This is a genomic window from Pseudomonas cichorii (assembly GCF_019719005.1).
Taxonomy (GTDB): domain Bacteria; phylum Pseudomonadota; class Gammaproteobacteria; order Pseudomonadales; family Pseudomonadaceae; genus Aquipseudomonas; species Aquipseudomonas cichorii_E.
In genome coordinates this window covers 1-87,366 of record NZ_JAIGPJ010000024.1, presented here as the reverse complement: position 1 = coordinate 87,366, position 87,366 = coordinate 1, and the positions used below count along the sequence as shown (strand labels likewise).

Below are 87,366 nucleotides of genomic sequence, written 5' to 3'. Positions count from 1 at the left end.
GCGTTCTGCCAGGCCATCGGCAAACGCCAGATCACCGAATTCAACTATCGCTACCACACCGACCGCGAGGCCCACATCTTCGTCGGTGTGCAGACTCATCCGGACACCGACCCGCGCAGCGCCCTGATTTCAAGCCTGACAGAACAAGGGTTCCCGGTTCTGGACCTGACCGACAACGAACTGGCGAAACTGCATATCCGCCATATGGTCGGCGGGCATGCCGAGCGGGTCAGCGATGAAGTGGTGTTGCGTTTCGAGTTTCCAGAGCGACCGGGTGCGCTGTTCAACTTCCTCAACAAACTGGGCGGTCGCTGGACCATCTCGATGTTCCACTACCGCAATCACGGTGCAGCCGATGGCCGCGTGATGGCCGGGCTGGTGGTGCCTGAAGAAGAACGGCATCTGGTGGGCGCAGCGCTGGACGAGATTGGTTACCCGTATTGGGATGAGAGCCAGAATCCGGCGTACAGCCTGTTTCTGGGGTAAATGATATTTACCTATTGTGTGGGAGCGAATTTATTCGCGAAGCCTTTCGCGAATGAATTCGCTCCTACCGATAGGCACGCATTGATGCTGCTACGCTCAATACAGCTTCGCCTGCAAGGGATGTCCGCAATGGAATACATCACAGCGCTGAAAACCCTGCATATAGCCGCCATCACGTTATGGCTGCTCAGCGCCTTCGGGCTGGCTTTCCGGGTCATCAAGACGCATGTTCATGACCGCCTGCTGCAACGCCCGGCCTTGTTTGTCTGGATGCTGATGGCTGTCTGTCTGGCGATCCTGCCTTTCAGCGGATGGTGGCTGGTTCATTTGCTGGGCTGGTCACTGGGCCAGACCTGGGTGCTGGCCAGTAGCGTGCTGTATGTCGTGGGGCTTTTCAGTTGGGGCTGGCTGGTGAGCCGGCTGGCCAGCAAGGCTGGCAACCTGCGGTTCACCCTGGCGCTGGCAGTCATTACCCTCGCCTGCTTTATAGCGATTGCCGGCCTGATGATCTTCAAACCGGCTTGATCGCTGCATTCATCCGCGCAGTGAAATCACCTGCCAGCCGCGTTTTTCTGCTTCTGCACGCAGTTTCGGGTCCGGGTCCACGGCCACTGGATGGGCGACTTGCTCCAGCAGTGGCAGGTCGTTCATGGAATCGCTATAGAAATAGCTGCCTTCCAGACTGAATGCGTTCTCTTCAAGCCAATGATTGAGACGGGTCACCTTGCCTTCACGGAAGCAGGGTATACCTGTCGTGCGCCCGGTATAGCGGCCGTCGACCAGCTCGCACTCGGTCGCCAGCAAGGTGTCGATCCCCAGGCGGGCGACGATCGGGGCGGTCACGAAACGGTTGGTGGCGGTTATGACCACCAGTTTGTCGCCTGCGTCACGGTGTTTGGCGATCAGTTCCAGTGCTTTGGGCAGTACGATGGGTTCGATGCAGTCGCGCATGAAATCCCGGTGCCATTCATCCAGTTGGGCCATGTCTGTACGACCCAGGATTTCAAGGCTGAAATTCAGGTAGTCGGTCAGGTTGAGCGTACCGGCCAGATAATCTTCATAGAATGCGTCATTGCGCGTTTTGTAGGCCACAGCATCGAGGATGCCGCGCTCGCACAGGTAATCGCCCCAAGCGTGATCGCTGTCGCCGCCCAGAAGTGTGTTGTCGAGGTCGAATAAAGCCAGGCGCATGTGGTTACTCGCTGAAATAACTGAAAAAAGAGCACAAGAATACGAGGTTTTCACAAGACTTCACATAAGGTGCTTAGGCTCGTTGCTGCTTTGAGCGCCTTTGTGGAACAATGCGGCGACATGCGTTTGCGAGGTTGTTGCCGTGATCGACCCCGATGGTTTCCGTCCTAATGTCGGGATTATTCTGACAAACGATGCTGGTCAGGTCCTATGGGCTCGGCGTATTAACCAAGATGCCTGGCAGTTTCCACAGGGTGGAATAAACCCTCAGGAGACGCCGGAAGACGCGCTGTATCGCGAATTGAATGAAGAAGTCGGGCTGGAACGACAGGATGTGCAGATTCTGGCCTGTACCCGCGGTTGGTTGCGTTATCGTCTGCCGCAGCGACTGGTCCGTACCCATAGCCAACCGCTATGCATCGGCCAGAAACAGAAGTGGTTTCTCCTGCGCCTGATCTCCAACGAGCAGCGGGTGCGGATGGATTTGACCGGTAAACCGGAGTTCGATGGCTGGCGTTGGGTCAGCTATTGGTACCCGTTAGGCCAAGTGGTTACATTCAAGCGCGAGGTGTATCGACGCGCACTCAAAGAGCTTGCCCCGCGCCTTTTATCGCGCGACTGACACGGAGTTCGACCCCGAGCCATGCTCAATACGCTGCGCAAGATCGTCCAGGAAGTAAACTCCGCCAAGGATCTCAAGGCGGCGTTGGGCATTATTGTGTTACGCGTCAAGGAGGCCATGGGCAGCCAGGTCTGCTCGGTCTATCTGCTTGACCCCGAAACCAACCGTTTCGTGCTGATGGCTTCCGAGGGTCTGAACAAGCGCTCCATCGGCAAGGTGAGCATGGCGCCGAACGAGGGCCTCGTGGGCCTGGTCGGTACTCGCGAAGAACCGCTGAACCTCGAAAACGCCGCCGACCACCCCCGTTACCGCTACTTTGCCGAAACCGGTGAAGAGCGTTATGCCTCTTTCCTTGGCACGCCGATCATCCACCACCGTCGTGTGGTGGGCGTGTTGGTGATCCAGCAAAAGGAGCGGCGTCAGTTCGACGAAGGGGAAGAAGCCTTCCTCGTCACCATGAGTGCTCAACTGGCAGGCGTAATCGCACATGCCGAAGCCACTGGCTCGATCCGCGGTCTGGGTCGCCAGGGCAAGGGTATTCAGGAGGCCAAGTTTGTCGGCGTGGCCGGCTCGCCCGGTGCGGCAGTGGGTGTGGCGGTGGTCATGCTGCCTCCCGCCGATCTGGAAGTGGTCCCGGATAAAGTCGTCACCGATATCGATGCCGAACTGGCCCTGTTCCAGAATGCGCTGGAAGGCGTGCGCAATGACATGCGGACCCTGTCGGCCAAGCTGGCGACCCAGTTGCGTCCTGAAGAGCTGGCGCTGTTCGATGTTTACCTGATGATGCTCGATGACGCTTCGCTGGGCAGCGAAGTGACCAACATCATCAAGACCGGCCAATGGGCGCAGGGTGCCTTGCGTTCGGTGGTGAACGAGCACGTCAACCGTTTCGAACTGATGGACGACGCCTATTTGCGCGAGCGTGCATCGGACGTCAAGGACCTGGGCCGCCGTTTGCTGGGTTACCTGCAGGAAGCCCGGCAACAGGCGCTGGTCTACCCCGACAACACTATTCTGGTCAGTGAAGAACTGTCCCCGGCCATGCTCGGCGAAGTGCCGGAAGGCAAGCTGGTCGGTCTGGTGTCGGTACAGGGTTCGGGTAACTCCCACGTGGCGATTCTGGCGCGGGCCATGGGTATTCCCACGGTCATGGGCCTTGTGGACTTCCCTTATTCCAAGGTGGATGGCATCGACCTGATCGTCGATGGCTATCACGGTGAAGTCTTCACCAACCCCAGCGACATCATGCGCCAGCAGTTCACCAAAGTGGTGGAGGAAGAGCGCCAGCTGTCCCAGGGGCTCGATGCCCTGCGCGAGCTGCCTTGTGTGACGCTGGATGGCCATCGCATGCCGCTGTGGGTCAACACCGGCCTGCTGGCCGACGTCGCCCGTGCCCAGCAGCGTGGCGCCGAAGGTGTCGGTCTGTATCGCACCGAAGTGCCGTTCATGATCAACCAGCGTTTCCCGAGCGAAAAGGAACAGCTGGCCATCTACCGTGAGCAACTGGCGGCCTTCCATCCGCTGCCGGTGACCATGCGCAGCCTGGATATCGGTGGCGACAAGGCGTTGTCCTACTTCCCGATCAAGGAAGAAAACCCGTTCCTGGGCTGGCGCGGCATTCGCGTTACCCTCGACCACCCGGAAATCTTCCTGGTCCAGACCCGCGCCATGCTCAAGGCCAGCGAAGGCCTGAACAACCTGCGTATTCTGCTGCCGATGATTTCCAGCACCCATGAAGTGGAAGAGGCCTTGCACCTTATTCACCGGGCATGGGGCGAGGTGCGCGACGAAGGCACCGATGTGCCGATGCCGCCTGTGGGCGTCATGATCGAAATTCCGGCTGCGGTCTATCAGACCCGCGACCTGGCTCGTCAGGTGGACTTCCTGTCCGTGGGCTCCAACGACCTGACCCAATACCTGCTGGCGGTTGACCGCAATAACCCGCGTGTGGCCGACCTCTACGACTACCTGCACCCTGCGGTGCTGCAAGCGCTGCAAAGCGTCGTGCGCGATGCCCATGCCGAAGGCAAACCGGTGAGTATCTGCGGCGAGATGGCGGGCGATCCTGCTGCCGCCGTGTTGTTGATGGCGATGGGCTTTGACAGCCTGTCGATGAACGCCACCAACCTGCCGAAAGTGAAGTGGATGCTGCGTCAGATCAACCTGAGCAAGGCCAAGGAACTGCTGGCCCAGTTGATGACCAACGACAACCCGCAAGTGATCAGCAGCTCCCTGCAACTGGCACTGCGCAATCTGGGCCTGTCCCGGATGATCAATCCGGGTTCGGTCAAGGGGCATTGAGGCCACACTACCCGTGGGAATTTATTCGCGATAGGCCCGTAAATGTATCGCCTTCAACGACGTCTTGCGGATAAATCCGCTCCTGCGAATTCATGATTCATCCATCGCCCACGCCTAGAGCATCCTGCCGGGCTCCGGTAACATGCCCGACTGATTTCTATGGGGTAGCCCAAGACCGCCGGCGCCGACAGGTGCAATAAGTTTTCATGATCGCGGACTGGCACGACGCCCTGTTATCGCCGCATAGTCTGGCTTCGTGCATGGGCGTCTGCTCCCTGATTTAACCGCTTTTGTATTTGGTCGCTCGCAAGAGCGTTCCCATTGAGGAGTTGCAATGCTGCCTTACCCGCAGATTGACCCGGTAGCCGTATCCCTCGGCCCGCTGCAGATTCACTGGTACGGACTGATGTATCTGGTCGGCATCGGTGGCGCATGGCTGCTTGCGTCGCGTCGCCTGAACGCTTTCGACCCGACCTGGACCAAGGAAAAACTCTCGGACCTGATTTTCTGGCTGGCCATGGGTGTCATTGTCGGCGGGCGTCTGGGTTATGTGCTGTTCTACGACCTGTCCGCCTACCTCGCCAATCCGTTGCTGATCTTCGAGGTATGGAAAGGTGGCATGGCCTTCCACGGCGGGTTTGTCGGCGTAATGCTTGCGGCCTGGTGGTTCGGCAGACGCAATGGCAAGACCTTCTTCCAGTTGATGGACTTCGTTGCGCCGCTGGTGCCGATCGGCCTGGGTGCCGGGCGTATCGGCAACTTCATCAACGCCGAACTGTGGGGCAAGCCAAGCGATGTGCCATGGGCCATGGTCTTCCCGCCGTTCAGCGACCCTGCGCAACTGGCGCGTCATCCGTCGCAGCTGTACCAGTTCGCCCTTGAAGGCGTGGCACTGTTCATCATTCTCAACCTCTACGCACGCAAACCGCGCCCGACCATGGCCATTTCCGGCATGTTCGCCCTGTTTTACGGGATTTTCCGCTTTATCGTCGAATTTGTTCGCGTACCGGATGCGCAACTGGGCTATCTGGCGTGGGGCTGGGTCACCATGGGGCAGATCCTCAGCCTGCCGATGATCATCGCCGGTCTGGGGTTGATCTGGGTGGCTTACAAGCGCGAACCTGCTGTGAAGGCAGCGGCTTAATACTGAAACGCCGGGTGATGCTGCCCGGCGTATTCAACGATGCAGGTAATTTATGAAGCAATATCTCGAATTAGTCGCCCACGTGATCAAGCACGGGACCTTGCAGTCCAACCGCACCGGGGTGAACACCATCAGTTTCCCCGGCGCGATGCTGCGTTATGACCTGCAAGAAGGTTTCCCGGCGATTACCACGCGACGCATGGCCTTCAAGTCAGCCATCGGTGAAATGGTCGGTTTCCTGCGTGGCGCCAACAGCGCGGCCGAGTTTCGTGAGCTGGGCTGCAAGGTCTGGGATCAGAACGCCAACGAGAACGCTCAGTGGCTGAACAACCCGTTCCGCAAGGGCGAGGATGACCTTGGCGAGATCTACGGCGTGCAATGGCGCAAATGGCCCGCCTACAAACGCATCGCAACCGGCAATGCGGCGGCAATCGAGCTGGCGGTCAGCCAGGGCTACAAGCAGATTGCAGAGTCCGAAGAGGATGGCGAAAGCTTTGTGGTGCTGTACAAGGCCATCGACCAGATTCGCCAGTGCGTCGACACCATCATCAAGGACCCGGGCAGCCGGCGTATCCTGTTCCACGGCTGGAACTGCGCGCAGCTTGATGAAATGGCCCTGCCGCCTTGTCACCTGCTGTACCAGTTGCACCCGAATCCCCAGACCCGGGAAATCTCCCTTACGCTGTACATCCGTTCAAACGATCTGGGCCTCGGCACGCCGTTCAACCTCACCGAAGGCGCTGCACTCCTGAGCCTGATCGGTCGCCTGACCGGCTACACGCCGCGCTGGTTCACCTATTTCATCGGTGATGCCCACGTCTACGAGAACCACTTGGACATGCTCAACGAACAGCTCACCCGTGAGCCGTTCCCGATGCCGAAGCTGGTCATCTCGGACCGCGTGCCCGAGTTCGCCAAGACCGGTGTCTATCAGCCGGAGTGGCTGGAACTGATCGAACCTTCCGACTTCTCCCTGGAAGGTTACGAGCACCATCCGGCGATGACAGCGCCGATGGCGGTATAGGGGGGGAGCTGCAAGCCTTAAGCTACAAGCTACAAGCTACAAGCTACAAGCTACAAGCTACAAGCTGCTTGAGGCTTTCAGCTTGAAGCTTGCAGCTGCTTCAATGCCCATGACTCTTGCCCACATGTGACGGCTCGCCTTCGGCAGCCGCCACGGCGCCGGTCACTTCCAGCCGTTCCAGAATTCCGCAATGTTCCGACTTGCCGTCGCTGCAGCGGCGACGCAGGTCCAGTAGCTGTTCCTGAAGGACTTTCAGACTGGCGATGCGGGCGTTGACGTGTTCGATGTGTTCGTCGATCAGTGCATTGACGCTTTCGCACTGGTCCTGAGGGCTGTCTCGCAGGTTGAGCAGGCTGCGGATTTCTTCCAGGGTCATGTCCAGGCTTCGGCAATTGCGGATGAACGACAGCCGCTCCACATGCGCTTTGGTGTACAAGCGGTAATTGCCGTCGCTGCGAGCCGGCGCAGGCAACAGGCCTTCACGCTCGTAATAACGAATGGTTTCGACCTGAGAATCCGTCAACTTTGCCAGTTCGCCGATTTTCATATGATTCATCTCGTTTGAGCGCTTGACCCTATAGTGGCTACAGGGTGTTCACTTGGCAACAAGTAGATCCCGGGAGCCGACCATGGGCCAGATTACAGATATTTCTCCAAAGCACGACGAGCACAAGCACGTTCATTCCTGCTGTTCTGGCGCAGCTGCGCCTGCCACGGTCACTTTTGACGAAGCGCCCGCAGCCGGTGGGCGTCTGAGCAGTTTTCGCATCGAGCAGATGGACTGCCCGACCGAGCAGACACTGATCCAGAACAAATTGGGCAAGTTGCCGGGTGTGCAGAAGCTGGAGTTCAACCTGATCAATCGCATCCTTGGTGTGTGGCATGACCTGCCGACGACCGAGCCGATTCGTGAGGCCATTGGTTCGCTGGGCATGCAGGCCGAGCCCATCGAGGAAGGCGCGAGCCAGGATGCCCCGGCGACACCTGCACCGAAAAAGCACTGGTGGCCTCTGGCGTTGTCCGGCGTGATGGCGCTGGGTGCGGAAGTCGTCCATTTTGCCCAGCTTGGCCCAACCTGGGTCGTTGCGCTGCTGGCCATTGTTTCGATCCTCAGTTGCGGCCTGACCACCTATAAAAAGGGCTGGATCGCGCTCAAGAACTTCAACCTCAATATCAATGCCCTGATGAGCATCGCAGTGACTGGCGCGGTCCTGATCGGCCAGTGGCCTGAAGCGGCGATGGTGATGTTCCTGTTCACCGTGGCCGAGTTGATCGAAGCCAAGTCTCTGGACCGTGCCCGTAACGCCATCAGCAGCCTGTTGCAGCTGACGCCGGATGTGGCGACTGTCAGGCAGAGTGATGGAAGCTGGGTTGAAACCGAAGTCAAGGGCGTCGAACTGGGCGCTATCGTGCGAGTTCGTCCCGGTGAGCGGATCGGCCTGGATGGCGAGGTGGTATCGGGTAACTCGACCATCGATCAGGCACCGATTACCGGTGAAAGCCTGCCGGTGGAAAAAACCGTGGGTGACAAGGTGTTTGCCGGCACGATCAACCAGTCCGGCTCGCTGGAGTACCGGGTGACGGCGGCGGCGAGCCATTCCACGCTGGCGCGGATCATTCATGCGGTGGAAGCGGCTCAGGGCGCGCGTGCGCCGACCCAGAGTTTCGTCGACAGCTTTTCGAGGATCTACACCCCGGTTGTGTTCCTGACCGCACTGGCCGTGGCGCTGGTTGCACCGCTGTTCTTCGGCGGAGCCTGGTTCGACTGGATCTATCGGGCGCTGGTGCTGCTGGTTGTGGCCTGTCCGTGTGCCCTGGTGATTTCTACGCCTGTGACCATCGTCAGCGGTCTGGCCGCTGCGGCGCGCAAGGGGATCCTGATCAAGGGCGGCGTCTACCTGGAAATGGGCCGCAAGCTCGATTACCTGGCTCTGGACAAGACCGGCACCATCACCCATGGCAAGCCGGTGCAGACCGACTATCTGCCACTGGACGTGACCGTCGCCGACAGCGCACAGCTTATCGCTGCCAGTCTGGCCGGTCGCTCCGATCACCCGGTTTCCCAGGCCATCGCCAAAGCTGCCGGGCAAGGGCAGGGCGCGCATGAAGTCAGTGATTTCGAGGCGTTGCCGGGGCGTGGTGTGAAAGGCGAGATCAATGGTCAGCTCTACCACCTGGGTAACCATCGTCTGGTTGAAGAGTTGGACCTGTGTTCGCCCGAGCTGGAAGCCAGGCTCGATGCGCTGGAGATACAAGGCAAGACTGTGGTTCTGCTGCTGGATACTTCAGGCCCGTTGGCGCTGTTCGCGGTGGCCGATACGGTCAAGGACAGCAGCCGCGAGGCTATCGCCCAGTTGCACGAGCTTGGTATCAAGACCCTGATGCTGACCGGTGACAACCCGCACACCGCCAAGGCCATCGCGGCTCAGGTGGGGATTGATCAGGCGCAGGGCAATCTGCTGCCTGTGGATAAGTTGCAGGCCATTGAAGGCTTGTATGCACGCAATCATCGCGTCGGCATGGTGGGCGACGGCATCAACGATGCCCCTGCACTGGCCCGTTCGGAGATCGGTTTTGCCATGGCTGCGGCGGGCACTGACACCGCCATCGAGACTGCCGATGTCGCCCTGATGGACGACGATCTGCGCAAGATCCCGGCGTTTATCAGGCTGTCACGCGATACCTCGGCGATTCTCAAGCAGAACATCGCGTTGGCGATTATTACCAAGGTGTTCTTCCTGGGCATTACCTTTGCCGGGTTGGCGACCATGTGGATGGCGGTGTTTGCCGACATGGGCGTGAGCTTGCTGGTGGTGTTCAATGGGTTGCGATTGCTCAAGAAGTGAGCAGGGTTGGGGTTTTTCGCGAATGAATCCGCTCCTACCGTAGGAGCGGATTTATCCGCGAAAGCGTAATCAACCAAACCTCTCCTGCCCCCAGGCAATAAAGGTCTCCAGCAATCCCTTCAACACCTCTCGGGTCGGCGCAGCAAGGTCAGGGCGGTAATGGAAGGGGGCGAACTCTTCCATGTAGGTGCTCTGCGCCAGTTCCAGTTGTACGGCGTGGATATTGTTGGCCGGGTCGCCGTAATGGCGGGTGATATGGCCGCCCTTGAAGCGACCGTTGAGCACATGGCTGTAATCCTTGGCGGCTGCACATACGCTTTCCAGCCTGCCTGCCAGTTGCGGATCACAACTGGCGCCGTTGAAGGTGCCGAGGTTGAAGTCCGGCAGGCGGCCGTCGAACAGGTGCGGGACGTGGCCGCGAATGGAGTGGGCATCGAACAGCAGCGCATAACCGAACTCATCCCGCAGGCGTTGCAGCTCTTGTTCCAGTGTCTGGTGGTAAGGCACCCAGATCTGTTGCAGGTAGCTGGCGCGCTCGGCAGCGTCGGGCTCCTGGCCGTCCTTGAACAGTGGCACGCCGTCGAACAGGATTGAAGGAAACAGCCCGGTCGTCGCACCGGCATACAGCGGTTTGTCGTCGGACGGGCGATTGAGGTCGATGACGAAGCGCGAATACTCGGCAGCCAGGGTGCTGGCCCCCAACTCTTCGGCGAAGTCGTAGAGGCGCGGGATGTGCCAGTCGGTATCCGGCAGGCTCAAGGCTTCGTCCACCAACCCGGCTTCGACTGTCGGTGTCAGCTTCAGACCCGCATGAGGCATGCTGATCAGCAGCGGGACGCGGCCACGCTTGAATGTCAGAACGTTATCCACAGGGCTCTCCTTCAGATCGATGATTCGACGCCGTGGCGCACGATGCGTTTATCCAGATCGCCGCCCAGCCAGTAGGCCAGGTCGGCAGGGCGTTCGATGTTCCAGGCGACGAAGTCCGCCACCTTGCCGGTTTCCAGCGAACCATGGGTCTTGTCCAGGCCTAGTGCTTTCGCGGCATTGAGGGTGACGCCTGCCAGTGCTTCTTCGGGTGTCATGCGAAACAGCGTGCAAGCCATGTTCAGCATCAGGCGCAGCGACAGGCCGGGCGAAGTGCCGGGGTTCAGGTCGGTGGAGATGGCAATGGGCACGCCATGCTTGCGCAGGGCATCCATCGGCGGCAACTGGGTTTCGCGCAGGAAGTAATACGCGCCCGGCAGCAGCACGGCGACGGTTCCGGCAGCGGCCATGGCAATGACGTCGTCTTCGGTCATGAACTCCAGATGGTCCGCCGACAAGGCCTGATAACGCGCTGCAAGGCTTGAGCCGCCCAGTGACGAAAGCTGTTCGGCGTGGAGTTTCACCGGCAAGCCCAGTTGTTTTGCGGTGATGAACACCTGCTCGACCTGAGCTGGCGAAAACGCCAGGTACTCGCAGAACGCATCCACGGCATCCACCAGACCTTCCTCGGCCAGTGCGGGGAGCATTTCGTCGCAGATATGCCGGATGTAATCGTCGGCGCGGTTGGCGTATTCCGGCGGCAGGGCGTGGGCGGCCAGACAGGTGCTGCGCACGGTGACGGGCAGGCTGCTGCCCAGGCGGCGGATCACCTTGAGAATCTTGCGTTCGCTTTGCAGATCCAGGCCGTAGCCGGACTTCATCTCGACAGTGGTCACGCCGTCGCGCAGCAGGTGCTTCAAGCGTCGCTCGGCACTGGCGAACAGTTCGTCCTCGCTGGCGGCTCGTGTCGCCCGCACCGTGCTGGCAATGCCGCCGCCAGCCGCGGCGATTTCGGCATAGCTCACGCCTTGCAGGCGCTGCTCGAATTCACCGCTGCGATTGCCGCCGAACACTGTATGGGTGTGGCAATCGATAAGGCCCGGCGTGACCCAGGCACCGCCCAGGTCTACCGTGTTGCCGAAACCGGATTCCGCCAGTTGGCTTTGAGGCCCGATCCATTGGATGAACGCTCCAGAGGTCACGATGGCGGCATCCTCGATGATCGAGTAATTGCCTTGCGCCATGGTTGCGATGTGACAGTTCTTCCAGAGTGTTGTCATCCGGGGCCTCCTTGGGTCATTGGGTAGTTTGGGTGTTTCGCGGTCTTATCCACAGGTAGTAGGCGATGACCAGCAGCACAATCCAGATTGCGCCGACGATCAGCGCTGCCCGGTTGTCGGGGAAATAGCCCAGCACGCCGAAGATGAACAGCATGAAGACGATGGCGGCAGCCGGGCCATAAGGCCAGAACGGTACCGGGAACTTCAGTTGTGCGGCTTCTTCGCGGCTCATGGAGCGGCGCATTGCGACTTGGGTCAGCAGAATCATCAGCCATACCCAGACCGTGGCGAAGGTGGCCAGCGAGGCGATGAGCAGGAAGACGTTCTTCGGGATCAGGTAGTTGAGTAGCACGCCAGCCAGCAGCGTCACGCCCATCACCACGACCGTCATCCATGGCACGCCCTGGCGCGACAACTTGGCGAAACCGGCGGGTGCCTGACCTTCAAGCGCCATGCCATACATCATGCGGCCTGCGCCGAAGATGTCGCTGTTGATCGCCGACACCGCTGCCGAGATCACCACGATATTGAGAATGGTCGCTGCCGAAGCGATGCCCAGATTGTCGAAAATCTGTACGAACGGGCTGCCTTGGGTGCCGATCTGTGGCCATGGATAGATGGACATCAGCACGAACAGGGTCAGGACGTAGAACAGCAGAATGCGCAGCGGCACGGCATTAATGGCCTGTGGCAGCGTGCGTTGCGGGTTCTTGGCTTCGCCTGCGGTGATGCCGATGATTTCGATGCCGCCAAAGGCGAACATCACCACGGCCAGCGAGGCGATCAGGCCGCCGATGCCATTGGGCATGAAACCGCCGTGGGCCCAGAGGTTACTGATACCGATGGCGTTTTCGCCGGTGGATGAGCCGATGCCGAACAGCATGATGCCGAAACCGGCCACGATCATTGCCACGATGGCACCGACCTTGAGCAGCGACAGCCAGAACTCGGTTTCACCGAACACCTTGACGTTGCACAGGTTGAGCGCGCCGATCAGGAACACGATGCCCAGCACCCAGATCCAGCGCGGCACTTCCGGGAACCAGAAGCCCATGTAGATCCCGAACGCCGTGACATCGGCCAGGCAGACGATGATCATCTCGAAGGCGTAGGTCCAGCCCAGCACGAAACCCGCCAGAGGGCCGAGGTAGCGGCTGGCGTAATGGCTGAACGAGCCGGAGGTCGGGTTGTGCACGGCCATCTCGCCCAGGGCGCGCATGACCATGAAGACCGCCGCGCCGCCGATCAGGTAAGCCAGCAGAACCGCAGGCCCCGCTTGCTGGATTGCGGCGGCGGAGCCATAGAACAACCCTGTGCCGATGGCAGAGCCCAGAGCCATGAAGCGAATGTGGCGGGCGGATAACCCGCGTTTCAAACCAACTTTTGACGTCATTTCCGTCCATCTCATTACTGGGTATGGCAAATAGCTGCGAGAACACCTGCTTCCGGCTTCCCGCAGCGAACTACCATTGCGAGCCCTGCCAGGCTCGCGGTACATCACAGACTGGGTAGCAGACGTGCAGGAACCAACGGGTTCAGGCAAGTTGAGGACAACAGCTGGCTGGCAGCTTCGATGTCCGGTGCAAAAAAACGGTCCTTCTCATAGGGCGGTACTTTGCTGCGTAGTACGGCTCGGGCCTGCTCCAGTTTTGGAGAGGTTTTGAGGCCGTTGCGCAAGTCCAGACCCTGGCATGCAGCCAGCCATTCTACGGCAAGAATCCCGCGAACGTTTTCTGCCATTTCCCACAACCGCTTGCCGGCCGCCGGAGCCATGGACACATGGTCCTCCTGATTGGCTGAAGTTGGCAGGCTATCGACGCTGTGCGGATGGGCCAGAGCCTTGTTTTCACTGGCCAGGGCGGCAGCGGTGACCTGAGCAATCATGAAGCCCGAGTTGACGCCACCGTTGGCTACCAGGAACGGCGGCAACTGCGACATGTGCTTGTCCATCATCAGGGAAATGCGGCGTTCGCTCAGGGAGCCGATTTCCGCTATGGCCAAGGCAAGGTTATCGGCGGCCATGGCAACCGGTTCGGCGTGGAAGTTGCCGCCGGAAATCACATCGTTTTCGGCAGCGAATACCAGCGGGTTGTCAGAGACAGCGTTGGCTTCGATCTCCAGCACTTCGGCGGCCTGACGCAACTGGGTCAGGCAGGCACCCATGACCTGTGGCTGGCAGCGCAACGAGTACGGGTCCTGAACCTTGTCGCAGTTGCGATGGGACTCGGACACTTCGCTGCTTTCACCCAGCAGGTCGCGATAGCAGGCAGCGGCATCGATCTGACCGCGCTGACCGCGAGCGGCATGGATGCGGGCATCGAAAGGCGAGCGCGAGCCCAGCACGGCTTCCACGGTCAGCGCGCCACAGGCCATGGCACCGGCAAACAGGTCTTCGCCCTCGAACAGGCCGCGCAACGCGAACGCCGTGGAAACCTGCGTGCCGTTGAGCAGTGCCAGACCTTCCTTGGCGGCCAGGGTCAGCGGTTTCAGGCCGGCCACTTCAAGTGCGTCGACGGCATCGAGCCATTCACCCTTGTAGCGAGCCTTGCCTTCGCCCAGCAGCACCAGCGACATATGGGCCAGCGGTGCCAGGTCGCCGGAAGCGCCGACCGAACCCTTGAGCGGAATATGCGGATAGACCTCGGCATTGATCAGAGCAATCAGGGCGTCGATCACCAGACGCCGGATACCGGAGAAACCACGGCTCAGGCTGTTGACCTTGAGCACCATGACCAGACGCACCAATTCGTCGCTGATCGGTTGCCCGACACCGGCGGCATGGGACAGCACCAATGAGCGTTGCAGGTTTTCCAGATCCTCGCTGGCGATGCGTGTCGAGGCCAGCAGGCCGAAACCGGTGTTGATGCCATAGGCCGTGCGGTTTTCGGCCAGGATGCGTTCCACACAGGCAACGCTGTCTTCGATCTGCTGATCGGCGCTGCTGTCGAGCTTCAGCGTTACCGGTTGCTGATAGATCGCTCGCAATTGCGCCAGCGTCAGTTGGCCGGGGATCAGATTCAATGACTTGGCAGTGGATTGGGTCACGATGCAGCTACTCCTTGATTGATGTCAGGCGGTTGCTCTTTTGCAGCACGCCGCCTTGCAGCCCTGTTGTTATGGGGTTGTCGTCTGTTCACGACCGTGCCGGAAAATCCTCTCCAGCACTTCTTCGTTCTTGAGTACGGCTACGCTGCTGGCAATATCCGGTGCCAGCCAGCGGTCTTCGTCATAAGCGGGGATCTGTTCACGTAATGCACGCCAGGCCATATCGGTGCCTGCCCCGAAGCGCTGCTGCTTGAGGAATTCAAATGCCTGGGCCGCCAGCAGGTATTCGATGGCCAGAATCTGCGTTGCGTTGCCCAGGACCTTATGCAGCTTCAAGGCGGCACTGGTGCCCAGGCTCAAATGATCTTCCTGAAGGCCCGAGGTGACGTAGTTGTCGACCACTGCCGGTTGGGCCAGTTGGCGGTTTTCTGCGCACAGCGAGGCGGCCACGTACTGGACGATCATCATCCCCGAATTGACGCCCGGCTGGCTGACCAGAAAAGCCGGCAGGCCGCTGACGGCCGGGTTGATCAGGCGATCCAGGCGGCGTTCGGCAATCGAGCCCAGTTCAGCCACCGCCATGCACAGCAGATCTGCCGCCATGGCGACGGACTGGCCGTGTGGGTTGGCTTGCGACACCACGCGATAATCCTCGGGAGTACCCAGCAGCAACGGGTTATCGGTGACCGCATTCAGTTCGGTTTCGACCTGCCTGATCGCGTGGGCCAACTGGTCACGCGTTGCGCCATGCACCTGCGGTATCGAGCGTATGCTCAGTGCGTCCTGAGTCCGGATGCCCTGGCTGCTGGCGAGCACTTCGCTGCCCGCCAGCAGGTTGCGCAGGTTCTTGCCGACCTGCTGCATGCCCGGATGGGGCTTGAGGGCGATGATGGTTTCGTCGAAGGCATCGAGCTGGCCGCGCAGCGCTTCAAAGGTCATGGCACCGATCACGTCGGCCCACTGTGTCAGGCGCGTTGCATCGGCAATGGCCAGACAGCTCAGACCGGTCATGCAGGGCGTGCCGTTGACCAGGCACAGTCCATCCTTGGCACCCAGTTCGACGGGGGCAAGACCTGCTTCGCTCAATGCCTGCTGCGCCGAAACGATATGCCCGCGATAACTGACCTGGCCCACACCCAGCAGTGCAATGCCGACATGCGCCATGTGTGTCAGATAACCCACCGACCCCTGCGACGGCACTTGCGGCGTGATGCCGTGGTTGAGTAACGCCAGCAGCGCTTGCACCACTTGCCGATGAATGCCGGATTTACCCTGGCTGTAGTTGAGAATTGCGGCACAGATGATGGCCCGCGTCTGCTCGTCGGGCAGCGGCGCGCCTACGCCACAGGCATGGCTGAGCAAGGTGTTGCGCGACAGACGACTGAGTTGTTCGTCTGCCAGTGAGACATTGCACAACGCACCGAGGCCGGTGTTCACACCATAAGCCCGTTCGCCGCTGGCGACGATGCGTTGGACGATGGCCTGGGCATTGTCGATGCGAGCCCAGGCACGTTCCGACAGCATCAGGTGCGCGCCATCACGGGCGACGGCCACCACGTCCTGCCAGCCTGTCGGTGCATCGCCGAAAACGATCTGTTCTGCTCGTTGCATCGACACCACCCTTAAACAGTGACTGCACGCCGCTGCACGAAGCGATCAACGTAATCGTCGGCGGGCGAGTGAAGGATTTCCTTGGGTGTTCCGACCTGAATCAGGCGGCCATCCTTGAGAATCGCGATCCGGTTGCCGATGCGCACGGCTTCGTCCAGGTCGTGGGTAATGAACACAATGGTTTTCTTCAGCGTCGATTGCAGCTCCAGCAACTGGTCCTGCATCTCGGCGCGGATCAGCGGATCGAGAGCGCTGAACGCTTCATCCATCAGGATGATGTCGGTATCGGCTGCCAATGCCCGCGCCAGGCCAACACGCTGGCGCATGCCGCCAGAGAGCTGGTGCGGGTATTTATTTTCGTAGCCTTTGAGGCCCACGGTGGTGATCCAGTGTTGCGCCCGCTCATGGCAGAGGGCTTTGCTTTCGCCGCGCACCTTTAGGCCGTACGCCACGTTGTCCAGCACACTCTTGTGGGGCAGCAGGCCGAAGCTCTGGAACACCATGCTGATCTTGTGACGACGGAATTGGCGCAGGGCCTCCATGTCGTACTGCAGGATATCTTCGCCATCCACCAGAATTTCGCCGCTGGTAGGGTCGATCAGGCGATTGAAATGGCGCACCAGCGTCGATTTACCCGAACCCGACAGGCCCATGATGACGAAGATCTCACCGCTGCCGATCGACAGCGACAGGTCGTTTACGCCCACCACGCAGCCGGTCTGGTCCAGCACCTGATCCTTGCTCTTGTTCTGCTTTACCATCGCCAGCGCTTCTTTCGAGCGGCTGCCGAAGATCTTGAACACGTTTTTGACGACGATTTTGTTCGGTTCCAGGCTCATTATTTGCTCGCCTCATGCCGTGGGCGGCCATAGGCCTGGGTGATGCGGTCGATGACAACCGCCAGAATGACAATGGCCAGACCAGCTTCCAGGCCGCGTCCGACATTGAGGGTCTGGATACCCACCAGAACGTCTTCGCCCAGGCCACGGGCACCGATCATTGAAGCAATCACGACCATCGACAGCGCCATCATGGTGGTCTGGTTGATCCCGGCCATGATGCTTGGCATCGCCAGCGGCAGTTGCACGCCGAACAGTTGTTGCCAGCGATTGGCACCAAAGGCGTTGATTGCTTCCATCACTTCACCATCGACCTGACGAATGCCCAGATCGGTCAGGCGAATCAACGGCGGCGCGGCGTAAATCACGGTGGCGAAGATGGCCGGGACCTTGCCCAGACCGAACAGCATCAGCACCGGGATCAGGTAAACGAAGCTGGGCATGGTCTGCATGATGTCCAGCAGCGGCATCAGTACCGAACGCAGGCGGTTACTGCGCGCTGACAGAATGCCCAGGGGAATGCCGATCAGCACTGCGATGAACGTGGCGACCAGCATCAGCGCCAGGGTCTGCATCAGCTTGTCCCACAACCCGACAGCGCCGACGAGGAACAGCAGGCCGACGATCAATGTGGTGGTAACGACTTTTCGGGTCGCATGCCAGGCAATGCCGCCCACGATCATCAGCACCAGCCACCAGGGTGCCATGCGCAGCAGGCTTTCCAGATTGACGATGGCCCACAGCAAGGTATCGGAGATGTGCCGGAACACATCGCCGTACTCGGTGACCAGCGAATCAACCCCGTCGTTGACCCAGTTGGCAATGGAGAAGGTAAAACTTTCGGGAAACATAAGGTGCTCTCGATCAAGTTGTCAGGCACAGCCATGTCGCCTGTGCCTGCGCAGATAATCTGCTCCGGGGTCTACAGAGAGGCCTCAACCTTTTTTGCAGCGTCTTCGCTGACCCACTTGTGCCAGACTTCCGGGTGTTCCTTGAGGAAAATCTTCGCCAGTTTCGGCGACTCGATCCGGTCCTTGGCCATACGCCCCAGGTTCTGGTTCAGCAGGTCGATAGGCAGGTTGACCTTCTCCAGTACAGCGACCAGTTCAGGGGCCTGTTCGTGGAAGGTTTTGGACACGCCGACCTTGATATCGATGGTCTTGTTGACGCCGGGCTCTTCCAGACGAACCAGATCAACCTGGCCCATCAATGGCGTGGGCGACCAGTAATACGTCAGGATCGGCTCACCCCGCTTGTAGCTGGACAGAATAGCCGCATCCAGCGCCGGGCCGGTGCCTGGGCGGAAGTTGGTGTACTTGCTTTCCAGGCCGTAGGTCTTGAGCATTTCGCTGTTTTCCAGCTCGCAGGTCCAGCCGGCCGGGCAGTTGTAGAAACGGCCTTTGCCGGGCTCTTCCTGATCCTTGAACACAGCTGAGTATTGAGCCAGATCAGCGATGGATTTCAGGTTCGGAGCCTTGGCTTCCAGCTTGCGTTTGGCATCGCCTTCAATCACGTACCGCGGTACGTACCAGCCTTCGACGGCTCCGACCACGGGTGCGCCGATCCCTACGACTTTTCCAGCCGCCTCGGCCTTGTTCCAGACTTCGCTGCGGCCTACCCACTCTTCCGCGAAGACCTGAATGTCATTGGTGCTCAGGGCGTTTTCCATGGCGATGGAGTTGCCCGGCAGCGCATCCACGCTGCAACCGTAGCCCTTGCTCAGGACGACTTGAAGAATGTCGGTCAGCAACATCGCGCTTTCCCAGTTCAGACCGGCAAACTTGACCGGCTTGCCTGACTCGCACCACCCGGCCGCCTGACTTGCGCCAGCGCTGACCAGCAGGCCAGCCGATACCAGAGTGGTTAACAGCGCTTTTTTCATTTTCATTGTCGATGCTCCAAAGCCTGAAAGGGATGACGGCAGCTTCAAGTAGGCATCCGGCCTGTGGGCGTTATCAGTGTCTATCCTGACTTTTTTCGATGTGGCGGCTCTGAACCGCCACATTCATGGCAAATGCCCTTAACGCCCGATCATCGGCAGGTTCAAGCCCTGCTCTTTGGCGCAATCAATCGCTATCTGGTAACCGGCGTCGGCGTGGCGCATAACGCCTGTCGCCGGGTCATTGTGCAGCACGCGGGCAATACGCTCGGCGGCCTCATCGGTGCCGTCGCAGACAATCACCATGCCCGAGTGCTGCGAGAAGCCCATGCCGACACCGCCGCCATGATGCAGCGACACCCAGGTCGCGCCGCTGGCGGTATTGAGCAGGGCGTTGAGCAGTGGCCAGTCGGATACCGCATCGGAACCGTCCTGCATGGATTCGGTTTCGCGGTTGGGGCTGGAGACCGAGCCGGAGTCCAGGTGATCGCGACCGATCACCACGGGCGCAGACAGCTCGCCGCTACGGACCATTTCGTTGAACGCCAGGCCGAGTTTGGCGCGCTGGCCCAGGCCGACCCAGCAGATACGCGCTGGCAAACCCTGGAAGCTGATGCGTTCGCGGGCCATGTCCAGCCAGTTGTGCAGGTGTGCGTCGTCCGGGATCAGTTCCTTGACCTTGGCGTCGGTCTTGTAGATGTCCTGCGGATCGCCCGACAGGGCAGCCCAGCGGAAAGGACCTACGCCGCGACAGAACAATGGCCGAATGTAGGCGGGCACGAATCCCGGGAAGTCGAAGGCATTGTCGACGCCTACTTCCTTGGCCATCTGACGGATGTTGTTGCCGTAGTCGAAGGTCGGAATCCCGGCTTTCTGGAAAGCCAGCATGGCTTCGACGTGTTCGGCCATGGACTGCTTGGCTGCCTTGACGACGGCGGCGGGCTCGGTCAGTGCACGGGCGCGGTAGTCTTCCCAGCTCCAGCCTTTGGGCAGGTAGCCATTGAGCGGGTCGTGGGCGCTGGTCTGGTCGGTGACCATGTCCGGGCGTACGCCGCGGCGGACCATTTCCGGCAGGATTTCAGCTGCGTTGCCGCACAGTGCAATGGAGATGGCCTTGCCTTCGGCGGTGTAGCGGGCGAGACGCGCCAGAGCGTCGTCCAGATCAGTGGCCTGTTCGTCGACGTAGCGAGTCTTGAGACGGAAATCGATGCGGCTCTGCTGGCATTCGATGTTCAGCGAGCAGGCTCCGGCCAGTGTTGCGGCCAGCGGCTGCGCGCCACCCATGCCACCCAGGCCTGCGGTCAGTACCCAGCGACCTTTGAGGCTGCCGTCGTAATGCTGGCGACCGGCTTCGACGAAGGTTTCGTACGTGCCCTGAACGATGCCCTGACTGCCGATGTAGATCCAGCTGCCCGCGGTCATCTGGCCGTACATCGCCAGACCTTTGGCATCCAGCTCGTTGAAATGCTCCCAGCTGGACCAGTGCGGCACCAGATTCGAGTTGGCGATCAGCACACGCGGCGCATTGCTGTGAGTCTTGAACACGCCGACCGGCTTGCCGGACTGCACCAGCAGGGTTTCATCATCGTTGAGCTGGGTCAGGCTCTCGACGATCTTGTCGTAGCACTCCCAGTTACGTGCCGCACGCCCGATCCCGCCATAAACCACCAGCTCTTTCGGATTCTCGGCCACTTCCGGATCAAGGTTGTTCATCAACATGCGCAGCGGCGCTTCGGTCAGCCAGCTCTTTGCCGTCAGTTGAGTGCCACGGGCAGCCCGCACTTCCACATCGCGGTGGCGGGTCCAGTCTTGCTTGCGGTCTTGATTATTGTCGGTCACAAAAAAATCCTCAGCGATCAATCCAAACCAGCCCGATGAAGGGCGAGCGGTGCCTGGCACTCAGGCGAATTCTGTTGAGTGGAGCGCAGTCATTTATAACCTGTCTCTACTTGTACATACAAGCATAAGCAATTGACGGACCAACTTTGTTTGCAGGCTGGTGTGTGGATCGGTGAAAGGCTGGGAACGCCTGTAAACATTGGGCTTTAGGCGTTGCAAGGGCATGTGGATCTACTGGGTGTCTGGGAGGAAGGCTTGTTACTGACGGGATGTCTTGCACGGTTTTGGGGCGATGGGTAACAGCGCGGTGGTGGGTTTGCGATGTGATGGGGCTTGGTGGTGATAATGGCGAAGGCCCTGGTCTCAGTGACGAGTCCATGTATCCGGCCAACGGTTTCCAATAGTTTGAGGAATGTCTGTCAGGTGCGTTGCCAAGTGGTTTGATGGCAAAAAAGGCACTTGGATTCTCATTTTAAATAAGTAAAAAACACGCATCAATGCGCAGGTTTTGTAACATGGAAGTCCCATTAAATATGGTCATAAACAGAATTAAAGGCTAGAGTGACATCGTTGAATTTGGCTTCACATGGGAGATAAGGTATGAAGCTTGAAGATCGCATGGGTCGCTCAATTAAGCAGCGTGAAAGCGTGGTCGTCTTGCGCTCGGATTTTACGAAAATGGGGAGTGACTCTCAGGTTGGACGTGTGCTTGCCCGATTTGTGGAGAATGGGATTCTCATTCGCGTGAGCAAGGGGGCGTTCGCCAAGACTCGCATCAACAAGTTCACGGGCAAGCCAACCCCGGCTGGAACATTGGAAATGATCGCTGCCGAGCTTTTTCGCAAGCTCAATATTTATGTAGCGCCAAGTTCACTGGTAGAGGAGTACAACAGCGGCAAATCGACCCAGATTCCAATGGGGGCGACTGTCAACACTGGATCTCGACGCATCACGCGGAAAGTGACGGTAGGGAATAGCACCTTAAATTATGAAAAAAATTCCAGACGAGCTTAGGTCTGATATAGAGGACGCTGCGACTGCAGGAATGCTGGGAAACCTCCCTGCTGTCGTAGCCGAGAAAGACCAGCACATAACGGATGCGCTGAGCGTTTTAGCCCAAATTCAAATCACCCACACTGCCTATCAGAAGGATCGCCGGAAGGGGGATCCAAAGCCAAAGTCAGTCACTTTGACTACACGGTTAATCTTCGCGGGTGGTACCTGCCTTTCCAAAGCTCACGGTCTCATCGAAAGGATGTCCGAAGACATTGACATCAAAATCATGCTGGAGGATGTACCTGAAGGCTATGCCCTGCCGAACGGATTCTCAGATCGAGCACGCTTAGGTGAGTTACATAGAGAAGTGGAGCGTCATTTGACGAAAATGGGCTTCGCGTATGTAGAGCACGACAACAAGGAAAACCCGGTATCGCGCGATAACCGACGCTACTATTGCCTGCTGGTTTCGTACAGCGCGCATTTTCAGGATGTTTCTGGCGTGCTTCGTCCACAGCTCAAGGTTGAACTCATTCATCGTCCTCCGATTCTGGCCGCTGAAACCCGTGAAATGGGATACATGCTTGACGAGTTTGTTCCTCGCGCAACCCCTCTCCGCTTTTCCATGACCTGCATTACAGTGGCAGAAACTTTGGCTGAAAAGGTGGTGTCATTACTGCGCCGCTGCGCTTGGAGCTGGGATGGGCGTCAACGTGGCGAATTTGACACTGCGCTGGTTCGTCACGTCTATGATGTCTGGCGTATTGCTGGCAGCCAGCCTGAGGCCATTGAGCCTGCATGCGAAATCTTCGCTGCAATAGTTCAAAAGGATGCGGAGGAGTTCAAGGGGCAGCATCCGGAGTTTGATCAGGCTCCCTATGTGGTGCTTCGGCGAAGCTTGGCCTTTGCAGCCACCCACGATGGGATCAAAGCTAACTTTGAAAACCGTCTGAAGCCATTGCTTTACGCCACTGACAAGCCGGATTTTGAAACCTGCTACGCCGCTTTTGCTACCGTCGCGGAACGATTCCTGAATCATGGAAGCATGGCGGAGACCGGCCAATCGTAAGGATTTGTGCTTTGTCTGACTTGCTGTGCGGTGAGCAGATCGATAAAGACAATGCACCCACCACACAAACCTAATTTCTCAATACATCCCCCCAGATTTTCATTTGTCCCCTACGTAGGTTGCGCGGCCTAATCATGTCTTTAGGGATGGCAAGGTTTTGTGATGGAAAACATACGTACTTCAACCACTCACGCCTTCTGGTTGATGGCCAGTGTCGTGCTGGTGGCGTTGAATCTTCGGCCCAGCATGGCGGCCATCGGGCCGCTTCTGTCGGCCATTCGGGGTGATATTCCTCTCAGTTTCAGCCTGGCCTCGCTGTTGACCATGTTGCCGGTGATGGCGATGGGGCTCGGGATGTTTTTCGGGATGCGGCTGGCCCGATCCCTGGGCGAACATCGGGCCATCGGGTTGTCGCTGCTGGTGATCGGTATCGCCAGTGCGTCCCGACTGTTCATTGATGGCGCGGTGGAGTTGATCGTGAGTGCGGTCCTTTCCGGGCTGGGCATCGCAATGATTCAGGCGTTGATGCCTGCCTTGATCAAGACCCGTTTCAAGGACAACGTTTCCCTGTTCATGGGCTTGTATGTCACCTCGATCATGGGTGGTGCTGCACTGGCGGCGTCGCTCTCGCCTTTCGTGCTCAAGCAGAGTGGTAGCTGGAAGGTTTCCCTGGCGATATGGGGTGTGCTCGCATTGCTGGCACTGGTCTTGTGGACACTTCAACGCTCGGCGATTCCGGTGGTCGAAGCCGCGCCCAAGGGCAAGACCGACTCGTTTTCCACAAAGCCACGCGCATGGTTGCTGGCCTTGTTCTTCGGCCTTGGCACGGCTTCGTACACCTGTGTGCTGGCCTGGCTGGCACCTTATTACGTGGAAAGGGGCTGGAGCGAACAGGACGCGGGGCTAGTGCTGGGTTTCCTGACGGCGATGGAAGTTCTGTCCGGTCTGGCTGTACCCGCAATCGTCAACCAGACCCGGGACAAGCGTTGGGCACTGGCGGCGTTGCTGCTGTCGATCGTTGCCGGTTTCTGCGGCCTTATCCTGTGGTTTGATCATATGCCGTTGCTGTGGCCTTGCCTGCTGGGGCTGGGGATCGGCGGTCTGTTCCCCATGAGCCTGATCATTTCGATGGACCACATCGATAACCCGGCCCGTGCTGGCAGCCTGACTGCCTTCGTGCAGGGCATCGGCTACCTGATTGCGGGGCTGTCGCCTCTGCTGGCTGGCGTCATCCGTGACCAGTCGGGCAGTTTCGAGGGCGCGTGGTGGACACTGACAGCTGTGATGGTGGCGATGATCGGGATTGTGTTGCGGTTCAATCCTCGCCAGTACAAGCGCATTGGTGAATGACTGATTTGAAAAGTGTGCCTATAGCTATACAGCTTTATTTTATAAATATTGTTGCTTGTTTCTAGTTGTAGCGTGAATATATGAAAAGATGGCAAAATTGACCATGGCTGTCAGTGAAAAAGCTTTTGAAGTTCAAGTTGGTTAGTAAAGTGTGCTGGGTGTTGAGTTGTAATGGGGAAGGTATGTTCAGAAAAGCTATCGATATCGCTACGGATCATATGGTCCAGCTATACAATCTGGCTGGTGGGTTGGAGCATGAGGGAGAAAAGGGGGCGTTTAGAGAATATTTTGTGGCCTCACTTATAAAGCCTTGTTTGCCTTTTCATTTTGATATTGGGTCTGGTGTAATAGTCGATAATTGGAGTAAGCAAAGTCGACAGTGTGATGTCATAATTTATGATAAGCGAATGATGCCGCCTATTTTGGAAGTCGGCGGTAGAGGGCTATATCCTATTGATAGTGTAATGTGTGTTCTTGAGGTGAAAAGCTGTCTGCGATCCTCTCATTATGAAGCACTGTCAGATGCGGCTTTTAGACTTTCTCCAAAAAACCCCAACGGACTCAGAGTTAGAAGGCCAGGAAAACTAGAGGGTGGAAGAACATTTTATCCACTTTATGCAGTTTTTTCTTTTACCTCGGATGCAGAAAAAGATGAGCTTGTCCGAGCGCGGGAGAAGCTCGGAAGATTGCAGTCCCTAGGAGATATATCGGACCTTTTTAAATTGATTGGAGTGCTTGATAAAGGTGTTTGGAGTAGGAGTGATGGTTTTTTCGAGAGTAAGGTTGCGACTGAGAATGCTGCTAGATTTTTGGTGGGTATGTTAAATTTAATTGAGGAGACAGTGGAAAGTAGAGGTGAGTTTAAGTTGCAGGACTGGTTGTGATAGTTGGTTTTTTTGCTGTAGGGTTGTCGTCATGTTTTGGGGGGATGTTTTTGATCTTGCATGGTTTTTATTATTTTATATCGATAATTGTTCGTTCGGTAAATTTAGATGCAAGAGATTTAATGTTTTGAAACTTCGAGATCTTAAGCGCCCTCCTTCTATCAAATCACCTTCACCGCCCGCCCGATAAACTGAATCGGTCCGGTCGGTTTACCAACAGGCGAGCCCGTAGACTTCTCCAGTGTCAGTTCGAACAACTGGTTATGTTGCAGCGGTGGCAACTTATCCAGCGGTATATGCAGGGTCTGGCCCGGTTTCACCAGGCCGAGGGATACCGGACCTTGCCAGTCGTCGGCCTTGGTCCAGAATTCCAGTGCCTTGTCCGCAGGAACCTGGGTTTCACCCAGAGGAATGAGCTGGATTTCCTGTGAGTTGCTGGCCTGAACGACCCAGCCGGGTGCCTTGTCCTGTGGCGCAACGAGTACGACCAGATAGGATGGTGCCTGCGGTGGCTGAATGAAAAGCATCGAGCCCAGCACCAGTGATGCAGCCAGACCTGCGCCGGCCAGGCCGCGCCAGATCGACAGGTTGTCCCACCAGCGGACACGCTGTGGTTCGGCCTTGTTTGCCGTGAAGCCTGTGAGGTTGCGTTCGATACGATTCCAGAGTCCGGGCGTCGGCGTCACAGGTTCGGCCATATCGGTCAGTGGCAGCAGGCGTTCTTCCCAGGCGTCGACGGCGGCCTGCAAGGCGGGCTCGTGTGGCAGGCGGCGCTGGATATCGATTCTCTGCCGGGCAGGCAAGGTGCCGAGTACGTATTCCCCGGCCAGTTCATGGATGTTTTCGTCTGTAGGCCGAGTCATCCCATACACTCCCGCAAAGCCGTCAGGCTGCGCTTGATCCAGGCTTTGACCGTACCCAAGGGGGCGCCGATTTTCTGCGCGATTTCCTGATGCGAGTAACCGTCCACGTAAGCGTGGAAAACACAGTTGCGCCGCACCGGTTCAAGTTGTTCCAGGCAGAACTGAATCCGTCCCGGATTGACGCGCCAGTCAAAAGCATCACCGGTTTCCTGCCAGCCTTCAAGCGTGGCCGGTTCGTGGTGATCTTCGCTACCGTCGTCTTCCAGGCTTACTTCCCGTGCATTGCTGCGCAGGCGATTGAGCGCCAGATGGCGGGTCACGCTGAAAATCCAGCCGCGTGCCGAACCTCGTGTCTGATCGAAACTTGCCGCATTGCTCCATATCTTGAGGAACGCATCATGCACGATGTCTTCCGCCAGCGCATTGTCACGCACGAGCCGCACGACGACGCCGAGCAGCCGGGCGCTTTCCTGTTGATAGAGACGCTGCAAGGCCTGGCGCTCACCGCGAGCGCAGGCATGCAGCGTTGCTTCGTAGTCAAAGAGAGATTCGTGTGAAGACACGTCGATCCGCCATCAATGGATGATTGCTGCCTTGTTGATATCACAAGGCCCCCGCGCAGCAGCATAGACTACTGACTGCGCGACACCCGATTGAATGGCTTCAATCACTTGCTGGCCCAGAAAATGTAGTCGGCCTGATACTTGACCACTTCCTTCGCGCCCTTGTTGCTGGTCGAGCAGGCTGTGGCTGGCGCAACGCCGCCTTTCAAGGCTACGCGCTGGATGTAGGCCGTGCCGGTCAGAGCGCCTTTGCCTTCAGCCGGGTTGGCTTTGACCAGTTGGTAAGGCAGGTTGCCCGCGCTGGAAGGTGCAACGGCCACTTGAGTGCCGGTCAGCTTGGAGCCGTCTTTGGATTCCCAGGTAGCCGGTGGGCCGTAGTAGGTGCCGACTTGCTTGCCGCTGCGATCATTGAGAACAGCTTTGGGGCCGACGAATACCCATTCGGTTTCGGTGGTGGAGTTGGCCTTGGCGCGGCACTCGTAAGTGATCTCGCCCACGCCGGTGGTTTCCAGAGTGATCTTGTGACCGTCCGGCACCCGTACGCTTTCGGGCAGGGAAGTCTGAGCCATGGCAACAGAAGTCAGGCAGGTGAGAGCCAGGGTACTACCTGCAAGGCAGAGCAAACGTTTTGCGTTCATGCAGAAAATCTCCAGATTGTTTAACCGCGCTCAGCAACTCGAAGTGGCTGCTGTATGTACTACCCGCGAGAAAACGATCTGGATGCAGTGATTTGAAAATATTTTTTCAGGGCCGACTGAAACGGCTGCGCAACAGCAGCACACCGGCAATCGCAGCCAGGCCCGAGCCCATCAGAACGCCGATCTTCACCTCATCTACCAGATGCGCTGCGCCGGGGAAGGCCAGGTTGCCAATGAACAGGCTCATGGTGAAACCGATGCCGCAAAGCAGCGCCACGCCATAGAGTTGAACCCAGTTGCTGCCTTGCGGCAGTACCGCCAGCCCGGCCCGTATCGCCAGCAAGGCGGCCAGGAACACGCCGATCTGCTTGCCGACAAACAGACCCAGCGCGACGCCGAGGGGCACAGGGTCCAGCAGGTTTTCGGCAGAAATACCGGCAAGTGAAACCCCGGCATTGGCGAATCCAAACACCGGCACGATGGCGAAGGCGACCCAGTAATGCAGCTTCTCTTCGAGAAACAGCAGCGGCGAGCGCGCTTCTTCCTCAGGCTTGCCCAAGGGAATGCACAGCGCCAGCGCCACACCCGCGAGCGTGGCATGCACACCCGATTGCAGCACGAAGAACCACAGCAGCGCGCCCAGTATCAGGTACGGCAACAAGCGCCGCACCTTCAGGCGGTTCATTGCAACCAGCACTGCCAGGGTCACGAAGGACGCCAGCAGCATCGGCAGGTTCAGGCCCGAGCTGTAGAAGAAGGCGATGATGGTCACGGCCCCCAGATCATCGAGAATCGCCAGCGCTGCGAGGAACACTTTCAGGGACGTCGGCACCCGCTTGCCCAGTAACGACAGCACGCCAAGCGCGAAAGCAATGTCGGTGGCCGCCGGGATGGCCCAGCCGCTGATGGTTTGCGGGTTGCCCCAGTTGACGGCGAGATAGATCAGCGCCGGGACCAGCATGCCACCCGCCGCGGCAAAGCCGGGCAGGGCGCGTTGCTCCCAGGTGGCGAGGCCGCCCGCGAGCACTTCGCGTTTGATTTCCAGGCCGACCATCAGAAAGAAAATCGCCATGAGCCCGTCGTTGATCCACAACTCGACGGAAAGCCCAAGCCAGACGCTGTGCAGGGTGGCGAAATAGCCGGGAGCCAGAGGTGAGTTGGCAACGATCAGTGCGGCCAGCGCTGCGCCCATCAGGACAATGCCGCCTGCCGATTCCGATGCCAGGAAGCGGGCGAGGATGGCAACGGCTCTAGGTGTTTCCTTTGGAGGCAATCGGGTCATGCTCGTCCTTGAAACAGGATCTTGATTCTGTGGCTCAAGCGCTCAAGGCACTCAGTTCGATGAGGCAGCAGCGACTGGCGCTGGGTGCTTGCAGCTCGATTTCCAGCAGGCCGCCTTGGTTATCCACTTGCAGGCAGTCGTTTCTGCCAAGGATTTCCCAGAGCCCGTCATTTACGCTGACGCCGATCTGCTCGGCAACGCTGAACAGCAAAAAGGTGCTGGCGGAGCTGAACACCCGCTGTGGCTGGCGCACATCGATCCAGTGCAGGCGGGCACTGTAACGCTGTGGAGCATAGATCAGGTTGAAATCACGGATCGGGCCGTCGAGCAGCGCGCAACTGACCTGGCTGTCGCCACTGAAGGCCAGCGGGTCGGTGGGCAATAACGGGCGACTGGTGACGCCGTCGATATCCAGAGTCATGCCAGCCCCCTGGATTACGGAGATGATCCGCTGATAACCGGCAAACACCGAAAAGTCGCCAGACGTCTCGATATCGGCAATCGACAGGCGCCAGCCGAAGCCGTCCAGGTCCTGCCCGGCATCGCGAGTGATTTCTTCGGTGCTGCCGCCGCCGTTTTTCCACGGCATGCGAGGGTAATCGGTGGCGCGCAGGGTTCGGGTCCGGGTCATTTGGTGAAGCGTCCTTCCAGGCGATGGCGGGAGCCGGGGTGAATCAGGCGAGCGGCGGTAACCGGCTGACGTCCTGACCATGTCCGGCGACGAATCAGCAGGCACGGCTCGCCTGCATCGATTTGCAACAGCTTGCACTCATCGGCATCGGCCAATATGGCTTCGACCACATGCTCGCCTTCGGTAAGCGGCGCGACTTGCGACAGATAGGCGTAAGGCGTCTGTTGGGTGAAGTCCTGCTTGAGGTAGTCAGGCGCCACCAGCGCATTCACGAAACGGTCCTCGATCTGCACCGGGATATCGTTTTCAAAGTGGACGATCAACGAGTGAAACACCTTCTGGCCTTCGCGCATGTCCAGCGCCAGTGCGCGCTCGGAGCCGGCGGATTCTTCCTTGAGAATGATGACCTTGCAGGTGTGCCTGTGACCTCGCGTTGCGATCTCGTCAGCAATGTTGTGGACTTCAAACAGCGCCGACTGGCTTTTGGGTTCGGCGACGAAAGTACCGACGCCCTGCATGCGGATCAGCAGGCCTTCGGCGGTCAGCTCGCGCAATGCCCTGTTGATGGTCATGCGGCTGAAACCCAGTTGGGTCACCAGTTCGCTTTCCGACGGCACGCGATGATGCGGCGGCCAGGTGCCGTTCTGGATTTGCAGGGCAATCATCTGTTTGACGCGGGCATAGAGCGGTGCCGGACTTTCGCCCATCTGGGCTGCCAAGGGAGAAGAGGCGGGCGGAATCGGCACGTGCGGGTCCTTGTCTGGGTGGTTCAGCTACGAAATAGCGCCCAAGCTAACCATTAACCTTCGGTACGGCAAGCGCGCGAAGGTTTACCGGGCATCATAACGTCTGTATATGTATATACAAATTACAGTGATGAGGTTTGAAGTCAATGCCAGCCTTCTTTGCCGAGCGTGCATTACTCCCTGATGGTTGGGCCAATAATGTCCGTCTGGAGGTCAGTTCTGATGGGTTGTTGAGCTCGGTGCAAGCCAATGCGGATAGCCAGGGCGCAGAACGGGTAAGCGGCCCGTTGCTGCCCGGCATGCCGAATCTGCACTCCCATGCGTTCCAGCGCGCGATGGCGGGGTTGGCGGAAGTGGCAGGCAATCCCAGCGACAGCTTCTGGACCTGGCGCGACCTCATGTATCGACTGGTCGGAAAGATCAGCGCGCCACAGGTGGGCGTCATCGCCCGTCAGCTCTATATAGAAATGCTCAAGGGCGGCTTCACCTCGGTCGCGGAGTTTCACTACGTCCATCAGGACACCAACGGCAAACCTTATGCCGATCCTGCCGAGCTGGCCTTGCAGATCAGCCAGGCCGCCACGTCGGCGGGCATTGGCCTGACATTGTTGCCGGTGCTCTACAGCCATTCGGGCTTTGGCGGGCAAGCGCCAAACGAAGGGCAGCGCCGGTTTATCCACAGCACCGACAGCTACCTGGATTTGCAGGCTCGTCTGAGGCCGGTCATCACCGGTCAGGCAGCTCAGAATCTGGGGCTGTGCTTTCACTCGCTACGCGCCGTCACTCCGCAACAGATCAGTGAAGTGCTGGCCACCAGCGACCGGCAGTGCCCGATACACATCCATATCGCCGAGCAGCAGAAGGAAGTCGATGACTGCCTGAACTGGAGCGGTCGACGTCCGCTGCAATGGCTGTATGAAAACGTGGCCGTGGATCAGCGCTGGTGTCTGGTCCATGCGACCCATGCCGAGCCGGATGAAGTCGCCCTCATGGCGCAAAGTGGCAGCGTGGCCGGTTTGTGCCTGACCACGGAAGCCAACCTGGGCGACGGTATTTTTCCGGCCGTGGACTACATCGCTCAGGGCGGTCGTTGGGGGATTGGCTCGGACAGCCATGTGTCGGTGAGTGTGGTCGAAGAGCTTCGCTGGCTGGAGTACGGCCAGCGTCTGCGGGATCAGCGCCGCAACCGGCTGTATCGCAGCGATCAACCGATGGTCGGTCGAACCCTGTTCGATGCAGCATTGAGCGGCGGGGCGCAGGCGTTGGGGCAGGGCATCGGCAAGCTTGAGGTCGGGCAGCGTGCCGACTGGGTAGTGCTGGATGGTTCGGACCCGTATCTGGAAACCGCCTGCGGCGATGCCATCCTCAACCGCTGGCTGTTTGCGGGCGGTGATCGTCAGGTTCGCGATGTGCTGGTCAATGGTCGCTGGGTCGTGCGCGAAGGGCGTCATGCGGCAGAAGAGGAAAGCAGCCGTGCGTTTGCGCAGGTGCTTCGGGAATTGCTGGGGTAGGCTTTTCGCGACCTGGGTAGGAGCGCGCTTGCCCGCGACCGAGTGCGAAGCGCTCGCAAAATCTACGACTGCTGCGCAGCCGGTCGCGGGCAAGCGCGCTCCTACCTGTTTGCTGCGCGACAGCGCGGCGCCGAGGCGGCGGGTAATCTCCCACAATCCCTAGACTCAAATCACTTGCCGATCTTTGAATCATCCTCACGCCAGATCAGTCGGCTGGTGTCGTAACCCTGCTGGCGTGCCTTGCTCATCATGTCCTGCTTGACCTGCTCCGACACGGTTGGCGTGCGGGACAGCAGCCACAGGTATTTGCGATCAGGATTGCCGACCACGGCAGTCTTGTAGTCGTCACCGATGGCCAGAACCCAATAGTCGCCCTTGGCCAGACCCGGCAGCAGTCGTGAGAACCAGTTGTCGAAGACCACCCACAGCTTGTCGGTCTTGCCCGGTACTTGTGGCGAGGCGGTGCCGGTTGCTTCCTGCCACTTGCCTTCGATTGTCCGGCAGCGGTTGGTTACGCCGATATTGCCGTCAGGCTTGAGCGTGTAATGAGCTTCGGACTGCGCGCAGTTGCGCTGGAAAAACATCGGCAGCCGAGCCAGCTCATACCAGGTGCCCTGATAGCGCTTGAGATCGACGCTGTCGACGGTCTTGGGTTCGAGGTTGTCTGCCGAATGGGCGAAGCCGATGGCCAGGAAGCTGGCCATGACGAGAATGCCGAAGCGTAGAAGTAGCTTGATCATGAGTTATTTCAGACCTTGGCCCGAGAAAATGAGCACTTTGTCGCCAGCATATTGCACGCTGATAAAGGTTTTCTGGTCGCCCCAGGTGCAACTGGACATCCCCAGTGCGCCGGAACATTCCGTCGGGCTGCCCAGCAGGCTTTCGACCTGGGCCTTGGGCATGCCAGCGGAAAGCTTGGAGTAATTCTCTTGAGTGATCTTGCTGCAGGCAGTCAGCAGCACGCAAAACGACAGTAACGCGAGAGAGCGCAAAGACATGGATGAAGCTCCTGAACGGAAGGAGGCTGCGTCGCAGCAGCAGGTCTATGAACCTGGCTGGCGCAATGCCGAAAGCTTAGAAGATAAAACCGGGATCTGGTTCCCTTGACCCGTAAATCCCTGCTGGCAGGTGATGCGCGGACGACGGATGATTTCCGGCGAGCCAGAGCGCATTGATTGGCGAAGCGCCTAAAAGCTTGAGCCGGGCGTCTTCAGAAACTCGATCTCTTCATCGGTCGAGGCACGGCCGAGAATGTCGTTGCGATGGGGGAAGCGGCCGAAGCGGGCGATGATTTTCTGATGACGCTCAGCGTAATCAAGGCTCTGATTGAAGTAATCGCGGTCGGTGGCAGGCAGCAGAGGAAGCAGTTTGCCAAAGCAGGTGATGGCCTGGTTCTGCACGTCCAGGTTTTCGCTGTGCTCCAGCACCAGATAGATGAAGGTACGTTCAAGGGGTTCCAGATGCTGATCCCGACCCAGTTTCAGGCCATGTTGCACCAGAGCCTGAGCGCGTTCATCGCCGGCGAATGCCTTGGGTGTGTCGCGATGGATCATGCGGGGCAACTGATCAAGCAGCAGGACCAGTGCCAGCCAGCCCTTGGGGTTTTCTGCCCATTCCTTGAGGCCGCCAGTCAGCGCCTGTTCGACCAGCCCACCGAAGCGCTCACGGGCTTCGGTGTCAGTGGTCCGACTCTTGCCGAACCACAATTTCTCCCTGGCCTTCACCACTTCGCTGGCGGATTCGGCAGAGCCGAACCACCATTGCAGCAGAGGTAGCCAGGGAGCGGACATGGTCTTATTCCTTGTGGTACGCCGTGGCGCGCTCGACTTCCTCTTTGGAACCCAGGAAAACGGCTACACGCTGGTGCAGGCCTTCAGGCTGGATGTCGAGGATGCGCTGATGGCCATCGGTGGATGCGCCGCCTGCCTGTTCGACCAGGAAGGACATCGGGTTGGCTTCGTACATCAGGCGCAGTTTGCCCGGCTTGGAAGGCTCGCGGCTGTCGCGTGGATACATGAACAGACCGCCACGGGTCAGGATGCGATGCACGTCGGCAACCATCGCGGCAACCCAGCGCATGTTGTAGTTCTTTTTCAGCGGGCCTTCTTCGCCAGCCAGCAACTCTTCGACGTAGCGCTGTACCGGAGCTTCCCAGTGACGCTGGTTAGACATGTTGACCGCGAATTCCTGAGTGGATGTCGGGATCTTGAGGTCTTCGTGGGTCAGCACGAAGCTGCCCATTTCACGGTCCAGAGTGAAGCCTTTCACCCCGTCGCCCAAGGTCAGGACCAGCATGGTCTGCGGGCCGTAGATGGCATAACCGGCTGCGACCTGCTCGGTGCCCGGTTGCAGGAAGGCCTTTTCGTTCAAGGCTTCGTTCTGGCTCAGGTATTCGCTAGGGCAGCGCAGAACCGAGAAGATCGTGCCGACCGGGGCGTTGATGTCGATATTCGAGGAGCCGTCCAGCGGGTCGAATACCAGCAGGTAAGCGCCTTTCGGGTATTTGCCCGGGATCTGGTAGGCGTTGTCCATTTCTTCGGACGCCATGCCGGCCAGGTGACCGCCCCATTCGTTGGCTTCAAGCAGGATTTCGTTGGAGATCACGTCGAGCTTTTTCTGCACTTCGCCCTGTACGTTCTCGGTACCCATGCTGCCGAGGACGCCGCCCAGTGCGCCTTTGGAAACGGCATGGCTGATTTCCTTGCATGCTCGCGCCACTACTTCGATCAGGAAGCGCAGATCGGCAGGAGTATTGTTGCTGCGGGTCTGCTCAATCAAAAAGCGACTCAGTGTAACGCGGGACATGGATAGCTCCGAAAATGGGGGATAAAAAACCCGCGCAGTTTAGCGCGAGTGGCGGCGTAATACTGCTATCAGACTGGCTTATGGCGAATTGAGTTCATACGCTTGCTCAGCGTAGCTGCAAAACCGCAATTCGAAGCCGTGACGGGTCAATGTTTTGAGGCGCGCAGGGCACTCAGACCGATCCAGCTCAGGCATAGCGTGCCCAGTATCAGCACGGCCCACAGGCCCATACGCTTGTAATCCATGTTTTCAGCGGCTGGCGGTGCAGCAACCGCTGCGCTGGCAGCAGGCGCCTTGGCCGGTCTGGCCTTGCCCAGCGCCGTCAGTTTCTGCGGATCGAAGCCGGGTATCAGTGTCGTCAGCGGCAGTTCGACTGCCGGTGCTGCAGCATGGCCGATGGCGAGGGTAAACGGCCCGTTGCCGCTGGCCCGGAACACCACCTGAGTCGCAGGCACGGCAACGCTCAGCCCTGGAGCCTGTGCGCCCAGACCGCCGCCGCGATCATCGACGACCAGTTTCAATTGCCGCACGCTCTGCCCCGAGAGCTGCAACTGATCCTGCACGATCTCGCCATTGTTCTGGGTCAGGCGATACAGCAGGCCGCTGCTGATGATCTGCCATTCCTGACGGCCATCAATTCGGCCATAGAGCGTACCGGGTGCCAGGCTGTTGTCCTGACTGATATCGATTTTCACCCGCTCCACCGGCAGGTCGACCGGCAACTGCCAGACAAACTCATTGGGCTGTTCGACGACACCGGCAATCGGTGGCGACCAGCTCAGAGTAGTCGGCGGGCTATCGGGGCTTGCGCTCAGTACGTGAGCTGAAATCAGGGTTGGCGCGTTTTGCGGTGAGCGCCATAGCAGGCGCAGGTAGCGGGCGTTCTGACCGGGCAGACCGACCTCTCGCTGCTCGACCATTTCATCGGAGAACGTCAGGCGTGCCACTTGTCCTTCGCCCCAGGCCTGCCAGTGCTGGAGGTCATCGCTGGCCTCGATGCTGAAGTGCTGGAAGCCTTCGCGCTCGGAGCTCCAGTCGATCAGCAGTTGTTCAAGGGGAGCCTTGATCGCGCTGGTGTCCAGCAGCCAGCCGCGCAGTATCTCTTCACCCGCTTCGATGTCGCTCTGCGGCTGTACATCGATGAGGGCTCCGTCGCTCGAGCGTTTGCTGCGGATAACCGGCACGGCATCACCCGCTTCGGCAGTGGTGTACAGCGGGAACCACTTCACGGCTGTGGGTGCAGGGTTTTCTTCGTGGGATTCCTGTTTGCGTACAAGCGCAAGGGCTTGAGCCTGGCCATCGGCATCGAATACACGAAGATCGTTCAGATTGGCCTGGCGGGCGTTCAGTTGCAGTGCCAGAGGCAGTTCGATGCGATACAGCGGGCCTTGGCCGATGAGGGTCAAAGGCGTCTGGCTGGTGAAGTCCGCCGGTTTTTCCAGGGCGTTGACAGTCATCGCTGCGCACAGGGCTGCGCCGAGCACAGCGATTTTGATGACGAGCGGACGACTCACGAACGTTTTCCTCAGGGTTGGGCAGGCTCTTTTTCAGAGTCCCGACCTGTTTTCGCGCCGATTTTTGATCGGAATGTTTCAGCGGTAGTGTGTGAAATATCCCACCACTGATAGCGATATGCCAATACCTGTGAGCAAAAGGAAGTGCGTCAGGAGCAAAAGTTGCGCAGGAGCGAATTCATTCGCGACTGAAGTCGCTCCTGCGGGGGTTGTGGGTATTACTCCAGGGCTTTCCAGATTTCTCCGGCGTACTCGCGGATGGTTCGGTCTGACGAGAACCAGCCCATGCGCGCCGTGTTGAGAACTGCCGAGCGCCACCATTGCTTGGAGTCGTGCCAGCGTTCCTCGACCTTGGCCTGGGCGGCCCAGTACGAGTCGAAGTCGGCGCAGACCAGGAAGCGATCGTAGGCCAGCAACTGATCGATCAGGCCCGCATAGCGGTTCGGATCGTCCGGAGAGAACACACCGCCGCGAATCGCCTGCAGCACATCATTGAGGCGGCCGGATGCGGCCACATCGGCGTAAGCGCTGAAGTCGCCAGCCTGCTTGCGGGCATCTACCTCCTGCGACGTCATGCCGAAGATGAACATATGTTCAAGGCCGATCTGCTCGCTCATCTCCACGTTGGCGCCGTCCAGCGTGCCGATGGTCAGTGCGCCGTTGAGGCCGAATTTCATGTTGCTGGTGCCTGAAGCTTCCAGGCCGGCAGTGGAAATCTGCTCGGAAAGGTCGGCTGCCGGAATGATGCTTTCGGCCAGGCTGACGTTGTAGTTGGGCATGAACACCACTTTGAGCAGGCCACGCACGGTCGGATCGTTGTTGACTGTGCGGGCGATGTCGTTGGCGAGCTTGATGATCAGCTTGGCCGAGTGATAACTGGCCGCGGCCTTGCCCGCGAAGATCTTCACCCTTGGCACCCAGTCGGTACCGGGTTCAGCGCGGATTGCCTGATACAGCGCGACGGTGTGGAACAGGTTCAGCAACTGGCGCTTGTACTCGTGGATACGCTTGACCTGCACATCGAACATCGCGGCAGGATTGACTACGATCCCCAGTCTTTCATGAATGATGGCTGCCAGTGCGCGTTTACTGTGCAGGCGCTGGTCGGCCATCTGTTTGCGGAAGGAGCTTTTTTCCGCGAACGGTTCCAGTTCGATCAGGCGTGTCTCTGCATTGTCCAGGACGTCTTCGCCCAAGGCTTCCACCAGCATTTCGGTCAGCTTCGGGTTGGCCTGGTACAGCCAGCGGCGGAAGGTGATGCCGTTGGTCTTGTTATTGATCCGCTCTGGATAAATCTTGTGCAGCTCGGCGAACACGGTCTTGCGCATCAACTGGGTGTGCAGCGCGGAAACGCCGTTGATGCTGTGGGACCCGAGGAACGCCAGGTTGCCCATGCGTACCCGGCGGCCATTGTCTTCTTCGATCAGCGAGACGGCCCGCAGGATGTCGAAGTCGTGTACACCTTTGGCGCGCAGGGTGTCGATGTGCTGGGCGTTGATCAGGTAGATGATCTGCATGTGGCGCGGCAGCATGCGTTCCATCAGGCCCACCGACCAGGTTTCCAGCGCTTCGGGCAGCAAGGTGTGGTTGGTGTAGCTCAGCGTGCCCACGGTAATTTTCCAGGCCGCATCCCAGGCGATTCCGTGGGTGTCGATCAGCTGTCGCATCAGCTCGGCCACGGCAATCGAGGGGTGGGTGTCGTTCATCTGGATGGCCGCGTGCTCGGGCAGATCCATCAGGGTCGCGTGCATGTTCAGGTGGCGACGCAGCAGGTCTTGCAAGGACGCCGAGACAAAGAAGTATTCCTGGCGCAGGCGCAGTTCCTGGCCAGCCTCCGTTGCATCATTGGGGTAGAGGACGCGGGAAATACTTTCGGCCCGCACGACTTCGGCGACCGCACCGAAGTGGTCGCCGGCGTTGAAACGCTCCAGATGCAGATCATCCAGTGCGCGGGCACGCCACAGGCGCAGGGTGTTGACGCTTTTGCCGCGCCAGCCGACTACGGGCGTGTCGTAGGCAATGGCGCGCACGGTTTCCGCTGGACGCCAGACCTGACGCGGCTCGCCCGCTTCATTGAGCACCGTATCGACGCTGCCGCTGAAACCGATTGAATAGACTACTTCGGGACGCTCGAACTCCCACGGGTTGCCGAAGTCCAGCCAGTGCTCTGTCTGCTCCTGTTGCCAGCCGTCGACTATCGCCTGACGGAACAGGCCGTGCTCGTAACGAATGCCATAACCGTGACCGGCAATGCCCAGCGTCGACATGCTTTCCATGAAGCAGGCCGCCAGACGGCCCAGGCCACCATTGCCCAGTGCCGCGTCCGGCTCCAGCAAGCGGATACGCTCGATGTCCACGCCCAGTTCGGTCATCGCTTCGCGGGCGATTTCCAGCAGGCCGAGGTTGCTCAGGCTGTCGTACAGAAGCCGCCCGATCAGAAATTCGAGGGACAGGTAATAGACGCGTTTCTGGACCTTGCGATAAATCTGTCGCGTGTGGTCCATCCAGTGCTCGACCATGTGGTCACGGGCAGCCAGAGCTACAGCTTCAAACCAGTCATGCTCAAACGCATGGTCAGGGTCCTTGCCCACTGCATAGGTGAGTTTGGCAAGAACAGCGGCGCGGAAAGCGGCCACATCTGCGTCACGAACAAGTGGTTCCTGAGACATCGGTACGACCTCAAGTAGTCAGACGAGTGAAAGTGGGTTCTTTGACTGTAGGCGTGTCGTCAGTTATTTCCTGAAAAAATTTAAATAACCGAGCAAGTCGCTAGCGTTTCGACTCGCTTGCAATGCTCTGGTTCGCGAACCCGAGCAATTGGCAAAACGCTTGCATTGATCGTTCCACCTGGATGTGCAATGTGCAGCATGCTCATTCCTCGTTTCGGGTTTATGATGCCCAACGGCAGAATAATAGACGCCTCTGAACTGGACTTATGGAGCATGTATGCAGACTTTGTACCCGCAGATCAAACCCTACGCCCGGCACGATCTGGCTGTGGAACAGCCGCATGTGCTCTATGTCGATGAAAGCGGGTCGCCCGAAGGGTTGCCTGTGGTGTTCATCCATGGCGGGCCGGGTGCGGGATGCGATGCGCAAAGTCGCCGTTATTTCGATCCCAATCTTTACCGTATCGTCACGTTCGATCAGCGCGGCTGCGGCCGTTCCACCCCCCATGCCAGTCTTGAAAACAACACCACCTGGCATCTGGTAGAAGACCTGGAGCGTATTCGCGAACATCTGGGTATCGAAAAGTGGGTACTGTTTGGCGGTTCCTGGGGCTCGACCCTGGCGCTGGCCTATGCCCAGACCCATCCTGATCGCGTGCATGCCCTGATCCTGCGTGGCATTTTCCTGTGCCGTGCCCAGGAAATCGAATGGTTCTACCAGTCCGGTGCCAGCCGCCTGTTCCCGGATTACTGGCAGGATTACGTGGCGCCGATTCCGCTGGATGAGCGCGATAACCTGCTGGCGGCCTTCCACAAGCGCCTGACCGGTCCCGATCAGATTGCCCAGATGCATGCCGCCAAAGCGTGGTCCACGTGGGAAGGCCGCACCGCGACCCTGCGGCCCAACCCGCAGGTCGTCGACCGCTTTGCCGAACCACAGCGCGCCCTGTCCATTGCGCGCATCGAATCTCATTACTTCATCAATAATGCCTTTCTGGAAGAGAACCAGCTGATTCGCGACATGCCCAGGATCGCGCATCTGCCTGGCATCATCGTGCATGGCCGCTACGATGTAATCTGCCCGCTGGATAATGCCTGGGAACTGCATCAGGCATGGCCAAACAGTGAGTTGCAGGTGATTCGCGAAGCCGGGCATGCCGCTTCCGAACCCGGTATCACCGATGCGCTGGTCCGTGCGGCGTCGCAGGTCGCCCGTCGCCTGCTTGATCTGCCACCTGAAGAAGCGTAACCCCCCTGTGGGAGCGGATTCATCCGCGACGCTGTTTTCGCGAATGAATTCGCTCCCACACAGCCTGCAAGACGGGATTTCCTATTTATGAAAGGCTTGTTACAGCGCGTGCGAAGTGCGCGTGTGGAAGTGGCTGGAGAAGTTGTCGGTGCTGTGGACCAGGGGCTTCTGGTTCTTGTGGGGGTAGAGCCTCAAGACACACAGGCCAGTGCCGATAAGTTGCTGCATAAGCTGCTCAACTATCGGGTGTTCAGCGATGACGACGGCAAGATGAATCTGTCATTGCGTGATGTCGGAGGTGGCCTGCTGCTGGTTTCGCAGTTCACGCTGGCGGCGGATACCAAGAGCGGCATGCGCGCGGGCTTTTCAAAAGCAGCGCCTCCGGCCTTGGGTGCGCAGTTGTTCGACTATTTATTGTCACAGGCCAGGATCGCGCATCCGGTGGTTGCAGCGGGCCAATTTGGTGCGGACATGCAGGTTCATCTCGTGAATGATGGCCCTGTGACATTTTTGTTTGATACCTGACAAGATGAAATCTCTGCCCGCCGCGGATTTATTAGCCCTGCGTGCAAGAAAATCTTTGTCATACATGATGCGTTGTTACGCGTGCTACTGGATAATCGCGCGCTACGGGGACCGACGATAGTTGGTCCATTGCGTATTCAGAAGCGGGTTCTGACATTGATTGGGGAATCATTAAGCCCATTCGGAGTCGGAACAATGCTCGCCAACCCGGCATCTGATAGCTGGCCGTTGGTTTCTTCATCTGTTTTCGGCGAGGGTTGCTCGTGATTGTTAGTCCCTGTGATGCTCCAAAGACACCTGTCAAACGGTTGCGTAGTGCGCTTTTGGCAAGCTCGGCTCTTGTCTGCCTGCTGGGTTCAGGCCAACTGTGGGCATTCAACCTTGATGATGTAGCGGCAAAGGCCAAAGAAATGGCCGGGCAGAAGTTCGAGGCTCCAAAAAGCAATCTGCCTACCGAGTTGCGCGAAATGAAGTTCGCGGACTACCAGAAGATCCGCTTCCGTGAAGACAAGGCTGAGTGGGCGACTGACAAGACGCCGTTCAAGCTGTCGTTCTATCACCAGGGCATGCACTTCGACACGCCAGTCAAGATCAACGAAGTCACGGCCACCACCGTCGAAGAGATCAAGTACGACGCGAACCGTTTCGATTTCGGCGACATCAAGATCGACCCTAAAGCCACTGAAAGGCTTGGCTATGCGGGCTTCCGCGTCCTGTATCCGATCAACAAGGATGACAAGCAGGACGAGATCATGACCATGCTGGGCGCGAGCTACTTCCGCGTGATTGGCAAGGGTCAGGTCTACGGCCTGTCCGCTCGTGGCATGGCGATCGATACCGCCTTGCCGTCTGGCGAAGAGTTTCCTCGTTTCAAAGAGTTCTGGATCGAGAAGCCGGGCCCGGATGACAACCATCTGGTGATCTTCGCACTGCTCGATTCGCCGCGTGCCACCGGTGCCTACCAGTTGACCCTGCGTCCTGGTACCAACACTCTGGTGGACGTGAAGTCGCGCATGTACCTGCGTGAAAACGTCACCAAACTGGGCGTGGCTCCACTGACCAGCATGTTCCTGTTCGGTGCCAACCAGCCTTCGCGTGTGCCTAACTATCGTCGTGAACTGCACGACTCCAGCGGCCTGTCGATCCAGGCAGCCAATGGCGAGTGGGTATGGCGTCCTCTTAACAACCCGAAACACCTGGCCGTCAGCAGCTTCTCGGTCGAGAACCCGCGTGGCTTCGGTCTGTTGCAACGTGGTCGTGATTTCAGCCAGTACGAAGACCTCGACGACCGCTACGACAAGCGTCCAAGCGCCTGGATCGAGCCTAAAGGCGACTGGGGCAAAGGTACTGTCGATCTGGTCGAGATCCCGACTGCCGACGAAACCAACGACAACATCGTTGCATTCTGGAAGCCCGACACCCTGGCTGCTCCAGGCGAGCCGATGGAGTTCAACTACCGTCTGCACTGGACCATGCAGGAAAACGCCATTCACTCGCCTGATCTGGGTTGGGTCAAGCAGACCCAGCGCTCAATCGGTGACGTAAGGCAGTCCAACCTGGTTCGTCAGCCGGACGGCAGCCTGGCATTCCTGGTCGACTTCGTCGGTCCGGTTCTGGCCGCCTTGCCTGAAGACAAGACCATCCGCAGCCAGGTCACCACCGATGACAACGTCGAGCTGGTCGAGAACAACCTGCGTTACAACCCGGTCACCAAGGGCTATCGCCTGACCCTGCGAGTCAAGGTCAAGGACCGCAACAAGCCGACCGAGATGCGCGCCTACCTGCTGCGTGAAATTCCTGCCGAGCCTGGCAAGGAACCTGCGGTGCTTGTCGCTGACAAAGATGACAAGAAGTCAGCATCCAAAGAGGCTGCAAAAACTGCAACCGCCAAGGAAGTTGCCAAGGCTGATGCTGCTGTAGCCAAAGCCGATGCGACCAAGGCTGGCGATGCCAAGCCTGAAGCCGCCAAGGCCGACGTAGCCAAGGCCGATCCCGCCAAGAAAGCTGAAGCACCGAAGGCCGATGCAGCCAAAGCTGACAAGCCTGACGTAGCGAAAGCCGACGTGGCCAAGGATGCTGAAGGTAAAGAGATCAAGCAGCCTGAAGCCGAGGCCGCACCCACCCATCCGGAGCCGGCCAAGACGCTGCAAGTCATGACCGAGACCTGGAGCTACCAGTTGCCAAGCGATGAGTAATTCTCTATCCGTGCCAGAGTCTCTGAACGAGTACCTGGCGCACCTGCCGATGAGTGACGAGCAGCGGGCAGAACTTGCCAGCTGCAAGTCGTTCGCTGAATTGCACGAACGTCTTTCCGCCCAGCCGGTAAGCGACAAGGCCGAGGTCGCCCAGGCGTCCGTCGGCCGTCGCCTGACGCTGTCCACGGCTGACGAACTGCAGGACGCCGAACTGCTCGACGTCGATGCCAGCGGTCGCATTCGTCTGAAGGCTACGCCACCGATCCGTCGTACCAAGGTTGTTCCGGAGCCATGGCGCACCAACATTCTGGTGCGTGGCTGGCGTCGTCTGACCGGCAAGACCAACCCGCCCAAGCCCGATCACAGCGATTTGCCCCGTGATCTGCCCAAGGCGCGCTGGCGCACGGTCGGTTCGATTCGTCGTTACATCCTGCTGGTGTTGATGCTTGGCCAGACCATCGTGGCTGGCTGGTACATGAAAGGCATCCTGCCGTATCAGGGCTGGTCGCTGGTTTCGCTGGACGAAATCACTCGCCAGACCTTCGTGCAAACCGCATGGCAGGTGCTTCCATACGCCTTGCAGACCAGCATCCTGTTGCTGTTCGGCATCCTGTTCTGCTGGGTTTCGGCCGGTTTCTGGACCGCACTGATGGGCTTTCTCGAACTGCTCACCGGTCGCGACAAGTACCGCATTTCCGGTGCCAGCGCCGGTAACGAGCCGATCGAAGCCGGTGCGCGTACCGCACTGGTCATGCCGATCTGCAACGAAGACGTGCCACGGGTATTTGCCGGTCTGCGTGCGACCTTCGAGTCGGTTGCCGCAACGGGCGATCTGGACCGTTTCGACTTCTTCGTGCTCAGCGATACCAATGACACCGACATCGCCGTAGCCGAGCAGCAAGCCTGGCTGGACGTGTGCCGTGAAACCGGTGGTTTCGGCAAGATCTTCTATCGTCGTCGTCGCCGTCGCGTCAAACGCAAGAGCGGTAACCTCGATGACTTCTGCCGTCGCTGGGGTGGCGATTACCGCTACATGGTCGTGCTCGACGCCGACAGTGTGATGAGCGGCGAATGCCTGACCAGTCTGGTACGCCTGATGGAGGCCACTCCAGACGCCGGTATCATCCAGACTGCGCCACGTGCCTCGGGCATGGACACGCTGTATGCCCGCATGCAGCAGTTCGCAACCCGCGTCTATGGTCCGCTGTTCACGGCCGGTCTGCACTTCTGGCAACTGGGTGAATCCCATTACTGGGGTCACAACGCGATCATCCGCATGAAACCCTTCATCGAGCACTGCGCCCTGGCGCCGTTGCCGGGCAAGGGCGCGTTTGCCGGTGCGATTCTGTCCCACGACTTCGTTGAAGCTGCGCTGATGCGCCGTGCCGGCTGGGGCGTGTGGATTGCCTACGACCTGCCGGGCAGTTACGAAGAGTTGCCGCCCAACCTGCTGGACGAACTCAAGCGTGACCGCCGCTGGTGCCACGGCAACCTGATGAACTTCAGGCTGTTTCTGGTCAAGGGCATGCACCCGGTTCACCGTGCGGTGTTCCTGACAGGCGTGATGTCCTATCTGTCGGCGCCGTTATGGTTCTTCTTCCTGGTGTTGTCCACCGCCTTGCTGGCCGTGAATACGCTGATGGAGCCGACCTACTTCCTTGAACCGCGTCAGTTGTATCCGCTGTGGCCACAATGGCACCCGGAAAAAGCCGTTGCACTGTTCTCGACCACCATTGTCCTGTTGTTCCTGCCCAAGCTGCTCAGCGTCATTCTGATCTGGGCCAAGGGCGCCAAGGCATTTGGCGGCAAGTTCAAGGTCACGGTTTCGATGCTGCTGGAAATGCTGTTCTCGGTGCTGCTGGCTCCGGTTCGCATGCTGTTCCACACCCGTTTCGTATTGGCTGCTTTCCTGGGCTGGGCCGCGACCTGGAACTCTCCGCAGCGCGACGACGACTCCACGCCATGGATCGAGGCGGTCAAACGCCATGGTCCGCAAACCTTGCTGGGTGCCTGCTGGGCCTTGCTGGTGGCCTGGCTGAACCCGAGCTTCCTGTGGTGGCTTGCGCCAATCGTGGTCTCCCTGATGCTGTCGATTCCGGTCTCGGTGATTTCCAGCCGTACCAAGCTGGGTCTCAAGGCGCGTGACGAAAGCTTCTTCCTGATCCCGGAAGAGTACGACACGCCTCAGGAACTGATCTCCACCGATCAGTACACCCACGAGAACCGCTGGCATGCACTGAAGGAAGGCTTCATCCGTGCGGTGGTCGATCCTCAGCAGAACGCCCTGGCGTGCGCGCTGGCGACTTCCCGTCACCGTCTGGCTCAGCCTGTCGAGACAGTTCGTCATGAGCGCGTCGAGCATGCACTCAAGGTCGGGCCTGAGAAACTCAGCAATCATGAGCGCCTGATGCTGTTGAGCGACCCGGTTGCCTTGGGCCGTCTGCACGAGCAGGTCTGGAGTGCCGGTCATCCTGAGTGGCTGGCCGCATGGCGTGCTTCCATCGAAGCCGATCCACATGCACCTCTGCTGCCGCTTCAGCCGGTCAAGCAGGATGCGGAGCCGGTGTTGGCGTAAGCCTCACCGTCCTTTCGCGAATGAATTCGCTGCTACGGTTTTGCAAATCCCCGTAGGAGCGAATTCATTCGCGAAGCTCTCAATTAACCCGAAATTTCCCCACCAACTCCCTCAGATGAGTGCCCAATCGGGCCAGCTCAATGCTTGAGGCTGCCGTCTCATCGCTCGCAGCAGCGGTCTGTTCCGAAATATCCCGGACCTTGAGCACATTGCTGTTGATCTGCTCGGCCACGTTGCTCTGTTCCTCGCTGGCGGTCGCTATCTGCTGGTTCATGTCCTGAATGGTGGCCACCGTGCGGGTTATCTGCTCCAGCGCACATCCCGCACGACGACTCAGTTCCACGCTGCTGTCGGTCAGGCTGCGACTGCTGTCCAGAGTCGTGGCGACTTGCTGGGTGCCGCTCTGCAATGCTGCGATCAGTTCCTCGATTTCCTCAGTGGATTCCTGGGTGCGTTGCGCCAGGCCTCGTACCTCGTCAGCAACCACCGCAAACCCGCGCCCGGCTTCACCGGCACGTGCCGCTTCGATGGCCGCATTGAGAGCCAGCAGGTTGGTCTGCTGGGAGACGGACTTGATCACATCGAGCACCCCGACAATCTTGCCGCTTTCCAGCTTGAGCCGATTCATGGCCTGGGTGGAGTTGGCGACTTCGCTGGCCAGTTGCTCGATCTGAGTGATGGCCTGGCTGACCACCTTGTCGCCGTCCCGGGCCTGCTGATCGGCATTGACCGCCGCCTGAGAGGCTTCTTGTGCATTGCGGGCGATTTCCTGCACCGTCGCCGTCATCTGATTCATGGCGGTGGCGACTTGATCGGTTTCGTCTTTCTGGCTGTTGACCCCGACACAGGTCTGCTCCGTTACTGCCGAGAGTTGTTCGGCGGCGCTGGCAATCTGGGTAACGCCATCGCCAATACCGCTCACCAGAGTGCGCAGGCTCAGGGTCATGGCCTGCATGCTGTCTTGAAGCTGGCCCATTTCATCCTGACGCCGGATATCCAGATCCTTGCTCAGATTGCCTTTGGCAATGCGCCCGGCTGCGACCAGCGTCTGCTGCAAAGGAAGCGTGATCTGTTGCGTCATGACCCAGGCGGCCAATAGCCCGATGAGCAATGCCAGCCCGGCGACACCGGTCAACAGGGTTCGCGAGCCAGCAGCCTCCACATCGCGCTGGGTGCTTTGCAGGCTGATCAGCCGGGCAACCAGGTCCAGCATCTTGTCGCCCAGGTCTTCCATGTTTTCCTGAAGGACCTCGACCTTGACCTGAATGTCCTTGAAGCGGGTCAGTTGCTCGCGATAACGCTGTAACGTCTCGCTGGCGGGTATGAGGCCCTGGATATTCTCGTCGGCCTGCTCCCGGGCAATCTGCTGCACTTCCTTGAGTGCTTCGTCGATGGCGGCGATAGCGGCCGATTCGTCGGCTTCCTTGTTGGTAAAGGTGTAGGCCTGGACCTGATAGCGGGCAATCTGGATCTGCTGTTTGAGCTGGGAAATATTGGTGAATTCATCCAGCCGTTCGCTGTTGTCCTGCTCCTGGCTCACAGCCTTGAGCACTTCACTTTCGACCTGTGCGACGGCTTTCACCGCCTGTTCCGATTGCTGGTCCAGCTCGATACGCGACTGGTCGCGTGCCTTGCGATCAAGCCCCAGGTCGGCAAAGGTCTTTTCCATGCGGCTGACGATCTGGCTCTGCTCGGTAAGCAGCGCGATACTTTTGGCATCATCGGTTTCCCGGCGCAGCGTCGCCAGTTGAGCCTCAAGCTCATTGAGCCGTTCTACCACCCGGTTGGCGTTTTCCTGAGTATTTTCCTCGCGGAAAATAATGCGCTCGGCGCGCAGGTCTTTGGTCAGATTGCTGAGCTGGCCGATCGAGGACAGCGACTCGGAGCGCTCGATCATGGTGTCCAGGCCATGCCAGCCGGTCAGCGTAATAGCCAGAGTCAGCAATAGAACCAGGCCGAAGCCCAGGGACAGTTTGAGTTTGACGCTCATGTTGTCGAGCGAGTGATTGATCCATCTAAACATCGGGCTTCTCCTGCGATCAGCGAGCAAAAGCAGGCCCTGAAGGTTGCAGGGCATGCGTCATGAGCGCATCGGCAGGAGAGAGGTGTCGCTGGACCTGAAGAGGTCGTAGGAAATTTCCGAGGAGGACTTTCGGGTGAAACCGGTCACGTTGAGGGGCGTGACCTGTCGAACAAGGAAGCGGTGACATGCACCGCTTCCTGCTCGCGTCAGATTTTGAAGCGACCCACCAGCACCTGAAGGTGATTGCCCAGGCGCGCCAGTTCGACACTGGAAGCGGCGGTTTCTTCGCTGGCTGCGGAGGTCTGCTCGGAGACGTCGCGAACGTTGAGCACGCTGCGGTTGATCTCTTCGGCGGTGGCGCTTTGCTGCTCGGCCGCTGCGGCAATCTGCTGGTTCATGGACTGGATTGCAGACACGGTCTGGGTAATGTTTTCCAGCGACGTGCCGGCGCGGCGAGTCAGGTCCACGCTGCTGGCGGTCAGATCGCGGCTGCTGTCCATGATGCTCGAGGCTTGCTGAGTGCCGTTCTGCAGGCTGGCGATCAGTGCTTCGATTTCCTCAGTGGACTTCTGGGTACGCTGCGCGAGGCTGCGTACTTCGTCCGCGACTACCGCAAACCCGCGACCGGCTTCACCGGCGCGTGCCGCTTCGATGGCAGCGTTGAGGGCCAGCAGGTTGGTCTGCTCGGCCACCGACTTGATTACGTCCAGAACACTGCCAATCTTGTCGCTTTCCAGCTTGAGCGCGCCCATGGCTTCGGTGGAGTTGCCGACCGCCGAGGCCAGGCGCTCGATCTGGGAAATCGCTTCTTTCACCACGCGCTCACCCTCACGGGCCTGCTGGTCGGCTGCTACGGCCGCTTCGGAAGCTTCTTCGGCGTTACGGGCAACTTCCTGCACCGTTGCCGTCATTTCGTGCATGGCAGTGGCGACCTGATCGGTCTCGACCTTCTGGCTGTTGACTCCGGCGCTGGTCTGCTCGGTCACTGCGGACAATTCTTCGGCAGCGCTGGCGATCTGGGTCACGCCGTCGCGGATACCGCCAACCAGCTCGCGAAGGGAAACCGTCATGCGCTGGATACTGCCTTGCAGCCTGCCCAGTTCGTCACCGCGGTCAATGACCAGATTCTGGCTCAGGTCACCGGAGGCAACACGTTCTACCACGTCGAGTGTCTTTTGCAGCGGTACGGTGATCTGGCGAGTGATGACCCAGGCCGCCAGAATGCCAAAGACCAGTGCCAGGGCTGTTGCGATGGAAATCATCATGACCGACTGTGCGCTTTCGGCATCGCGGCTGGCGGTCTGTGCATCGATCATTTCATCGTTGACGGCCAGCAGCTTGGTGCCCAGCGCCGTCATTTTTTCCAGTGCTACCTTACTGGCGGCCTGCGCATCGCGGTATTGACCAACAGCGGCACGATAACCTTTCAGGCCGGCAATGGCTTGTTGCAGCATGGGCAGGTAAGACGAGGAAATATCGCCTGCCAGGGTATTGATGCCGGTCATTGCTTCATCAATGGCCGCATTGGCGTTTTTCTCGAACTCGGCACGGCCACTGTAGGTGTAGCCGCGCACTTGAAAACGAGCCTGCTGGATCTGTTTACTGGCACCAACAATATTGTTGAAGGCCAGAATGTTGTCGGCTTTCAAGAGTTCGGCTTCGATCTTGCCGACTTCGGCAACGGCCTTGTCGGCATTGTCGCCCATCAGGCTGCGAGTGCCTTCGCGGGTCTCGATAGCCTTGGTCATTTCTCCGAAGGCCTGGCGATACTCGTTGGCGCTCTGGATCTGGGAGTCCAGTCGCTTGATATTCTCAGGGGAGCGGAGCAAGGCTCTGGCTGCCTTGAGTGCGGCATCGAGCTTGTCCAGATTTGCCACGACAGCGCTGGCTGTTTCGGCGTTGTACAGTGTTTCGTAACGCATGCGATTGATGCGCAACTCAAGTGTCAGTACGTTGATATCGCTGATTGCAGCAACCCTGTCCCCGCGAGAGATAAGGCCTTGTGTGCTGAGCCAGGCTGTCGCCGTGATCATCAGGGTCAATATCAGGACCAGGCCGAAGCCGATCGCCAATTTCAAACTTACACTCGCATTGGCGAGACTTCGAGCGAACCAGCGATACATGACAACTCCTCAATATCTATTTTTATAGATTCGCTTCTACATCGGCTCCCAATTACAAAACTGTAGTCAGGGAACCGATAAAAGAAAGGCTCAGAATAGACGGGCCAGCAGGGCTGTCACGGCGGTTTCGACTCTCAGTATCCGGTCACCCAGTTGTACCGGTTGCAGGCCGGATTTGCGCAGCAGGTCGATTTCATAGGGAATCCAGCCACCTTCGGGGCCGATTGCCAGTGTGACCTGTTGCTCCACGGCACGTGGGCAGGCGGGAAAGTCGCCTGGATGACCCACGAGTCCCAGCGTATTTTCAGCCAGTTGTGGCAGTCGGTCTTCGACGAACGGTTTGAAGCGCTTTTCGATGATGATCTCGGGCAGCACGCTGTCGCGGGCCTGTTCCAGCCCCAGAATCAACTGTTCACGAATGGCTTCGGGCTCCAGAAACGGTGTCTGCCAGAAGCTTTTCTCCACCCTGTAGCTGTTGAGCAGGATGACTTTCGGCACACCCATGGTCGCAACCGTCTGGAATACCCGGCGCAGCATCTTGGGCCTGGGCAGGGCCAGCAGCAGCGTCAAGGGCAGTTTGGCGGGAGGTGCGGTGTCCAGGCTGATGCGCAGCTCTGCTTCGTGGCTTTCGAGGCGAAGCAGTTCGGCGGTGCCCAGCAAGCCGTTGAGGCGGCCTACGCGCAGGCTGTCGCCGACTTCTGCGCGATGCACCTCTTGCATGTGCCTGAGGCGTCGATCGCGCAGGACAACCCTGTCGGCCGCAATGAAGTCGGCCTCTTCAAGTAGCAGCAGGTTCACGACTGTGTCGCGGGCGGCTGGTCTTGCTTGTCAGCGTCGTCGGGCTGGTCGTCCGGATGCTCGCCACGCTTCTTGATCATCGAACTGCACAGGATGCCCAGTTCGAACAGCAGCCACATGGGCACGGCGAGCAGGGTCTGGGAGAAGATGTCCGGAGGCGTGAGAATCATGCCGACCACGAAGCAGCCGATGATCACGTAGGGACGAATCTTTTTCAGGTACTTCACGTCGACGATGCCGATCCAGACCAGCAGCACCACGGCTACCGGAATCTCGAAGGCGACACCGAAGGCGAAGAACAGCGTCATGACGAAGTCCAGATAACTGGCGATGTCAGTCATCATCGACACGCCTTCAGGCGTCACGCTGGCGAAGAAGTGGAATATCAGCGGGAAGACCAGAAAGTAGGCGAACGCCATGCCTGCATAGAACAGGATGATGCTTGATACCAGCAACGGGACCGCAACACGCTTCTCGTGTTTGTACAGGCCAGGCGCGATAAAGCCCCATATCTGGTGCAGGATGACCGGCATGGACAGGAACAGCGCCACCATCATGGTCAGCTTGAACGGCGTGATGAACGGCGAGGCCACGTCCGTGGCGATCATTGTCGCGCCTTCAGGCAGGTAGACCCGTAGCGGAGCCGAAACCAGCGTGTAGATCTTCTGAGTGAAGTAGAACAGACCGGCAAAAATCAGGAACACCGCCGCAACACAACGCAGCAGGCGTGTACGCAATTCTGTGAGGTGCGAGACCAGCGGCATTTGCTGATCGTTTTCCGGGATATCGCTCATGGGGCTCGTGGGGGCAGTGACGAATCGTGGGCGGAAGGTGGCGTGGCCGGTACTGTGGGGGCCGCCTGCTTTGGACGTTTTTCCAGAGACAGCTGGCTCTTGGGTGCCGGTTCTGCCGGACCGATTTCCTGGGCGGGTGCTGCTTGCGGTTCGTTCTGCGGCTCTGCGGCAGGTTCTGGCTCGGAGTGGGGCGAGAAGATTTTTCTCGCCTCTTCTTCCAGAGACAGGATGTGCTCATTGTGCAGTTGCCGACGAATCTCGTCGGCACCGATTTCACGTTCAACTTCCTGTTTGATCGCATTGAAGCTGCGCTTCAACCGGCCTATCCACAGGCCGGCGGTGCGCGCTGCGCCCGGCAGACGCTCGGGACCCAGCACCAGCAAGGCCACCAGACCCACGAGCAGCAGTTCAGAGAAGCTGATACCGAACATGGCTTACACCTGGTCTTTGCGGGTCGGCTCTTCGACTTTATGCGCCTGCCCGTCGATGGTGTGCGGCTGGTTCAGCGGCGAGGACTGAGGTGCGGCCTGAGCCTGCTGTGGCTGTGCGCCCGGCTGCTCGGCAGGTTTCTCGTCATCGTTCATGGCCTTGCGAAAGCCCTTGATCGATTCGCCGATATCGCTACCCAGCCCCTTGAGTTTCTTGGTGCCGAAAACCAGCACGACCACGATCAGGATGACGACCCAGTGTTTCCAGTCAAAAATACCCATGAAGCATTCCTCGTAGAAAATTCGAACCTGAAAGACAGGTAGTTAATCCGCTGTGCGTGCCGCTTTTTCTGCGTGTCCGGACAACCCGAAACGGCGGTCCAGCTCATCGAGCACAGCCTGTGGATGCTGACCGAGTGCCGCCAGCATCACCATGCTGTGAAACCAGAGGTCAGCGGTTTCGTAGATGACATCGCTGCAGTCACCGCTGATGGCGGCATCCTTGGCAGCAATGATGGTTTCGACCGATTCTTCACCGATCTTTTCCAGAATCTTGTTCAAACCCTTGTGGTACAGACTGGCGACATACGAGCTGTCGGCAGCGGCATCCTTGCGCGATTCCAGCACCTGGGCCAGACGGGACAAGGTATCAGTCATGTTCAGTGTCCTGCGTGATAAATGGCATCCGGGTCTTTGAGCACCGCGTCGACCGTCTTCCAGCCCGAGTTTTCATAAACCCGGTAGAAGCAGCTTTCGCGTCCGGTATGGCAGGCAATGCCGCCGATCTGCTCGACCATCAGGATGATGACGTCGGCGTCGCAATCCAGGCGCAGCTCATGCAATTGCTGAACGTGGCCGGATTCCTCTCCCTTGCGCCAGAGTTTGCCACGCGAACGCGACCAATATATTGCACGGTTCTCTTTTGCAGTCAGGCTCAGGGATTCGCGGTTCATCCAGGCCATCATCAATACACGACCGGTCTTGTGATCCTGAGCGATTGCAGGCACCAGACCGTCGCTGTTCCACTTAATCTCGTCCAGCCAGTCTTTCATAACTACTCCGGCAGCCGGGCTTCAATAATCCCGGCGGGTTGAACAGTGTGCCAGTCACATGCGTCGCTGGCTATCGGCGAACGATCAGATACAGCCCGGCCACCAGCATGATTCCAACCGGCCATGCCGTCAGCGTCAACAGTGGCAGGCCGGCTGCGCTCAACGCCCAGACCTGCACCGCGCCGCCACTCAGCAGCGCCGCGCCCAGCAGGCGCAAGGCCCAGCCATCGCTGGAGCCGAATCGTGGCGGCGGTGGGTCGTTTGCATGGGGCCGTGACAGGCGCTCCAGCAGGTCGCGGGTCATGCCTGCAATATGCGGTAACTGTTCGACCTGGGTCTGCAGGTTCTGAACCAGGGTCTTGGGGCTGACCCGCTCACGCATCCAGCGCTCCAGGAAGGGTTGCGCGGTGGTCCACAGATCCAGGTCCGGATAGAGCTGACGACCCAGACCTTCGATGTTGAGCAGGGTCTTTTGCAGCAGCACCAGTTGCGGCTGGACTTCCATATTGAAGCGGCGCGCGGTCTGGAACAGGCGCATCAGCACCTGACCGAAGGAAATATCCTTGAGCGGCTTCTCGAAAATCGGCTCGCAAACGGTACGAATCGCGGCCTCGAACTCGTTGAGCTTGGTTTCGGCGGGCACCCAGCCTGAGTCGATGTGCAATTGCGCCACGCGGCGATAATCGCGCTTGAAGAAGGCAAACAGGTTGCGGGCCAGATAATCCTGATCCTGTGGCGTCAGGCTGCCGACGATCCCGCAGTCGATGGCGATGTACTGCGGGCGCCACGGATTGACCGTGCTGACGAAAATATTGCCCGGATGCATGTCGGCATGGAAGAAGCTGTCACGGAACACCTGGGTGAAAAAGATCTCCACGCCGCGCTCGGCCAGCAGTTTCATGTCGGTACGCTGATCGGCCAGAGTCGCCAGATCGGTGACCTGAACGCCGTAGATACGCTCCATGACCAGCACTTTCGGGCGGCACCAGTCCCAGTAGACCTGGGGCACATACAGCAGGTCTGAGCCTTCGAAGTTGCGGCGCAACTGGCTGGAGTTGGCGGCTTCGCGCAGCAGGTCCAGTTCGTCGTAGATGGTTTTTTCGTAGTCGCTGACCACCTGCACCGGATGCAGCAGCCGTGCATCGGCAGACAGCCGCTCGGCGGTACGAGCCAGGATGAACAGCCAGGCCAGATCCTGGCCGATGATGGGCTTGAGGCCCGGGCGCACGACCTTGACCACCACTTCTTCGCCGCTCTTGAGGCGTGCGGCATGAACCTGCGCCACGGAGGCCGAGGCCAGAGGCGTCACGTCGAAGCGGCTGAAGACCTCACTGATTTTTGCACCCAGTTGCTCTTCGATCAGATTCACGGCCAGTTGCTGGTCGAACGGCGGGACGCGGTCCTGCAGCAGCATCAACTCGTCGGCAATGTCTTCGGGCAGCAAGTCGCGTCGGGTCGAAAGCAACTGGCCGAACTTGATGAAAATCGGCCCGAGATCCTGGAGCGCCAGACGCAGGCGCGCGCCACGGTTCAGGTCCGAGGCCTTGCGCGGCAACCAGCGCCACGGCAGCACAAAGCGTACGGCCAGCATCCACCACGGCAGCGGAAGAGCGAAGAGCAGGTCATCGAGGCGATAGCGGATCACGACGCGGTTGATACGAAACAGACGGCGGACGGCAAGCAGCTTCATGCGTTATCGCTGGAATTGAGGGATTGGGCGAGACGTGCAAAGCGCGCCTCAAGACGTTCCAGATCCATTTTGATCTGATCGAGTTCGGCAAAACGGGCTTCGGCCTCGTGCTTGCCCACCAGAGTACGCGATTCCTCACTCAGGTAGTCGGCCACGTTCTGACCGAGGCTGGCAAAGTTGTCACGGGTCCAGCGGGCACGACTGCGCACGTGGCCGCTGAGCAACTGGCTGCCGACCGGGCCGAGCCAGCGGGAGAGTTCGTGCTCCCAGTCCAGCTCCAGGTCTTGCAGGATGCCGACCAGTTCCAGCAATACCGCGCTGTCACCGTCCAGCTCGACTTCGGGGCCATGCAGCACGGCGGTCTTGTCCTGGCTCAACGCCAGACGCAACAGGCTGGCGGCCGGGGCGCGCAGGATGCAGTCGGCATCGGCTGCCCAGTCAGCGGCCAGCAGCAGGCCTTCGTCACTGGGCAGGATGAACAGTTGCAAGGCCGGGTCACGGCAATCGATGGCGATGATCTTGCCTGTCAGTGCGGCAAGACGCGGCGCAGCCGTGCTGTCCAGGCGCAGCACGCGATTGATGCCGTGCTCGACGCTGGCGAGCAGACCCCGGAGCAGCATCAGGGCTTGATACCGCGGTGCAGGGCGACGATGCCGGATGTCATGTTGTGGTAGGTCACCCGGTCAAAACCGGCGTCTACCATCATCGACTTCAGGGTTTCCTGATCCGGGTGCATGCGGATCGACTCTGCCAGATAGCGATAGCTTTCCGAGTCGTTGGTGACCAGCTTGCCCATGAACGGCATGAACGCGAACGAGTAGGCGTCATAGGCTTTGGACATCAGCTTGTTGGTCGGCTTGGAGAACTCCAGCACCAACAGGCGACCGCCGGGCTTGAGCACGCGCAGCATGGAGCGCAGGGCATCTTCCTTGTGCGTCACGTTGCGCAGGCCGAAAGCGATGGTCACGCAATCGAAATGGTTGTCGGGGAACGGCAGCTTTTCAGCGTCTGCCTGGACGAACTCGACGTTACCCGCGACGCCCAGGTCCAGCAGGCGATCACGGCCTACCTTGAGCATCGAAGCGTTGATGTCTGCCAGAACCACATGGCCGGTAGGGCCGACCAGATTCGAGAACTTGCGGGTCAGGTCGCCCGTGCCGCCTGCGATATCCAGCACCCGATTGCCCGTACGGACACCGGAAAGCTCAATGGCGAAACGCTTCCAGAGCCGGTGCATGCCGCCAGACAGCAGGTCGTTCATCAAGTCGTACTTGGCCGCTACGGAGTGGAAAACCTCAGCGACTTTCTCGGCCTTCTGGCTTTCCGGTACGTTTTTGTAGCCGAAATGAGTGGTGGGTTCGGTATCGCTACCTTTGCGCTGATCGTTCATATCGCTGCCGCCGGAATAGAATGCCGGTCATTCTAATCGCCAGGGCTGGCTTTGTCTTGACAAGGCTCACCCTCAAGGCTTTCTTCGGCACGAGCGGCTGTTATAGTTGCGCCGCGATTCAACCGACTGAAAAGGAACTCTCCAATGGCGAAAATAACTGTTGAGCGCCCGCACACTCTGGGCCGTGACAAGGCGCGGGAGAGGGCTGAACAACTGGTCGAGAAACTGGCCGAAAAATATGGCCTGGCCCATGAATGGGTTGGCGACACCGTGAAGCTGGAAGGCAAGGGCGCCAAAGGCAAGGTTGAAGTTGAAGATGCGCTGATCCGGGTCAGCATCGAACTGAACTTCATCCTGTCGGCCATGAGCGGCTCGATCAAGTCCGAAGTGGAGCGGGTGCTGGATAAGGCGCTGGTGGCTTGAGTGCCGGGAGAGAGTGGATTCATCCGCAAAAGCGCCCTTCGCGAATGAGTTCGCTTACTTCAGATACTTCTCCAAGAGCCATCTGACTTTCTCCCGTTCCTCTTCCACGGAATTCCGTCCTGTGGCCCAGACGGCAACAAGATCGCTTCGAATGGGCATGATCGCTGTGCACAAGGGTTGTTGGGTTGGTACGCACGTAAACTGTGGCTCGGGTGCCTGTGCGAGCATTCTTCGAGCTGATTCTCCGGCGCTTGGCCCCTTGCCAGCCAATGCAAATAGTTGTTCGGTCGAGCCGAGAAGATAGCTGCGCTCAACAAGGCTGATATGACGAGGAAGGAATACCGTCTTCCCATCGTAGAGCCCTGTTTTGCATTGGTTCCTTTCCCAATTCATTAACAATCTTTCGCAAAAAGCTTTGGAAACATAGGCATGTGTATCGAGGTTGTAATCGTATAGCTGGCCATAAGCATCAAGCGCTAATTGGAGCTGTGAAACCCGGGAGCCATGGGTGCTCTGCGAGAGCACATTTCGTACAGGCACCTCTGTACCGTCGCGCAGAGTCAAATTGCTGTTGGTCGTGGAGGAGAGCAATGCAATGGTCGGCAGACTCAGCCTCTCCTGGCCTATGTGGATTGTTTGATACTGAGCCAGTACATCCTCTGAAGCAGGCAGCTTTGCAGGTTGCAGCTCTTCACCGCAGCCGGTCAGGACGAGAGCAACGAGCAGAATGGCATTATTTATTTTCACTGGGCTTCAATCTTCTGTCATGTGCCATGCTATCAGGCTACCTCCCACAGTCCACTGACGGACTTACAACACTTAATGCAGGCGCTTGCATTGCGATAGAGTGGTAGAGCTTCGAGTGAATTAATCTTATCTTTTTTTGCACTCTTCAAGCTCGTTTTGGTTTTTCAAGGTTGTGGTCACGCCTAGCCGGTATTTACAGTATTGGATGACCTGCTGCCGTTCCGTGTCGCTTAACTCACTCAATACTTTGTCATCTGACTCGTACGCGAAAATATTTTCGAATTGCATTTGAAGTGTTGGGTGTTTTTTTATGAAAAATACCTTCTCCGGATAAGCATCTTCCATTTTTTCATAGAAGCCTACGTATAGAAAAGAGGTAAGAGTGATCAAGGAGATAATGATAAGTGATTTCATGAGGACGGCGGTCGTAATAGTTTGGTTTTAATGCGAAGGTTGTTTACCAGTTTCATTCCTATATTGCCAGGACAGATTTTTCCTTCGCCTGCCTGCATAGGGAATTCACGGTGTCCACCCAAAGTGGTAACCCTGAAAACGCTGGTCAGGGCTTGAATCAGGCTCAGTAGAGCATCTATTTGAACGTCAGGAATTTTTTGATCCATGTTGCCGGTGAAGGCTTCAAGAGTTTGTCGGGTGAGGGCAACTATATCCCCACCCTCATCGGCGGTTGTCAGATTCTCTAGTAAGACGATACCTATGACGCCTGTATTGTAGTTATTCACATTTGAACCTTTGAATCGGATATCCCGTCCTTCAAAGATTTTACCCATGCAGTCAATACCATAGTGATAGCCGATATCGGCGAACTTGGCTTGGTGTGCATTCTGAATCGAAAGCATCTGTTCTGCTCCAGCACCACAGCCCACACTTCTGCCAGCATGATGAAGCGCAATCATCGAGTAGTCCCAGTCATTGACCATCTCTCCTTTTGCTTTATGTGCTCCCCAAAATGAGCGTTCTACAAATTCACAACCTTTTTTGCGGACAAGTCGGAGTATTGCCTCTCTGGTGGCAGCTCTATCGTTGACAGTAATGGTTGTAGGAAGGGCGGGTTCTCCGGCTTTCAGTTCGGTTGCTTTTGCTTCGGTAGTAAATTGTTCGGCCATCTTGATTACTCCGTGAGCTCGCTGAGCGTCCGAGCAGGGGAGTTAAAATCAATACTCACCGAAATAGAGGCATCTTTGATAGGGGTTTTGATATGTGCTATTCCCGAACTATCAGTAATGCCGGTAATTTTTTTGCCATCAACGGAGGCAGTAAAATTTCTTCCGACTAAAGGTTGGCCTGTTTCGCTATCAACGATGCTGAAGGTATGCCCGTAGGTCTTTTGCAATAAAAGCGGGAGTGGAGGTGTGAACGGCGCTGGAGTGTGCGTATCACCAATGATTACAGTGCCTGAACCGCCAATTACTACGTCACCATGAGCTCCGACAGTACCGACCAGAGCAGCATTTTTGCCATTGATAAAAACGGTAGTCGATACGGCAGACGTTAAAACGCTGCCACAAGTGCAGGTATCTCCTTTAGTCGCTGCTGCAAGTCCGTCGAAGAACACGTCGGGAGAACCGGAGGCGATCGCTTGAGAGGCGTGCCCTGGTATGGGGCAACTAGTGGGGTCGGTGATACGTGCGGCTGGCTTTGCCATATTTGACTTCCTGTCAGAGTATTTACGAGGTCGATCGTATCAGATTATTTTGAAAGATGATTCTCGATAGTCCGCACTTCTTTCGTTTTAGCCAAGCGAATTGTACAGCCACTATTTATTGCCTTGTCTCGTAATTTCTTATGTTTGCGGGCTCGCAGTAGAATGTGTTGTCTTCAGCCGGGTCGTCGCGGCCAAGGCCCCTCCCACGTTAATCTGAGTTCGCCTTAACTGATTGGCACTACAGCTACTGGGCCGTTTCAACCTGAGAGGCCGGCAGGATTTTCGGGGCGCAGCGACCATAACCCTGACCGATGGTGGCAGACCTTGCTCGACAGCTTGGCTCTGTTTGCTCTTGGGAACCCAAGACAATGTCTGTACGTTCATCCATATGCTTACAAGGACGATAATGGTTCGGAGAATTATTATCGAGACAGGGCGTTAGGCACTTACATCCAGCCTGCGCACCTTGATGGCCTGACCTACGATGACTTTACAGCGAGGTTTGGCCTCGGCAATGACGCGAATATTGTCGTCGGCGTCTGAGGCGACGACATTCATTCCTTTGACTTGTACGACCGTGTGGCCAGCAGCCAGGGTGCGGTAATACGCAGCAGAAGTGGCGCTGGCAGCTATTTCGGGGATATGCCCCTCAAGGTTTTCAATCGCTTCCTCGGACAGCTTTTTGCGTGCGATTTTTGCCATGATTGCCTCCACTAGTCACTGCGTCGTAGTAAACAAGGTTTCGCTCATTTTTAGCTACGGATTAACCGTTTCTGAAAAGATAGTGAGCGCTGATCGAGGACCTAGGGTGTGCATTCTAATTTTTCTCCGTACTTTTGAGTCATGCCCTGACAAGGGCGGTTCCTTGAACTTTCGAGAGTGAGGTGCACCATGGCCAAGGCTACCCTGAAGAAAAAAGTTGAAGACGATCAGGCAACAGCGTTTTCCGAAGTGAAACTGTATGCCCGCAAAATCTGGCTGGCGGGGCTTGGCGCTTATGCCAAGGCCAACCAGGAAGGCACCGAGTACGTCAAAGAGCTGATCAAGACTGGCGAAAAGGTGGAGAAAGACGCCAAGAAGGCTGTCGATGAAAAGCTTGAAGCGGCCAACAGCGAAATCGATTCGATCAAAGGCGAGGTTTCAGGCGTCAAGGGCCGTGTCGAGGCTCAGTTCGACAAGATCGAAAGCGCCTTTGATCGCCGTGTCGCCAAGGGCTTGAACCGGATCGGCATTCCATCTAAACATGATGTTGAGACACTCTCTGCTAAGCTCGATGAGCTGACGGCATTGCTTGAACGTGTCGGGCCTAAAAAGCTCGAGCGTAATGAGCCCAAAAAGCTCGAACGTATCGAGCCTGAACATTAAGGAGAGCAGGATGGCTGGCAAGAAAAAAGTTGAAAAAGAAGGCAGCTCCTGGATTGGCGAGGTTGAAAAATACTCTCGCCAGATCTGGCTGGCTGGTTTGGGCGCTTACTCCAAGATCAGCAATGACGGCAGTAAGCTATTTGAAACACTGGTAAAAGACGGCGAAAAGGCCGAGAAGCAGACCAAGGTAGAAGCCGAGAAGCAACTCGACAATGCCAAGGATACTGCGAAGGCGGCCAAGTCCCGTGTGGGTGACGTGAAGGATCTCGCGCTGGGCAAGTGGAATGAACTCGAAGGCGCGTTCGACAAGCGTCTGAACAGTGCCATTTCGCGCCTCGGTGTGCCGAGCCGTAATGAAGTGCAGGCGTTGCACGGCAAGGTCGATGAACTGACCCGCCAGATCGAGCTGTTGACAGGCGCCAAGGCCAAGCCGGTTGCGTCCCGTTCGACAGCACCTGCCAAAAGCACGGCGAAACCGCTGGTCAAGGCTGCTGCCAAGACTGTGGCGAAAACCGCAGACAAGGTTGCGACCAAAACTGCAGCGGCCAAACCGGCAGTCAAGAAAGCTGCCGCCAAGCCGGTCGATGCTGTGAGCAAGGCTGCATCTTCGACTGCAGACAAGGCCAAATCGGCAGCCAAACCTGCTCCGAAAAAACCTGCTGCCAGGAAGCCGGCTGCAAAACCTGCTGCCAAACCAGCAGCGTCGGCCTCGGCGACACCTGCTGCTTCTCCGGCTGCTGCGCCGTCGACACCCCCTGCGTCGACGCCAACAACCGGTCAGGCCTGATAACAGGTTGCTGCATCCAGCCCGACCTGTTCGACAGGTCGGGTTTACCTGCTCAAATACTGCATGGCCAGCTCTTCGGCCGCCTGCCTTGATGTTGGCACCAGATGTGGTGTCACCAGCATCATGATCTGATAGACCACCACCCGCACTTCCCCTTCGCGTCCCAGAATGCGCTGATAGTCCAGTGAGAACAGCAGGTTCATGGTGATCTGCTCCACCAGTTGCCCCAGTGCCTGGGTTTCGCTGATCAATTGTCCCTGAGCCTTGAGCCTTGCCAGCAGTGAAGCCAGAGTGCGCTTGAGGGAGTTGAGCAGGTTGCGAATGCCCCGTGCCAGCTTGGGCAGGCGACCGGCCAGGTTGGACAGGTCCTGGAACAGAAAACGGTAGTGCGCCAGGCGCTCGACGATCAGGTGCAGGAACAGCCAGTAGTCCTCGGCATTGAGTCGCGCATCGGCAGGCGGATCGAGCAACGGAGCCAGTTCGGCCTGGAAGCGCTCGAACAGTCCCATCACCAATGGCTCCTTGCCATGGAAATGGTAATAGAGATTGCCGGGGCTGATACCCAGTTCGTTGGCGATTTCCAGGGTAGAGACATTGGGCTCGCCCTGCTGATTGAACAGCGTCAGGGCGCATTCAATTATTCGGTCGCGGGTTTTCATCCAGTCTTCTTGTTTAGGGGGCGGGGGCGCAAACCGGTTGGCATCGTAGTAGCGAATTTATTCGCGACAGGCCCGTACATCCCCGGAAAACCTGTCGCAGTCAATGGCGTCTCGCGAATGAATTCGCTCCTGCTAACGCACATGCACATAGGTTCCAGGCGCAGCCTCCATTGTAGGGTAATTGGCGTTGCCCAGTTCGATCCGGGTTTCGTGCTGGGTGCCGGAGCGCTCGTGAATCCATTTCAGCCAGGTGGGCCACCAACTGCCTTCGTTGTGCTTGGCATCGTAATACCAGGCCCGCGGGTCGCTGCTCAGCTTGTCGTTTTCGACAAAGTTGGCTTTGCGGTTGCCCGGCGGGTTGAGGATGCTTTGCACATGGCCACTGTTGGCCAGCAGGAAGCGTCGCTCGCCGCCCAGCAGCAGCGTTGAGCGATAGACCGAATCCCAAGGCGTGATGTGATCATTGATGCCGGCAATGCTGAAGCTGTCCACCGTCACTTTCTGCAGGTCGATGGGCGTGCCGCAGACTTCCAGGCCGCCCGGATGGCTGAGCGGATTGTGCTTGAAGAAGTCCAGCAGGTCGCCATGCAGTGCTGCCGTCAGGCGCGTGGTGTCGTTGTTCCAGTACAGGATGTCGAACGCGGGCGGAGTCTTGCCCAGCAAGTAGTTGTTGATCCAGTAACTCCAGATCAGGTCGTTGGGGCGCATCCAGGCAAAGATCCGGCCCATGTCGCTGCCCTCCAGCACGCCGCGCTGATACGAGCGACGCTTGGCCGCTTCCAGGGCCTCCTCGTCGATGAACAGAGTAGCCGGGCTTTCAATCTGGCTGTCCAGCAGGCTGACCATGTAAGTCGCACTGGCGACCCGGCGGATCTGCCGCTTGGCCTGCAAATGGCCTTGCAGGGCTGCGATAGTCAGGCCGCCGGCACAGGCGCCCAACAGATTGACTTCCCGTGCGCCGGTAATCGCCCGGCAGATGTTCATCGCTTCCTCGGTCGCTTCGACGTAACTGGAGAGTCCCCATTCGCGATGCCGTACATCGGGGTTACGCCAGCTGATAGCAAAGGTCTGCAGGCCATTCTTCAGGGCGTACTGCACAAAGCTGTTGGTGGAGCTCAGGTCGAAGATGTAGAACTTGTTGATCTGTGGCGGGACGATCAGCAAAGGCCGAGAGTACTGCTTTTCGCTCATCGGCTTGTACTGGATCAGCTCGAACATTTCATTGCGAAACACCACGGAGCCCGGAGTGGTGGCGAGCGTACGGCCAATCTCGAAGGCATCCTTGGTGGTCTGACGAGGCAGGCCATTGTTGTGCAGCAGGTCGTCGGCCATATGGCCCAGGCCCTTGAACACGCTGCTGCCGCCGGAGTTGAAAAGCTCCTTGATGGCCAGCGGGTTGAGCAGGGTATTGGACGGTGACAGCGCATCATTGATCAGCGAGAACAGAAAGTGTGCCCGTGCCCGGTCGTCCTTGGACAGGTCGCTTTCATCGATCCAGAGTCGGGTCTGGTGCTGCCAGCTCAGGTAAGCCTGCAAGCCACGACGGTACAGCGGGTTGAGGCTCCAGGTCGGGTCCGCGAAGCGGCTGTCACGCGGGTTGGGGGTATGGGGCATGTCTCCCAGAAGCATCACTTTGCCCAACTGGCTGCCCAGTGCCAGGGCATGTCGGGCGCTGCGCAGTGGATGTTTCCAGCCTTGGGAGGCGACGCTGCGCAAAGTATGAAACAGATCTCGACCGCGCAGGCCGGTAATAGCGCTTTGTGCATTTATGTAAGTCGCCGGAGTCGTGGCGGCGACCTTCGCTGATTTTTCTCGCATGAGGGCAACACTCCTTCGTCAAGCCATCAACCAGTGGGCTGACGCAGCGCCTGTCATGGCAGCATGCGTCGTTCTGCTCCGTGTGACACTCCTGTCGTGGCGCAGTCGGTAAAGCGATTGTCTCGAAGCGTTCCTGCTTCGTTGAGTACGACGGGTCGGATCAGTGCCCTTTGGGTGGCGTGGGCTGTGGATGCATGACAGCGCGTTGGCGCTCCTGCTGCAGGAAACTCATGATGATGGGAGCAACGGCTTCGGCGCGTGTGATCAAAAACAAATGACCGTCATCGATTATGTGTAGCTGGGCATTGGGTATACGCCAGGCCAGCAGGCGCATATTTACCAGTGGGATCAATGGATCGTCGTCGCCGGCCAGGACCAGCGTCGGCTGATGGATCTTGTGCAGCCAGTGAACGCTGGTCCAGCCCATGCCAGCGAACAGTTGCCAGTAGTAACCCAGCTTGCCGGACGAACGTACCTTGGCGGCATGATTGGCTGCCAGATGCGGATCGCGCCGGAAGGCACCGCCATAGATTTCCGGCGCAATGCGGATGACATGGGACGGCTGGATATAACGCCGTGGGCTTGCCATCAACCACAGCACACGAGGTTTGCCCGGCACCATGATCATGCCGGCCGCCGTCGCCGCCAGCACCAGTTTGCGGCAACGCTCGGGGTAGTCGTGAGCGAACTGCTGAGCCAGCGCTCCGCCCCATGACACACCAATCGCATTGACCTGGCCGTAATCCAGATAATCGAGCATTCGCGCCGCCAGCTTTGCCAGCCCCGGAAAACGATAAGGGCGGCTGGGCGTCGAAGAGCCACCGACTCCCGGTACATCGAAAGCGATGACTTCCAGATCAGGGTCCAGCGCGTCGACAAACGGAAACACCAACTCGAGGTTGGCGCCGATGCCATTGAAGATCAGCAAGGGCGTCAGATGGCTCTTGCCGGGTCGCACTGCGGTGCGGATGGTATGACCGTCCAGATCGATGGAACGGAAAACAAACGGTTGAGGCATACGCTAAGCCCTGTTGGTTAAACCGCTGGGAAAGCCGTCCTGCGCTTTTACCAGATCGACCGAGGTGCGACGGTCATGTTTGCGCCTGCCTGCTGCCGGTACTTCCGTCCTGGCCCCGGCAGCAAGCATTCGCTCGTCTCTATCAGCTTAGCGTTCGTGAACGTATGTACCCGGCGAGGCTTCACTTGGCGGGAATGCCTTGTTACCCAGTGCCGCAGGTGCCTTCTTCAGCTTGCCTGAGCGCTCGGTCTTCCAGGCCTGCCAGTGCAGCCACCACGAATCGGTGTGCTTGGTCCCGTTTTCCTGCCAGACCGAAGGTTCGGCCGGCATTTCCGGGTTGGTCATGTAGCGCGCCTTGGGGTTGCCCGGAGGATTCAGGATGCTCTGGATATGGCCGCTGCTGGACAGCACGAACTCGGTCTTGCCACCAAACAGGCGGGCTGACTTGTAGCAGGAAGCCCAGGGCGTGATGTGATCGTTGGTGCCCGCCAGACAGAACACGTCGCTTGTGACCTGCTTCAGATCGATCGGCGTGCCGCAGACTTCAAGGGCATTGGGGCGGGTCAGCGGGTTGTTCTTGAACATCTCGATCAGGTCGCCATGAAAGGCGGCGGGCAGGCGAGTGGTGTCGTTGTTCCAGAACAGGATGTCGAACACGGGCGGTTCATTACCCAGCAGGTAATTGTTGACCCAGTAGTTCCAGATCAGGTCGTTGGGGCGCATCCAGGCGAATACCTTGGCCATGTCGCGACCTTCCAGTACGCCGGCCTGATAGGAGTGGCGCTTGGCCGTTTCCAGGGTCTGCTCATCGACGAACAGGGCGACTTCGGTATCCAGCGTGGTGTCCAGCACGCTGACCAGCAGCGTCAGGGCATGAACCTTCTGCTCGCCCAGCGCGGCGTAATGCCCCAGCAATGCGGTGCAGGTGATGCCGCCCGAACAGGCGCCGAGCATGTTGATATCTTTGCTGCCGGTGATGGCAGTCACTACATCCACCGCTTCCTTGAGGGCCTCGATGTAGGTGGAAAGGCCCCACTCACGCTGCGCCTTGGTCGGGTTGCGCCAACTGATGATGAAGGTCTGCACGTTACTGCGCAGGCAGAAGCGCGCCAGGCTCTTTTCCGGGCTCAGGTCGAAGACATAGAACTTGTTGATCTGCGGCGGCACGACCAGCAATGGCCGCTCATGAACCTGCTCGGTGATGGGCTTGTACTGGATCAGCTCCAGCACTTCGTTGCGAAACACCACTGAACCCTCGGTGGTGCCCAGGTTCTTGCCGACTTCAAAGGCATCCATGTTGACCTGGCTTGGCATGCCGCCGTTGTGTACCAGGTCCTTGGCCAGATGCGCCAGGCCATCGAAAATGCTTTTGCCGCCCGTCTCGAAGAAACGCTTTACCGCCGCCGGGTTGGCGGCCGTGTTGGTCGGAGACATGGCTTCGGTCATCAGGTTGATCACAAAATGACCACGGCTGATGTCTTGAGGTGTCAGGTTGCTGCCGTCGATCCAGTCATGCAGTTCCTTGCGCCATGCCAGGTAACTCTGCAAATAACGACGATACAGCGGGTTCTGGCTCCAGGCCGGATCCGCAAAGCGTCTGTCGTCCGCGGCGGGTTGCAGGGCCGACTTGCCGAACATCACGTTCTTGATTTCAACACCCAGGTGGGCGACATGCTTGAGACTGTGGAACGGTTGCTTGATTGCCTGGCGCAGAACCATGCGAGCGGTGGTCAGTAAATCCTTGCGGCGCAAGCCAACCACCGGGTTCAGACCCAAGGTGTGTTCAGAGGCATGCTGCTGCAGGTCATCGTTGTTCTTGCTACTCATCTACGACGCTCCATTGTCCTGAGACGAGTACTGACTTTCCCTGTGAACCAGTGACACAGGCGAGTCGCCAGTACTACTGCTCGTGTGACCGATGATGGCTTGGCTGCCAATTCCCGGGTTTTGTTATGCAAGCTACCGCGAAGGCGCCTGAACAGCTGCGCTTCGTGTGACCACTGCTTTGCATACTGCTTATTCGCGCATCGGAGGGATGCAGGGAATTTACCAAAGTCATTGGTTACGCGAGATTTCAAAAAATCGCAAGCAGCGTCAGTCATTGACCGCTGCGCGGGACATTGAAACAAAACAGATTAGAAAGCGCTTCCTAATACGTCAAACGGCAGGCTAGAGCTTTCTGGAAAAGATCGGCGCTATTGGGGGGCAGCGGGAAAAACTGACGAGCGTAGGCCGTCGTTTTTCTGAGGGTTAGAGCATGAGCCTGATGACTTGCTCGGAAGGGTCGCGGGACTTGCCCGCCTTTTGCAGCTCCAGCAGATAATCCTCCCACAGGGATTCCTGGCGCCTGGACAGTTCGTAGAGATATTCCCAGGTGAACAGACCGCTGTCGTGGCCATCATCGAACGTCAGCTTCAGCGCGTACTGGCCAGCGGGTTCGATCTTGCTCAGGCCTACACCCAGCTTGCCGAATTGCAGGATCGGCTTGCCATGGCCCTGAACCTCGGCGGAAGGCGAATGCACCCGCAGAAACTCCGCAGGCAAATGATAGACCTCATTCGTCCCGTACTTCAGCGTCAGGGTTTTCGAGGCTTTGTGGAGTTCGATGGCGGTGGGGATGGGGGGCACGGTGGGGAGCCTCAAGCTACAAGTGACAAGCTACAAGTGAAGCAGTGACAAGCCTCAAGTGAAAGCAGCTGCAAGCTACAAGCACAATCAGCTTGCAGCTTACAGCTCCCCACTTGCCGCTACTTACAAAATATACCGTGACAGGTCTTCGTTTTCGGCCAGTTCGCCCAGATGGCTGTTGACGTAGTCGGCGTCGATCAGGATAGGCGAGGCGTCGGGGCTGCCAGCCAGATCACCGGCGCTGAACGACACTTCTTCAAGCAGGCGCTCAAGCAGGGTGTGCAGGCGGCGGGCGCCGATGTTTTCGGTCTTCTCGTTGACCTGCCAGGCAATTTCGGCCAGACGCTTGATACCGTCAGGCTGGAACTCGATACCCAGGCCTTCGGTCTTGAGCAGTTCGCGATATTGCTCGGTCAGCGAGGCATGCGGCTCGCTGAGGATGCGCTCGAAGTCCTGAGGCGTCAGGGCCTTGAGTTCGACGCGGATCGGCAGACGGCCTTGCAGCTCGGGTACCAGGTCGCTTGGCTTGCTCAGGTGGAATGCACCCGAAGCGATGAACAGGATGTGGTCGGTCTTGACCATGCCCAGCTTGGTATTCACGGTGCAGCCTTCGATCAGCGGCAGCAGGTCGCGCTGTACACCTTCACGGGAGACATCGACACCGCCGGAGTTGCCGCGCTTGGCGACCTTGTCGATTTCGTCGATGAACACGATACCGTGCTGCTCGACAGCTTCCAGCGCCTTGACCTTCAACTCTTCGTCGTTGACCAGGCGGCTGGCCTCTTCGTCGCGCACCAGCTTGAGCGCTTCCTTGACCTTGAGCTTGCGGCTCTTCTTCTTGCCCTTGCCCATGTTGGCAAACAGGCTTTGCAACTGGTTGGTCATCTCTTCCATGCCCGGCGGCGCGGAAATATCCACACCCACGGTTTCGTTGACCTCGATCTCGATTTCCTTATCGTCCAGCTGACCTTCGCGCAGGCGCTTGCGGAACAGCTGGCGGGTATTGGAATCGCTGCTCGAAACCGGCTCTTCGCTGAAACCGCTGCGTGCTGGCGGCAGCAGTGCATCGAGGATGCGGTCTTCGGCTGCATCTTCTGCACGATGACGGACCTTGACGATCTCCTGCTCGCGCAGCAGCTTCATGGCGGCGTCGGCCAGATCGCGAATGATCGACTCCACGTCACGGCCCACATAGCCCACTTCGGTGAACTTGGTGGCTTCAACCTTCAGGAACGGCGCGTTGGCCAGCTTGGCCAGGCGACGGGCGATTTCGGTCTTGCCGACACCGGTCGGGCCGATCATCAGAATGTTCTTCGGGGTTACTTCGACGCGCAGTTCTTCAGGCAACTGCATCCGGCGCCAGCGATTGCGCAAGGCAATGGCGACGGCGCGCTTGGCATCGTCCTGGCCGATGATATGGCGGTTGAGTTCGTGGACGATTTCGCGGGGAGTCATGGACATGGTAATTGATGGTCCTCAGGCAGAAAGAAGTCGGCTAGGCAGCGGCTTATTCAGCGAGGTCCTGCTCCTCAATGGTGATGTTGTGGTTGGTGAACACGCAAATATCGCCAGCGATGTGCAAGGCAGTCTCGGTGATTTCGCGGGCCGACAGATCGGTCTTGAGCAGCAGCGCTCGCGCAGCAGCCTGGGCGAATGCGCCACCCGAACCCATGGCGATCAGGCCGTCTTCAGGCTCCACGACATCGCCGTTACCGGTGATGATCAGCGAAGCGTCCTTGTTGGCGACGGCCAGCATGGCTTCCAGGCGGCTGAGGGAGCGATCGGTACGCCAGTCCTTGGCCAGTTCGACAGCGGCGCGTACCAGATGGCCCTGATGCTTTTCCAACTGACCTTCGAAACGCTCGAAGAGCGTGAAGGCGTCAGCCGTGGCTCCGGCGAAACCGGCGATCACTTCACCGTGATACAGGCGACGTACTTTCTTCGCGTTGCCTTTCATGACGGTGTTGCCCAGGGAAACCTGGCCGTCGCCAGCCATGACGACTTTGCCGTGGCGGCGCACTGAAACGATGGTGGTCAAGGGGAGAGTCTCCACGCAGCGGGGCGAAAATGCCCTGATGCAGACTCATATGGGGGTGGGGTTGGGTATTTCAACCGCGAATTCATTTGCGAAAAAGCCAGTGATGAAGCTTTCGCGAATGAATTCGCTCCTACCGGGGCTGCTGTGTGCTTCCGTGGGAGCGAATTTATTCGCGAAGAGGTCAGAAGCCTGTGCTACTGCTTGCTGCGCTGTTGCAACAACAGGTTACTAAATCCGCCGCTCGCCAATTGCTTCTGGGCGGTGGTCAGTTGCTCGCGGTTGCTGAACGGGCCGACCAGCACCCGGTACCAGGTTTCTTCCTTGACCGTACCCGACTCCACTGTCGATGTCTGGCCGAGCAGGATGATCTGCGCGCGAACCTTGTCGGCATCTTCTTTCTTGCGGAACGAGCCCGCTTGCAGGAAGAACTGCGTTACCGGCGCCGGTTTCGCGGTCGCCACAGGCGGTGCCGGTGGTGGTGTCAGGCCGCTGAGGGCCGCCTGGGCGCGGGCGGTGTCGATCTTCGCCGCCTGTTCAGGTGACACCGGCGCAATCGGGGTCACGGGCGGTGGCGTCTTTTCCGGCACCGCTTCGTTCGGCACGATCACTTCGGATTCCGGCAGCAATGTGTAGAAGTCGTACTTGGGCTTGACCGGCGCTGTCGGGCTCGGTGGCGTCTTGTTCGCTTCGGCGATCTTCGCTGCCTTGGCCTCGGCCTTGGCGCGCTTGACGTCTTCACCGCCGGGTTCGAGCTTCATCAGAAAGACGATGAATGCGCCCACGGTCAAGCCAATCGCCAGCCATAACCATCCTGGAATCGGCTTCTTCGCGGGTGCCTGATAACGGCTGGCGCCCCGCTTGGGTGCCGGTTTCTTCTTCGCAACTGCCAACTTACATACGCTCCAGAGTTTCCAGACCCAATAGATCCAGGCCTTGCTTGAGAGTGCGACCGGTCAACGCTGCAAGACGCAGGCGGCTCTGTTGCTGATCGGGATTTTCCGCACCAAGGATCGGGCAGTTTTCATAGAAGCTGGAAAACAGACCCGCAAGGTCATACAGGTAAGCACAAAGAACGTGAGGCGTGCCTTTTTCTGCAACATTGTTCAGGGTTTCGGTGAACTGAGCCAGGCGTGCAGCCAGCTCCTGTTCCTGAGGCGCCTGCAGCACGATCTGGCCTTGAGTGGCATCGAACGGCGCACCCAGCTTGCGGAACACACCGGATACGCGGGTGTAGGCATAGAGCAGATACGGCGCGGTGTTGCCCTCGAAACTCAGCATCTGATCGAAGTTGAAGCTGTAATCGCTGGTGCGATGCTTGGACAGGTCGGCGTATTTCACCGCGCTGATGCCCACGGCCTTGGCGATGGTGCGCAGCTCGCTTTCGGCGACCTCCGGGTTTTTCTCTTTTACCAGCGTGTAGGCGCGCTCTTCGGCTTCGTCGAGCAGGTCGATCAGTTTGACGGTGCCGCCATCGCGGGTCTTGAACGGACGGCCATCGGCGCCGTTCATGGTGCCGAAGCCCATGTGCTCCAGTTGCATGCCTTCATGAACGAAACCGGCGCGACGGGCGACTTCAAACACCTGCTGGAAGTGCAGGGCCTGACGCTGGTCGACGAAGTACAGCACGCGGTCGGCTTTGAGGGTCTTGCTGCGGTAGCGGATGGCAGCCAGGTCAGTGGTGGCATACAGGTAGCCGCCTCCGGCCTTTTGCACGATGACCGGCAGTGGCGTGTCTTCGGCGGTGCGGAATTCTTCGAGGAAGACGCACTGGGCGCCGTTGCTTTCCACCAGCAGGCCGGAAGCTTTCAGGTCGCTGACGACATTGGCCAGATCGTCGTTGTAGGCGCTTTCGCCCTTGACGTCAGCGGGTGTCAGTTTGACGTTGAGGCGTTCGTAGGTCTTCTGGCAGTGGGACAGCGAGATCTCGTTGAAACGGTTCCACAGGGCCAGGCATTCGGCATCGCCCGCCTGCAACTTGACCACCAGACCGCGAGCGCGCTCGGCGAACTCTTCGGATTCGTCGAAGCGTTGCTTGGCGGCGCGGTAGAAGTTTTCCAGGTCCGACAGCTCGTCGCTGGTGGCAGGTTTTTCCTGCAGGTAAGCCAGCAGCATGCCGAACTGGGTGCCCCAGTCGCCCACGTGGTTCTGGCGAATCACGGTGTCGCCCAGGAACTCCAGAACATTGGCCACGCCGTCGCCGATGATGGTCGAGCGCAAGTGGCCAACGTGCATTTCCTTGGCCAGGTTAGGCGCCGACAGGTCGACGACCACGCGCTGGGCTGCGCCAGCCTTGCGGACCGACAACTGCGGATCGGCTAGTGCAGCATCCAGACGCGCAGCCAGTGCCTGAGTGTTCTGGAAGAAGTTCAGAAAGCCCGGGCCTGCGATTTCGACCTTGCTGACCTGCTCGTCGGCAGGCAGTGCAGCGATCAGTTTTTCAGCCAGATCACGGGGTTTCATGCCTGCCGGCTTGGCGAGCATCATCGCGATATTGCTGGCGAAATCGCCGTGAGTCTTGTCGCGGGCGTTTTCCACCTGAATCGCCGGCGTCAGCCCTTCTGGCAAGACGCCCTCGGTGACGAGACGGGTCAGGGCTTGTTGAATCAGCTGGCGAATGGTGTCTTTCATGATGCTCTCTTCAACCGCAAGCGCGGTGGCGCCGGGATGCGCGGGTGGAAAAACTGGGCATTATCCGTGGCTGGGGCAAGCTTGCCAACCTTTTAGCCTGATGTGCGGGGGTGTGTGCTTCGCGAATGAATTCGCTACGCAGACCGTAGGAGCGAATTCATTCGCGAAAAAGCACGCCCCCTCAATAAAGATCCACCGGGTCCACATCCAGCGACCAGCGCACCTGCCTGCCGCTGGGCATTTGTTCCAGCATCAGCAGCCAGGTGCTGAGCATGCGATGCAGCGGCGCGCGGGCGTTTGCCTGGACCAGCAGTTGCGCCCGGTAGCGTCCGGCGCGTCGCTCCATGGGAGCAGGGACTGGCCCCAGTAGTTCAACGCCGCTCAGGTTCATTTGGGCCAGCAACTGCTCGGCTTCGGCGCAGGCCTGATCGAGGAATTCCTCTGCCTGCCCCGGCTTGTGGGCTTCGGCGCGCAGCAGGGCCAGATGCGAGAAGGGCGGCAAGCCGGCAGCGCGTCGCTCGCTCAGGGCCTGTTCGGCGAAGGCGAAGTAGCCTTGCTCGGTCAACTGGATCAGCAGTGGATGATCGGCCAGATGGGTCTGGATAATCACTTTGCCCGGCTCTTCGGCGCGCCCGGCACGTCCGGCTACCTGCACGATCAGCTGCGCCATACGCTCACTGGCGCGGAAATCTCCGGAAAACAGCCCGCCATCGGCGTCCAGAATCGAAACCAGCGTCACTCTGGGGAAGTGATGCCCTTTGGCAAGCATTTGCGTGCCCACCAGAATGCACGGTTGCCCGCGCTGAATGGTGGCGAATAACTGATTCATCGCGTCCTTGCGCGACGTGCTGTCACGGTCGACGCGCAATACCGGGTAATCCGGGAACAGAATCGCCAGCCGCTCCTCGGCCCGTTCGGTGCCTGCGCCCACGGGCCGCAGATCCACCTTGCCGCACGAGGGGCACTGGCGCGGTACACGCTCCACATGCCCGCAATGGTGGCAGCGCAGCTCGCCGGAACGCTGATGAACGGTCATGCGCGCATCGCAGCGCTGGCAGCCCGACAGCCAGCCGCAATCGTGGCACAGCAAGGTGGGTGCAAAGCCGCGACGGTTGAGGAAAACCAGCACTTGCTGGCCCGCCGCGAGGGTCTGGCCGATGGCTTGCTGCATCGGCCCGGAAATGCCGCTGTCTAGCGGGCGGCTTTTCACGTCCAGACGCAGAAAGCGTGGCTGTTGCGCGCCGCCAGCCCGCTGGTTCAGGCGCAGCAGGCCATAACGGCCGGTATAGGCGTTGTGCAGGCTTTCCAGTGAAGGCGTGGCCGAGCCCAGCACAATCGGGATGTTTTCCTGTCGCGCACGGACCAGCGCCAGATCCCGGGCGTGGTATCGCAGGCCTTCCTGCTGTTTATAGGAGCCGTCGTGCTCTTCGTCGATGATGATCAGGCCTGGATTCTTCATCGGGGTGAACAGCGCCGAACGGGTGCCGATGATGATGTCGGCCTCGCCATCCCGTGCCGCCAGCCAGGCATCCAGTCGTTCGCGGTCATTGACGGCGGAGTGCAGCAGGGCGATCCGGGCATTGAAACGCTGCTCGAAGCGCGCCAGGGTTTGCGGCCCGAGGTTGATTTCCGGGATCAACACCAGCGCCTGCTTGCCGGCCTCCAGGGTTTCGCGGATCAACTGCAGATAGACTTCGGTCTTGCCGCTGCCAGTAACGCCCGCCAGCAGGAAAGCGTGAAAACTGCCGAAACCGGCCCGGATCGCTTCGCAGGCGGCGCGCTGCTCGGTATTGAGCGGCAGTTCCGGCTGCGCCAGCCAGCGCTCATGGCGCGCTGCCGGTGCATGGCTGCGGACTTCAACCTCTACCAGCCCTTTGGCCAGCAGCAGATTGAGGCTTTCCTTATTAAGCATCAGCTTGCTGAGCAACTGATGCGCCACGCCATGGGGATGCTGGGCCAGTGTGGTCAGGGCTTCGCGCTGCTTGGGCGCGCGGGCGATGCGCGGGTCGTCGACACTTGCGCCAGGTGTAACGTGCCAGAAGCGTTCCTGGCGTGTTTCGGCCAGTTCGCCCTGGCGCAGCAGAACCGGCAGCGCCCAGCTCAGGGTGTCGCCCAGGCTGTGCTGATAATACTGGGATGTCCACAGGCACAGCTTGAACAGTGACGCAGGCATGGGCGTCTGACTGTCGAGCAGTGCGATGGCTGGCTTGAGCTTTTCGTCGGGGACTTCGCTGTGATCGACCACTTCCACCAGAATGCCGATCATTTCCCGTCGGCCGAACGGCACCCGCAGACGCATGCCAGGCTGCAAGGCACTGCGCGAGACTCCGGCGGGTGCGCGGTAGTCGAACAGGCGGCGAAGCGGCGAGGGCAGGGCCAGGCGCAGGATGGCGTTTGGCAAGCGATGCTTCCTGTGGTGGATGAGGAAAGAGGGGGCGATCTTAGCAGACGACCGGTTTAAAGGTTCGCTTGCGTCAGACGGATTGTCTGGTAATATCCGCCGCCTGATTGCGTGCGGTATTCAACAATAGTGTTGGGTGGCGGCTCGCTAGACCGAGGAAGTATCCATGAAAGCTGATATCCATCCAGTTTACGAAGCCATTGACGCTACTTGCAGCTGCGGCAATGTCATCAAAACCCGTTCGACTCTCGCCCAGCCTCTGAGCCTGGACGTTTGCAACGAGTGCCACCCGTTCTACACCGGTAAGCAGAAGACTCTGGACGTTGGCGGCCGTGTCGACAAGTTCAAGTCGCGTTTCGGTGCGTTCGGCGCAACCAAAGCCAAGTAATGTTGGCCGCTCTGGGCTGGCGTATGCGCTACTCCAGGCAGCTTGAAAAGGCATCCCTCGTGGGTGCCTTTTTTATGGCTGCGATTTGGTCATCCGGTGCCCAGGCATTCTGCCCTGCACCTCAAGGGCTCCCGGTTGCCCAGGTGCAGCGGGTGGTGGATGGCGACACCTTGCGTCTTGTCGATGGGCGCAATGTCCGCATGATCGGCCTCAATACCCCCGAAACCGGCAAGAGCGGCCAGTCCGCCGAGCCTTTTGCCGTGGCCGCCCAGCGCCGCCTGCAGGCGCTGGTGGATGAAAGCGGCGGTCAGGTCAGTCTGCGGGTCGGTGAGCAGGCACAGGACCATTACGGTCGCACGCTGGCCAATGTCTATGGTCGTAACGGCGCCAATCTCGAAGCGCAGATGCTGGGCGAAGGCCTGGGTTATCTGGTGGCGGTTGCGCCCAACGTGGCGCTGGTCGATTGCCAGAAAAGCGCGGAACTCAAGGCGCGTCAGGCCGGATTGGGCGTGTGGCGCAATTCGCCGGTCCAGTCCGCCGGGCAGATCGACAAAGGCGGCTTTGCCCTGGTTTCCGGACAGGTTCGGGATGTGCAGCGCAATCGCGGCGGTATCTGGATCGAGCTGTCGGACTCTGTGGTATTGCGCATCCCTCCCGAACAGATTCCTCTGTTCGATTCCAGCCTGCTTGATCGCCTCAAAGGCAAGCAGATCGAGGCGCGCGGCTGGGTGGTGGACCGTTCCCGGCGCGGTGGTCTAGAGTCAGGAAAGGCGCGCTGGATGATGCCGATTACCCATCCGGTCATGCTGAGCTTGTCGAGTCGCTAGCATTCATTGCCCGAATCCGGTTTTTTACTGATCAGTGGTGCGCAGTTTTCTGTTCCGGGCCTCTAAGCGTAAAGTCTATACCTGCGCCTATTGACAGCAGTGACTGGTCAGTCTTGTTAGGACTATGCATCTTGCGTATCCTCGGCGGTCCGTCTGTCCCACAGTAAAAAAGCGGAATCCCTAAATGTCAGATTTGAAAACTGCCGCGCTCGAATACCATGCCAATCCACGTCCTGGTAAATTGAGCGTCGAACTCACCAAGCCGACCGCAACTGCTCGTGACCTGTCCCTGGCCTACAGCCCTGGCGTTGCTGAACCTGTGCGTGAAATTGCCCGTGATCCTGAACTTGCCTACAAGTACACCGGCAAAGGCAACCTGGTAGCAGTTATTTCCGATGGCACCGCGATCCTGGGCCTCGGCGATCTGGGCCCATTGGCTTCCAAGCCGGTCATGGAAGGTAAAGGGGTTCTGTTCAAGCGTTTCGCCGGTATCGACGTTTTCGATATCGAAGTCGATTCCGAAAGCCCGCAAGCTTTCATCGACACCGTAAAACGCATCTCCATCACTTTCGGTGGCATCAACCTGGAAGACATCAAGGCACCCGAGTGCTTTGAAATCGAAAAGGCCCTGATCGAACAGTGCGACATCCCGGTTTTCCACGATGACCAGCACGGCACCGCCATCGTGACTGCTGCCGGCATGATCAACGCCCTGGAAATCGTCGGCAAAAGCCTCGACACCGCCAAGATCGTCTGCCTGGGCGCTGGCGCTGCTGCCATCTCCTGCATGAAGCTGCTGGTGAGCATGGGTGCGAAGATCGAGAACATCTTCATGGTTGACCGTACTGGCGTGGTTCACTCCGGCCGTACCGACCTGAACCAGTACAAGGCTGTGTTCGCCCACGCGACCGAAAAGCGCACCCTGAGCGAAGCTCTGGATGGCGCTGACGTGTTCGTCGGCTTGTCCGGTCCTAACCTGCTGAGCGCTGAAAACCTGAAGCTGATGGCCAAGGATCCGATCGTGTTCGCCTGCTCGAACCCTGATCCGGAAATCTCCCCTGAGCTGGCTCACGCTACCCGTGACGACGTGATCATGGCCACCGGTCGTTCCGACTACCCGAACCAGGTCAACAACGTTCTGGGCTTCCCGTTCATCTTCCGTGGTGCTCTGGACGTTCGCGCCAAGCGCATCAACGAAGAGATGAAAATCGCAGCGGCCAATGCTCTGCGCGAACTGGCCAAGCTGCCTGTTCCTCAGGAAGTCAGCGACGCCTACGGCGGCATCAAACTGGAATTCGGTCGTGAGTACATCATCCCGAAACCAATGGACGCTCGCCTGCTGGGCCTGATCTCCGACGCAGTAGCCAAGGCTGCCATCGAGAGCGGCGTGGCTACCCAGCCGTATCCGAAGCACTACCCGCTGACCAGCGTGGATGATGTGTTTAAGGGTTGATTCCAGCCCCATAAAAAACCGGCCTTTGGGCCGGTTTTTTTATGGGGCTGGAAGCGACAAGCAGCAAGTTACAAGCTGCAAGCAAGAGCCACTCAAACCTCTCTTGCAGCTTATAGCTTGCCGCTTGCCGCTGGGGGCTCAGCCCCCCTCCCTCTCCCACAACGCATAATGAACCTGTCCAGCCTTTTTCTCGCGGTGCAGTCTCCAGTTACCCGGCAGGCCGGTGGTGGAGGGTGCGTTTTCGCTTTCGGTGTAGATCCAGGCGTTTTCTGCTAGCCAGCCGCGTGATTCAAGCAGGGCGCAGGCCGAGGCCAGCAGGCCCTGGTGGAAAGGCGGGTCGAGGAAGACGACGTCGAACGGCGTTGCCACGGCTGTTTCCAGATGGCGCAGGGCGTCGGCCTGGGCGATCTGGCCTGTCGTGCAGTTCAGCAGGTTCAGGTTCTGGCGCAGGCTGGCGATGGCGGCAGCGTTGCTGTCCAGCGCCAGGCCCATGCTGGCACCACGCGACAGGGCTTCGAAGTACAGCGCACCGCTGCCGGTGAAGACATCCAGCACCTTGGCGCCCGTGATATAGGGCGACAGCCAGTTGAACAGGGTTTCGCGCACGCGATCGGGTGTCGGGCGCAAGCCGGGTGCGTCGGGGAAGGTCAGGCGGCGGCTGCCCCATTCTCCCCCGATGATGCGAAGTTGGCCCAGGCCGTTATGGGTCTTCGGACGTGGATTGGCCATTAGTGCTCCGGAACCCCTGTAGGTCGTTGAACGGGTTTGTCGGTGGGCGGCGGCAGCGGCTTTTGTGGCACTGTCGGGCCAACCGTGACGATCACCATCTTGTCGGCGCTCAGGTGTTTGTTCATGGCGGTCTTGACCTGCTCGACCGTCACGGCTTGTGCCTGAGTCATGTAATCCTCAAGAAAGGTCAGCGGCAGGTCATAGAACCCGATGGAGCCTAGCTGGCCGACAATTGCCGAGTTATTGGCGGCGGTCAGCGGGAAGCTGCCGGTCAGCTCGCGTTTGACGTCGTCGAGTTCTTTCTGGGTCGGGCCATTGGCGAGGAAGTCTCGCACGATGTCCTGGACCAGTTTCAGGGTGTTCTCGCTCATGTCGGCGCGGGTTTGCAGGCCGATCGTGAAAGGTCCCAGCGCCTGCATCGGGGAGAACCCGGACGACACGCCGTAGGTCAGGCCGCGCTTTTCGCGGACTTCAGTCATCAAGCGACTGCCGAAACCGCCACCGCCCAGGATCGAGTTGCCGATGCTCAGTGCCGCGTAGTCCGGGTCGTTACGATCGATACCGATCTGCGCCAGCATCAGGTGAGTCTGGTTGGACGGGAACTCGATATGCGTGCTTGCAGGCTTGGGTTCGACAGCCTTGGCGATCTTCGGCAGTGCCGGGCCTTTTGGAAGCGATGCCGAGACCTGCGCGGCGATGGCTTGCGCTTCGTCCCGTGACAGGTCGCCGACCAGTGCGATGACCGCATTGCCAGCCGCATAGCCCTTGGCATGAAAGGCCTTGAGCTGGGCGAGGGTGATGGCGTTGATGCTTTTGGCATCGCCGTCACTTGGGTGTGCGTAAGGATGGTCACCGTACAGTTTCTTGAACAGTTCCTGACCGGCAATGGCGCCCGGGTTCTGCTTTTTCTGCTCGAAACTGGAGAGCAACTGGTTCTTGATGCGGGCCAGTGAGTCGGCAGGGAAAGTGGGTTTGCCCACGACTTCCCCGAACAGCTTCAGGGCAGGCTCGCGTTTGTCGGTGGCGCTGAGGCTGCGCAGCGAAGCCACGGCCATGTCGCGGTAGGAACCGTTGCCGAAATCGGCACCCAGGCCTTCAAAGCCCTGGGCGATGGCGCTGACATCCTTGCCCTTGACACCTTCATTGAGCATGGCGTTGGTCAGCAGTGCGATGCCGGGCGAGGCTTTGTCCTGGCTGCTGCCTGCGGCGAAGATCAGGCGCAGGTCGAACATCGGCAGTTCGCGGGATTCGACGAACAGCACCTTGGCGCCTTCAGCGGTGTTCCAGGTCTGGATGTTCAGTGCGCGGCGGGCCGGTGCTTTGCCGTCCAGCTCCTTGAGGGTCTGCAACTGGCTGCCCAGTTGCGCGGGGGCCGGGCTGGCATCGCTGCCTGCGGCGTTGTCTGCCAGAGCCGGCTGGGCAACGAATGCGCCGAGCGAAACGCTCAGGGCCAGGCCCAGCAAGGCGTGACGGGGAGTATTGCGCTTGATCATTTGGCTTTCTCCTCAGGCAGAGCGTGTGCAACGCTGAGGCGTTCACGGGTGAAGTAGGTGTTGGCGGCTTTCTGAATGTCTTCAGGGGTCACGCTTTGCAGGGCAGCCAGCTCTTCGTCGATCAGCTTCCAGGAAAGGCCGACGGTTTCCAGCTGGCCGATGGTGGTGGCCTGGCTGGTGATCGAATCGCGCTCGTAGACCACACCGGCAATCACCTGGGCCCGCACGCGCTCCAGCTCTTCGGCCGACGGTGCCTTGGTTTTCAGGTCATTGAGCAGACGCCAGATGCCAGCCTCGACATCGGCCAGGGTCTTTTTCTTCTGCACGTTGGGGGTCGCGCTGATCATGAACAGGCTGTCGCCGCGCACGAAGGCGTTGTACATGGACGATGCGTTGGATACCAACTCTTCGCCACGCTCCAGACGGGTCGGGATGCGGGCGCTGTAGCCGCCGTCGAGCAGAGCGGAGATCAGGCGCAGGGCATTGATAGAGCGCTGGTCTTCAGCGGTGCTCAGGCTCGGCACGTTGAAACCGAAAATCAGGCTCGGCTGCTGAGTCTTGACGTGCATGCTGATGCGGCGTTCGCCTGGCTCTGCCAGTTCCAGCGGTTTTTTCGCTGGCGGCACATCGCGGCGCGGGATCGAGCCGAAAAAGCGCTCGGCCAGGGCTTTGACTTCGTCAGGCTGTACATCGCCGACCACCACCAGCGTGGCGTTGTTCGGGGTGTACCAGGATTGGTACCAGTGACGCAGATCCTCGATCTGCATGCGGTCCAGGTCTTTCATCCAGCCGATGGTCGGCGTGTGATAGCCGCTGGCCGGGTAGGCCATGGCCTTGAAGCGCTCGAACACCTTGCTCATGGGCTTGTCATCGGTGCGCAGGCGGCGTTCTTCCTTGATGACTTCGATTTCGCGGCTGAACTCGTCGGCAGGCAGCTTCAAGGTAGCCATGCGATCGGCTTCCAGCTCCAGCGCCACGCTCAGACGGTCGCGAGCCAGCACCTGATAGTAGGCGGTGTAGTCGTCGCTGGTGAAAGCATTCTCTTCCGCGCCCAGGTCCCGCAGGATCAATGAGGACTCGCCGGGACCTGTCTTGCTGCTGCCTTTGAACATCATGTGTTCGAGTGCGTGGGACAGACCGGTCTGGCCCGGCGTCTCGTAGCTGGAGCCGACCTTGTACCAGATCTGGGAAACGACCACCGGTGCGCGGTGGTCTTCACGAACGATGACTTTCAGGCCATTGTCCAGGGTGAACTCATGAGTAGGCTGTGGATCGGCGGCCAATGCTGTCAGAGGCAGACAAATCGTGCTGAGCAGCAGGCCAGCGGCGCGGCGGGCTAGAGCATTCATTCGTAATTTGAACCTGTAAGACTGCCCGCTTGAACTTAGCGTCGGCGGGCGCGGGGGTGTTAGGATACTGATCCGTTTGCGACAGAAACAGCCTTCATTAGCCAAGTGCGAGTGAAACCTGTTCAAATCGCACTTAAACACCAGGCCTATTTAACGACGGCCTGATGAACAAGCAGCCTTAAAAGCAGTCTTGGTTACATGTCAGAATTTTCCGAAACGTCATATGGCGTTTCGCTACCTTGAGATAGCCGTCCTCCATGTTTGGTTCCAACGACGACAAGAAGACCCCAGCCGCGGCTGGAGAAAAGAAAGGCCTGTTCGGATGGCTGCGTAAAAAGCCGCAGGAAGCCGTAGAACCTGCGCCAGAGTTATCCACAGCCCAGCCCGAGCCGGTTACCGACGCGACGCCGCCTGTCGAGCCGCCACGTGCCCCTGAACCTTCACACGAAGCCGCCGCGCCAGAGCCTCATGGGCATGTGCAGCCGGGTGAGCCGGCTCCGCAGCCCTGGCTGACCTTGCCGGTGGCTGAAGAGCCGGTGGCCTTCACCGATGAGCGTGAGGTTCATGTCACGCCGCCGATTGCGCAGCAGGTGCATGTGGCTCCCGAGCCTGTGATCGAGCCTGCTCCGCTGCCGGAAGCTGCGCCAGTCGTTGTTCCTGAGCCTGAGCCCGTTGCAGTGGTAACGCCGATTGCCGCTCCTGTGGTGGAGCAGCCGGTTGCTCCTGTTGCCGCACCGGTCGCCGAGCCTGTTGCCGAAGCCGCGCCAGTTCCAGTCGAGCCAGTAGTGGCCGAGGCCCCCAAGGCGGGCTTCTTCGCCCGCCTCAAACAGGGCCTGTCGAAAACCAGTGCCAGCATTGGCGAAGGCATGGCCAGCCTGTTCCTGGGCAAAAAGGCCATCGACGATGATCTGCTGGAAGAAATCGAAACCCGCCTGCTGACCGCAGACGTGGGTGTCGAAGCCACCTCTGTAATTATCCAGAGCCTGACCCAGAAGGTTGCGCGCAAGCAATTGACCGACGCTCAGGCGCTGTACACCTCGCTTCAAGGCGAACTGGCGGCGATGCTCAAGCCTGTCGAGCAGCCTCTGGTCATCAAGGCCGAGCACAAGCCGTTCGTGATTCTGGTGGTGGGCGTCAATGGCGCGGGCAAGACCACGACCATCGGCAAGCTGGCCAAGAAACTGCAACTCGAAGGCAAGAAAGTCATGCTGGCGGCGGGTGATACCTTCCGTGCTGCTGCCGTCGAGCAATTGCAGGTCTGGGGCGAGCGTAACAGTATTCCGGTCATCGCCCAGCATACGGGTGCCGACTCGGCCTCGGTTATCTTCGATGCCGTGCAAGCCGCCAAGGCCCGTGGCGTCGATGTGCTGATCGCTGACACCGCAGGTCGTCTGCACACCAAAGACAACCTGATGGAAGAGCTGAAAAAGGTTCGCCGGGTGATCGGCAAGCTGGATACCGAAGCGCCTCACGAGGTTCTGCTCGTACTGGACGCCGGCACCGGCCAGAACGCGATCAATCAGGCCAAGCAATTCAACCAGACGGTCACCCTGACCGGCCTGGCGCTCACTAAACTCGATGGCACGGCAAAAGGCGGTGTGATCTTCGCCCTGGCCAAACAGTTCGGCCTGCCGATCCGTTATATCGGCGTGGGCGAGGGTATCGACGATTTGCGTACCTTCGAAGCCGAACCCTTTGTTCAGGCTCTGTTTGCGGAGCGGGAGCGTACATGATTCGTTTCGAGCAGGTCGGCAAGCGTTATCCGAATGGACATGTCGGACTGCATGAGCTGAGCTTTCGAGTACGTCGCGGTGAGTTCCTGTTTGTTACTGGCCACTCCGGTGCCGGTAAAAGCACCTTGCTGCGCCTGTTGCTGGCCATGGAGCGCCCGACAACTGGCAAATTGATGTTGGCGGGTCAGGATCTCGGGCAGATCAGCAACGCCCAGATCCCGTTCCTGCGGCGCCAGATCGGTGTGGTGTTCCAGAACCACCAGTTGCTGTTCGACCGCACTGTTTTCAACAACATCGCACTCCCCTTGCAGATTCTGGGGCTGTCCAAGGTCGATATCGCCAAGCGTGTGGATTCGGCGCTGGAACGTGTGGCCTTGTCCGACAAGGGCGAGCTTTATCCCGGCGACCTGTCCACCGGTCAGCAACAGCGCGTCGGTATTGCCCGTGCCATCGTGCATCGCCCGGCCTTGCTGCTGGCCGATGAACCCACTGGTAACCTCGACCCACGATTGGCTGCTGAAATCATGGGCGTATTTGAAGATATCAACCGGCTGGGCACCAGTGTATTGATCGCCAGTCACGATCTGGCGCTGATCGCACGTATGCGTCATCGCATGCTGACTTTGCAACGCGGTCGTCTGATCGGTGACGGGGAGGCCGGAGCATGAGTGCCACTCGCAGCCCCAAGGTTTCGGATCGCGTCGCGCCAAAGGCCGCAGATCCAGCACCGCAGAAACAGAAGAAGCGCCAGGATCACGATGATGACGGTCCGGACTTCAACACCCTGCTGGCGGCCTGGCTGGAAAGCCACCGCTCCAGCCTGCTCGACAGCCTGCGCCGTCTTGGCAAGCAGCCAATCGGTAGTTTCTTCACCTGTCTGGTGATGGCGATTGCCCTGAGCCTGCCCATGGGCCTGTCATTGCTGCTGAACAATGTCGAGCGCCTGGGCGGTTCCTGGCAGCGTGCGGCGCAGATATCGATCTACATGCACCTGAACGCCAATGCGGCCGATGGTGCCCGTTTGCGTGACGAAATCAAGGCCATGCCCGGCGTTGCCGAAGCCGAGTACATCAGCAGCGAGCAGGCGCTGGGCGAGTTCCAGCAGCAGTCCGGGCTGGGTGAAGCGCTCAAGGAATTGCCACAGAACCCGTTGCCGGGTGTGGTGCTGGTCACGCCGACTGAAGTCGACAAGCCGGCACTTGAAGCCCTGCGAGCCCGACTGGCCGAACTGCCCAAGGTGGAACAGGCCCAGCTTGATCTGGTCTGGGTGGAACGTCTGGCAGCGATTCTCAAGCTAGGCGACCGTTTCGTGTTCGGCTTGACGGTCTTGCTGGTTTCCGCTTTGCTGCTGGTTATCGGCAATACCATCCGTCTGCATATCGAGAACCGCCGTACCGAGATTGAAGTCATCAAACTGGTGGGCGGTACAGACAGCTATGTGCGCAGGCCTTTCCTTTATATGGGCGCGTTGTACGGTTTCGGGGCGGGTTTCCTGTCCTGGGGAGTACTGGCGTTTGGCCTGGACTGGTTGAACGATTCGGTTGTCGGATTGGCCGGTCTCTATGGAAGCGACTTCGCGCTGGCGGGTGTTCCCCTGGCCGATGGTCTGTCGCTCTTGCTTGGAGCGGTCCTGTTAGGGTATATCGGTGCTTGGATTGCGGTCGCCCGCCATTTGCGAGAGCTGGCGCCACGTTAAAGTGAATTTTGTTTAACCCATTGACTATTCAGCAGAGGGAACTTGTCTAGCGGTTCCCGGTCAATTTTCGCAGTGCTGAACTGCACGAGTCATGAGTTGGAGGTTTTTTCGGTATGACCACTTCTTTGCAACCTGCATATGCATTAGTCCCGGGTGCGAACCTGGAGGCTTACGTGCACACGGTGAACAGCATTCCCTTGCTGACGCCTGAGCAGGAGCGTGAACTGGCTGAGAGTCTCTACTATGACCAGGATCTGGATGCGGCTCGTCAGATGGTCCTCGCTCACCTGCGTTTCGTCGTACACATCGCGCGCAGCTATTCGGGTTACGGTCTGGCACAGTCCGACCTGATCCAGGAAGGCAACGTTGGCCTGATGAAGGCCGTCAAACGATTCAACCCCGAGATGGGCGTGCGTCTGGTGTCGTTTGCCGTGCACTGGATCAAGGCGGAAATCCACGAGTTCATCCTGCGCAACTGGCGTATCGTCAAGGTCGCCACGACCAAGGCGCAGCGCAAACTGTTCTTCAACCTGCGCAGCCAGAAGAAACGTCTGGCCTGGCTGAACAACGATGAAGTGCATCGCGTGGCCGAAAGCCTTGGTGTTGAGCCTCGTGAAGTGCGCGAGATGGAAAGCCGCCTGACCGGTCAGGACATGGCCTTCGATCCGGCGTCGGAAGCCGATGACGACAGCGCGTTCCAGTCGCCGGCCAACTACCTGGAAGACCATCGCTACGATCCTGCGCGTCAGTTGGAAGATTCCGACTGGAGCGACAACTCCACGGCCAATCTGCATCAGGCTCTGGACGTACTGGACGAGCGTAGCCGCGACATCCTCTACCAGCGCTGGCTGGCAGAAGAAAAAGCCACGCTGCACGACCTCGCGCAGAAGTACAACGTCTCCGCCGAGCGTATTCGCCAGCTTGAGAAGAGCGCGATGAACAAGCTCAAGACATCGATCGCTGCGTAATACGCAAAACGCCCTGATGAACTCAGGGCGTTTTTGTATCTATTTCGCGAATAAATTCGCTTACCGAGCGAATTCATTCGCGAAAGCTGACAGTCAAAGCTTTCGGCTATTGTTCAGCTCTGCCAGATAACCATCCCCACCCAACTGACGCATCTGCTGACGAATCCAGCCTGCGCGACGTGAGACGTAGCTGCTGGGATGGCTGGCGCTCCATTGGCGCGGATTGGGCAAAACGGCGGCGAGATAACTGGCCTGTTGCGTCGACAGGGCGCTGGCGTTGATGCCGAAGTGATGCTGCGCGGCGGCTTGTGCGCCGAATACGCCTTCATCCCACTCGACGCTGTTCAGGTACACCTCAAGAATGCGCTCTTTGGACCACAGCAGCTCGATCAGGGCCGTGAACCAGGCTTCCAGCCCCTTGCGCAGATAGCTGCGGCCCGACCACAGAAACAGGTTCTTCGAGACCTGCTGGCTCAGGGTGCTGGCACCGCGTATCGAACCGCCACGCTCGTTGTGCAGAATCGCCGCCTGAATGGCGCTGATATCAAAGCCCCAGTGCTCGGCGAACTTCTGGTCTTCACCGGCAATGACCGCGATTTTCAGGTTGTCGGAAATTTTGTTCCACGGCTGCCAGGAGCGCTGCAGATCAATGGGCTCGCCATCGATCCATGATTCAATCTTGCGCTCGACCATCAACGCCGTACCCGGTGGTGGCACCCAGCGCAGGACAAGAACCAGAACGAAACTGCCCGCTGCGAACCACAGCAGGATTTTGGCGACACGATGCAAGAGAGAACGCAGCATAGAGATGGCTTGGCCGAACCCGTTGAGCGGGCCATTATACAGACCGTGCGCCATTGGACGATTTTTGACTGGAGATCCTTGATGCTTCGTAGCTTCCTGATGCTTGCTGCCTTTTTCGGCTTTACCGGCGTAGCCCTCGGCGCATTCGCTGCCCACGGCCTCAAAGGTCGCCTGAGCCCCGAGTATCTGGCGATTTTTCATACCGGTGTGCTTTACCAGCTGGTGCATGCGCTGGCCTTGCTGGGCGTGGCTGTGCTCGCGGCCCAGATTCCCGGTCGATTGGTCACCTGGGCCGGCTTTTCCTTTGCCATCGGCATCGTGCTGTTTTCCGGCAGCCTGTATGCGCTGACCCTCAGCGGCATCGGCAAGCTGGGGATCGTGACGCCCTTCGGCGGTCTGGCTTTCCTGATCGGCTGGCTGACCCTGGGCGTTGCGGCCTGGCGTCTGGGTGGCGTATCCCAGTGAGCGCGAGCCGCGCTTGAGACGAATGGCTCGGCTTTGCCTTGGTCATACCGGCTGATCGGGCTAGAATGCTGGCCCCTAAAATGATGGCTGCTATCGCGCATGCACATTCAGTTGAACGGTGAATCCTTTGAATTGCCCGATGGTGAAACCGTCGCGGCGTTGTTGGCTCGTCTGGATCTTGCCGGACGCCGGGTAGCCGTCGAGCTGAACCTGGATATCGTGCCTCGCAGCCAGCATGAATCCACAGCCCTGCGCGAAGGCGATCAGGTCGAAGTGGTCCATGCCATCGGCGGCGGCTAGCCCCGGCACAGCAATGCCCCCTTGTGCGAGTTAAAGAGGATTTCCGATGAGCAATGTTCGCAGCGACAAGCCATTCATCCTGGCCGGTCGGACCTTTGAGTCGCGTCTGCTGGTAGGCACCGGCAAGTACGTGGATATGGAGCAGACCCGTCTGGCTATCGAAGCCTCGGGTGCTGAAATCGTCACGGTCGCCGTGCGGCGCACGAACCTGGGCCAGAACCCGGGCGAGCCGAACCTGCTGGACGTGCTGCCGCCGGACCGCTACACCATTCTGCCCAACACGGCGGGCTGCTTCGATGCTGTCGAAGCGGTGCGTACCTGCCGTCTGGCCCGCGAACTGCTCGACGGGCGCAATCTGGTGAAGCTGGAAGTGCTGGCCGACCAGAAAACCCTGTTCCCCAACGTGATCGAAACCCTCAAGGCTGCCGAAGTGCTGGTCAAGGACGGTTTTGACGTGATGGTTTACACCAGCGACGATCCGATCATTGCCCGTCAACTGGCGGAAATCGGCTGCATCGCCATCATGCCGCTGGCCGGCCTGATCGGTAGCGGTCTGGGAATCTGCAACCCGTACAACCTGCAGATCATCCTGGAAGAAACCAAGGTGCCGGTGCTGGTGGATGCCGGTGTCGGTACTGCTTCCGATGCAACCATCGCCATGGAGCTGGGCTGCGAAGCCGTGCTGATGAACTCGGCCATTGCCCACGCCCAGCAACCGGTCATGATGGCCGAGGCCATGAAACACGCTGTAATTGCCGGTCGTCTGGCGTATCTCGCCGGGCGTATGCCAAGAAAACTCTATGCCAGCGCATCTTCGCCGCTGGATGGCCTGATCAAGTAAGAGCCCGTTGATGACTGATTCGCACGTTCCACACCCAGAGTCGCCTGCTACTGAAGAAGGCGAAGAGCGCCATCACCGCCGCATCAAGAGCTTCGTGATGCGCGCCGGTCGCATGACCGAAGGCCAGCAGCGCGGTCTTGATCAAGGTCTGCTGAAGTTCGGGTTGCAGCTGACGGACGCGCCGGTTGATTTCGACCAGGTGTTCGGTCGCTCGGCGCCGCGTACTCTGGAAATCGGTTTCGGCATGGGCCACTCGCTGCTGGAAATGGCGGCGGCTGCGCCCGAGCACGATTTCATCGGTGTCGAAGTGCATTCGCCGGGTGTGGGCGCGTTGCTCAATGGCGCGCTGACTCAAGGCCTGACCAACGTGCGGGTCTACGATTGCGACGCTATCGAGGTGCTGAACCGCTGCATCGCCGATAACAGCCTTGATCGTCTGATGCTGTTCTTCCCGGACCCATGGCACAAGAGCCGTCACCACAAGCGCCGCATCGTGCAGCCCGAGTTCGCGGCATTGGTGCGCAGCAAGCTCAAGGTCGGTGGCGTGTTCCACATGGCTACCGACTGGGGCCCGTATGCCGAGTACATGCTGGAAGTGATGAGTGCTGCACCTGGTTATCGCAATCAGGCAGAAGACAACCAGTATGTCCCACGCCCGCCCGAGCGCCCGATCACCAAGTTCGAGCGCCGTGGTGAGCGGTTGGGGCATGGTGTGTGGGATCTGAAGTTCGAGAAGCTGGCTTAAAACCGGTTCGCGAATGAATTCGCTCCTACACGGGTGATGAACTGCCCCCAAGAAGTTGGACACCCATCCAACCCTTGGGGGACGTTATGAGTAAGTACACAGAATCATTCAAGCTCACCGCCA

The 87,366-nt window shown here is 58.9% G+C and carries 81 protein-coding genes and 2 pseudogenes; 30 read left to right on the top strand and 53 right to left on the bottom strand.

Going from position 1 to position 87,366, the window contains the following annotated elements; translation table 11 throughout:
- Window positions 1–486 (top strand): annotated as a pseudogene (locus K5D32_RS17400) (threonine dehydratase); the annotation flags it as partial.
- Window positions 487–615: 129 nt separating this feature from the next.
- Window positions 616–1,011, top strand: a complete 396-nt coding sequence (locus K5D32_RS17395; RefSeq protein WP_221601211.1) for a DUF2269 family protein — start codon at window positions 616–618, stop codon at window positions 1,009–1,011.
- A gap of 9 nt (window positions 1,012–1,020) precedes the next feature.
- Here the strand turns inward: K5D32_RS17395 and K5D32_RS17390 are convergent, their stop codons facing one another.
- Window positions 1,021–1,677 (bottom strand): HAD family phosphatase, encoded by a 657-nt coding sequence (locus K5D32_RS17390; RefSeq protein WP_221601209.1) that lies wholly within the window; start codon window positions 1,675–1,677, stop codon window positions 1,021–1,023.
- 142 nt (window positions 1,678–1,819) lie between these two features.
- Between K5D32_RS17390 and K5D32_RS17385 the strand changes: the two genes are divergently transcribed.
- The 4 genes from K5D32_RS17385 to K5D32_RS17370 all read left to right on the top strand — a co-directional run bounded on the left by K5D32_RS17385 (window position 1,820) and on the right by K5D32_RS17370 (window position 6,768).
- Entirely contained in the window at window positions 1,820–2,299 is a 480-nt protein-coding gene (locus K5D32_RS17385) for an RNA pyrophosphohydrolase (protein WP_025262356.1), read from the top strand.
- 21 nt (window positions 2,300–2,320) lie between these two features.
- Window positions 2,321–4,600, top strand: coding sequence for a phosphoenolpyruvate--protein phosphotransferase (ptsP, locus tag K5D32_RS17380; RefSeq protein WP_025262355.1), 2,280 nt, complete (start codon window positions 2,321–2,323; stop codon window positions 4,598–4,600).
- Window positions 4,601–4,934: 334 nt separating this feature from the next.
- The gene (gene lgt, locus K5D32_RS17375) at window positions 4,935–5,744 is read left to right on the top strand and encodes a prolipoprotein diacylglyceryl transferase (protein WP_221601207.1); all 810 of its coding nucleotides are present in this window, start codon (window positions 4,935–4,937) and stop codon (window positions 5,742–5,744) included.
- Window positions 5,745–5,796: 52 nt separating this feature from the next.
- The gene (locus K5D32_RS17370) at window positions 5,797–6,768 is read left to right on the top strand and encodes a thymidylate synthase (protein ID WP_198725378.1); all 972 of its coding nucleotides are present in this window, start codon (window positions 5,797–5,799) and stop codon (window positions 6,766–6,768) included.
- A gap of 100 nt (window positions 6,769–6,868) precedes the next feature.
- On the opposite strand, the gene cadR is transcribed toward K5D32_RS17370, so the two are convergent.
- Complete coding sequence (gene cadR / locus K5D32_RS17365) at window positions 6,869–7,315, bottom strand: Cd(II)/Pb(II)-responsive transcriptional regulator (RefSeq protein ID WP_221577272.1); 447 nt, start codon at window positions 7,313–7,315, stop codon at window positions 6,869–6,871.
- Between the two features lie 82 nt (window positions 7,316–7,397).
- On the opposite strand from cadR, the gene K5D32_RS17360 reads away from it, so the two are divergent.
- Window positions 7,398–9,614 (top strand): heavy metal translocating P-type ATPase, encoded by a 2,217-nt coding sequence (locus tag K5D32_RS17360; protein ID WP_221601206.1) that lies wholly within the window; start codon window positions 7,398–7,400, stop codon window positions 9,612–9,614.
- 69 nt (window positions 9,615–9,683) lie between these two features.
- Here the strand turns inward: K5D32_RS17360 and hutG are convergent, their stop codons facing one another.
- The 9 genes from hutG to hutU all read right to left on the bottom strand — a co-directional run bounded on the left by hutG (window position 9,684) and on the right by hutU (window position 20,914).
- Entirely contained in the window at window positions 9,684–10,484 is an 801-nt protein-coding gene (gene hutG / locus K5D32_RS17355) for an N-formylglutamate deformylase (RefSeq protein ID WP_221577270.1), read from the bottom strand.
- 11 nt (window positions 10,485–10,495) lie between these two features.
- Window positions 10,496–11,701, bottom strand: coding sequence for an imidazolonepropionase (gene hutI, locus K5D32_RS17350; RefSeq protein ID WP_221601203.1), 1,206 nt, complete (start codon window positions 11,699–11,701; stop codon window positions 10,496–10,498).
- Between the two features lie 16 nt (window positions 11,702–11,717).
- The gene (locus tag K5D32_RS17345; RefSeq protein ID WP_221601201.1) at window positions 11,718–13,094 is read right to left on the bottom strand and encodes an amino acid permease; all 1,377 of its coding nucleotides are present in this window, start codon (window positions 13,092–13,094) and stop codon (window positions 11,718–11,720) included.
- A gap of 104 nt (window positions 13,095–13,198) precedes the next feature.
- Entirely contained in the window at window positions 13,199–14,746 is a 1,548-nt protein-coding gene (gene hutH / locus K5D32_RS17340; RefSeq protein ID WP_221577267.1) for a histidine ammonia-lyase, read from the bottom strand.
- Window positions 14,747–14,815: 69 nt separating this feature from the next.
- On the bottom strand, window positions 14,816–16,357 hold the full coding sequence (hutH, locus tag K5D32_RS17335) for a histidine ammonia-lyase (RefSeq protein WP_221601200.1): 1,542 nt from the start codon (window positions 16,355–16,357) through the stop codon (window positions 14,816–14,818).
- Window positions 16,358–16,368: 11 nt separating this feature from the next.
- Window positions 16,369–17,196 carry a glycine betaine/L-proline ABC transporter ATP-binding protein gene (locus K5D32_RS17330; RefSeq protein WP_260407431.1) on the bottom strand — a complete coding sequence of 276 codons (828 nt, stop codon included), beginning with the start codon at window positions 17,194–17,196 and terminating at the stop codon, window positions 16,369–16,371.
- Window positions 17,196–18,047, bottom strand: a complete 852-nt coding sequence (locus K5D32_RS17325; RefSeq protein WP_221601199.1) for a proline/glycine betaine ABC transporter permease — start codon at window positions 18,045–18,047, stop codon at window positions 17,196–17,198. The genes K5D32_RS17330 and K5D32_RS17325 overlap by 1 nt, the downstream gene beginning before the upstream one ends.
- Window positions 18,048–18,118: 71 nt before the next feature.
- A complete protein-coding gene (locus tag K5D32_RS17320) occupies window positions 18,119–19,084 on the bottom strand; it encodes an ABC transporter substrate-binding protein (RefSeq protein ID WP_221593537.1) in 966 nt (321 codons plus the stop codon).
- 132 nt (window positions 19,085–19,216) lie between these two features.
- Complete coding sequence (hutU, locus tag K5D32_RS17315; RefSeq protein ID WP_221593538.1) at window positions 19,217–20,914, bottom strand: urocanate hydratase; 1,698 nt, start codon at window positions 20,912–20,914, stop codon at window positions 19,217–19,219.
- A gap of 600 nt (window positions 20,915–21,514) precedes the next feature.
- On the opposite strand from hutU, the gene K5D32_RS17310 reads away from it, so the two are divergent.
- The 4 genes from K5D32_RS17310 to K5D32_RS17295 all read left to right on the top strand — a co-directional run bounded on the left by K5D32_RS17310 (window position 21,515) and on the right by K5D32_RS17295 (window position 25,213).
- Window positions 21,515–21,928, top strand: a complete 414-nt coding sequence (locus K5D32_RS17310; RefSeq protein WP_221593539.1) for a DUF6088 family protein — start codon at window positions 21,515–21,517, stop codon at window positions 21,926–21,928.
- Window positions 21,903–22,979, top strand: a complete 1,077-nt coding sequence (locus tag K5D32_RS17305; RefSeq protein WP_221601198.1) for a nucleotidyl transferase AbiEii/AbiGii toxin family protein — start codon at window positions 21,903–21,905, stop codon at window positions 22,977–22,979. The genes K5D32_RS17310 and K5D32_RS17305 overlap by 26 nt, the downstream gene beginning before the upstream one ends.
- Window positions 22,980–23,141: 162 nt before the next feature.
- Window positions 23,142–24,329 (top strand): cyanate transporter, encoded by a 1,188-nt coding sequence (locus tag K5D32_RS17300; RefSeq protein WP_221601197.1) that lies wholly within the window; start codon window positions 23,142–23,144, stop codon window positions 24,327–24,329.
- Between the two features lie 182 nt (window positions 24,330–24,511).
- The gene (locus K5D32_RS17295; RefSeq protein ID WP_221601196.1) at window positions 24,512–25,213 is read left to right on the top strand and encodes a DUF6602 domain-containing protein; all 702 of its coding nucleotides are present in this window, start codon (window positions 24,512–24,514) and stop codon (window positions 25,211–25,213) included.
- Between the two features lie 161 nt (window positions 25,214–25,374).
- Here K5D32_RS17295 and K5D32_RS17290 read toward each other — a convergent pair whose 3' ends face one another.
- The 6 genes from K5D32_RS17290 to hutC all read right to left on the bottom strand — a co-directional run bounded on the left by K5D32_RS17290 (window position 25,375) and on the right by hutC (window position 29,897).
- Window positions 25,375–26,076, bottom strand: coding sequence for an anti-sigma factor domain-containing protein (locus K5D32_RS17290; protein WP_221601195.1), 702 nt, complete (start codon window positions 26,074–26,076; stop codon window positions 25,375–25,377).
- Window positions 26,073–26,639: a sigma-70 family RNA polymerase sigma factor gene (locus K5D32_RS17285; protein WP_221577260.1), complete on the bottom strand. Its 567-nt coding sequence runs from the start codon at window positions 26,637–26,639 to the stop codon at window positions 26,073–26,075. The genes K5D32_RS17290 and K5D32_RS17285 overlap by 4 nt, the downstream gene beginning before the upstream one ends.
- Window positions 26,640–26,743: 104 nt before the next feature.
- Entirely contained in the window at window positions 26,744–27,277 is a 534-nt protein-coding gene (locus tag K5D32_RS17280) for a DUF3455 domain-containing protein (RefSeq protein WP_221577259.1), read from the bottom strand.
- Window positions 27,278–27,383: 106 nt separating this feature from the next.
- Window positions 27,384–28,559 (bottom strand): Na+/H+ antiporter NhaA, encoded by a 1,176-nt coding sequence (gene nhaA, locus K5D32_RS17275; RefSeq protein ID WP_221601194.1) that lies wholly within the window; start codon window positions 28,557–28,559, stop codon window positions 27,384–27,386.
- 34 nt (window positions 28,560–28,593) lie between these two features.
- Complete coding sequence (locus tag K5D32_RS17270) at window positions 28,594–29,190, bottom strand: HutD family protein (protein WP_221577257.1); 597 nt, start codon at window positions 29,188–29,190, stop codon at window positions 28,594–28,596.
- Window positions 29,187–29,897, bottom strand: a complete 711-nt coding sequence (hutC, locus tag K5D32_RS17265) for a histidine utilization repressor (protein ID WP_221540355.1) — start codon at window positions 29,895–29,897, stop codon at window positions 29,187–29,189. The genes K5D32_RS17270 and hutC overlap by 4 nt, the downstream gene beginning before the upstream one ends.
- Before the next feature lie 185 nt (window positions 29,898–30,082).
- Here hutC and K5D32_RS17260 point away from each other — a divergent pair, with 185 nt between their 5' ends.
- Window positions 30,083–31,447, top strand: a complete 1,365-nt coding sequence (locus tag K5D32_RS17260) for a formimidoylglutamate deiminase (RefSeq protein ID WP_221601193.1) — start codon at window positions 30,083–30,085, stop codon at window positions 31,445–31,447.
- A 170-nt stretch (window positions 31,448–31,617) separates the two neighbouring features.
- Here K5D32_RS17260 and K5D32_RS17255 read toward each other — a convergent pair whose 3' ends face one another.
- The 6 genes from K5D32_RS17255 to K5D32_RS17230 all read right to left on the bottom strand — a co-directional run bounded on the left by K5D32_RS17255 (window position 31,618) and on the right by K5D32_RS17230 (window position 38,435).
- Window positions 31,618–32,187: a lipocalin family protein gene (locus K5D32_RS17255; RefSeq protein WP_221540315.1), complete on the bottom strand. Its 570-nt coding sequence runs from the start codon at window positions 32,185–32,187 to the stop codon at window positions 31,618–31,620.
- 3 nt (window positions 32,188–32,190) lie between these two features.
- Complete coding sequence (gene bamE / locus K5D32_RS17250) at window positions 32,191–32,445, bottom strand: outer membrane protein assembly factor BamE (RefSeq protein ID WP_025262329.1); 255 nt, start codon at window positions 32,443–32,445, stop codon at window positions 32,191–32,193.
- Between the two features lie 189 nt (window positions 32,446–32,634).
- Window positions 32,635–33,237 carry a DUF924 family protein gene (locus K5D32_RS17245; protein WP_221593546.1) on the bottom strand — a complete coding sequence of 201 codons (603 nt, stop codon included), beginning with the start codon at window positions 33,235–33,237 and terminating at the stop codon, window positions 32,635–32,637.
- Between the two features lie 4 nt (window positions 33,238–33,241).
- Window positions 33,242–34,252: a class 1 fructose-bisphosphatase gene (locus K5D32_RS17240; protein WP_025262327.1), complete on the bottom strand. Its 1,011-nt coding sequence runs from the start codon at window positions 34,250–34,252 to the stop codon at window positions 33,242–33,244.
- Between the two features lie 146 nt (window positions 34,253–34,398).
- Window positions 34,399–35,748 carry a DUF3999 domain-containing protein gene (locus tag K5D32_RS17235; protein ID WP_311775789.1) on the bottom strand — a complete coding sequence of 450 codons (1,350 nt, stop codon included), beginning with the start codon at window positions 35,746–35,748 and terminating at the stop codon, window positions 34,399–34,401.
- A 236-nt stretch (window positions 35,749–35,984) separates the two neighbouring features.
- Window positions 35,985–38,435 carry a glycogen/starch/alpha-glucan phosphorylase gene (locus tag K5D32_RS17230; RefSeq protein ID WP_221601191.1) on the bottom strand — a complete coding sequence of 817 codons (2,451 nt, stop codon included), beginning with the start codon at window positions 38,433–38,435 and terminating at the stop codon, window positions 35,985–35,987.
- Between the two features lie 277 nt (window positions 38,436–38,712).
- Here K5D32_RS17230 and pip point away from each other — a divergent pair, with 277 nt between their 5' ends.
- The 4 genes from pip (at window position 38,713) to mdoH (ending at window position 44,979) form a co-directional block, all read left to right on the top strand.
- Complete coding sequence (gene pip / locus K5D32_RS17225) at window positions 38,713–39,684, top strand: prolyl aminopeptidase (protein WP_221601189.1); 972 nt, start codon at window positions 38,713–38,715, stop codon at window positions 39,682–39,684.
- A gap of 87 nt (window positions 39,685–39,771) precedes the next feature.
- Window positions 39,772–40,209 carry a D-aminoacyl-tRNA deacylase gene (gene dtd, locus K5D32_RS17220; RefSeq protein WP_025262323.1) on the top strand — a complete coding sequence of 146 codons (438 nt, stop codon included), beginning with the start codon at window positions 39,772–39,774 and terminating at the stop codon, window positions 40,207–40,209.
- A 263-nt stretch (window positions 40,210–40,472) separates the two neighbouring features.
- Window positions 40,473–42,404, top strand: a complete 1,932-nt coding sequence (locus tag K5D32_RS17215; protein ID WP_221577251.1) for a glucan biosynthesis protein G — start codon at window positions 40,473–40,475, stop codon at window positions 42,402–42,404.
- Window positions 42,397–44,979: a glucans biosynthesis glucosyltransferase MdoH gene (gene mdoH / locus K5D32_RS17210; RefSeq protein WP_221593548.1), complete on the top strand. Its 2,583-nt coding sequence runs from the start codon at window positions 42,397–42,399 to the stop codon at window positions 44,977–44,979. Before K5D32_RS17215 ends, mdoH begins: the two co-directional genes overlap by 8 nt.
- A gap of 79 nt (window positions 44,980–45,058) precedes the next feature.
- On the opposite strand, the gene K5D32_RS26325 is transcribed toward mdoH, so the two are convergent.
- From K5D32_RS26325 to ubiE, 12 genes and pseudogenes are all read right to left on the bottom strand, one after another.
- Entirely contained in the window at window positions 45,059–45,775 is a 717-nt protein-coding gene (locus K5D32_RS26325; RefSeq protein ID WP_409372877.1) for a methyl-accepting chemotaxis protein, read from the bottom strand.
- A gap of 144 nt (window positions 45,776–45,919) precedes the next feature.
- A pseudogene (locus tag K5D32_RS26320) lies at window positions 45,920–46,876 on the bottom strand (methyl-accepting chemotaxis protein); the annotation flags it as partial.
- Between the two features lie 332 nt (window positions 46,877–47,208).
- A complete protein-coding gene (locus K5D32_RS17200) occupies window positions 47,209–49,044 on the bottom strand; it encodes a methyl-accepting chemotaxis protein (RefSeq protein ID WP_374107920.1) in 1,836 nt (611 codons plus the stop codon).
- A gap of 171 nt (window positions 49,045–49,215) precedes the next feature.
- Window positions 49,216–49,923 (bottom strand): 16S rRNA (uracil(1498)-N(3))-methyltransferase, encoded by a 708-nt coding sequence (locus K5D32_RS17195; RefSeq protein ID WP_221530322.1) that lies wholly within the window; start codon window positions 49,921–49,923, stop codon window positions 49,216–49,218.
- Window positions 49,920–50,717, bottom strand: a complete 798-nt coding sequence (gene tatC / locus K5D32_RS17190) for a twin-arginine translocase subunit TatC (RefSeq protein WP_221577248.1) — start codon at window positions 50,715–50,717, stop codon at window positions 49,920–49,922. Before tatC ends, K5D32_RS17195 begins: the two co-directional genes overlap by 4 nt.
- Window positions 50,714–51,148 carry a Sec-independent protein translocase protein TatB gene (tatB, locus tag K5D32_RS17185; RefSeq protein WP_221577247.1) on the bottom strand — a complete coding sequence of 145 codons (435 nt, stop codon included), beginning with the start codon at window positions 51,146–51,148 and terminating at the stop codon, window positions 50,714–50,716. The genes tatC and tatB overlap by 4 nt, the downstream gene beginning before the upstream one ends.
- Window positions 51,149–51,151: 3 nt before the next feature.
- A complete protein-coding gene (locus K5D32_RS17180; protein WP_095068435.1) occupies window positions 51,152–51,427 on the bottom strand; it encodes a twin-arginine translocase TatA/TatE family subunit in 276 nt (91 codons plus the stop codon).
- A gap of 42 nt (window positions 51,428–51,469) precedes the next feature.
- Window positions 51,470–51,802: a phosphoribosyl-ATP diphosphatase gene (locus tag K5D32_RS17175; RefSeq protein WP_025262314.1), complete on the bottom strand. Its 333-nt coding sequence runs from the start codon at window positions 51,800–51,802 to the stop codon at window positions 51,470–51,472.
- Window positions 51,803–51,804: 2 nt separating this feature from the next.
- Entirely contained in the window at window positions 51,805–52,197 is a 393-nt protein-coding gene (hisI, locus tag K5D32_RS17170; RefSeq protein ID WP_025262313.1) for a phosphoribosyl-AMP cyclohydrolase, read from the bottom strand.
- Window positions 52,198–52,267: 70 nt separating this feature from the next.
- Window positions 52,268–53,887 (bottom strand): ubiquinone biosynthesis regulatory protein kinase UbiB, encoded by a 1,620-nt coding sequence (ubiB, locus tag K5D32_RS17165; protein ID WP_221601185.1) that lies wholly within the window; start codon window positions 53,885–53,887, stop codon window positions 52,268–52,270.
- The gene (locus tag K5D32_RS17160) at window positions 53,884–54,507 is read right to left on the bottom strand and encodes an SCP2 domain-containing protein (protein ID WP_221577244.1); all 624 of its coding nucleotides are present in this window, start codon (window positions 54,505–54,507) and stop codon (window positions 53,884–53,886) included. The genes ubiB and K5D32_RS17160 overlap by 4 nt, the downstream gene beginning before the upstream one ends.
- Window positions 54,507–55,277, bottom strand: a complete 771-nt coding sequence (gene ubiE, locus K5D32_RS17155; RefSeq protein WP_198725276.1) for a bifunctional demethylmenaquinone methyltransferase/2-methoxy-6-polyprenyl-1,4-benzoquinol methylase UbiE — start codon at window positions 55,275–55,277, stop codon at window positions 54,507–54,509. The genes K5D32_RS17160 and ubiE overlap by 1 nt, the downstream gene beginning before the upstream one ends.
- A gap of 144 nt (window positions 55,278–55,421) precedes the next feature.
- Here ubiE and K5D32_RS17150 point away from each other — a divergent pair, with 144 nt between their 5' ends.
- Window positions 55,422–55,700 (top strand): polyhydroxyalkanoic acid system family protein, encoded by a 279-nt coding sequence (locus K5D32_RS17150; protein WP_221577243.1) that lies wholly within the window; start codon window positions 55,422–55,424, stop codon window positions 55,698–55,700.
- Between the two features lie 54 nt (window positions 55,701–55,754).
- Here K5D32_RS17150 and K5D32_RS17145 read toward each other — a convergent pair whose 3' ends face one another.
- The 4 genes from K5D32_RS17145 to K5D32_RS17130 form a co-directional block, all read right to left on the bottom strand.
- Entirely contained in the window at window positions 55,755–56,447 is a 693-nt protein-coding gene (locus K5D32_RS17145; protein WP_221593550.1) for a hypothetical protein, read from the bottom strand.
- Window positions 56,448–56,857: 410 nt separating this feature from the next.
- On the bottom strand, window positions 56,858–57,571 hold the full coding sequence (locus K5D32_RS17140; RefSeq protein ID WP_221601183.1) for a peptidoglycan recognition family protein: 714 nt from the start codon (window positions 57,569–57,571) through the stop codon (window positions 56,858–56,860).
- Between the two features lie 5 nt (window positions 57,572–57,576).
- Window positions 57,577–58,110: a PAAR domain-containing protein gene (locus K5D32_RS17135; protein ID WP_221593552.1), complete on the bottom strand. Its 534-nt coding sequence runs from the start codon at window positions 58,108–58,110 to the stop codon at window positions 57,577–57,579.
- A gap of 438 nt (window positions 58,111–58,548) precedes the next feature.
- Entirely contained in the window at window positions 58,549–58,812 is a 264-nt protein-coding gene (locus K5D32_RS17130) for a hypothetical protein (RefSeq protein ID WP_221593553.1), read from the bottom strand.
- Window positions 58,813–59,001: 189 nt separating this feature from the next.
- Between K5D32_RS17130 and K5D32_RS17125 the strand changes: the two genes are divergently transcribed.
- Together K5D32_RS17125 and K5D32_RS17120 are read left to right on the top strand one after the other, a co-directional pair.
- Complete coding sequence (locus tag K5D32_RS17125) at window positions 59,002–59,475, top strand: phasin family protein (protein WP_221601181.1); 474 nt, start codon at window positions 59,002–59,004, stop codon at window positions 59,473–59,475.
- A 10-nt stretch (window positions 59,476–59,485) separates the two neighbouring features.
- Window positions 59,486–60,262 (top strand): phasin family protein, encoded by a 777-nt coding sequence (locus K5D32_RS17120; protein ID WP_198725270.1) that lies wholly within the window; start codon window positions 59,486–59,488, stop codon window positions 60,260–60,262.
- Between the two features lie 44 nt (window positions 60,263–60,306).
- Here K5D32_RS17120 and K5D32_RS17115 read toward each other — a convergent pair whose 3' ends face one another.
- The 10 genes from K5D32_RS17115 to K5D32_RS17070 all read right to left on the bottom strand — a co-directional run bounded on the left by K5D32_RS17115 (window position 60,307) and on the right by K5D32_RS17070 (window position 73,452).
- Window positions 60,307–60,921, bottom strand: coding sequence for a TetR/AcrR family transcriptional regulator (locus K5D32_RS17115; RefSeq protein ID WP_221601179.1), 615 nt, complete (start codon window positions 60,919–60,921; stop codon window positions 60,307–60,309).
- A gap of 132 nt (window positions 60,922–61,053) precedes the next feature.
- Window positions 61,054–62,739 carry a class II poly(R)-hydroxyalkanoic acid synthase gene (phaC, locus tag K5D32_RS17110; protein ID WP_221601177.1) on the bottom strand — a complete coding sequence of 562 codons (1,686 nt, stop codon included), beginning with the start codon at window positions 62,737–62,739 and terminating at the stop codon, window positions 61,054–61,056.
- Between the two features lie 160 nt (window positions 62,740–62,899).
- The gene (gene phaZ / locus K5D32_RS17105) at window positions 62,900–63,757 is read right to left on the bottom strand and encodes a poly(3-hydroxyalkanoate) depolymerase (RefSeq protein ID WP_025262304.1); all 858 of its coding nucleotides are present in this window, start codon (window positions 63,755–63,757) and stop codon (window positions 62,900–62,902) included.
- Between the two features lie 147 nt (window positions 63,758–63,904).
- On the bottom strand, window positions 63,905–65,584 hold the full coding sequence (phaC, locus tag K5D32_RS17100; protein WP_221577240.1) for a class II poly(R)-hydroxyalkanoic acid synthase: 1,680 nt from the start codon (window positions 65,582–65,584) through the stop codon (window positions 63,905–63,907).
- A 423-nt stretch (window positions 65,585–66,007) separates the two neighbouring features.
- Entirely contained in the window at window positions 66,008–66,385 is a 378-nt protein-coding gene (locus K5D32_RS17095) for a gamma-butyrobetaine hydroxylase-like domain-containing protein (protein WP_221593556.1), read from the bottom strand.
- A 123-nt stretch (window positions 66,386–66,508) separates the two neighbouring features.
- Entirely contained in the window at window positions 66,509–67,846 is a 1,338-nt protein-coding gene (gene hslU / locus K5D32_RS17090) for an ATP-dependent protease ATPase subunit HslU (RefSeq protein WP_198725262.1), read from the bottom strand.
- Window positions 67,847–67,892: 46 nt separating this feature from the next.
- Window positions 67,893–68,423, bottom strand: a complete 531-nt coding sequence (gene hslV / locus K5D32_RS17085) for an ATP-dependent protease subunit HslV (RefSeq protein WP_025262300.1) — start codon at window positions 68,421–68,423, stop codon at window positions 67,893–67,895.
- A 194-nt stretch (window positions 68,424–68,617) separates the two neighbouring features.
- On the bottom strand, window positions 68,618–69,313 hold the full coding sequence (locus tag K5D32_RS17080) for an SPOR domain-containing protein (protein WP_025262299.1): 696 nt from the start codon (window positions 69,311–69,313) through the stop codon (window positions 68,618–68,620).
- A 1-nt stretch (window position 69,314) separates the two neighbouring features.
- Window positions 69,315–71,051: an arginine--tRNA ligase gene (argS, locus tag K5D32_RS17075; protein WP_221601175.1), complete on the bottom strand. Its 1,737-nt coding sequence runs from the start codon at window positions 71,049–71,051 to the stop codon at window positions 69,315–69,317.
- A gap of 181 nt (window positions 71,052–71,232) precedes the next feature.
- The gene (locus K5D32_RS17070) at window positions 71,233–73,452 is read right to left on the bottom strand and encodes a primosomal protein N' (protein WP_221577237.1); all 2,220 of its coding nucleotides are present in this window, start codon (window positions 73,450–73,452) and stop codon (window positions 71,233–71,235) included.
- 166 nt (window positions 73,453–73,618) lie between these two features.
- Here K5D32_RS17070 and rpmE point away from each other — a divergent pair, with 166 nt between their 5' ends.
- The 3 genes from rpmE (at window position 73,619) to K5D32_RS17055 (ending at window position 76,120) form a co-directional block, all read left to right on the top strand.
- The gene (gene rpmE / locus K5D32_RS17065) at window positions 73,619–73,840 is read left to right on the top strand and encodes a 50S ribosomal protein L31 (protein WP_025262296.1); all 222 of its coding nucleotides are present in this window, start codon (window positions 73,619–73,621) and stop codon (window positions 73,838–73,840) included.
- Window positions 73,841–73,863: 23 nt separating this feature from the next.
- Window positions 73,864–74,667: a thermonuclease family protein gene (locus K5D32_RS17060; RefSeq protein WP_221601215.1), complete on the top strand. Its 804-nt coding sequence runs from the start codon at window positions 73,864–73,866 to the stop codon at window positions 74,665–74,667.
- Between the two features lie 184 nt (window positions 74,668–74,851).
- Window positions 74,852–76,120 carry a malic enzyme-like NAD(P)-binding protein gene (locus K5D32_RS17055; protein ID WP_025262294.1) on the top strand — a complete coding sequence of 423 codons (1,269 nt, stop codon included), beginning with the start codon at window positions 74,852–74,854 and terminating at the stop codon, window positions 76,118–76,120.
- A gap of 138 nt (window positions 76,121–76,258) precedes the next feature.
- Here the strand turns inward: K5D32_RS17055 and rsmD are convergent, their stop codons facing one another.
- From rsmD to K5D32_RS17040, 3 genes are read right to left on the bottom strand one after another with little or no spacing between them, the layout of a single operon-like run.
- Window positions 76,259–76,849, bottom strand: a complete 591-nt coding sequence (gene rsmD, locus K5D32_RS17050) for a 16S rRNA (guanine(966)-N(2))-methyltransferase RsmD (RefSeq protein ID WP_221601174.1) — start codon at window positions 76,847–76,849, stop codon at window positions 76,259–76,261.
- On the bottom strand, window positions 76,849–78,342 hold the full coding sequence (locus K5D32_RS17045; RefSeq protein ID WP_221601173.1) for a pitrilysin family protein: 1,494 nt from the start codon (window positions 78,340–78,342) through the stop codon (window positions 76,849–76,851). Before K5D32_RS17045 ends, rsmD begins: the two co-directional genes overlap by 1 nt.
- The gene (locus tag K5D32_RS17040; RefSeq protein ID WP_117182527.1) at window positions 78,339–79,691 is read right to left on the bottom strand and encodes a pitrilysin family protein; all 1,353 of its coding nucleotides are present in this window, start codon (window positions 79,689–79,691) and stop codon (window positions 78,339–78,341) included. Before K5D32_RS17040 ends, K5D32_RS17045 begins: the two co-directional genes overlap by 4 nt.
- A 257-nt stretch (window positions 79,692–79,948) precedes the next feature.
- Here K5D32_RS17040 and ftsY point away from each other — a divergent pair, with 257 nt between their 5' ends.
- The 4 genes from ftsY (at window position 79,949) to rpoH (ending at window position 84,088) form a co-directional block, all read left to right on the top strand.
- Complete coding sequence (ftsY, locus tag K5D32_RS17035; protein WP_221601172.1) at window positions 79,949–81,424, top strand: signal recognition particle-docking protein FtsY; 1,476 nt, start codon at window positions 79,949–79,951, stop codon at window positions 81,422–81,424.
- On the top strand, window positions 81,421–82,092 hold the full coding sequence (gene ftsE / locus K5D32_RS17030) for a cell division ATP-binding protein FtsE (protein WP_025262289.1): 672 nt from the start codon (window positions 81,421–81,423) through the stop codon (window positions 82,090–82,092). Before ftsY ends, ftsE begins: the two co-directional genes overlap by 4 nt.
- Window positions 82,089–83,120, top strand: coding sequence for a permease-like cell division protein FtsX (gene ftsX / locus K5D32_RS17025; RefSeq protein ID WP_200993717.1), 1,032 nt, complete (start codon window positions 82,089–82,091; stop codon window positions 83,118–83,120). The genes ftsE and ftsX overlap by 4 nt, the downstream gene beginning before the upstream one ends.
- 113 nt (window positions 83,121–83,233) lie before the next feature.
- Window positions 83,234–84,088: an RNA polymerase sigma factor RpoH gene (rpoH, locus tag K5D32_RS17020; RefSeq protein WP_198725241.1), complete on the top strand. Its 855-nt coding sequence runs from the start codon at window positions 83,234–83,236 to the stop codon at window positions 84,086–84,088.
- 93 nt (window positions 84,089–84,181) lie between these two features.
- On the opposite strand, the gene mtgA is transcribed toward rpoH, so the two are convergent.
- Window positions 84,182–84,892 carry a monofunctional biosynthetic peptidoglycan transglycosylase gene (gene mtgA / locus K5D32_RS17015; RefSeq protein WP_221577230.1) on the bottom strand — a complete coding sequence of 237 codons (711 nt, stop codon included), beginning with the start codon at window positions 84,890–84,892 and terminating at the stop codon, window positions 84,182–84,184.
- 81 nt (window positions 84,893–84,973) lie between these two features.
- Here mtgA and K5D32_RS17010 point away from each other — a divergent pair, with 81 nt between their 5' ends.
- The 4 genes from K5D32_RS17010 (at window position 84,974) to trmB (ending at window position 87,243) form a co-directional block, all read left to right on the top strand.
- Window positions 84,974–85,357, top strand: coding sequence for a DUF423 domain-containing protein (locus K5D32_RS17010; protein ID WP_117166448.1), 384 nt, complete (start codon window positions 84,974–84,976; stop codon window positions 85,355–85,357).
- Between the two features lie 99 nt (window positions 85,358–85,456).
- Complete coding sequence (thiS, locus tag K5D32_RS17005) at window positions 85,457–85,657, top strand: sulfur carrier protein ThiS (protein ID WP_201003880.1); 201 nt, start codon at window positions 85,457–85,459, stop codon at window positions 85,655–85,657.
- A gap of 46 nt (window positions 85,658–85,703) precedes the next feature.
- Window positions 85,704–86,498, top strand: a complete 795-nt coding sequence (locus K5D32_RS17000) for a thiazole synthase (RefSeq protein WP_221577229.1) — start codon at window positions 85,704–85,706, stop codon at window positions 86,496–86,498.
- Between the two features lie 97 nt (window positions 86,499–86,595).
- Entirely contained in the window at window positions 86,596–87,243 is a 648-nt protein-coding gene (trmB, locus tag K5D32_RS16995) for a tRNA (guanosine(46)-N7)-methyltransferase TrmB (RefSeq protein ID WP_221601214.1), read from the top strand.
- Window positions 87,244–87,366: the final 123 nt, after the last annotated feature.

Bases quoted from the DNA above. Each gene is read 5' to 3' on its own strand.
- K5D32_RS17325 (WP_221601199.1), bottom strand. From the start codon at position 18,047: ATGTTTCCCGAAAGTTTTACCTTCTCCATTGCCAACTGGGTCAACGAC.
- K5D32_RS17045 (WP_221601173.1), bottom strand. From the start codon at position 78,342: ATGATCAAGCGCAATACTCCCCGTCACGCCTTGCTGGGCCTGGCCCTG.
- K5D32_RS17175 (WP_025262314.1), bottom strand. From the start codon at position 51,802: ATGACTGATACCTTGTCCCGTCTGGCCCAGGTGCTGGAATCGCGCAAG.
- K5D32_RS17180 (WP_095068435.1), bottom strand. From the start codon at position 51,427: ATGGGTATTTTTGACTGGAAACACTGGGTCGTCATCCTGATCGTGGTC.
- K5D32_RS17305 (WP_221601198.1), top strand. From the start codon at position 21,903: ATGAAAAAAATTCCAGACGAGCTTAGGTCTGATATAGAGGACGCTGCG.
- K5D32_RS17240 (WP_025262327.1), bottom strand. From the start codon at position 34,252: ATGTCCCGCGTTACACTGAGTCGCTTTTTGATTGAGCAGACCCGCAGC.
- K5D32_RS17395 (WP_221601211.1), top strand. From the start codon at position 616: ATGGAATACATCACAGCGCTGAAAACCCTGCATATAGCCGCCATCACG.
- bamE (WP_025262329.1), bottom strand. From the start codon at position 32,445: ATGTCTTTGCGCTCTCTCGCGTTACTGTCGTTTTGCGTGCTGCTGACT.
- phaC (WP_221577240.1), bottom strand. From the start codon at position 65,584: ATGAGTAGCAAGAACAACGATGACCTGCAGCAGCATGCCTCTGAACAC.
- K5D32_RS17370 (WP_198725378.1), top strand. From the start codon at position 5,797: ATGAAGCAATATCTCGAATTAGTCGCCCACGTGATCAAGCACGGGACC.
- K5D32_RS17125 (WP_221601181.1), top strand. From the start codon at position 59,002: ATGGCCAAGGCTACCCTGAAGAAAAAAGTTGAAGACGATCAGGCAACA.
- K5D32_RS17130 (WP_221593553.1), bottom strand. From the start codon at position 58,812: ATGGCAAAAATCGCACGCAAAAAGCTGTCCGAGGAAGCGATTGAAAAC.
- thiS (WP_201003880.1), top strand. From the start codon at position 85,457: ATGCACATTCAGTTGAACGGTGAATCCTTTGAATTGCCCGATGGTGAA.
- rsmD (WP_221601174.1), bottom strand. From the start codon at position 76,849: ATGGCCAATCCACGTCCGAAGACCCATAACGGCCTGGGCCAACTTCGC.
- K5D32_RS17270 (WP_221577257.1), bottom strand. From the start codon at position 29,190: ATGACCCGGACCCGAACCCTGCGCGCCACCGATTACCCTCGCATGCCG.
- tatB (WP_221577247.1), bottom strand. From the start codon at position 51,148: ATGTTCGGTATCAGCTTCTCTGAACTGCTGCTCGTGGGTCTGGTGGCC.
- K5D32_RS17160 (WP_221577244.1), bottom strand. From the start codon at position 54,507: ATGCTGCTCCGGGGTCTGCTCGCCAGCGTCGAGCACGGCATCAATCGC.
- K5D32_RS17000 (WP_221577229.1), top strand. From the start codon at position 85,704: ATGAGCAATGTTCGCAGCGACAAGCCATTCATCCTGGCCGGTCGGACC.
- ftsE (WP_025262289.1), top strand. From the start codon at position 81,421: ATGATTCGTTTCGAGCAGGTCGGCAAGCGTTATCCGAATGGACATGTC.
- K5D32_RS17040 (WP_117182527.1), bottom strand. From the start codon at position 79,691: ATGAATGCTCTAGCCCGCCGCGCCGCTGGCCTGCTGCTCAGCACGATT.
- K5D32_RS17120 (WP_198725270.1), top strand. From the start codon at position 59,486: ATGGCTGGCAAGAAAAAAGTTGAAAAAGAAGGCAGCTCCTGGATTGGC.
- hisI (WP_025262313.1), bottom strand. From the start codon at position 52,197: ATGAAAGACTGGCTGGACGAGATTAAGTGGAACAGCGACGGTCTGGTG.
- K5D32_RS17345 (WP_221601201.1), bottom strand. From the start codon at position 13,094: ATGACGTCAAAAGTTGGTTTGAAACGCGGGTTATCCGCCCGCCACATT.
- ptsP (WP_025262355.1), top strand. From the start codon at position 2,321: ATGCTCAATACGCTGCGCAAGATCGTCCAGGAAGTAAACTCCGCCAAG.
- K5D32_RS17330 (WP_260407431.1), bottom strand. From the start codon at position 17,196: ATGAGCCTGGAACCGAACAAAATCGTCGTCAAAAACGTGTTCAAGATC.
- hutC (WP_221540355.1), bottom strand. From the start codon at position 29,897: ATGGGCGAAAGTCCGGCACCGCTCTATGCCCGCGTCAAACAGATGATT.
- nhaA (WP_221601194.1), bottom strand. From the start codon at position 28,559: ATGACCCGATTGCCTCCAAAGGAAACACCTAGAGCCGTTGCCATCCTC.
- pip (WP_221601189.1), top strand. From the start codon at position 38,713: ATGCAGACTTTGTACCCGCAGATCAAACCCTACGCCCGGCACGATCTG.
- hslU (WP_198725262.1), bottom strand. From the start codon at position 67,846: ATGTCCATGACTCCCCGCGAAATCGTCCACGAACTCAACCGCCATATC.
- K5D32_RS17055 (WP_025262294.1), top strand. From the start codon at position 74,852: ATGTCAGATTTGAAAACTGCCGCGCTCGAATACCATGCCAATCCACGT.
- K5D32_RS26325 (WP_409372877.1), bottom strand. From the start codon at position 45,775: ATGAATCAGATGACGGCGACGGTGCAGGAAATCGCCCGCAATGCACAA.
- K5D32_RS17230 (WP_221601191.1), bottom strand. From the start codon at position 38,435: ATGTCTCAGGAACCACTTGTTCGTGACGCAGATGTGGCCGCTTTCCGC.
- K5D32_RS17300 (WP_221601197.1), top strand. From the start codon at position 23,142: ATGGAAAACATACGTACTTCAACCACTCACGCCTTCTGGTTGATGGCC.
- argS (WP_221601175.1), bottom strand. From the start codon at position 71,051: ATGAAAGACACCATTCGCCAGCTGATTCAACAAGCCCTGACCCGTCTC.
- K5D32_RS17150 (WP_221577243.1), top strand. From the start codon at position 55,422: ATGGCGAAAATAACTGTTGAGCGCCCGCACACTCTGGGCCGTGACAAG.
- K5D32_RS17290 (WP_221601195.1), bottom strand. From the start codon at position 26,076: ATGACTCGGCCTACAGACGAAAACATCCATGAACTGGCCGGGGAATAC.
- K5D32_RS17390 (WP_221601209.1), bottom strand. From the start codon at position 1,677: ATGCGCCTGGCTTTATTCGACCTCGACAACACACTTCTGGGCGGCGAC.
- hutH (WP_221601200.1), bottom strand. From the start codon at position 16,357: ATGCAACGAGCAGAACAGATCGTTTTCGGCGATGCACCGACAGGCTGG.
- K5D32_RS17060 (WP_221601215.1), top strand. From the start codon at position 73,864: ATGCGCTACTCCAGGCAGCTTGAAAAGGCATCCCTCGTGGGTGCCTTT.
- phaC (WP_221601177.1), bottom strand. From the start codon at position 62,739: ATGCGAGAAAAATCAGCGAAGGTCGCCGCCACGACTCCGGCGACTTAC.
- ubiE (WP_198725276.1), bottom strand. From the start codon at position 55,277: ATGAACGATCAGCGCAAAGGTAGCGATACCGAACCCACCACTCATTTC.
- K5D32_RS17260 (WP_221601193.1), top strand. From the start codon at position 30,083: ATGCCAGCCTTCTTTGCCGAGCGTGCATTACTCCCTGATGGTTGGGCC.
- K5D32_RS17310 (WP_221593539.1), top strand. From the start codon at position 21,515: ATGAAGCTTGAAGATCGCATGGGTCGCTCAATTAAGCAGCGTGAAAGC.
- ftsX (WP_200993717.1), top strand. From the start codon at position 82,089: ATGAGTGCCACTCGCAGCCCCAAGGTTTCGGATCGCGTCGCGCCAAAG.
- trmB (WP_221601214.1), top strand. From the start codon at position 86,596: ATGCGCGCCGGTCGCATGACCGAAGGCCAGCAGCGCGGTCTTGATCAA.
- K5D32_RS17135 (WP_221593552.1), bottom strand. From the start codon at position 58,110: ATGGCAAAGCCAGCCGCACGTATCACCGACCCCACTAGTTGCCCCATA.
- K5D32_RS17360 (WP_221601206.1), top strand. From the start codon at position 7,398: ATGGGCCAGATTACAGATATTTCTCCAAAGCACGACGAGCACAAGCAC.
- lgt (WP_221601207.1), top strand. From the start codon at position 4,935: ATGCTGCCTTACCCGCAGATTGACCCGGTAGCCGTATCCCTCGGCCCG.
- tatC (WP_221577248.1), bottom strand. From the start codon at position 50,717: ATGAGCGATATCCCGGAAAACGATCAGCAAATGCCGCTGGTCTCGCAC.
- K5D32_RS17255 (WP_221540315.1), bottom strand. From the start codon at position 32,187: ATGATCAAGCTACTTCTACGCTTCGGCATTCTCGTCATGGCCAGCTTC.
- mtgA (WP_221577230.1), bottom strand. From the start codon at position 84,892: ATGCTGCGTTCTCTCTTGCATCGTGTCGCCAAAATCCTGCTGTGGTTC.
- K5D32_RS17010 (WP_117166448.1), top strand. From the start codon at position 84,974: ATGCTTCGTAGCTTCCTGATGCTTGCTGCCTTTTTCGGCTTTACCGGC.
- K5D32_RS17140 (WP_221601183.1), bottom strand. From the start codon at position 57,571: ATGGCCGAACAATTTACTACCGAAGCAAAAGCAACCGAACTGAAAGCC.
- K5D32_RS17245 (WP_221593546.1), bottom strand. From the start codon at position 33,237: ATGTCCGCTCCCTGGCTACCTCTGCTGCAATGGTGGTTCGGCTCTGCC.
- K5D32_RS17280 (WP_221577259.1), bottom strand. From the start codon at position 27,277: ATGAACGCAAAACGTTTGCTCTGCCTTGCAGGTAGTACCCTGGCTCTC.
- rpoH (WP_198725241.1), top strand. From the start codon at position 83,234: ATGACCACTTCTTTGCAACCTGCATATGCATTAGTCCCGGGTGCGAAC.
- ftsY (WP_221601172.1), top strand. From the start codon at position 79,949: ATGTTTGGTTCCAACGACGACAAGAAGACCCCAGCCGCGGCTGGAGAA.
- dtd (WP_025262323.1), top strand. From the start codon at position 39,772: ATGAAAGGCTTGTTACAGCGCGTGCGAAGTGCGCGTGTGGAAGTGGCT.
- ubiB (WP_221601185.1), bottom strand. From the start codon at position 53,887: ATGAAGCTGCTTGCCGTCCGCCGTCTGTTTCGTATCAACCGCGTCGTG.
- K5D32_RS17115 (WP_221601179.1), bottom strand. From the start codon at position 60,921: ATGAAAACCCGCGACCGAATAATTGAATGCGCCCTGACGCTGTTCAAT.
- K5D32_RS17295 (WP_221601196.1), top strand. From the start codon at position 24,512: ATGTTCAGAAAAGCTATCGATATCGCTACGGATCATATGGTCCAGCTA.
- mdoH (WP_221593548.1), top strand. From the start codon at position 42,397: ATGAGTAATTCTCTATCCGTGCCAGAGTCTCTGAACGAGTACCTGGCG.
- cadR (WP_221577272.1), bottom strand. From the start codon at position 7,315: ATGAAAATCGGCGAACTGGCAAAGTTGACGGATTCTCAGGTCGAAACC.
- rpmE (WP_025262296.1), top strand. From the start codon at position 73,619: ATGAAAGCTGATATCCATCCAGTTTACGAAGCCATTGACGCTACTTGC.
- K5D32_RS17320 (WP_221593537.1), bottom strand. From the start codon at position 19,084: ATGAAAATGAAAAAAGCGCTGTTAACCACTCTGGTATCGGCTGGCCTG.
- phaZ (WP_025262304.1), bottom strand. From the start codon at position 63,757: ATGCCTCAACCGTTTGTTTTCCGTTCCATCGATCTGGACGGTCATACC.
- hutI (WP_221601203.1), bottom strand. From the start codon at position 11,701: ATGACAACACTCTGGAAGAACTGTCACATCGCAACCATGGCGCAAGGC.